The following is a 115,343-nucleotide window of genomic DNA, read 5'->3' as shown; positions in this document are numbered from 1 at the left end:
TCGGGAGCATTGATAAAACTTTGGATTCCTATAATTGGGATAAAAATACTAACCCCCCTAAATTCGGTATTTTTAGAAAAAAGTAAACTGTAAGGCTTTGGATTGCTATTAGAGGTAGCAATAATCCAATCACCTTTTTTATGGATTGAATATCTTTCATTATCAATTTCCTTAAAATCACTGTTGGAGGATAGGTAAAAGAGAATGAGGTATTGTTGAGTAGGGTCAGGAAGATAACGGAGCAACGTTTCAAGTTGGAAAAAATAATGAGACTTGAAGACATATATTTCTTTTTCTTCTTGAGATAAAGCGAGCATAGGTAATTGAAACTTCATAACCGACAAGCTACCTATTTTATTTTCGTTTTCAAATTGATAAATAATTTGGTTTTCCCTGATTTCCATTTGGGTGGTATCGTGGAGTGAAATAAAATCTCCAAAAGATTTTGCGGTTGGATTGAGCAAGATGTCGTAAGTGTTAACTTTCATGGTAGAGTAAAATGTTGAGCCAATGTTATAGAAGATAAATGTCGTTTAAGTATATTAAATTGGTATGTGTTGAAAGTATTCCAAATAAGATTCTTGTACTGGTAAATGGTATACAGATTAGACTTACTTTCCTTGAAATAGTAACGAAAATTTTTCTTACAAAAGAGAAGGTATACTTTTTGTAGAAACTGTATAAACTCGCTTTTTCATTTATGTAAACCCAAAGAGACTGCTTCTTGTTTCATTCGGACATATATCACCTTTAATCTCTGCTTTGGCACCTATTTTGAACCAAGACTGTAATAAATCTTCAACAGTCTACCTATGCTCTGCGCGTTTAATTCTTTTGTTTTTAGGCTTAATTCTTCCTGAAAAACCACCCATTCAGGGCAGGTTATCCGTTGCCTTATAGTTGGTATATTTTTGAAAATTCTCCGCTTAATCGCTATAAAAAATGAAACATTACATTTTACTCTACTATCTCAAGCCTACTTATTGTATGCTGTTATTTTGGCTGCTGGCAATTGGGGCACAAAGCCAAGTTGTTCTGACACTAGATTATCAGGCTGCCGCGGGTACGCCAACCAGTGTTCCTTCGGGTCAGTATTGGACTATGAAACTGAACTACTCAGTGTCCAGTACTACAGGCTCGGCTTCGGGGGTGAAGATTACAATTCCTATGCCTGACTACGTCGACGATGAGTTATCGGGAATTAGCGGGACTACCCATGCTCCAGCGGGCAATTTTGTATTTACAACTACTCCTGGAGCCAAAAAACTGACCATTAACTTCATTGATCCCGTACCGTCGGGTTCAACAGGGGTACTGGAATTTCAGATGCGTTCTCGAAATGGGTACACGCCCGATGGCACGGTCATACACACCTGTGCTACCCTGACGGATGGAGCTGGAAATACCTCTGGGGATAAGTGTCATGATATGGGTATTACGGCTACCCTTGGTGTTTGTGGACTTAAAAAAATGAAATATGCCTCTACACCTGCTGTAGGAACACCCATTACCTACCAAATTCTGTTGAGTGGACCTGATATAAATTATCCACAGAATGTTAATACAGGAGGACTCAACCTAACCAACATAAGTATTACCGATACTTACCCCGCAGGAGCCACCTTTGTTAGTGCTAAAGTGGTAGATGGAACTGGAAATACGGTCTCAAGCACCATTAACCAAAGTGGCAATACGGTCACTGCTACATTTCCAGATATGGTATATGCTACTGCATACACCTTATATTTCCAAATTCCTTTGTATATCTTGGAGGTCACGGTGAAGTACGATTCTCCCGGCTTTAGTTCTGGGCAATCGGTTACCAATGCAGCTACCGTTACCCTGACTCCATTAGGTAAGAGTCCTGTGACATTCGTTGACGGCAGCACTGCGTCAGGATGCACCAGCGATTTGATAGAAACGCATACTCTGACGACACCTACGGCAAATGCCACCATAAGAAAGTGGATAGATGGGAACAATGACCCTATTCCTGCCACTTCAGGATCGGACATTGGTTATTATATTAGTTTCCAGAATACAGGGTCGGTACCCTTGGAAAATACAGAGATTATTGAAACCGTTCCTGCAGACTTCACCCTTCATCGTATATCTTTTGGCAATGCTTCGTCTGATATCATTGGCTTGCAATATCAAACCAACCTCAATGCTTCGTGGACAAACTTTACCATATCAGACCCTTATAATATAGGTTCTCCCAGCTTAGGCTCTGGCGAAAAAATTACCAAAGTCAAGTTTTTATTAGCCACGCCTTTTGAAGCGGGAAGAGTTCTGGCTAATGGTTGTTTCATCGTTTTTACCGGGAATAGCGTATCTGCCTCTACACCCGTTACAAACTGTATAGAATGGAACAGTACAACCTCCAACCTCCCAAGCAATCGAGAAAGCTGTAACAGTCAAATAGTACTTAATCCAACTCCTACTACTTCCAGCGTAGCTTATTCTGCAAACCATTCTCCAGGGTGTACTACCTGGACACTCGGCCAAACACTCACCCTAAGCGGAAATGTGGAGATAAAGTCGGGCTATGCGAATATACAAGACCCTACGGTAGCTTTTTTAGTGCCGCCGGGATTTCAGTATATACCGGGTAGTGAAACATTCGATCCAAGTTCATCCCAAATAACTACCACGCCAACGTTGACCATTACCCCCAATTTTGTTGTAATAAGTGGCGTTACGTATGCTTTGTATCGTTGGACGTTTCCCTCTGGTACAATAGGAACTGCTCCTGGCTTTTTTAAAGTCACTGTAAATGTTAAAATCACAAGTGGTGTGCCAGCGGGTGTTTTGCAAAATATCCTGTTTTTGGCAGATGGATCCAACACCTCTGTGAAGGCAGGCGATACGTATGGCTACACCTATACAGATACCAACGACTGGGACGGTGATGGCAATACCACCGAGCAGGCTAAGGCTGCTCATACCTCTAACTATGGTTGTGATTTAAAGATACAGGCTTCTACTTCCATGGAGTCCATCAAATGGGTTAAGGGCTTACTTGATAGTGAATATTCACGATACCCCAATTCTGGTCTGACCGTACCCGGCGGTAATGCTGATTACAAACTGATTGTAAAGAACACAGGAAACGTAACGATGAAAGATATCAAAATTATTGATATTCTTCCCTTCATCGGTGACCGGGGGGTCATTGATCCTCAGGCTCGTAATACTGAATGGCGTCCTAACTTAGCAGACCCTATTTCGGCCCCGGCAGGTATTACCGTTTATTATTCAACGGTAGGAAATCCATGCCGTGATGAAGTAAAACAACCCGCCGACCCTTCGCCTTTCCCAGCGGGCTGTGCGGCTCCTAACTGGAGTACGACCCCGCCTTCTGACATTACCAAAGTGCAATCCGTTAAAATTGACTTTGGGGCAACCCAACTGGCCGGAGGTGATTCATTGGTATTCAACTGGCCGATGCGTGCTCCCGTAAACGCTCCTACAAATGGTGAAATTGCCTGGAACTCTTTTGCCTTTGTAGCTACTCGCAGCGACAATGACGAAGCCCTTATCGCTGCCGAACCAATCAAAGTGGGAATCAAAGTACAGGCCGGAGCTCCCGCTTACTATGGAGATCGCGTATGGTTTGATACCAATAAAAACGGGGTTCAGGATGCCGGAGAAGGTGGTGTGGATGGAATCAAGGTCAAATTATTTACTCCACGGGTAGTGGGTACTCAAAACCCTGCAACCGACTCCCTCGTCAACTTCACCATTACAGGCAACGGAGGTTTGTATAAATTCTCTAACCTGAAGCCGGGTGATTACTATGCGGTATTCTGTTTACCCACAGGATATAGCATTTCACCCAAAGATGCCACGAACGATGCGGAAGATTCTGACGGAACCCAAACTACTTACAATGGAGAACTGGCCACGATTGTTCCGATCACCAATCTAACTGCCAATGAAGAAGATCTCACCTGGGATCAAGGCATATTCTGTGAATTTACGCCTGCCGTAACCCCTATCCAAACAGTGGCTGCTAATAGCTTTGTAACCCTTACAGCTAGCGGTGGAACTACCTACCTATGGTCGGGACCGAATGGATTTACCGCCTCTACGGCTTCTATCACCATTAATCCGGTCACTCCTGCTGATACAGGTAGTTATGTTGTCAATATTGAGGTAGGAGCTTGCCGTGCAAGTTTGACAACAGGCATTAAAATCGGTTCAGCCTGTACGAAACCCTTAGCAGCCGTAACGCCCAAAACACAAACCATTTGTGTGGGAGGAGCCGTCACAGCTTATACAGCGACTCCAAGTTCGGAAGTGGCCTACAAATGGTATGGCCCCTTGGCAGATACGACGAGCAGCTTGGGTACGGCGATTAGCGGAGCAACCAATGCAAGCTATACGCCAACAGGAACAGCTTTGACGACGGCAGGGACAAAATATTATGCAGTGGTGGTAAACACAACAGGAGATGCGGCCTGTGCCGATACAGCCTTTGTGAGATTGGTGGTGAATGCCAAACCGAGTATCGCCGATGGCAGTGCCAGCATCTGTGTGGGGGAAAGTGTCGATCTGACCTCTAAAATCACGGGCTATGCCAACTACCAAAGTCCGGTGTGGACAGTAAGCACCGTAGGGGGAACAGCCGTAGCGACACCCACCTCGGTAAAACCGACCTCGACAACGACCTATGTGTTGGTAGCTCAAAATGCCGCAGGATGTAAAGATACCGCTCAGGTGGTGGTGACGGTCAATCAAAAACCAAGTGCAGGCACCGACCAGACGTTAACCTGTGCCAACCCCTCGACCAACGAGTTGACGACGAGTACCACCCTGACAGGCACTCCTACAAGCGGAAACTGGGCGGCACAAGCCGGCAACCCCGCTTCGGCGACGGTAACCAATGCGGGAGCCGTAACAGGCATGAGTGTAGCGGGAACCTACAAATTCATCTACACGAGTGCAGCAGGTTGCAGTGATACAGTAGCCGTAACGGTACAAGCCTGCCAGGGCTGTACCAAACCCGATGCAGGTTCTGACGCAGCCTCGGTATGTCAGCCGACAAGTACAGCAAAATTGACAGCCTTGACAGCGGGAGGCACCTGGGCAGCTCAAGTGGGCAATCCTTCAGCCGCCAGCATCGATGCCAATGGTAACATCACAGGCTTATCGGCCGCAGGCACCTATAAATTCATTTACTCCGTAACCAGTGGCGGTCAAACCTGTACCGATACGGCACAAGTAGTAGTCAATGCCAAACCGAGTATCGCCGATGGCAGTGCCAGCATCTGTGTGGGGGAAAGTGTCGATTTGACTTCTAAAATCACGGGCTATGCCAGCTACCAAAGTCCAGTCTGGACCCTAAGCACCGCAGGGGGAACAGCCGTAGCAACACCGGCATCGGTACACCTAACGACAATGACTACTTACGTTTTAGTAGCTCAAAATGCCGCAGGATGTAAAGATACCGCTCAGGTGGTGGTGACGGTCAATCAAAAACCAAGTGCAGGCACCGACCAGACGCTAACCTGTGCCAACCCCTCGACCAACGAGTTGACGACGAGTACCACCCTGACAGGCACTCCTACAAGCGGAAACTGGGCGGCACAAGCCGGCAACCCCGCTTCGGCGACGGTAACCAATGCGGGAGCCGTAACAGGCATGAGCATAGCGGGAACCTACAAATTCATCTACACGAGTGCAGCAGGTTGCAGCGATACCGTAGCTGTAACAGTACAAGCCTGCACAGGGTGCGTGAAACCGAATGCAGGTGCAGATGCGGCCTCGGTATGCCAGCCGACTAAAACAGCGAAGTTGACCGCAGTGACATCCGGTGGAACATGGTCACCGATAGGTAGTCCTTCGAATCCGTCGTCGGCGACGATAGAGGCGAGTGGTAACATCAATGGGCTGAATACGGCAGGAACCTACAGATTTGTGTATTCGGTGACTTCTGGCGGTCAGACCTGTACAGATACGGCACAAGTGGTAGTGAAGGCTAAGCCAAATGCAGGTAAAGACACGACCTTTGTTTGTGTGAATGGGAATGTGCCCTCAAGCGTTCAGTTATCGGCAACCCCAAATGGCGGAAGCTGGTCAGCCTTGACAGATAATCCAACGGGAGCAACGGTAAATAGTTCAGGTTTGGTAAATATTACCAATTCGACTGCACAAGGCAAATCGTTTAATTTTGTTTACTCGGTAAATGGTTGCCAAGATACGGTGAAGGTGATAGTGCCTGTATGTTCATCCCCATGCATCGAGTCGACGATAACAGTCAACGACCCTGTTTGCTCCCCTGATGTCCAGACGTATAGTTTTACCTTTACGGTGTCTAACAAGTTGGGTGTTGTAAAAGTCAACAAGGGTACGTTAAGTGGTAACAATCCTTACACAGTGTCAGGGATTCCCTCAGGCCAGAGTGTGCTAATTGTAGATAGTTTAAGTGCAGTGTGTAAAGTAGATACTACGGTAGCAGGAGTAAACTGTAACTGTAATCCCGCCTTACCCCAGTTGTTAACCCCGAGTACGACGGTATGTATTGGGGATACTTTCCCTACTTTGAAAGCGACAGTTGTAGGATTAGCGACCGTAGAGTGGTTTAGCCAATCATCGGGAGGTAGTGTTATCTTTACAGGATTGAACTTCAAGCCAAGCGGTTTGGTGAGCAAAGACACTGTATTTTACGCACAAGCACGGAGTACTGACCCGAGTTGTCCAGCAGCGATAAGTACGACTCGAGTAGGAGCTTTTATTGAGGCACAAAATTGCGAAGTAAATGTGGATTTAGCCCTAAAGAAGTCTATCAATAAAAAGATAGCCAAACTAGGAGATACCTTGACATACACGATCCAGGTCTTCAATCAGTCATCAACAGGAGCTACGGGGGTAGAAGTTGTGGATTCCATAGCGACGACGGTAGGGTTTATTCCTGGAAGTTTTGTGGCTAGTCGTGGTAGTGCTACAATTACCAATAACGTTATCAAGTGGACCATTGGCAACATTGGAGCCCCTGGTGATACGGTTCGATTGATCTATAAAGTGAAAGCTATCTCTGAAGGAATTCACTTCAATACAGCCGAAATAAGTAAGGTCAACGAAAAAGATGTGGATAGCACCCCTGGCAATGGCAAAGAAAGTGAAGATGATATTGATGGAGCGTGTTTTTCAGTCCCGCTTCAGCTTTGTGTAGGTCAAAAATTAGAGGTAACTGTCCCGTCACGTTATACCAATGTAGTATGGTATAAAGAGGGGAGTGCCACAGCAATAGCAATGGGCAATGTAGTATTGTTGGGTGAAGTAGGAACTTACACCTTCAGTGCATCGAATCAAACCTGTCCAGCGGGCGGTTGTTGTCCAGTGATAATCGAGGAAGGCACCAACTGCTGTCCTGTGGATATTTGTATACCCTTTACGATTCAAAAGCAGAAAAAGAAATAAGTGAAATTTTGAGATAGAGTATTAGAGATGAGTCATCCCGAATTTTGAGTCCATAAGTGGGTGAAAGCAATTCGGATACGATAAAGCGGTGCTGAGGCTTCCCGGCACCGCTTTCCCGTTCGGTGGCAGCCCAATCGCAAGAGTAATTGCTGCCAATGACTAAACTCAGCACGGAGTAAGGAGAGTAAAAAGGCGTATAATAAAGCGACAATCATCATCAACTTAAGTCGGTTTTCCCGCACGGATTTCCATGGTTTAAACAAGCATCGACGTATAATTTTTATCATATTTCTGCTGGCGGTGAACAACCGAGCAAACTCGATGAATGACTGGGTCGCCGGTGCGATTTGTTACGAACCGCGTTCAACACCAGCATCTTATTTTTACCTTGCTCAACTTTTCGTTTATAATAGTCTTGTAGTTCGCCTGGCCGACATGGCTCCCAAGTGGAAAAGAGATTTCAAGCGTAAACGTGCATGTTGATTAACCCGTGTTTTGCCTCGGACACTACTGCCCGAACTATAAGCAAAGGGCGCAACACCCGCATGGCACGCTAATTTTTTGGGATCAGTAATGTCCTTGAACTCATTGGTAGCCACGATGAGTTCCGTAGCGGTGGCACTACCAACGCCCGGTACAGAGGTAATCCACTCAAAGAGCTCTTTGAGTCGTGCATCCTGCTGAATGAGGTCATTAATTTTTTTGTCAGTCGTTTCTAAATCCGCATTGATTGCTTTTAGGGAGGCCTGACAACTTTTAGTAAGTTGCTTTTGCAAGGTTGAATCCAGGAATCCCTGTTGTTCGCTAATGGGCTATTGAACCGGGTCGCCGGTGCGATTGCTGCCGAACCCGTAAAAGGCGTTGACGAAGCGCACTGAGAGCCGCCAACTTTTGTAAAACAGGGCGGGGTGGTTGCCACAGCCGCATTCGGTCACGGAAGCGAAAGGCGTACTCAGCGATGCGTTGGGCATCAATAGCATCGTTTTTGCCGCGTTGCAGACCACCCGATTTTTTAATCTGCAATCGGACGGCCGACGCCGCTGTTTTCTAACCAAATGGGAAGAGAGAATTTGCGTAAATAGCTTAACAGGTGTATGTTGTAAATACCGCGGGGCGCCCCGTGGCGTATGTTCCATGCAACACACCGACTCGTTTATCCTAAAGTCAGGCAAGGCCTGTATGAGTTTGAGGGTGGTTTTAATACCCGCCTCTGAGTTAGCCGACTGACTTTGCAAGACGATGTGCTTGCCATCGAAAACGGCCCAATCTAACGTAGCTTTAGAAAGTGCACGGGCACCCCCGGTCAACACCGATAAAATAGCGAATGTCCATAAGAAATAATAATTTAGGGGTTCAACAAGTTGCTTGCTTCACTGCTCAAACCCTTACTAATGGGCCACCATACCCGAATTTCCATTTGAGCCTAAAGCAAGTAAGACAGGGCGGGGCCTGAATCCGTGCATAGAGCAACCACTCTGCGTCGCAGTGGCGCACCACCCCCATAGGTAAACCCACCCTGTTTACTTGTTGGCAAGCTACTAAATCTTAGAATCCTACCATGTCTCAAATCTAAAGGGCCACCCCGCAAAACCATAAGCGAGGTGATTCCAAAGCCAATTCCGATTTAGTATAACGGAAGGCCATCTCAATCTGCCAACGACGGGCATAAGCAAACACCATTCTCCAGGCGTCCTCCGCCGAACCAATAGCTTCATTAGTAAGCAGATACCAAGGTGTTCGCCCTTGACCGGGCCGTGATACAATCAGATACAGGGGTACATCAGGGTAAGCCGGATGCCATACCGGTTGGTAGATAAGCCCTGTTTTTCGATTACACTTGTGGACGGTATCATACACGAGTCGATAATCAATTGAGCGTTTACCACGTGTTAGTTCCCAAGTCTTTACCGCTTGACTGGCCTGATTGAGAAGTTGATAGTGGGTTTGCCACCGAATCAGGCCTTTCAAGTTAGCGTTCACTAACTTCCCTAACCAAGCCTGGGAGGCATAGCCCCGATCAAAGACATGTAAAACCGTTGAACCAAAACGATGGCTAAGCTCAACTAAGGCATCATTGACTACGTCTGCGCGCCGACGAGCGTGTTCACCGCGGCGAGTCCACCACTCAAACTGATACAGACAAGGAGCTCCACTTGGTCCTGCTAGTAACAGAGCCAGCCATTCCAATCCGGGCACGCAGACCGGTTTGCCACCGGGGGGATTGAAATAGCCCGGTCGAATACGCTTGAGTCGGCGGGCTTTACTACTGCGAACGGCTCCCAAGTCATTATTAGCTAAGGTTTCGGGTTTTTCCATCACACTCTCATCGGCACCGGCCGCCCGGCCAGAGAACCAACACGGGTTGCCCTTGTTGATGGAGCTGCTCATAAAACGTACGGGCTTTGGCCTGAATACCTTTCTGAATTAGGGTATGGTTCCAATGGGGGCATCGAAGTAGGTTAGAGATTCGTTTAGTGTCCGCAGGAGCTTGACGGGCTGAAAGCAGATGTTCCCCTAATTCACTTAAAAGCAGCCCGTTATTTCGATGCCGGAAGCGTAACAAGGTGATCAGCAACTGGCTAAAGGTGCGCACCAGGCGAACATCGATCAAGGCTGTTAATTCTTGGAGAATCTCGAGGGTAAATTCGGTTAGGCGTTGTTGATAAAAAAGACCCACAGAATGAGGCCATTCTTGCTCAGAATTTGTTTGTTTTGTAGTAGTATTCATAAGAAAACCTCCTGTCTTGTAGTTTAGCGACCACAAAGTTCAGGAGGTTTTTGATTTTTTAATCAAATCCGAAAAATTAGGGATGACTCATGTTTTTTTGTACAAATGTCACGTCCTGAAATAGCGATGCACAAAATGTAAAGCTATGCACGAGGAAACTGAAAGTAAAGTATGTATAAGTGTCCTCAAAAGGGCTACTCAATGTCTTTTAAATTGGCGGTTAAGAAGTTGAATGAGGAGAATTATCGTTCAGAGCTGCGGCTAGAAAGTATGGTATACAAAAACCTTCTATAGTCACGACGTGGTTGCGTAAATGTGGTATCTTTGATTGGCAAAACCAAATGCCTTCGAACATGCTTAAAACTCCTAAGCAAACGATTTTATAGTTGGAGCAAAAAGCCTTGCTGCAAAAGTAGGTGGAGACCTTTGAAGCGATTCTTTATTGATATGATGATTGATCTTGCCAAAAGGACGGGGTGGCCTTTAGATTTGTGTGATTGAACAAAATCAAGAAACTGGTAAGTTTACTTTTCAGTTGTTGAGCAGGATATAGGTATTTTAAGGGGGCCGCAAACTCACCATGGGATTGAAGTGCATCGGCACTCCGACCTATATCCTGTCTTTATCCAAACCTCAACGGGGGGCAGCGATAGAAATTTTATTAGCCAAGTGGGGTGCCCCGTGGCCTGGTGATAGCGGATAAAACCTCAACAACAGACTGTATTAAAAGCAATCGTGATGGAAACGCTGTTTGCAGCGCCAATAAGATTATATTGTATCTGATCTCGGGCAGCAGAATAGAAATTGACGCCCTATGAGCCCTGCCACCTTAACTGGCGGTAGCTTTTTCGTGGCTCTGAAAGAGTCAGTCTTGTACCGATATGCTATTTGTCATACGCTTATGCAGTCAGCTGTAAATTTCTATAAAGTGGTTCATCGTCACATTTGGTGAAAGTCGGGAATCCCCATCAGGATGACTCTTTTGCGGAGTAGTTCAAAACTCGCTCTCCCATACATTTGACGCTTGATGTTTTTGAGCCGGTTCACCTGCCCTTCGACCTGTCCATTGCTCCATTCGCAGGTGAAGGCTTGGAAAATGGCTTTAAAATCCTGTTTAATTCCCCTGACAAATCCTTTCAGCGCATCCACTCCCAAATCAAGCGCGTTATTACACCAAGTCTGAAGTTGATCCCCTTGCTTCATCTTCATGAGTTGTCTGAATTCTAAAGCCATTTCTCTGACAGCTTTGATGAGCGGGTTTTCTTCCAATAATTTCCTTAAAAATTCAATTGGCATATACTCTTCCCAATCATTTTGATACATCCCTAACCAAATACTCAATTGTTTGGAAGAATAGTAGGCTGCTTTTACCGACGCCGGCAGTGGTTCCAAAACCGATTTGGGATAATTTCTTACCGTGTTATAGACGGTAGCTTGAGAATAGGTGAATCCTTGATCGCTAATTTCTTCATACAATGCTTTGGCCGACTGCTGTCCTTGCTGCCAACGCTGTTGCAGATAGGTCTCAAAATCAAGAATAGTACTTCGTTTACGAGAAGTTTTAGGGACAAACTCTATCCGATTCCAATATTTTGCCACCGTCCTGCGAGACATTTTTAAAGTAACTGCTATCTTTCTAATACTGTACCCTTTGGATTGTAACTCTTTAACTTTTAGAAAATTGTCTTGATACTTTCCGACAAAAACAGGTTTTTGCAGCTGAGATTCTATAGGAAGAGTTTTCGACTTGTCAGCAGTAATATCCTCATTAACAGACTTTTGTTGTTGGCTTAGTTTGAGGGCTGTTTCTTTAATTTCTCCCCGTTGAGTATCTAAAAATCGCTCAAAAGTTTCCGAGAGATTTTTCAGAATATGCCATCGGTCGGCAATCTGTTCTGCCTGTGGACAGGCTTCTGTAATGGCAGCGGCGTACGTATTTGAACGATCCCGACTGACAATTTCAATACCGGGGTGCTCTAAAAGCGAGGCAGATAAGGTCTCGGCTTCTCAGTCAGGCAATAAATCAATCACTTGGTGCTTTTCCAAATCGACGATAATGGTTCCATACTTACGCCCTTTTTTAAACGCCCAATCATCAACGCCAATTATTTTAGGACTGGAAATGGCAGGGATATTACATTTTTTGATAAACCTCAGAACAGTAGAAGCACTTATCTTAACGGAGAAAGAGTGAGCGGGTAGAAGAATTACCCCGGATTCCAGACCTATCCCCATAAGTGCCTGATTCAAACGCTCAAATCGACGAGCATAACTGGCTAAACCGGTGACAAATCTTTCGGTGAATATTTTGCGCGGGCAGTCGGTATTTTTACAAAAGTATTTCCTGACCTGAAGCTGTAATTGAACTCTTCGGCCACCGGCGGGCAAATCATGAATAATTCGATGGTAGCAGCTATGGATTTTGTGGCTAAGCTCTCCACAAACGGGACAGCAGATATTAGCAGCAGTGCTTATCACATGTAAATCAATCCGGTCGGGGTAAAGTTCGTAATCAAGTAATTCTAAGTCGAGCTCGGAAGGCAAAAGAAAGGGAGAGTCCCTTCTTCAAAATTACAACTCAAACCCCGACTTTCACCAAATGTGACGATGAACCTCTTTAGCTTCATTATACAAATCCGTAACCCCAGCACAAATCAATTAATTTGCCTACAATATTAACACTATAACTTCATTTATGATTCAATGGAGAGTTTTACGAGAAATCCCTACCTATTAATAAGAAAACGATATTGAATGTTGCCTTGCAATTTGCGTGCCACTTGTGATAAAAAAACAAGATGCTTGTTTTGAAGAAAAATATAGAATAGGTTGATAAATATATTTAAAATATTGGTATATTTTATTGGTATATTTTGTGTTATTTTAAAGAATATATTTTTATTTTAATTGGTATAAAAATAAAATAAAAATACATATTAATAAAAATGGTATAGAGTTAAATGTTCACTTAATTATGGGATTTTTTTTGATAAATGATTGAAATTATTTTGTTTGTTGTTTTGGCTAGATTTTTGTTTATATGGTTTATAATGAACATTTTATAAACGAAAACTCTTATGTATTGTAGAAAAAAATACCTAATTGAGAGCTCTTTTTCTGTGTTGAATAAGCAACTCTGTGTTTTATTGTTTTTGTTTAATTCTTTTTCCAGCTTTAGCCAAATATCTGGATCAGTTTTCAGAGATTTTAACGGAAGTGGAATTAAGGATAACACATCTAGCTTTAATGAGATAGGATTAGGAGGAGTTGTTATTAAAGCATATAATTCTTCCGGCACACAAGTAGGTGGAACACAAACTACATCATCTACTGGTGCATACTCCTTTACGGGGCTGACACTTCCCGTCAGGCTTGAATTTACGCTTCCCTCCGGATACTATGCATCAAGGGGTGGTATAGGTAATTCTACAGTACAGTTTTATTCTTCATCGACGACTACAGCAAACTTAGGAGTAAACCATCCCGAGGATTATGTAAGTTCGGAGAATCCTAAAATAGCAGTACCTTGCTATATTAATGGAAATCCACTGGGAGGAGGAACCGCAGGAGGAGGCGATGCATTTGTATTATTTAATAATACAGCAGGAGGAACCACCCTAGCTTCCGCAGTTCCTCAGGGTATGAATGTAGGTGATGTTCAAGGAACAGCGACCGTCCCAGTTCATGCAGCAAGTGCAAATGAAATAGGCGCGGTATGGGGGGTAGCCTATAAGAAAGATGCCAAAGTGTTATTTACCTCTGCTTTTATAAAAAGACATATCGGTTTAGGTTCTTTAGGCATAGGTGGAATTTATAAGATAGATCTTTCAGGAGGAACTCCTGTTGCTTCAAATTTTGTAAATGTGAGCTCAATAGGAATTGATGTTGGAACTATTGGGACAAACGCAAGCAGAGGGCTGCCCAATAGTAAGGACTTACCAAGCTATGATTTGCCAGGCTTTAACAATACCGGCAAATTGGGAATTGGAGATTTAGATATTTCTGCTAATGGAGATACACTATTCTTTGTAAACCTTAAAGATAAAAAAGTATATAGTCTTGATGTAAGTAATCCAAATTCGCCTCCTACTGCGGCCTTAGGCTCATATACTATTCCATCACCAAATTGTGTAAGTGGTAAATTTAGGCCATGGGCATTAAAGTACTACAGAGGAGAGGTATATGTAGGAGGTGTTTGCTCAGGAGAAGATGAAAGTTGGCCTCAAGGTTATAATAATTTAGTAGTTTATATCTACAAGATGAAACCAAGCAGTGGGTTCAATACAACTCCAGTATTAACATTCAATCTACCTCAAAGAAAGACTTGGAAAGGATGGAATGATAAGTTTGATTTTTGGAACCAAGGTTCGGCTTCTTTTTGGGAGAATAGTCAACCTTTAATAAGTGATATAGAGTTTGATGTAGATGGTTCAATGATTATTGGTATTACAGACTTATTCGGAAATAAAAGCGGATATCAAAATTTTGGCATAGACGTTAATAGTAGTTCACTTAATAATGGAGTTGCTTTTGGAGATATTTTACGAGCTTACAATAATAATGGTACTTTCGTTATAGAGTCGAATGGTACTGCTGGACCTATTACTACCGCCGGAGCCAATAATAATTATGGCCAAAATGGCCCAAGTAGTGGTAGAGGAGAATTTTATTATGGTGATTTTGCCGTTGACAACAACTTCAATCTTATTGGCTTTGATGCCACAATGGGAGCCTTGGCATTGTTACCTGGTCGTAGTGAAGTAGTAAGTACCATTTCAGATCCGGTAGCAGCCTTATCGGGAGGGATTATCTGGCTTAGTAACACGACAGGAAACTGGAACTCAAGATATTTATTGTATAATTCTGCACCTAATTCGGGTGGAGAATTAGGAACGAGCGGAAAGGCCAATGGTTTGGGTGACATAGAGCTTTTATCTGACCCTGCACCGATAGAGATAGGAAACCGGGTATGGGTGGATGAAAATCAAAATGGAATTCAGGATGCAGGAGAAGCACCAATTAGTGGTATTACTGTGACCTTATGTCTAGCTTCTAATCCCTCTACTCCAATCGCAACAGCCGTAACTGATGCAAATGGAAACTATTATTTTTCATCTGGTAGTGGCACTAATACTGCGTCTGTTAAATATAATCTGAATCTATTGTCCAATACAAGCTATATATTAAAATTCCCAACTACCTCCGGCACAAAATCGTTAACCACAGCTAATAGTGGCAGTAATGATTTAATTGATTCAGATGCTAATGCTTCGGGTCAAATTACCTTTACAACAGGTGAGGCTGGGGAAAATAACCATAGCTTTGACGTAGGGTATAAAGCCTGCACACCACCTATTGCTAATGCAACCTCCAAAACACAAACCATTTGTGTGGGAGGTACGGTTACAGCCTACACAGCGACTCCAAGTACAGGTGTTGCCTACAAATGGTATGGCCCCTTGGCAGATACGACGAGCAGCTTGGGTACAGCCATTAGCGGAGCAACTAATGCAAGCTATACGCCAACCGGAACAGCCTTGACGACGGCAGGTACAAAATATTATGCTGTTGTAGTGAATACCACAGGGGAGGCTGCTTGTGCCGATACAGCCTTTGTGAGATTGGTAGTGAATGCCAAGCCAAACATTGCCAATGGTAGTGCGACAATCTGTGCTGGAGAGTCAGTGAATTTGACGACACAAATCACGAATTATGGGACCTATTTAAGTCCAGTGTGGACGCTAACGACGGCAGGCGGTACAGCTGTAGCGACCCCAACCTCGGTAAAACCGAGCTCTACAACGACCTATGTATTAGTAGCGCAAAATGCATCAGGCTGTAAAGATACCGCTCAGGTGGTGGTAACGGTCAATGCCAAGCCAAATGCTGGAAGTAATCAGACGTTGGCGTGTGCGAACCCCTCGACCAATACGCTGACGACAAGTGCAACCTTAGTACCAAGCCCCTCCGGCGGAACGTGGTCACAACTCGGCACCACCCCTGTGACGGCGACGATAAGTGGCAATAATGTGACAGGGATGAATGTAGTGGGAACCTATCAATTTGTATACAGCTTGAATGGCTGCAAAGACACGGTATCGGTGACAGTACAAGCGTGTGTTGGTTGTGTAAAGCCTAATGCAGGAGCAGATGCGGCGTCGGTCTGTCAGCCGACCAAAACAGCGAAGTTGACCGCCGTAACATCAGGCGGGACGTGGTCGGTGATAGGTAGTCCTTCGAATCCCTCGGTCGCGACGATAGATGCGAGTGGAAACATCAGTGGGCTGAATGCGGCAGGCACTTACAGATTTGTGTATTCGGTGACTTCTGGCGGTCAGACCTGTACAGATACGGCACAAGTAGTAGTGAATGCCAAGCCAAACATTGCCAATGGTAGTGCGACAATCTGTGCTGGAGAGTCAGTGAATTTGACGACACAAATCACGAATTATGGGACCTATTTAAGTCCAGTGTGGACGCTAACGACGGCAGGCGGTACAGCTGTAGCGACCCCAACCTCGGTAAAACCGAGTTCTACAACGACCTATGTATTAGTAGCCCAAAATGCGTCAGGCTGTAAAGATACCGCCCAGGTGGTGGTGACGGTCAATGCCAAACCAAGTGCAGGCACCGACCAGACGTTGGCGTGTGCGAATCCCTCGACCAATACGCTGACGACAAGTGCAACCTTAGTACCAAGCCCCTCTGGCGGAACGTGGTCACAACTCGGCACCACCCCTGCGACGGCGACGATAAGTGGTAATAATGTGACGAATATGACAGTAGCAGGCACGTACCAATTTGTATACAGCTTGAATGGCTGTAAAGACACGGTCTCGGTGACAGTACAATCGTGTGCTGGTTGTGTAAAGCCTAATGCAGGAGCAGATGCGGCGTCGGTATGTCAGCCGACGAGTACAGCGAAGTTGACCGCCGTGACATCCGGTGGAACGTGGTCGGTGATAGGTAGTCCTTCGAATCCGTCGTCGGCGACGATAGATGCGAGTGGTAACATCAGTGGGCTGAATGCGGCAGGCACCTACCGATTTGTGTATTCGGTGACTTCTGGCGGTCAGACTTGTACAGATACAGCACAAGTAGTAGTGAAGGCTAAGCCAAATGCCGGTGCTGATATATTGAGCACCAATGCCATTTGTACAACTGTAGGAACAGCCCAATTGAGTGGAAGCCCTGCTGGAGGAGCATGGTCTCAATTAGGGACAAGCCCTAGTGTTGCCACTATTGCACCGTCAGGTTCGGTTTCAGGAATGACAACTGTTGGAATATATCAGTTTATTTATAGCCTCAATGGCTGTATTGATACAGTTGCAGTAGAAACCAAAAGTTGTGTGTCCCCAGAGGTGGATTTAGCCCTAAAGAAGTCCATCAATAAAAAGATAGCCAAACTAGGAGATACCTTGACATACACGATTCAAGTCTTCAATCAGTCATCAACAGGAGCTACGGGGGTAGAAGTTGTGGATTCCATAGCGACGACGGTAGGATTCATTTCTGGAAGCTTTGTGGCTAGTCGGGGTAGTGCGAGTATCACAGGCAATGTGATTAAATGGACCATTGGCAACATTGGAGCCCCTGGTGATACGGTTCGATTGATCTATAAAGTGAAAGCTATCTCTGAAGGAATTCACTTCAATACAGCCGAAATAAGTAAGGTCAACGAAAAAGATGTGGATAGCACCCCTGGCAATGGCAAAGAAAGTGAAGATGATATTGATGGAGCGTGTTTTTCAGTCCCGCTTCAGCTTTGTGTAGGTCAAAAATTAGAGGTAACTGTCCCGTCACGTTATACCAATGTAGTATGGTATAAAGAGGGGAGTGCCACAGCAATAGCAATGGGCAATGTAGTATTGTTGGGTGAAGTAGGGACTTACACCTTCAGTGCATCGAATCAAACCTGTCCAGCGGGCGGTTGTTGTCCAGTGATAATCGAGGAAGGTACCAGCTGCTGTCCTACAGATATTTGTATACCCTTCATGATTCAAAAGCAGAAAAAGAAATAAGTTAAATTTTGAGATAGAGTATTAGAGAGGTTCATTGATTCAATGAGCCTCTTTTTTTTTAGGTATGTTCAGAGCGTGCTTTAGGAGAACTCTTGAATCCCATAAACGCATATGAGCCATTCTGAATCGATAGTGGTTTAATCAGCCCCGAATGTAAGGGGATAGCTAGTATAATTAGGGTATTTTACCAATTGAAGTATTTTGCCTGATTGCTCTGAACTCTGACTTCATAAATATGAATTAAGTCCTTTAAGTTTTTTAAAAATCAATACATGATTAAATAAATGTCTTTGTTTTTTTGTATGAAATTTTTTAAAAATGAGTCAATTGTAATGAAAAAATAATGTATGGTATATTTTTTATTGCAATAGTATATTATTGATTTTGTGTTTTGTTTGTTTATTTTAGGTAGGTAATGTAATTTATTTTCTAGTACGATTTTTGTTGAATTTGTAATTGTGATATATCTATTTGTAGATGTTCTGTTTTGCTTTGAATTGTATGTTTTGGAGGTGATTTTTATTGTTTTAAATTAAAAAGAAAGAGTTTGGTATAGTATTTGGATTTAATTATGTTATCAAGAATCAGTTTTGATAAGATAATTAAATCCAAATGAAAAATAAAATTTTAGGTATATGTCAAAAATGTATTTTGGTATATATATTTTATTGTTGGATAACATGGGTTCGTAAATACGCTGACATTCGGAAGCTAATTTGGTTTTTGTTGAAGCCACTTAACATTATCATCAATGCATTTTTCTTTTTATTATCGACTTCGATTTTTATCGGTGAAGATGTTGTCATCGAAATAAACGAACGCTATAAAACTATTCTCATTCTTGAAGGAAATAGTAGCTTGCCGCCGTAGATTTATTTCTTTTAGAGTTTGCTTATACCTGTTGATTTATTGCTGATAAATCTTGTTTTTTCATTGATTGTCAATTGTTTGTGTCTTGTAAATAATATAAAAAACATACATAATCGACAATGATTCAGCTTGATGTTAATATGCGATATTCAAAAAAATAAAAGTTGAATATGTGTTTAACTATCACCTATGAATAAGTCTAATCTAATAATTGAAATGGGTATATATAGCTCTATTTTGGGTAGTAAGCTCAGCGTTGTGTTTATGCCCATTTTGTAATCAATTCCACCACAAATAGTATGTGGGCTTGTTTTGCAGTTAAACCCTACATATGTAATCATAAATAAAAAAATGAAAAGAATAATACCTATCATTTGTCGCTGTGCGTTCTTGATAATTCTAATATTGTTAAGGACTTATAATGTTTCAAACGCACAAAACTGTGGTTGCGAGGCTGAAAAAGTAAATAGCAACGGAAGTTTTGAAAATTGGTCGGGCGGGACTCATGGAGCACCCGATTTTCCTGATGTTTTCTTTGGCGATGAACAGCCCTTGCCTCTCAATATACCTAACTGGGTTGTTACAAGAAACAACACCAACGAGGGTTACTTTAACGGTAGTATTTTTCGGAACAACGGTAGTAGATATGTTCCACAAGATGGGAATACATTTTTTGGAGGATATGTGCCGTCCATTAATAGCGGAGCAGGATTTCATGCATCAAGTATTATAAAAACTTCTTTTAACGTAGTAGCGGGAAAAGAATATACTCTTTGTTTTCATATGGCTCCTGGAGGTAAAATCGTTTGTAATGCATCTGGTACTCCTCTCGCTTGGGTAGATATTCCGACAGAAGGAGGTTGGACTGTCAGTATGACTGGTGCTCATTCTTATAATAATTACTTTGCCTCTAATCCCAATGATGCCACAACTGATCACACTCTCCCCAATCCCAGAAATTGGACTAAGCAAGTTGTTTCATTTGTGGCAAACTCTACCGGTAGTGTTGAATTAAGTTTTTTGGCCACAGCAGACAGAAGTGTTATATTTCAAGGCGCGATTTGGGCATTTTTCTTGGATAACGTCTCTGTAGCACCCAATACTTGTACTCCTACTTGTACCCCCCCAACCCCCACGGGAGTTGGGGCGGCACGATGCAATCCTGGAAGTCTCACATTAACGGCTTCGGGTTGTGATGCTACTCATCCGGCTGTTTGGTATAGCGATGCTGCTTTAGCTACCCAAGTAGGGACGGGAAATAGTTTTACAACTCCAAATATAAGTACAACGACAAATTATTATGTGGCATGCGTAAAAGATGCAAGTTGTAAGAGTGAGGGAGTGTTGGTGTCGGCGACAATAAATACGAAACCTAACGCTGGGACAGACCAAACCCTAGCTTGTGCTAACCCCACCACCAATACCCTGACGACCTCAACTACCTTAACAGGCGCTCCATCGGGAGGGAGCTGGGTTGCCCAAGCAGGTAATCCTGCCACTGCTACTGTTACTGGTAACGGAGCTGTAAGTGGAATGACTGTAGCAGGAACGTATCATTTTATTTACAGTGTAGGCGAATGTGCTGACACGGTAGCAGTGACGGTACAAGCTTGTACCCCCTGTACCAAGCCAAATGCTGGAACAGATACCCGTATATGTGCTCCACTCAGTTCTACAAACCTGACTGGATTCAGCCCTTCAGGTGGTACGTGGACTGCCGCTGCTGGCAATCCTGCTGCTGCTACCATTACCAATACGGGAGCAATTTCTGGAGCTACTGCTAATGGAGTATATCACTTTATTTATTCAGTAACTTCTGGTGGTCAAACTTGTAGTGATACGGTAGCCGTAACGCGTGGAAATGTGGCAGTAGATATTAGTGGACCTTCTACAGTGTGTGGAAATGATCTCCCTGTCCAGTTTACCGCTACCCCCGCAGGTGGAACTTTTACTTTGCCAAACGGACTTCCCACTGGCACGATTACTACCAACGGAAATGTACTAACTTTAAATCCTGTCAGTAATATTTCTAGTATAACTTTTAGCTACAAAGTAACGGTAAATGGTTGTGAAGGTACGGGCAGCCATGAGGTGACTATAAATAATGGTGGGCCAAAAGTTAATATCACGGCAGATACCCTTTGTGTTAATCAGACTTCTACCTATAATGATCCTTCGGGTACAAATGGTACTTGGAGCGGACCTGGCGTAACGGATACCGGAACAGCAGGTAGCTTAAATGCAGCTAACGCTTTAACTGCCTTGGGAAAAACGGCACCTGTTGGTTTTTACATTTATTACACCCAAACTAGTGGTTCTTGCTCACGGAAAGATAGCGCCTTTGTGTATGTTAATCCACGCCCTACGGTAACAATCGCTGGACCTAGTGCCCTATGCTCAAGCGAACTTCCTGTAACCTATACAGCTACACCAGCAAATGGCAGTTTTTCATTACCTGCTGGACTCCCTACAGGTGCCGTGACTCAAAACGCTAATACCTTGACTATCCATTCAGGATTTGGCATTTCAAGTATTACCTTTAGCTACGCATACACAGATCCAGCTACTACTTGTTCGGCTACTACTAGTAAAAGCGTGACTATTACCTCTAAATCGAATGCTGGAGCAGATAAAACCCTTGCTTGTAATGCTGGTAACCTGGTCACAACAACTTCGCTGACAGGTTCTCCTTCAGGAGGTACTTGGACTGCACAGTCGGGCAATCCAGCCGCAGCTACTGTTACTAACGCGGGAGTCGTAAGTGGAATGACTGTTGCAGGAACCTATAAGTTTATTTATACTGTAAATCAGGGTTGCGGTGATACAGTTTCAGTAACCGTTCAGGCTTGTACTGGCTGTACTAAACCTAACGCAGGTTCAGATAAAACCCTTGCCTGTAATGCTGGAAATTTAGTTACTACTACTACTTTGAGCGCTACACCTTCGGAAGGTACATGGACTGCACAGTCGGGCAATCCAGCTGCAGCTACTGTTACTAACGCGGGAGTCGTAAGTGGAATGACTGTTGCAGGAACCTATAAGTTTATTTACTCTGTAACAGCAGGTGGACAAACTTGCTCTGATACAGTCGCTATAACAGTAGAAGCTTGTGCTGGCTGTACCAAACCTAACGCAGGCTCAGATGTATCTATCTGTGCTCCGGCTACCACAGCGAAGTTGACAGCAGTGACAGCAGGTGGAACTTGGTCACCGATAGGTAGCCCTGCTAATCCAGCCACTGCCACGATAAATTCTAGTGGAAATGTAAGCGGATTGACAGCCAACGGAATCTATCGCTTTGTCTATACAGTAAGTGCGGGAGGCCAAACTTGTACAGATACCGCTCAAGTCATTCGCAATGCTAAGCCAAATGCCGGTGCTGATATATTGAGCACCAATGCCATTTGTACAACTGTAGGAACAGCCCAATTGAGTGGAAGCCCTGCTGGAGGAGCATGGTCTCAATTAGGGACAAGCCCTAGTGTTGCCACTATTGCACCGTCAGGTTCGGTTTCAGGAATGACAACTGTTGGAATATATCAGTTTATTTATAGCCTCAATGGCTGTATTGATACAGTTGCAGTAGAAACCAAAAGTTGTGTGTCCCCAGAGGTGGATTTAGCCCTAAAGAAGTCCATCAATAAAAAGATAGCCAAACTAGGAGATACCTTGACATACACGATTCAGGTCTTCAATCAGTCATCAACAGGAGCTACGGGGGTAGAAGTTGTGGATTCCATAGCGACGACGGTAGGGTTCATTCCTGGAAGTTTTGTGGCTAGTCGGGGTAGTGCTACAATTACCAATAACGTTATCAAGTGGATTATTGGAAATATAGCTGCTAATTCAGGTAACAATGGAGATACTGTCACATTGACTTACCGTATAAAAGTCACACAACAAGGGGTTCACTTCAATACGGCTGAAATAAGCAAGGTCAACGAAAAAGATGTGGATAGCACTCCAAACAACGACAAGGAGGGCGAAGATGACATAGATCGTCAATGTTTCACAGTGCCTATTGGTTTGTGTGAAGGAGAGCAATTGGAAATAAAAATTCCTGCACATTACACAAATGTAGTATGGTATAAAGAGGGTAGTACCACAGCAGTAGCAACGGGCAATATAGTATTGTTGGGTGAAGCGGGAATTTACACCTTCACTGCAACGAATCAGGCCTGTCCAGCGGGAGGTTGTTGTCCAGTAATAATTGAGGAAGGTACCAACTGCTGTCCTACTGATATTTGTATACCGGTTACGATTAAGAAGAAAAAGATGAAATAAAGTAGAGTGAAATGGGTGTAATCATCGACAAAAATAAATACACTTTACCCTCATAATGATTAAACCTCCCAATCGAGTATTTCGGTTGGGAGGTTTTGTTTTTATACAATCCTGTCTTGCAATCAATACACGACTTTCCCCTGATGAATTAAAGATTTAATAGGTGAAACGCGTGCCACTGCTTCAGCTGAACAACTCGCCTCTACCAGCACTACATCTGCAGTATCGTTGGTTTTGGGCCATTGACGACTTCCTCGTTCATCTAAGGGCAATACATTGCGGGTGGCAAGTTTAAGACAACGCGACAATTCCAACTCCGACGAATAGCCATAAAGCTGAGCCATGAGATTGGCTTTGTGTAAAACACTGCCTGTACCAAAGGTATTCCAATGGTCAATAATGCTATCATTACCAGTCATAACCTCTACTCCATACTGATACAAGGTAGGAATTGGCATTATAGTGTTACCAAACGGAATCGTTGATACAACGCCGATTTTGGCATGGGCGAGTTTGTCCGCCATTTCTTCAAGCTTGGGCTTTTCGAGCCGAGCCAGTACAAAACAATGACTCAAGTAGGTTTTACCTTTGAGTACAGGATGTTCGTTGACTCTATCAATCAAAAATTCCACGGCTTGGAGCCCGGTTTCTCCTCCTTCATGCAAGTGAATATCGATTCCTTTTTGGTGTTCGAGGGCCAATTGTACCACAAAATCGAGGCTTTTCGGTATACTGCCATCGATAGAGGTAGGATCAAGGCCTCCGATGAAATCAATGTTTGTTTTGGCTGCTTCTTTCATCCACTGCGCTGATTCGGTATAAAAAAGCCCATGTTGCGGAAACGCCACGAGCTCTGCTCCAAAAGAGTCTTTTTTGTTTTGAAGAGCTTGCTGAAGATGATAAAGAGAGTCGAGCTTAGAGGTGGAATCAATATTGACATGACTACGTGCAAAATTGCTGCCGCGCGACTGCAACAATTCAATGAGTTTCTCGGCTCGGTAGGTAGACGTTTTGAGTAATTCGGGGATTACTTTTTGCTCAAACGCAATCATATCTTTCACCGTTCGGTTTTTTTTGAACGAGCTTTCCAAGCACCTCCATAGTAGGTTTTGTCTAGGTGAATGTGCATATCCCTAAAAGCGGGCAACATCAAAAGCCCTTTCGCATCTATTGCCTTGGTAGTGGGTTGGTTAGGTAAAACCGCACTTATTTTACCATCGTTTATTTCAATCGTAAACAGTTCTGTTTTGGTAGCTACGACTTCCCCTTCCTCGTATTCAAAACCCGTTTCCAATCTGACATTTTTTAGCGTCAATTTTGAGGCTTGAGCCTCCTCTAAATCTTGCCATAGATTATCATTGTCGACGGCGAGCATTCCACTGCTAAGCATCATTGAGGCATTTTTAATAAAATCTTTACGAGAGAGGGATTGCGTAGCCATGAGTTATTGAGGTTTTGAAAACTACAAAAGTAATTTTTTTGTAAACATTAAAAATATTTACATTCTCCCCAATACCTACAAGCCCAAGCAATCCAAGTACTCCAATTGGGGCCAGTGCTATGCCCTCCCGCATGTTGGCGATAGGCGATGTCGCCTTCTACTAAGGGCGTACCAAGGCTAGGGAATTGGGTAGTCCCTAAGCCTTTTTTGCCAAACAACCGATAAACAGGGTCGGCATAAACTCCCCCCAAAAACATTCCTTTGGCGTCTACCCATTGGCCTTCGACTTGGGGAGAACCTGAACTAATAAATACTGGCCGAGGTGCACAAAGTGCCACCAATTCGTGGGCATCGACGGGCATATCGGAGGGGGTGAGGGGGCCTGCGTATTTGATGAAATTTCCACAAAACCAGTGATATTCACCCGAAGAGGCTAAGTTTTCGACTTGTTCCCCAAACACTCGTCGTAAAATTTTGGTGCCTCCTGCACCCGACGAACCAATAAATGCTAACGAAAATCTTGGTTCAAAAGCCATCGCTACTACGGTGGCTTTGCCATATCTTGAAAGACCCTCAATCGCCACCCGTTTGGTGTCGATGTCTTTGTCTGTTTCAAAATAATCCAACGCTTTGCTTGCTCCCCAGCTCCAAGCACGCAAAGCCCCCCAGTCTTCTGGTTTTCGTGGTTTTCCTTGGTTTACCAAACCGATGATACCTTCTGTCAAACCGGCGCCATTGTCGGCCTGGATACTTGATGGTACAATGATAGCGTAGCCCCATCCTCTCGAAATCAATTGCTCTTTCCAAGTAGGTTCGCCAGCTGAACCCAAGCCAATAGGCATGACAGGAGGAGTATTGCCAAAGGGTGATTGGATAAAACCAAACTCCAAAACAATCGGTACAGGCTTCGTCGCAAGACGAGGAGTAGCTACTAAAAGTTCGATTTCTACTTTGATAGAAGGAAAAGAAGAGTTGTCGACTACGCCACGTAAAATTTTTTCTTTGATAGGTAGGTTTGCAATCACTGTATCCTTGCTAGATACTATCTTCCACTGTACGGTTGGTATATGGGTGGGTAGTCGTCCATATATTTCTTTTTCAAAGTCCTCCACAATTTCGGGTCTTCTTTTCTGCCACCATTCTTGAGGGGTTTTAATTTTTTTGCCGTTTTTCAATACTAACGGATCTGGAAGTGTGTAAGAATTGACTTTACTTTCGTCTCTATTGGCAGCGTTGGCGTCTTGTGGATTTCCTGACACGCCTGGTCTAAGCGACTGAATGTTTAATTGAGTCATCATATTTTGATGGTCGGCACGGGTTTGGCGTTGTAAGCGAGCAAAAATGCTATCTTGCTCTGGAGTGCGTCGTCCAAACTGTGCTAAGCTGTCATTTAAAGTCATGAAGACTACAGCAATAGCTAACCCATATTTTTTCATTTTGTAATGTTTGTATATTATTACAAAAATGACATTTTTAACGGTATGTTTTTATTAATTCTTGCAAAAAGTAAATATGGGTTTTGATAAAGTAAATCCCCTAAAAATAAAAGCCACAGCTTTCCGCAAAGCTATGGCTTAAAATTGCTCCAACAACTGCTTATCTTAAATGAAAAAAGAGTGACTTTTGAGATAAGCATACAAGTCTACCTTATCTCAAAAAAAGCCACCAATTTCCTATCGAAATAACGGTTTCTTCTCTCAGCTCTGCAATCATTCTAAGATTTTTTATAAACTTGTCACGATGCTCAATGAGCGAATTACGGCTTTCTGTGTTTTGAAGCACATTTTCCGTAATTGAGACCACAAGATTGTCACTAACGCTCGGAATTTTGTAACGAAGTCCGTGAAAGTGTTCATCAGTAGCCTTGTACATAACAGCTTCTAGCCCTGTAATAGGGCAAAGTGGGGGATGGTTAGGCATTTTCATTATTTATCTAAGTAGGGTATGGCCAAAGTTACGACGAAATCTAAAATTATATTCAATAAAAGTAGGTTTTTTTATACCAAAACAATGATAAAAGACATATTTTGTATATTGTTTTGGTGAGAGGTGTTCTTGAATAAATACAATTTTGTGTTTTGTAGTGGCACAAGCGTTTTGGCATTGTTTGAGGGCAGCTACAAAGCAAGCGGGTCAAACTAGCGACGGAGTTACACAGAGATGCGTGTGCTTAACCTCAACTAACCCGCCGTCTTACCTATCATTAGAGTAGCGTTGTTTGCCCCGATAGCAGTGTTACCTTGACCGCCAGCGGTTGTGCTACTACCCTAAACTGGCACTATACCCGCGCCAATGGTAGTACGGGCACGCTCGCTGCTACGGAGGCTAGTGTAACTGTTGCCTACAATATCATCACCGGGACGCCGACTGACTCGCTTACTTTCCGCGCTACTTGTGCGGGGACTTGTGCCGCCACTCTCTACTCCAATGCGCTTTTGGTAGTCAAAAAAGCCTTGTGTGACACGGCAACGGTAGTGAGTGACAGTGCCTGCTATGTGTATATCAAAGCCTCCAATGCGCAAGGACAAGAAACGACAAGTTTACCTCGTTTGGGTGGGACTCTGCAACCCCTCAAACTCCAAGCCGATGATTTGGATAGCTCAGGCTTTTGGAATACGGGGGTGACTTACCTATGGACTCGCCCCGACAGCACCACCACTACTACCGATACCTTGGTGGCCTCCAGCATAGGAGCATACAAGCTCTTGGTAAGCAAGCAAGGCCGAACTTGTGAAGCCTACGTAACGCTCAACGCCAAGCCCTGCGTGGTACGCGACTACACCAGTGCCTCTTGCCAGACGGTGACCAACCCCACCGCTACCAACCAACTCAGCAGCCTCGCCCCAGGAGATGTATTTTACGCTGCCGATTATAGCATCCATGTAACGGAAGCCAGCGGTGGCGTGGGAGGTTGGAGTGGCAAAGGCTACGTAGAGGTGTTGTTGCCTTTAGGGGTTACCTCTACCGTGGCGGTTACTTTCTCAGGTATTGCCATCAATGATTGTTATGAGTTGACCAATGGAACGGTGGAAACGGAGTATGATGCTAATAAAGAATTGTTAGATGTAGATTTAATAATGCAAGAACTAAAGATTATTTTGGGTAATATAGCATCACTTATTGAAAGTTATACTGGAACTGTAGAAGAAAAAGCTAAACTAGCAGAAGAAATGAATAAGTTGAAAGCTCATAGTAATATAAGCTCTTTAGCCCCTCTAAAAGTAATTTAACCGAACTACAAGGCCAAACCTGTAGCATACCCGCCAATCTAATTGATATAAAACAAGCCAGAGTTGCCGTAATGAACTCTTGTGAGGCCACGATTGAAAAAATTAAAGACAATTTAAATGAAACAAATAACTATTTAGATTCAAATTATAAAATACCTGCCCCGCAGTGGTTTATTTCAAAAAGGTTGCAACAATATCAAGCTTGGCAAAAGGCTTACGAAGCACTTACTAAAATGGGACTTTGGAAAGAAATGAAAATAGACTATATGAGAGGGAATACTTACATAGACTTATATTTCTTAACGGGTAATTGCAATACTGGGCTTAATGCAGATGGTACGGTAGATTCGGGTGATCATGCAATAACTCATGTAATGAAAAATACTTCGGACTTTGGGCCTCCTACAGATACAAAAGAGCAGCTTTCAGACCTTTATTTCAACAAAAACGACACTTTTGAATTTCGTGACATTGTTAATAGACCAATGGCTGATGCTTCAGATGATTATAACATTGTTTATGATAATTTCATAAAACAGAGACTTAAAGAAAAAAAGTTCCCTATTTTTATTACAATCTGTTCACGAGTACTTGAAGGAGCACTTGTTTCGGAAGAAGCAATGAAAGATCTATGTCATACTATTTGTCATGAGATAGATGCTCATGCAAAATATTATGTAAAAGATGATTTAATGAAAACTACCACAGGTGGTGAGGATCATAAAAATTTCTATAATCTGTCACAACCACAAACCGATTCTCCAGACTATAAAGTCATAAAAAAACTTAGTCGGGCTTTTTATTTTAAAAATATAATTTAAAATTACTTTAAAACAAAATAAACAATGAAAAGAAAACTAGTAATTGTAGTTATACTTATAGCAACAGTAATGTGCTATAAAGTTATTACTTGTTTTTTGCCATCACAAGTGCTCAATTCCTATTTTGAAACTCGCAAAACGGGTTATACATGGTTAGGGTACGAAATCTATGAACATAAAAGATTTTTTTCAGATATTGATTCTTTTAAGTATTATTTCTTAGAAAACAATAGTTTTTTTATATTAAAATTTTTTCCTCATGAAAATTTTAATATAAAAAAAAGAATATAAAGGTTAAGTCTTTCTGGATTTCTATGTATGACGAAGAATATAAGAATAGTTATGATGATTTTGATTTAGAAATTTATGTGATGAAACTTTTTGATTTTAATATAACATTAGGTGATACGCTTAAGTATCATAAAAAACAGTTTAATAAAATTTTAACGCAAAAATTTTACGATACGTCAATTGGAGATACGTTATATTATTTTGTTTCAGAACAACCTTTGGAATCAGAAAATTACCCTTTTAAAGAATCTTATTTGGTGTCTGAGTCAAAAGGGTTAGTAGCTACTATGTTAGTTAATGAAAGTACAACTCCTATACAGGTACGTTTTTTAAGAGGAAATTGGAATTATAATTTATATAAAGGTAAGAAAATAAGAATAAAACACACTGTCAAAAAAGAAGAAAATTATGAAATGGAGAGTATTGACATCAAACAAATACCTGCTTTTAAAAAAGAATGCTTTTGGCAAAAATAGCTTATAAATCCCCCCAGTTGTGCGTAGCCTCAACAAAACGGGGTTTTACACATTAAAGGAACAACCATTCTCGTTGGCTACTACTTTAACAAGGAGCAAAAGCCGAGAAACACAATGGCACTTAAAAGCCTGATGCGTAGCGTGGCACGAGGTAGATATCAAATCATTAATTGGTGGCAAATGTGGTAAAACACATCAGACCCCGTTGGAAAGAGTATAAGATAAAGAACTACTTGGCCTTGTTTTTATGAATGACCAAAACAAAAACGAGGAATTATGAAAGCGCAAAAAAGAAAAACCCCAGTTGTGAGTAGCCTCAACAAGTGAAGGCAATCTAAAAACTTGGAAAGTCCATTAATCGCAGTCACCAAGACTTTCCAAGTTTGGGAAAGTCAGTAGAAAAGAAAGCATAACGCCGGATATATGAAACGCTATTTTACGCAGCTACTTGAACGTAGTGTTCTGCTGACTAGGTATAACTACGAAGCAGCTTAGCAATACGACTCATCGTTTGGTGAAAGTAGTCGCGGGCATAGATACCATTTTCACTACCCCCGAGCACCCATTTTATGTGGAGAGTAAGGGAATGACCCAAGCGCAATTTCTCCACAAAGGCGACTTGCTCAGTACAGTAGCTACTACTGAAGCATCCTTAGCATTACTGCCGCACTTAGCCCGTAGCGGTATAGCGGTAGAAAGCATTCAATTGCTCGACAGTACTGTTAGTGTTTACAATTTTGAAGTATCAGATTTCCATACCTATTTTGTAGAGAGTCAGAGTATTTGGGTGCATAATGCTTGTTCCACAGCACTTTTGTCTGATATAAAAAAATGGGTACATACAGAATTTAACGCTCAAAGTGTGGATATTATTAAAGTGATTGAACAACAATTATTAGCGAATGACCCTTGGGTTTGGCAAGAACATGTTTACACAACAGTTATCAATGGTAAAACATATCTTTTAGATGGACATCATCGAATACAAGCAGCAATAAACATTAATTTTACAGGAGACATTCCATTTACAGAAATACCAATAGCTGAAATATCCAAATTCAGAGGCGGTCAATACAAAAACGCACAAGACGTAATAATTGCATCAAAGAAAATACATTAACTGATGAAAAAACGAACATTCAATATTATTGAAGAATACAATAAGGCCTTGATAGGGTTAATTATTAAAATATTGAAAAAATATGATATAACTTATGATGGAAAAGAGGAGAAACCTTTTTTTTTAGAAAGATTCTGGAAGTTGTATGTAGAAAAAAAAATAGAAAAAAAAGGCCTATTTTTTTTAGATGATGGTATTATTGAGTATAATTTTCATGGGAGTGGGTGCTTTTTCAAGAATAATAATATTGAAATTGATTCAAATTTTTATAATAAATACAATGAGTTTTCAATTAATTTTGGTGTAAATATTTTGTGGAATTACATCGAAAGGAATAATTTATTAAAGAACTCAGATAGCAAAGAGACTATATCTAAGGAATTGGAGGAACTTTATAAAGAGAATCAAATTTTAAGAAGTTCTTCCCCTCCATTTCAAATGTATTATTCTGACTTAGACAGATTTGACTTCGGTAACTTAGACACTTAAAAATACCAATAATCAAACTGAGCAGTCATCAACCACACCGGCGATCCTGATTATATTTATGAAATACTGACAAAACAAAACATTTGAGTATTTGGAATACCCAAATCTGTGAGTTGTTCCTATTATTTACATAATTGCTATGACGATTTTATAAAAATAGATTTAATAGTATGGAAATAAAATTTAAACAATTAGATTTTGACTTTTCAACTATCAAAGAGTTGGATGATATGCATTTATATTTAAAGGAAAAATTTGGATTCCCTGAATTTTATGGTAAAAATATTCATGCTTTAATTGACTGTTGGTCAAGCCTAAGGTATCCAGAAGATGAAATGTGTGGTATTTCAATTTCGCCTAATGAATGTTTAATATTGAAAATTACAGGTATAGCTTCTGTTCAAAATGTTGTTTTACAAAATTTACTGATAGCTATTGAAGATGTTAATAATAGATGTATTTATGTAGGAGAGAATCCGTCAATTTATTTTTTGATTTTGTGATTTACTTTGGTGTAACACAATTTTTTGTAAAACAAAATAACTACCAATGTTGCATTTGTCGATGAACCGGTAAAAAACCAAAAATGAAATAATTGCTTTGTTAATTAAAAAAGTAAGAAGTGTTGGAGCAGAGAAGTTGTATGGCCTCTAAATTGTACAGAAAGTAAAAATACTATGACACAAGAAGAGTATTGCAAAGATTATAAAATTGTTATCACAAATACCTTGAGGGGTATTTGCTTATGGATTAAAGAAAATGGTGTTTTTGAAGAAACTTCTGGTTGGCTTATAAAATATGGCAAATATAATCTTGAAGCTGTTGATTGTCTAAAAAAGAATAAAATATACACAGAGGAAGAATTTGAAATTTTAGATAAAATCACCGAAATGATGGAGTATTATGAGGATTTTCTTGGAAATATTGACGATATTCAAGAGGCCACTCGCCTAAATTATCTTACAGAACAAGATCAAGTTATCTTAGAGCAATTAGTTAATCGTTTTTTGTCGCTACAAATTAATGAGACTGGACAAAAAGAACATCCATCAACCGGTGATGTGGTTTTGAAATAAGTTTTTAATCAAATAAGTAAAAACGATGAAAATCATTAAAAAATCATTTCATTTGTTTGAACCAAGAGGTATCAATGAAAATCTTGATGTTGAACTTTTTGAAAAAGAGAGCAAGATTAAACTCCCTATTTTATTCAAAGAGTTTTTGAAATCTTTTCATATTGATAAAGTTTTGCCAGAAGTATATTTTTTATCTGAGTTTAAAGATACATTTGGTAGTGGACGTTTATACTACCTACCCAAAATTGAGGATTTATTTTTAGGAGAGATATTTAGTTTGGAAAAGGGGTTAGACGTAAGAAATCGTTTATACGATGTAGCAGATGAAGTCTTTTCTCATGGTTATTTTCCTTTCGCAGAAGATGGGACAGGGCATTTTATTTTAATGGTGGGCATTGGTGCAACTAATCTTGAAAAAATATATGTAGAATCACCAGATAAATCCTTTCAGGAAGGAGAAAGGTTTACGCTGCTTGCTAATAATATATTTGAATTTATCAGAGGATTTGAATATGTCGAAAGAGAAAAGTTAAGTGATGACATAAAATACAATCAACTCTACCGCAACTGGGGAGAGGATTTTTGGCGAGTACGAGAAGAAGGGCAGGATAGTTCATCATCAGAGCACTCCGTAAAGTAATGATACATTTTTTGTAAGTGTTTATCTCACAGTAGGGTTATGATACTTTACGAGTGTTGGAGTATATCCTTCTCTACACTTCAATCCGTAGCCTAAGCCATCATAGACCTAATCTAAGGAGAATAGAAAAAGAAGAAACAATATATTCACTTCAGTTACCAAGTAGAATGAATCATCAACATCAAGAAAGCAGGTGCCTTAATTCAAGAATAGATTTCAAACCTGTGGTCGTTTGTGAAATTTTGTCAAAATGAAAAGTAGTATTGGGATTTTTGATATATTGTGTAACTTGGTTTTAAAATTAGCGAATTTGAATAGGTTTTTGGGAGACAGAGCGCGGGATGCTGGAATAGAAACAATAAATTAAAAAGAAATAACATGGAAATTTTAAAGAGATCTTTCGCTAATTTTCGCCCTAGAGATTTAGAAGAATCTATTGAACTGGAAGCTTTTATTAAAAAAATAGACATTGTTTTACCACCTCTTTATAGCGCATTTGTTAAATCTTTCGCTTTTTCACGAGAGGAAAACCTTATTTCAGAACAAGTTTTTATCAAAGTTCATAATTATAAAAGCTATCTAGGGCATGTTTATTACCTTCCTGACAAGGAAAAGCTTTTAATAGGGGATTTTTTCTCTATAGAAGAATCTTTGTCTATTCGTAATAGACTGTATAATATAAATGATGATGTATTTTCTAAGAAACTACTCCCGATTGGGGAAGATAGTACAGGACATTTTATTATAATGGTAGGATGCGGAAATGATAATCAAGACAAAATTTTTATAGAATCTGGTGATGAAAGTTTTGTGGCTGGAGAAAGATTCACATTGATTGCGAATGATATATTTGAATTTGTGAGGGGCTTTGCATTTATTACTCGAGATGACATGGATGATATAAAATACAATCGACTCTACCGTAACTGGGGAGAAGATTTCTGGCGGGTACGGGAAGATGTGTAGAAATATTCTCTGTGTCTAATGGAACTCTTGATGGAATTTTAGGAACTCTTGATGTACAACTTGACGTCATAAGACCTTTACAAAAACAGGGCTATACCCGTTTTAAAGCAATAGTAGAGAAATTCATCATAAAAAAAGTGGCTGAAATAGAAATTAAAGCAATGATAGATGCTAAGATACCGGAGGATATAGCTATTCGGTAGGTGATAAAGGCATTAGAGGATATAAAAAGTCAAGGTGTAATCACAATTACGGATATCCCTTGGAACAAATTGAATGAATAAAAAAATAAAAAAAATGAAAACTAATGAAGAAATTTTGATTGAATTTGGAAAGTTATTGGTCGGAAAAAGTTTCGATTGGAGCTTATCAGATGTTGAAAATCTAAGAACATTTTCAAAACCTCTCCTAATAAAGGATCCACCAACACAATACTTAAAAAGTTTGTCAAGTGAAGAGTATGATAAGCTTTTAAATTTTTTACCTCACATACTTATAACACAACTAATAGGTGTTTTACATATTTTTGAAAGTGATACTCCGTTTAGACTTATATATAAAGAAGATGGTAATGACGTAGATTTGGCATCTATAAGTGAAGGTTTAAGTACTGAAGTTGCCACAGAATATGGCTGGGTTTCACAATTCAGTAAGTTATTAACTGATCAACAAAGACTGCCCCCACTACTTGCTTTACCACAAATATAGTTACAAGGTGTGTATTGAATAATTTCTCCTTTGTTTAAGATAGCAAAGCCCCCCAGTTGTGAGTAGCCTCAACAAATCGTTTTTTTATACATTAAAAGAACAATCTTTCTCGTTGGCTACTGAAACAAGGAGCAAAAGCCGAGAACACAATAACGCCATAGAGCCTGCTGCGGAGCATAGAACCGATTAGGTATCAAATTATTAATTGAAAAGTAAAGCTCTTAAAATAATACTCCCTGATTCAATAGAAACGAGAAATAAGTTTATAACTAGATGTAATAAGTAAATGTTGGGAAATTTAGAAAAACTTCGATTCGACAGTTTAATTCCGTGCAAAAATAATATTGAATTTACTAATATTCCAAGCCAATATGCTCATTTTTTGGGATATGCCGATGGTGGACGAGTTGAAAATGCAACTATTTTAATTGATTTGCATACTGAAGTCATCATTGAGTATTTAGATGTTTTTATGTCTTTTGAGCAATTGATAAGTAATGAATATTTGCTTGGCTATCTTAACTACTTAGAGTCAGAGGAATATTTAATGTGTAGAAATATAATAGATACTTATAAAGTATTTTGTTCAACTATGGGTCCTAACACCTTTTTTGCTTTTCGTATTAAAGAAGAAATTGAAAATGATATCTACTTTCTAGATTTTAATAAGTATCCTTTTGAAGTTTATCACGTATTCCAAGATTTTCAAACATTTATGGATAAAATAAGTGTTGAATAATATTCCCATTCACCTGCGAATGGAAACTAGAAGGGCTAAAATTTTAAAATAAGAAACCCTTTGTTCTTTGCCTCAAAAAGGTAAATGTTAAGATTTTAATAAATATGGTGTAGGTATAAGATTCATAATCCATAAGGTTTGAGGTTGCTTATAAAGTTGGCGTAATCAAAAGAATGAGAATAGAGTTATTTGCTAACAAAAAGTGTGAAATTTTATGAACTATTTTAAAAAAATCAATGCAGCATTCTTAAATATGCTAATGTGCGAGACGGATAGTTACTAATTAGTAACTGATATTGAGTTTTATTCAGAAGAGCATGGCTCTGGATTGCAATCAAAATGTGTTATGTATGATAAAAACTATTCGAATTCCGATAGGCGACAATGGGGAGCTGCCTGAAAAAATCATCGCTAATTATAATGACACTCATAAGACAAATTTTAAAATCATAGATATTGATGATTGTCAGGAAGTAACTTTTGCAACGATTGATATTGGCACTGCCTCATCAGATGATGTATTTGGACTAGGTTTTGATTTTGGGGCAATTATTCAAGCTAAAAGATTGCGTGGAGAAATAGGTTATTAAATCCTTTTTTAAATACTACTTACTAAAAATAGATACCCTCGGAGGCGTACTGTCCTTGTAACAGCCCAGTTAAAGTAGCATACTAACGAATAACTTCATATGTTTAAATCAGCTCAAAATCAAGTATTTGTTTTTCTTCTCCGTTTACTATCAACGAAAGTTGGTGCTGACCTTTGTAAAATCTCCGGGTTGTGATAGGAGCAAAAGATTGTTTTCGGACAAGCTCGGCAGTTTCGGCAGGTAAAAAATCCCTTTCACTTATCTTAAAAACCTTTTTTGAAAGTTTCCCATTTTGTAGTCGATAATACACCGCATATTCTATCCGAACTTTCAGTTTTTGATCATGTAGATTGACCAATTGAAAGCCAAATAGGAGGTTTTCGCCCACGCGTACTTGGGGGGTAAGAATCTTGAAATTGTCATAACCTACTTTGGTGCCTTCTAGCCCATATAGCTCTAACACGTCGGACTGCCCTTTTTTGAGCAAAGTACGGCAAGCGTGCTTGACGATAGCATCGGTTTCTTTGGTGTGGCCTTTCCAACGACGCGCTATTTGCAGCACGATTTCGGGATGGTCTTTCGATATATCGTTGAGATTGTTGGCTACGCTTCTGCGAACCCACTCAGAAGGGTCATTTTTGAGGTTTTCTAGCAGTTCTAGTATAGGTTGGGGGGTTTGTTTGAGGGCTGGAACTGCCATCGCCCAAGGGAGACGCGGGCGGCAACCTTCACTTGCCAAACGTCTCACTTTATCATTGGGGTGATGCGACCATTTTAGCATTTGCTGCATCATTTGATCGCCATATTTTAGCAAAAAAGGCCTGACCGCAAACTCACAACTGATAAATTGTGTCACGGTTTCAATGGCTTTCATGCTTTTTTCAAACTCATCTAAGCCGTATACTTCGATATAATCTGGTAAAAAAATGTAGGCAAGGCTATTAGCAAATGCGCTTTTTTGTCGAATCAAAACGATACACTTTTCAATGGCGTCCATTGCCAATCCAAAATCTGTGGGCAAAAATTGGTGCAAGACCACCGTAGTATGGCGCATACGTTCTTTGAGTTCTTTTTGGTCAAACTTTTCATCGAAAATAAGAGATATGAATTGTGGCTGATCAAAGTCAGGGACTACTTCGGCCATGAGTTTGGCAAAGTTTTGATAAAAAGCGGGAGAATAGGCATCTTTCAGGGCACTCATAGAGACGATGATTTTTGATTTGTTCACAAATAAAATCCCCTCTACTGACAACCTTATGACAGTAGAGGGGGCAGCGTAAGAGATATTTCTGAAAATGCTATTGGCAGACTGTTTTATAATAAGCAAATTCGGCATAGAGAAATTCTCCCAAATACAATTTGGAATAATCATAGTGGGCCACCACTTTTCGAATAAAATCGCAGTCGGCTTTGTTTCCAAACAGTGCCATGATGCTCGCGGCTGCCAAAGGAGTGGTCATCAGTTCACGTTCATATCCTTTGCGCTTGCCGATTTTTGCGTCGTTTTTCAGCTTTGAAACGGCAATCGCTTCCTCAATCGTAAATTGTGGATACCAATCCGTATAGCAAGCGCGCCAATCGGCATTGCCAAATACCTTTTCATCGTGATTATTGAATTCGGTATATCGCTGTGCAAACTTCATTACAAAATCTCGGTTTCGTTTTAGCCCAGTTTGAAAATGTGCTTTGAGCGCTGCATCGGTTTCGGAAGAGGCGAGTTCTACCAAGGCCGCCTGTTTCATGACATAGATCCAAAGGTAGGACTTGCTTTCGCCCCACATTTTTACATCGTATTCGATACCTTCTGCGCAAACTTCTCCTCTTGTCTTGAGAGAACCTTCGGGTTTTTCGTGGGCGGCGCTATGATAAAGCGACGCCCATTTGCCATCGTTGGTAAGCTGGTGCATTATTTTCAACAGAAGCAAATAACAAGGCGCTTCTAAAAACCGATTGTCGCGTAAATCGTCACGAAATTTGCCTGTGAACATGCCATCACTTGGAAACCGCCAATCTGCAATCTGCAATGCTTGGATGACTTCGACGATTTTGTCCCTCATGATTTTACTTTCCGTGGGAGTAGGAATGTCGGTTTTGAGGTAATAATACAGCCCATACACCCACGGAATCGTTTGGTCATTAGAGCCGTTGGGATAGTGAGTTTTGCCATCAGTACTGACTCCCCGTGCGATAAATCCGGGTACATCCGAGACCAAAGAAAGTTTGAGTAGCCCTTGGGCGAGTATCCGCGCTTTGTCTCGGTCTGTTTCGTTTTTGGTTGTTTTGGCGCGGTCACAGGCTGCTATCAGGTAGAGTCCTGTAAAAAATGCGCCGTCTTCAATGGGTGTCCACCAGCCAAAGGCGTTTGGGCGAGACAGCCGACAATCGTTGGCCGTGGGGCGCTCGCCTACAAAGTCATTGACGATTCCGTATTTATCAATAAACTTTGTCCAAAGGGCATGGTTGGCTTGTTGTATGGCCGTCTCTGGCGTAGGTTGGGCGTGTGCCAACTGTACCAGTAGAAAGGCCGCCAAGCAGATGAGAGCTTTGCTTTTATAAAGAAAATTCATCAGAAAATATCATTTTTAAGGGTTGCAAAAAAGCCGCGACTACCATCCAGCACTTTGTTTTAAGGAGGAGTTTATGACCACATCTTCGGTAGGGAGCGGATAATAGTACTGTTTGGGCTCCTCAAACCTTCGTCCCGAAGGAAGGGCGTTTTTGTAGGGAGCTAAATAACCTCGACTATCTAAGAACACATCTTTGCCTACGACTACACTCGGATATTGAAATTGGTTGAATTTCATCCCTAAAATAGCTTCAGGAACAGTCAGTAATTTTCCGGCTTTCCACCGTACCAAATCGTCCCAACGGAAATTTTCCCAAGCTAATTCAACTCGGCGCTCGCGTCTGATTTCCCTTATCAAAGCAGCGGGTACATAGCCGCAGTACTGAGCGTATCGAGCATCTAGTTTAGGGTCTTGTGGTAATTTGGTAAGATTCAAATCAGGCATTCCTGCACGTTTGCGTAGTTTGTTGATGGTTTGGTCGAGGATTCCTTGCGTACAAGTGCCAAGTTCGGCATGGGCTTCGGCCTGAATCAACAAGGCTTCTGCGTATCTAAAAATAGGGCAGGGCATGGTGCCTGTTTGTAAGGCATTGGCTTCTACTTGGTCATTTTTCCAGAATTTGACCGGCCAATAACCCGTAGGGGAGGGGTATTCTTCTCCGCTGCCTCTGATGCCGGGCATGAGTTTGTTGTAGCCTTTGCCTCGTGCCATAAAACTCCCGATCATTTTAGGGTCAAGGGCGTATTGGCCTGGATAGCAGACGGTTTGTCGTAAACGTGGGTCTCGGTTTTTCATTTCGCTCTGAAGACTATCGTCGCCCATATAAAGCGGGCTGGCCGAAATAGGTAATCCATCAGAGCAGAGATATTCTTCTACCAATGATTTTGAAAAACCTGCTACGTTTTCGCCTTGATTCCACAAAAAATACCTTAAGAAACCATGCATCAAAAGGCCGTTACTATATTCTTTCCAAAGAATAACCTCAGGATTGGTTTTATAATCATTCTGAATGAAAAGATTATGATAGTCGTTGTTGGTATCGCCCGTAGTCCAGATATTAAACTTTCCCGAATTCATGAGGGCTTGGGAGGCACTTACTGCTTCTTCCAAAAACTTTTGACCCGACAGCCCTACTTCTGTGTGGTATTTGCGAAAGGTGCCTTCGTATAAGCAAACGCGAGCCTTGAGCAACAAAGCCATTTCTTTGGTGATGCGCCCGTTTGCTTCTTTTCCTTTTTCGGGTAGCCAACTTATGGCTTTGTTGATGCTTGTCAAAACGGAGTCCATCAAAACGGCTCTTGGTGTACGTGAATCATACAATTCGGGAGAGGTAGTTTCTAGTGGCTTGCTGTACCAAGGAACTTCCCCAAAAAGTTTGATTTTGTCGAAGTACTCCATTGTTTTGAAAAACAATATTTCGCCAGCGTAGCTATTTTTGATATTTTGGGCTATGTTGGCGCGGTTATAATTGACCAAAAAATAGTTGAGTGCCCTCACATTTCCCCAGTTCCAACCGCCACTTCCAGCGGCATTAGGAATGACATACACGCCATTGATCATCGGCGCTCGGTTGACATTTTCGGGCAGCGCATTGTCAGAATGTAAATCTCCGTAGGGAATAGGTGAGCCTTCGTAGCCATAAGGTGTTCTGATGGTCAAAGCATTGTCGAAGCCTTCGATGTAAGTAGGATAAAAGCGATTGGCATACAATTTCAAATCCGACTCACTTGCCCAAAAATTTTGGTCAACGATGCTATCAAGCGGGTAGCGTTCCATAAAGGAGTCGTCACAGCCTGAGAAAAGAAAAAATGCAAGCAGAGCTGCTATATATCGATAGTTTAAAATAAAGCGCATATTGTAAACTTGTTTTAAAAGTTGATTTGGAGACCAAGAGTAGTAGAACGCATCAAAGGGTAGGCGTCTTCCATATTTTCGGGGTCAAGGAAACGCGGCACTTTCGAAATCGACAGTAGATTGAAACCCGACGCATAGACCCGTACTTTGTCTATTTTGATTTTTCTAAGCAAAGAAGTAGAGAGCGAATAGCCTAGCGTGATGTTTCTTAATCTCACGAAAGCCGCATTGAGCAAATACCGCGACTGTACTTGTTTGTTTTTGAGGGCGGGTTTAAAAGCAGGGTAAAAGGCGTCAGTTCGTTCGGGAGTCCAAGAGTTGTAATACACATCGGGTGTGCCGCTGCCGCCGTTGATATTGGTGCCGTTGATTAATCCCCAATACAGGTAACTTTCCGTCCAATAGTCTCGTTTGCCCGTGCCTTGCCAAAACATATTAAAATCAAATCCTTTCCAAGCTACATTGGCTCCGATGCCAAATTGGTAGCGAGGCATCGCATTGCCAATGATTTTGCGGTCGCCAGGGTTTGCTACGGTCGAATTGCCATTGTCTATTTTACCGTCGCCATTGAGGTCGGCGTATCTTACATCTCCAGGGCGCCATACTCCTCCGTTGATTTGGGTTTGTTTGGGCGCGTTAGTGATTTCGTCGTAAGATTGGAAGAGGCCTTGGGTTTCAAAACCCCAAATTTCTCCCATTTGTTTGCCTTCATAAAGCGACGAAATGATTTGCTGCGGATTGCCCGAAAACTTGGTTACTTTCGACTGATTATCAGAGACTACCAACGTAACATCATAACTGAGTCCATTTTTGAGACGATCTATCCATTTGGTAGAAAGTTCCCAGCCTTTTGTTTCCAAAGCTCCCGCGTTTTTGTTGGGTACACTCGTTCCCAACACCGAGGGAAGTTGTTCGGCAGAAGTCAAAATGTCGCTAGTTGTTCTTTTGTACCAATCGTAAGTAATATTGAATCGATTCCAGAGGGTGAGGTCGGCTCCGAAATTGATAGTAGTGGCCGTTTCCCAAGTCAAGTCGGCACTTACCAACCCCGGCGGGTTGATGCCGATAGGTCTTGCGCCATTCATGAGATAAGCTACTTGTGGGATAAGTCCATAAGAAGCAATATAAGCGTAGTTGTTTACGTCTTGATTGCCCAGACTTCCGTATGAAGCGCGTAATTTGAGACTCGAAAGCACGGATTGTGTAGCTTTCATGAAGTTTTCTTCCGAAATGCGCCAACCTGCCGAAAAAGACGGGAAAAATTTGAAGCGACGCCCCATCGGAAACTTGGAAGTACCGTCGTAGCGTCCGTTCATTTCAAACAAATACTTACTGTTGTAGATATAATTAAACCTAACAAACGCTCCCCGAATCGCCCAATGAGATTCGTTGTCGGCGTAGGTTTTGCCACCGGTAGTTAGTTTCAAAGCGGGAACAGCGTCGGTGACTAAATCGTTTCCTTGGGTGGTAAGGTCTTTGTAGGTCGATAGTTCTTGGTTGAAACCTGCGACTGCCCCCACTTCGTGTTTGCTACCAAAAGTACGTGAAAAATCAAAGTAGGAATTAAAGACCGTGTAGTCGCTTTTAGAAAAGGTCTTGCTCACGGTACTGAAGCCTTCCACAAACGGAACCCACGTTTTTTCCACGCGCCATACCAAGGGTAAAAACATTTTGGTGTTTTCGTCGATGGTTCTGTAAGCAAAGTTGGTTTTAAAATTAAGTCCCTCCATGAGCTTTACAGTGGCTTCTATGCGGGCAAATAAGTTGGAATTTTGGGTGGTGATATTACCATTATTCAAGAAAGCATTGAGAGGTGTATGGGTTGGCATTACTCCTACGGGAGAATCAGCAGGTGTAAAGCGCGGAGTCATGAGGCTTCGCCAGCCTATCCGTGCCAAAAAGGCAAAATAGCCGTCGGAATAAGCCGAGTAGCCGCCTTGTCCGTGTGGGGTTTTGGTGTCGGAGCGGGTGTATAATATCTTGGAATCAATATTGAGCCATTTGTTGACATCGGTCGAAAATCCCAGGGTAGCGTTATAAATCTTGCGCCAATCTTCACCCAATGCTACCATTCCTTCTTGGTTGCGGTAGCCCACAGAGGCATAATAGTTGCTTTTCTCAGATCCACCCGAAACGGAGAGATTGTGGGATTTCAAAGGGGCTGAATTTTTCAAAAACTCATCGAAGGGGTCAATGTTTGCTACCCAAATATTGGTACCTCCTGCTACATAGTAGCTGGGGGCGGTAGTGGGGTTGTTGAAGTATTTTTTGACTTGTTCGAGTTTGAAAAGGTCGTCATTTGACGCAACTCCCCCTTCCAATACTTGGGCATTAATGACCGCTTCTTGGTATTCTACCGAATTCAACTGTTTTGGTTGTCTGACCGCCTGTTGGATTTGATAATTGGTAGAATAAGAAATTTTGGGAGTCGAATTTCTCCGTCCTTTTTTGGTCGTAATCAAAATGACCCCATAGGCAGCTCTTGCACCATAAATGGCAGAAGATGCTGCATCTTTGAGCACCGACAAGCTTTCGATGTCGGAGGGGTTTAGATTGTTGATTTCCATCGGGATTCCGTCAACCAAAATGAGCGGTGCGCCGCTTCTGAAACTTCCCCCTGAGAACGAAGTCCCACCGCGTACATTGAAAGAAGGGTTTTTGACGGGATTTCCGTCGGGAAAGGTAATATTAAGGTTAGGAACCAACCCCTGTAAAGCCTGCCCAATGGTTGCCACCGATTTGTTTTCTAACTGCTTGGCAGTCACTTGGTCAACTGCCCCTGTCAGATTGACCTTTTTTTGTTCGCCATACCCTACTACCACTACTTCGTCCAAGTTTTTTTCATCTACTTTTAGAACGATATCCAACGACAGCCGACTACCGATCGCTACTTCTTGTGGTACATAGCCTACAAAAGAAAATACCAATACTGCTTTGTTGTCAGGTACTTCAAGGGCATAGGCACCTTGCACATCGGTGATTGTACCTTGTTGGGTGCCTTTAATCAAAATGCTAACTCCTGGCAGCCCTTCTCCTTTTTCGTCAGTCACTTTCCCCACTATACGTTGTGAGAGAGGAAGGGGGAGTTGCAAAACCTCCTTTTGGGGAGAAACATCCGTAGTATGCCAATCTGCTTTGGGCGAAGGGGTAGGAGTGAGCAGCCCTGTTTCTTTGGGTTTTTCGGTAGAAGTTCGCTCCTTTTTCTTAACCGCTATGGTATTTCCAATGACCTTATAAGTAAGTGGTAAGTTGCTGAAACATTGGTCAAGCGCTTCCGTCAAAGAGCTGCTTTTTAGATGGATACTTACACGGGTATTGGGAATATCTTCACTATTGTAAAAAAATACGTAGCCGGTCTGTTTTTCGATTGACCTAAAGAGGGTTTGTACGGAAACATTTTTTTCGCGCAAGGTGACTTTTTGGCTATAGCCGGCGGCACTTGCTTGAACAAAAACTATGGTCAAAAGGATAGCAATCAATTTCATTTGTTTTATCAGTTTCCGGGTGAGGGAAGGGGGCCATGTGAAACATTCATTGGCCTTTTGCCCAAGTAGGGGCATGCGTTTTACTATCGCACAAATTTTCATTAACTTTGTACAGGTTTGGGTTGAACAATAAGTACTAGATACACAATGGTCACATCCGCAATAGCGGAGGAGACGATGCCCAGACTTCGCCGTAAAAGTGGCTCCAACACTTCTACGGCTTTTTTATTTTTAGGCTTCGCTCTTCTTTAAGAGATTTGTAGTTTTTTTACATAAGATAAAGCTTAAAAAATGGATGATTGATTTGGGTAAAGGGGAGCTTGTCATTAAGGGGTAGTGACCACGATACGGCCCCTTTTAGCACCGTTGCCGACTTGCTCAACTCGAAAATTGACCCCCGTAAATTGTAATATTTCTAAGGCTTCTGAGGCATTGACATTACGCGCAATTTTCCCAGAAAAAGTGCGGTCGGAAGGGGCTCCTTCGTAGGCAACTTCCACATTGTACCAGCGGGAGAGTTGTCGCATTACTGTTTTTATGTTGGCTTTTTCAAATTGAAAAAAACCATTTTTCCACGCAATCACCTTCTCGGTATTTACATCTTTTTCTACCTGAATGGCACCTTTGCTAGAGAGCGACGCTTGGTCGCCGGGTTTCAACCGAATCGCTTTTGCATCTGTGTGGGCTGATGATATGATGACGCTCCCTTCGAGAAGTGTAGTGGTTACCGCCGCTTCGTCGCCATAGGCATTGACGTTGAAGTGAGTGCCCAGTACTTTTATGGTTTGAACCCCTTGAACATCCACCAAAAAAGGTTTTTGTTTATCAGGCGCAATTTCAAAATAAACCTCCCCCGTAATGGCGACTTTGCGTTCGTTTTGGGCAAAGGCGGTAGGAAATTTGAGCGAAGACTCGGCGTTGAGCCAAGCGCGGCTACCGTCAGGCAATACCACACTGTATTTGCCACCTGTAGGGGCGGTAATGGTATTGAACTGGTTTTCAGCAAACAAGCCCTTTCCAGAATAAGCCACCAATCCCTGCTCCACTTTGTGGATGGTCATTTCACCCTGTTTGGCTAACATCCCGTTGGAGACATTATCAAGCATGATTTTTGAGCCATCGCTAAGGGTAAGGATAGCATGGTCGCCACCAGGAGTGAGGTCTTGGGAGGTAATTTGGGTTTGGAGAGTGGGTTGTTTGTGAGTATTGAGATAAAAATAGCCACCTCCTAAGCAAGCGACCAAAACCGAAGCAGCGGCGATATGGCGCCATGAAAGCCGCTGCCGCCAACGTGCCCACCCTGTCAAAGGGAGCGTAGGCGTTGGGTGTTGAATGTGGTTTTTGAGATAACTCTCCATGCGGTATTCCAACGATTGCTTTTCTTGCTCGGAGTAGCTGTTGAGAATATCGGGTTGTTCTTCAAAACGGTCATACAATGCCTCCACCAAACGTTTTTCTTCGGGCGTAGCGGTGCCGTTCAGGTATTTTCTGAACATACTTTGCAAGTCTGGCTGGCTATTGTAAGGTTTCATAGTTTTGCTTTATAATACTATGTACCCTAACCAAGTAAAACTCCCAAAAGCAAGATGAAAAAAATAAAAAAAAATCTTTAACTCCTACAAAAAAGGCTCAGAGAGCGTTGTTTGCCTATTCCATTATTCGGATTGGGAGCTGTAATGCCAAGCACAACATTAATACTTTAGACAATTGTTCACGAAGCGTATTGGTGGCGGTTGCTAGTTGATTTTGAACTGTTTTTTGAGAAATTCCTATTCTTTCGGCGATTTGGTCAGAAGATAGGTCTTCAAGGTAATAAAGTACAAATATCTCACGGCGTTTTGCGGGAAGAGCCGCTATCCACAATTTTACCAAATCCAGAAGTTCATTTTCGATGAGAGGGTCATCGGTTCCTATAGCCGACGCTAAAGACGATTCCAGAATGTCGGCAAAAGGAGCTACATCCGACATTCGTGTGCTGTATTTTATGACTTGAAACCTGACTGCTGTTTGAAGATAAGCCTGAAGGTTTCCGATGAGGAGATTGGTGCGTCTTTCCCAGATATCTGTGAAGATATTTTGAACAAGGTCTTCGCACTGAAAAGGGTCTTTGAGCCTTTTATAGGCGGTATTGTACATTCGTTGCCAGTTGCGTCGGTATATTTCCACAAAAGCCGCTTCGTCGCCTTCGCGGAGTAGGGCGGTGAGGGCTTCTTCTGGATGACGGCTATACTCTAACATAGCGATGTTTAAAGTAGCAAAGGTAATCAACTTACCAATGACGCCTATGAAGGTAAGGATATTTTATGGTTTTTGTTAGATATTTTTTTGTTTTTAAGGGATTGAAGGTTAATAGTGGCAAAGCAAGGGCTAGAATTGAAAAGGGAATTTATTGGAACAATAGTATCTTAAAATGTGCTGGTATCACTCCCAAACAATACCAAGCTTCGCATCTGCACAAATCAATTCTTTAAGTTAGCTGGCTTTACGTTTTCATTCCTATCTTCTTTTAGTTTTCGCATTTTATACCTTTTGATTTAAGGATTTTCAGGCCTTATGGGATATAATATTGCCCTTTTGAAAAATAGTATTATAAAATCAAATGAAAGTAGAGGAAGTGTCCTTGGGTGTAAAATAATTTTGTGAAAGATAAATTTCTCAAAATTATATACCGAGTCATTTCGGTATTGTGAAATATTGATTCCCTCAGGCCGCCCTTTGTTTAGAGTACATTTGAATCCAGTTTTAATAATCTATTATCATGTCTTTATGAAAAACAAAGCTTTACCATTGTGCCGACGGCTCGTGCGAGTCGTGTTGATTTTTGCTGTTGTTTTCGTCCGATTCTGTCTTGCTGTAACAGCACAGACCACTGGAACGATTTCTGGTAAAATTCTTGACGAAAAGGGAGGAGAAATGCCCGGCGTGAATGTGCTCCTAAAAGGAACGAGCGTTGGTACAACCAGCGACGCGCAAGGACGATTTTCGCTCAAGATTAGCAATGCGGATGTGTTGGTTGTCTCGTTTATTGGGTACAAAACCCAAGAAGTAAAAATCGGGGGTCGAACGCAACTGGACGTTGAAATGCAACCAGACATATCTACACTAAGTGAAGTGCTGGTCGTAGGATACGGAACGCAGTCACGCGAGACGGTCACAACGTCTATTTCTAAAGTAGATACCAAGGTATTGCAGAATGCTCCCTACACCAATGTGGGTGCGGCTTTGCAGGGAGCTGTACCTGGCTTGCGCGTACAGACTACCTCTGGAGAGCCAGGCGCCGCTTCTCGGATTATATTACGTGGCGGCACTTCTATCAACAACCCCAACGGTGCCTCCCCTCTCTACATCGTTGACGGGGTGATAAGAGATGCGGGTTTTACGGATTTGAATCCCAATGACATCGAAACAATGCAGGTTTTGAAGGATGCCGCTGCTACGGCGATTTATGGAGCTAGAGGTTCTAATGGGGTTATTTTGATTACCACTAAATCGGGTAAGTCAGGCAAAACGGTTGTGAATTATTCCTATGCTTTTACCAATTCACAACCCGGAAGACGTACCGAATATGCTTCGGCACATGATTACATCTACTACAACCGGTTGGGGACGGTGGCGGCAGCCAATAAAAACGCGGCTTTGGCAGCACGAAACCAGCAAGCCAATGGCTCAGGTACTGGCAATGACCTTAGCAATAATACAGCCTATACGGTGATGTATTTGTCGCCCGACAATCAACACAAACTCAATGAAGGCTGGACCAGTATGCCTGACCCTGTAGACCCTTCCAAAACCATTATTTACAAAGAGACCAACTATTCGGATTTGATTTATCAGAATAGTATGACTCACCAACACAACATCAGTGCCTCCGGTAGTACCGAAAAAGCATCATTTAATGCGGCTATGGGCTACATAACAGGTGCTGGTACGGTAGTGGCTACTGATTACAAAAGATTAAATCTTAACTTGAATGGAAATCTAAACATTAAGAAAAATCTGAGCATTGGGGCAAGGATGCTGTTTAGCAACCGGAAAAACAACCCTGTCTCCAATTATTCGTATATGTTTTACCGTTACCCGTCTTTGCCAGGTACAGCCAAGTATCAGTTTGAAGACGGGACTATGGCACCGGGTCAAAGCCGTACGATTGGAAACCCCGATTATTTTTTGAGAGGACCCTATGCTCCCAAAGGTGATAACAACCTTTCGAACCTGACGGTTTCGCTCAATGGACGCTGGGAAATCCTCCCTAACTTTACTTTTGAGCCTCAACTTTCGTTGCTCAAAGTAGACGCTGACGCTTATACTTTCCAGCCTGCCGCTTTGCTCAATGGCGTAGGTGCAGTAGTCACTACGCGTTCGGCTTCGGCTTCTTATAGCAAAACCATGCAGTACCAAGCAGAAGGTGTATTTACGTATGCGAAATCTTTTGGTGAGCATAACATCGAAGCCAAAGCGGGCTACTCTTATTATTCAAGAAATTTATTAACCCAATCGGCGGCGGGAGAAGGCGCGGCAACGGATAATATCCCTACCCTCAACGCAGCGGCTACGCCTACTTCAGTGGCTGGGTCGGTATCAGATTTGCGCATTGAAGGGGTATTTGCCCGCCTGAATTATGATTACAAACAACGCTACTTACTCTCGCTCAACATTCGTCATGACGGAGCTTCAAATTTGGGTTCTCAAAATCGTTTTGGAACCTTCCCTGGGATTTCGGCGGGTTGGAATCTGCACAAAGAAGCGTTTTGGAGTCAACTCATTCCCGAAAATCTATTGGAGTTAAAATTAAGAGCCAGTTATGGAGTAAATGGAAATATCAGCGGTTTGGGCGACTTCCAGGCCATGGGCAACTACGCCGTGGGTAGTCGCTATTCCAATGGCGCGGCGGTCATTCCTTCAGTGTTGCCCAATGCCGATTTGAAATGGGAAAAATCCAAAACCGTAGATGTTGGATTCGACGCAGCCTTGTTCAAACAGCGGGTGAGCATTATGTTTGATTATTATAATCGAACCACGAGCGATTTGCTCACTACGGTAAGTTTGCCTGTTTCGTCGGGTTATAGCTCAGTATTTACCAATTTAGGAACGTTACAAAACAAAGGAATAGAAGCCGCAATCAATGTTAGGGTATTGCCTCCTACTTCGCAATTACAATGGGACTTGTCGGTAAATGCGGCCAAAGTAAATACCAAAATTCTCAAACTTCCTGACAATGGCGTTGACAAAAATCGCATCGGTGGCGTATATGTGTGGGATCCAGCTATCGGAGCTTACAATTGGCTCGGTGGCTTGCAGGAAGGCGGTCGTGTGGGAGATATGTACGCATATGAGTTGATTGGAGTTTATAAAACCGACGAAGAGGCAGCAAAAGCACCAGCAGACCAATTGGTAAATACCGCCAACAAAACCAAATACGGGGGAGATGCCATTTGGCGGGATGTTGACGGAAATAATATTATCGACACTCGCGACCAAGTCTATGTCGGTAATCCTTATCCCAAATGGACGGGCGGTTTGAGTAGTTCGTTGAGTTATAAGCAATTGAGCTTTTATGTACGAATGGACTATAGTTTAGGCGCTACTATTTACAATTATCCGGCAGTTTTTGCGGATGGTCAGCTACAAGGGGATGCTTTACCTACCCAAAGGTACATCGACAATATGTGGAAAAAACCGGGAGATGTGACCAACACCCCTCGTTATGTGTGGCAAAACCAGTTTAACAATATCCGTCCTAACAATACATACTACGAAAAAGGTGATTTTCTGGCCATTAGAGAAGTGACATTGGCGTATGTATTGCCGTCGCGGATTGTCAATAAACTCAAAATGTCGAATATCCGATTGAATTTTACGGGTAGCAACTTGCATTACTTTACACGCTATTCGGGACAAAATCCTGATGATGGAGGACAAGACAACGGACACTTCCCGATGCCGGTCAACTTTACCGTTGGAGCCAATGTGACTTTTTAAATCCGTACCTAAAATTATAGCAAACATGAAAAAGATAACAGCATATATTGTGGGCGTTCTATGTCTGATTAATGCCGCTTGCAAATCAAACATAGAAGTCGATCCCACCAGCGTGTTGACGAGTCAGACTTTCTGGAAAACAGAAAGCGACGCCATAGGCGCACTCAATGGAATGTATGTAAACCTACGCAATGAAGCCGTATTGAATTTGTTTATATTGGGCGAAGGGCGCTCTCAAACCATGTCACAAGCCTTAGCAGGGACGGTGGGTTTGGATATTTTTTATCTCAATTCCCTCAATGTCGGTACTACTTCGGTCAACTGGGCGGGATTGTACAAAGTCATAGACGCCGCCAATCTTATCATCAAGTACGTGCCTACTATCAATATTGCCAATGCCAACTCCCAAAAACGGATTTTGGCGCAAGCTTATACCATGCGTGCTTACGTGTATTTTACCTTGGCCAAAGCTTGGGGAGATGTGCCCATGCGCTTAGAACCCACCGAAGGGTACGACCCCAAAGGAATCCAAGTACCGCGTGCGCCTGTGGCGGATGTTATCAAGCAAGTGAAGGAGGATTTGAATCAAGCTATTTCTTTGTTTCCTGACAATAGTTTTGAAGCAGGCCGAAACAAGTGGAACAAAGCGGGAGCCAACACATTGAAAGCAGAGGTGTATCTCTGGACAGCACGGCTCATGTCGGGGGGAGCGGCTGATTATCAGACTGCTCTGACTGCCTTGAATGAGGTGCAAACCGCCGACTTGGGGTTACTCGACAATTTTAGCAATGTGTTTTCGTACGAAAACAAAGGAAACCGAGAGGTAATCATGTCGGTAAGATTTCAAGTTTTGGAAAGCGACAATAATTATTACCAATACATGTATCTCAATTCGTCCAATAGCCCTTCAAATATTACGCAGGATACCAAAAACGTAATTGGTGTAATAGGAACTGGCAACGCAGGCAATAGCATCATGCAAGTGGCCGCATCGGTGAGAAGCCAATTTTCGGATGATGATACCCGCAAGGCAGGAACTTTTTATGAAATAAAATCGACTGCCAATGCTTTTATTACCTCCATAATCGGAGCAAAAGGCAATGGCACGGTCGTGTCGGGAGTGCGACATTTCAAAAACGATGTAATGCTTTATCGCTATTCGGATGTGTTGCTTATGAAGGCTGAAGCCAAAAACGGACTAGGTCAAGACCCTTCTGTGGAGATAAACGCCGTGAGAGCAAGGGCGTATGGGGCTGTCAAACAAGCCTATGTTTTTGTGAATGGTACCAAAGAAGCCAACGACGCGGCTATTCTTAAAGAGCGCTTACTCGAGTTTTGTACCGAAGGAAAATATTGGTGGGATTTGCGTCGCTTCGGGAAAGTGTTTGAATTGGTGCCTTCGTTGAAAGGCAAAGACAGCGATACTTACCTTTTATTGTTTCCGATAGGCAATTCTATCATTAGCCTAGAACCTTTGGTGGTAGAAAATACAGGCTGGAAATAATGCCTGTTTAGTATCCTGTTTTCTAAGATTAGTTAAAATTTTACCCGCCGATTTGCGCCGACTTAAAGCCGCTCATCAACGCAGATAATTAGCCATACAGGGTTGTTTGTCAGTTGAAATCAGTGTTTTTATCAATCAGCGAATTTCGGCGGGTAAAAAATTGGAATTATTTTAATTACCTAACCTTGTCTTTCAATTCTTATGATTTTTATAAAACCTTCATTGACAATCATTTTAGTGTGGTTTGTGGGGTTTGGTACGAAAAGCTGGTCGCAAACCGCCGTCAAAGTAGCGGCCTACAAATTCTCTATTGAACCTAAGGTAGGCACTACTGCCCCTAGCCGTAAAGAGCATGTTATCGAAAACGTGTACGGCGATTTGAAAAACACCTTGTTGCTTGTAGAACAAGACGGACAAAAAGTGGCTTTTATTACCTCTCCTTTAGATGTAATTGGGCACATGCACCAAGAGACGGTGGCTATTTTGTCGAAAGCTTTGGGTTTGCCTACCGACCAAATCGTCACCTGTACCTCCCACAGTCATACGGTGCCTGTGTTACACATGAGCGATGCCGTAAAGTATGACAAAGGAAGCCCTGACGCCTTGTCGAGAGAGTTGGGGCGTGAGTTTGAAAAAAAACTCATTCAAGCTGCGGCTCATGTTTCTAAATCTCTGGTACCCGTAACGATAGAATGGGGCAATGCCGAAGAAAACCGCATTACCTATAATCGTAGAGGTAAATACGTGAATGGTAAAAGTTATTTTATTCGCGAAGAAGACCGCTTGCCTTTGGGCGAGGGCTATCGTGGTTTGATAGATCCTGACGCGACCGTTGTATTGTTTAAGAACACATCTGGTAAATACATTGCAGGATTAACGTTTTTTACGGGACATCCTGTGACGGCCTACAGCCCCGAAAAAATGTTTAGTCATGGTCAATTTCCTCAAATCGCTACTGAAAGACTGGCCAAGCAACTGGGCGATATACCTATCGGTTTTGTTCAAGGGTGTGCTGGCGATATCAACTCAAAATATATGCTAACTGGCACGATCAAAGATGCCGATTTGATGGGTGAATATTTGGCCGAGGCATTTTTGGTGGCGGCCAAAAACCTTCATAAATCTCAACGGATTGATTTTCGTTGGAGTCGCGAAGAAGTACACGTACCGTTTGCTAAACTTCCACCCGTAGACAGCCTCAAGAAAGACTTAGCAGCAATCGATGATTTTATGAGGCGTGGCAACAATGGCGATGAAAATACTTTGTATTGTGTAGGCATGAACTTCCCGAAAGCACTCACTCCTCCTTACAGAGCGCGGTTGGTAGAGATGGTGAGGCCATGGTATTTGTGGGCCTTGGAGCAGTATGCCCAAAAGAAAGAAAATAGTCAGGCACCGTATTTGACCATGAAGATATTTGTGGCAAGAATAGGAGACGTAGGGTTTGTAGGACTACCTTATGAGCCTTTTGTGAAGACAGGACTTAAGATAAAAAATGAAACCAAGCTACCTTGCATCATTACGGGTGGGTATATAGACGGCGTGTATGGCTATATTCCAGATGCGAGTGCTTGCGATGACCGAGAGTATCAAGCAGGCTTTTTTAGATACATGGGCAATATCCCTCCTTACGCAGCCCCTGGTGGAGATGTGTGTGCCGACGTGGCTGTAAAGAAGCTCACTGCTTTTGCCACCCAATAGTACTATTCAAATGTTAATTGTGCTTAGAACTACCCCATAAAGCACCTTTGAAAAATAGTATTATAAATTCAAATGAAAGTAGAGGAAGTCTTCTGTGGTAAAATATAATTTTGTTTTCGTTCTTATAAATCAAATTTTTTTGTACTAAAAATCAGTTATACAGAATAATTGTTGTATCTGAACGATAGGATGTCTTACTCTGAAAATAATGCAAACAAATAGATGAATCATTTTTACAACATGGAAAAACCAAAAAAATCGTCATGGAGACGATGTAAGTATGTGCTACTATTGGCACTTTTTGCGCTCTTCGAAGGGAGTATATATGCCCAATCGACGGTAAAAATATCAGGTAAAGTATCGGACGACAAAGGGGCTGAAATGCCAGGAGTCAATGTGTATTTAAAAGGCTCAAGCTCTGGAACCACTACCAATGCCGAAGGGAACTATACCATATCGGCAGCTAGTGACGGGGTACTGGTGTTTTCGTTTATTGGCTACAAAACGCAGGAGATTGCTGTCGGAAATCGTATATCTATCAACGTTAGTCTAGAAACCGATGTAGCAAGCCTGAGTGAAGTAGTCGTAGTGGGATACGGGTCACAATCCAAAGAAACCGTCACTACCTCTATCTCAAAATTGGATACGAAAGTGTTACAAAATGTCACCTATGCCAATGCTACTTCTGCCCTCCAAGGAAATATCGCAGGTCTACGGGTACAGAGTACGTCGGGACAGCCGGGTGATAGACCACGGGTGGTGTTGAGAGGAGGAACCTCTATCAACAATCCCAATGGTTCGAATCCTTTGTACGTGATTGACGGGGTGATTCGGACTGATATGGATCATATCAACCCCAGAGATATTGAATCTATCCAAGTCCTCAAAGACGCCGCTTCTACTTCTATCTATGGTTCGCGGGCTTCCAATGGAGTGATTATTGTCGAAACCAAATCGGGGAAAGCGGGCACTACGCAAGTCAATTATCAATACAACATGAATGTATCGGATGTAGGTAAAATGTACGAATTGGCCGACGCCAAGGATTTTGTGCGTTTTATGCGACTTGGTATCGCGGCTAGTGGAGTCAAAACCCCATCTGTATTGGATTTTTTGACGCAGGCCAATGCTGGAGGAACTGGCAATGACCTTACCAACAATACGGCCTTTACGACGATGTATCTGTCTGACCAAAACAGGTCTCTTCTCAATTTGCCCGCCGATCAGTGGGGCGCTAAGTGGGAAACTATCCCCGACCCTTTAGACCCGTCTAAAACCTTGATATTTAAAGGGACTGATTTTCAGAAAACAATATTCCGAACTGCCTACAGCCACGACCACACGCTTTCGGTGTCGGGAGGTTCTGAAAAAGCTAAATTCAGCATGGGACTGGGCTATCTCGACAACAAGGGAATTGCGATCAATACTGATTACAAGCGGATTTCGCTCAACCTCAACGGGGATGTGCAGGTAGCCAAAAACTTAAACTTTTTTGGACGCCTCAATTATGCCAATGTGGATGACAATCAGGTGCCTAATGTAGGGGTTGTATTCAAAAACAATATCAATACGGCACAGACTTCTAAATATCAATTTGAAGATGGTTCGTTGGCACCGGGTCGTCTTTTTACCAATGGAAACCCCGCTTATTATATTAGTAGATATGATTCCAAAAGACGCCGCGACAACTATATGTTTGTGGTAGGTGCAAATTGGGAGATTTTGCCGGGGCTTACCTTCCGTCCGCAGGTTTCGTTGATTAACAACAATTTTGCCACGCGTGTATTCCTTAAATCTTATCTCAACGGACCGCTTACTTTAGTTCAAGACCGCGAAGCTACCTATACCCAAAATGCAGTAGTAGACCAACAAGCCGATGCAGTTTTGAAGTACGCCAAAAGCATCGACAATAAACACAATTTCGAAGGTACCCTAGGCTTTTCTTACTATAAAGAAATGCTAAGAGATGTAACCGCAGTAGGACGAAACGCAGCTACGGATTTGATTCCGACGCTCAATGCCTCAGCTACGCCTTGGAGTGTAAATAGTAGCGAATCGGAGTTGTTGTTGTATGGTTATTTTGGGCGTCTCAATTATGACTACGAGCAAAAATACCTGCTCACCGTCAATGGTCGCTATGATGGTGCTTCCAATTTGGGAAGCAATTACAAATGGGGCTTTTTCCCTGGGGTTTCGGTAGGTTGGAACCTACATCATGAAGCATTTTGGGAGTCGGTACCCTCGTCGGTGGCTAGTTCGCTTAAGTTGCGGGGAAGTTATGGAGTCAATGGAAATATCAGTGGATTAGGCAATTATCAAGCGCAAGGGGCTTATAGTGTAGGTTCGAGGTATTTTGGGGACGCGGCGATTTTTAACTCATCCTTGGCCAATGCCGAACTACAATGGGAGCGCTCCAAAACCCTCAATTTTGGATTTGATTTAGGACTCGTCAACAATCGGGCTAATGTGGTAGTAGATGCGTATCGCCGCGTTACCGACAATCTTCTTACAGAATTGGCCTTGCCTCGTACCACAGGTTTTACGAGTATCTTAACCAACCTAGGCAGCCTCGAAAATAAAGGTATTGACCTTGAAATCAGTGCACAAGTACTTCCCTCCAAATCAAAATTACAGTGGACTACTGCTTTTAACGCCGCTTATGTGAAAGTTAAAATCTTGAAATTGCCCAACAATGGCATCGAGAACAATCGCATCGGCGGGGTTTATATCTGGGATGCTCAGACAGGCTCCTATCAATGGAAAGGCGGCTTGCAAGAAGGCGGGCGCATCGGCGATATGTTTGCTTATAAGCAATTAGGCATCTATGCCACCGATGAGCAAGCACAAGCGGGCCCTAAAGACCAATTGGTAGTAGGCACCGACAAAACCAAGCACGGCGGTGATGTCAACTGGCAAGATGTAGATGGTAACGGCATCATTGACGATAAAGACCGCATTTATATGGGAAATCCCTTCCCTACTTGGACGGGAGGCTTTACCAACCGCTTCAATTACGGCAATTTTAGCCTTACAGTGCGGTTAGATTATACCGCTGGTCACATGATTTACAACGAAACCAAAGCACGGGTTTTGGGTAACTTCTCAGGTCAAAATGCTATCTCTGAGGCCGTGACACGCTCATGGCAAAAGCAAGGAGATATTACGGACATTCCAAGATACTATTGGGCTGACCAAAACCAGAAGCAAAATCTGTGGCGCGGCAATTCCAACTACTACGAAAAAGGGGACTTTTTGTGTCTGAGAGAAATTGCCCTTTCTTATAATTTCTCAAAACCAGTGTTGGATAAATTGAAAATGAGCAGCTTACGACTATATACCACCGCCAACAATCTAAAATACTTTACGAAGTTTACGGGCTTAAACCCCGAAGAAGGAGGAACCGACAATGGAAGGTACCCTATGCCAAGAAATTTTGTTTTTGGCGTTCAGATTACCCCTGCTTTTTAAGTTTTAAAAACCTCAAAGCGCTTTAAAAATGAAAATTATTTGGAAAAAACTGATATTTACTTGTCTTGTGGGCTTTGGATTGGGAAGTTGTACGGAAGATCTCACCCTGACCCCCATTAGCCAAATCACCAATGCTTCTTTCTGGAAATCGCCGCAAGAAGCGAGAGGTGCCCTCAACGGAATGTACGTTAGAATGCGCTCTCAGGCAACGACCAACCTCTTTGTGTGGGGAGAAGGAAGAAGTGAAATCTGGGTTCAAAATTTTGGATTCGACCCTTCTATCAATTTCTTCGTATATACCAACAACCTAAGCAGAGTCAACCCTGGCCCTGACTGGACTACGATGTATTCGGTCATTCACGATGCCAATTTGCTGTTGAAATACGTGCCCACAATTACGTTTGCGACCGAAGCCGAAAAAAACGCGATATTGGCTCAAGCCTATGCTATGCGGGCTTTTACGTACTTCACCATGACCAAAATCTGGGGTGACTTGATTTTGATTGAGCAGCCAACCGAAGGTTTTGACCCCACTACTATCTACAAAGAGCGTGCCCCTCAAGCCGATGTGTTTAAGTTAATCAAAAGTGACATCGAAAAAGCGCTTACTTTGTTTCCTGACAATACGCTACCCAATGGCCGCAACAGATGGTCAAAACCTGCACTCAACGCTTTGAAAGCGGATGTGTTTCTTTGGACTGCCAAGCGACTCAACGGTGGCAATACCGATTTTAATACCGTTCTCAGTGCCATTAGTGAAATTGAGACCGCCGATGTAGCCTTATTGAGTAGTTTCAGCGATGTATTTAGATTTGCCAATAAAGGCAACAAAGAAATCCTGCTTTCTATGAGGTTCCAAGAAGGCGAGTCGTCGGCACGGACGGTGTTGGGGGGAGTACCTACCCTTACAGCTCCTACGGCTCCGTTTACTTCTCAGGAGGTTATCAACAAAATTCTCCCTTACTATGCTGGTAAAGATTCTTATTGGCAGATGTCTACGCTGGTGACGAAGCAGTTTAGCGATGATGACAGTCGCAAGAATGCGAGTTTTATTGAGGTAAATCAAACCCGTAATGGTACTACTAGCTTTATGTATAACATCGACTTGAAATGGCCAGGCACCACTAGCGGTGGCGTAACAGTGATGTTTGATGATTTTATTTTGTATCGCTATGCCGACGTAATATTGATGAAAGCCGAGGCCAAAAACGGTTTGGGTCAAAGCCCTGCCGAAGAAATGAATAAAATCAGACAACGCGCTTACGGGGCCAAATTTGCTAACTATACCTTTGTCAATGGTACCAAAGAGGCCAACGATGAGGCTATTTTACAGGAAAGATTGTTTGAATTTTTAAATGAAGGAAAACGGTGGTGGGATTTGGTTCGTTTTAACAAGGCATTGGAGAAAGTCCCCTTGTTGAAGGGCAAAACCCAAAACGACCTTTTGTACCCTATTAGTGAAACGATTCTGAGTTTAGAGCCTCTCGTTAAACAAAATCCGGGATATTAATACGTCTAAGAAGTATAAAGATTGGGTTAAGTTGGTTAAGTTCCAGAACAGGTTGGCAATGTCATGTTGCCACCTGTTCCAATTTTGAAGTAGTGATGGAGGTTTGTATAGGTTAAACCCATTAAAAATAGCCTCAGAGAGGCGAAATAGTAATAGTAGAGAACATCTCAATAAGAAGCTCCATAGGAGCGAAATTGATTCTCTCTGTTTTTGTAGTAAGGTTTTGAAAATCAGTAATAAATGGTGCTTTGGCACCTAAGAAAGTGTTATTATTTTGAAATGATGAGTTTTATAAACCCCTTGAAATCCTTGTCTGTGTTGGCCCTGACCGTCATGTGCGGTTATACAGGAGCCGAACCATCGAAGGATGAGAAAGTAATCAATATCGGCAATCGTCGCGAGATTTTTGTTGATCCCTATCTACTTGATACCCTTAAAGGTGTACAACTAACAGCCCACGTTCCACGAGACGAAGGGGCTGTATTACAATTTGATAAAAATTGGGAATCTTCGACCCCCGCTTACATCACCATACTCCACGACGGGGCAGGTGATATCTATCGGCTTTATTATCGTGGAGGCCACGAACGCGACAACGGCAAGCGTCAAGAAAATACCTGCTATGCCGAGTCCAAAGACGGCATTCATTGGGAGCGCCCGTCTTTGGGAATAGTGAATGTGAAAGGGAGTAAAGACAATAACGTCATTTTGGAGGAAGTGCCATTTACGCACAATTTCAGCCCTTTTATTGATAAAAAACCAGGTGTTCCGGCCGAACAACGCTTCAAGGCTTTTGCTGGCACCGACCGCACGGGCTTATTCCCTTATGTCTCGGCAGACGGTATTCATTGGAAAAAAATCACTGATAAGCCCGTCATTACCGACGGATTACTGGACTCTCAAAATGTAGCTTTTTGGTCGGAGCCAGAGCAAGTATATGTTTGTTATTTTCGGTCTTGGACGGGTGGGGGCGAAGGTGGCTACCGCTCTATCAGTAGAGCTACTTCAAAGGATTTTATCAATTGGTCGAAAGGTGTAGAAATGACCTACGGAAACGTGCCTTTTGAACATCTTTATACCCAGCAGACAAGCCCTTATTTTCGAGCTCCGCATGTGTATATCGCTATCGGTTCTCGCTTTGTTCCCCATCGTCAAATATTAAGCACCGAGCAGCTCGAAAGACTCAAAGTAGACCCTTCGCAGCACAAAGGGCTTTCCGAACCTTTTTTGATGAGTTCGAGAGGAGGCAATACCTACGACCGTACGTTTATGGAGGCTTTTATTCCTCCTGCTATGGGTCAAAATCATTGGTCGGCTCGTACCAATTACCCTTCCCTCAATGTTGTTCCGACCGAAGAAGGTCGCATGTCATTGTATGTCAATCAAGACTACGCGCAGCCAACGGGTCATTTACGGAGATATTCGTTGAGAGTCGATGGATTCAGTTCCTTAAAAGGGACTTATCAAGGCGGATATGTAGTCACAAAACCTATGGTGTTTAAAGGTAAAGAACTGGAAATCAATTTCTCGACTTCGGCAGTTGGCGAAATCAGAATTGGGTTAGAAGATGAAAATGGAAAAGTAATACCTGGCTACTCGATGGCTGATTGTCAGCAGATTATCGGCAATGAACTATCCCGTATTGTCAACTGGGGCGACAATAGTGACCTGTCGAAGCTGGCAGGAAAGCCTATTCGCCTTAGGGTATATCTTGCGGATGCACATCTGTACTCAATTCGTTTTAAATAGCTTGATTATTAATTGTTTAGAGTTGTAAAGGAATGGAAAGTAAAATAAAGAATAGACTATCGACTTCTGCTTTAGGTGTTATCGTACTGGCTTTGATGATTTGTGGAATGGCAATGATTACTCCCCCAAAATCATTCCCTCAAGCAGATATTCCGTCGGTGATGATTGGAGAGCAGACATGGAGTACCGAGAACCTCGGCGTCACTCACTTCCGAAATGGAGAAGCACTTTTCGAAGCCAACAGCGCCGAAACTTGGGAAAAAGCAAATATAGAAGGACTACCCGCATGGTGCTATTATGAAAATGATCCCTCCAACGGCAAAAAGTATGGTAAGCTGTATAATTTTTGGGCAGTATCCGACAAACGCGGCCTCGCCCCTGCTGGGTGGCATATACCTACTGACGCTGAATGGGACAAACTCGCAACAGCATTGGGTGGGGTTGAAAAAGCGGGCGATGCCCTGAAATCCTCAGCATTTGGCAAAAAGGTAACAAAAACAAGTGGATTTGCAGCCGTACCTGGCGGCTATCGCACCAACGAAGGGCCGAAGTATTATGGAGGTCCTTTTTTTGAAGGGGGCAAGGCAGCGTACTGGTGGAGCAGTAGCCGTTATTTAGTCGATAACTCCTTTTGTCGGAGTGTTTCGGTAAAAAATGGGAAATTGCAAAAAGATAGCTTTGTGCAAATGGCAGGTCTATCGGTCAGATTAGTGAAAGATTAATGTTTTGAAAATTTCCCAATATGCGAACATAAAAATGCAGATTTTGCCCCGTAGGGGCTATATATTGGTAGCCAATGTGAAAAATCGCAAATGCAGATTCTGCCCCGTAAGGGCTATATATCGCTAGTCAATGTGAAAATATGAAAATGCAAATTTTGCCCCGTAGGGGCTATATATCGGTAGCAAATGTGAAAAATCGCAAATGCAAATTCTGCCCCGTAGGGGCTATATATCGGTAGCCAATGTGAAAATATGAAAATGCAGATTCTGCCCGTAGGGGCTATATATCGGTAGCAAATGTGAAAAATCGCAAATGCAAATTCTGCCCCGTAGGGGCTATATATCGGTAGCCAATGTGAAAATATGAAAATGCAGATTCTGCCCCGTAGGGGCTATATATCGGTAGCAAATGTGAAAAATCGCAAATGCAAATTCTGCCCCGTAGGGGCTATATATCGGTAGCCAATGTGAAAATATGAAAATGCAGATTCTGCCCCGTAGGGGCTATATATCGGTAGCAAATGTGAAAAATCGCAAATGCAAATTCTGCCCCGTAGGGGCTATATATTGGTAGCAAATGAGAAAATATGAAAATGCAGATTTTGCCCCGTAGGGGCTACATATCGGTAGCAAATATGCGAACATGAAAATGCAGATTTTGCCCCGTAGGGGCTGTACATCGGTAGCAAATATGCGAACATGAAAATGCAGATTCTGCCCCGTAGGGGCTATATATTGGTAGCCAATGTGAAAAATCGCAAATGCAGATTCTGCCCCGTAGGGGCTATATATTGGTAGCCAATGTGAAAAATCGCAAATGCAGATTTTGCCCCGTAGGGGCTATATATTGGTAGCCAATGTGAAAATATGAAAATGCAGATTCTGCCCCGTAGGGGCTATATATCGGTAAAAAATCATTCCAAATAAATCAAATATCCTAAACCAATGATCAGAAGCCTCCTAATTAGCGGACTATTAATTGCGGCACTCAACAACATCTCTGTTTTTGCCCAAACTCCAATAGAAATAGCCGACCGTAGAGAAATTTTTGTCGATAAACAGTTAATAGCTCAACTGTCGGGAGTAGAAGTGCTTATGCATCACCCGCACAATGAAGGCAAAGTGCTGGCTTTTGATCGTCCTTGGGAAGGAAATTTTAGTGCTTATTGTACCATTATTCAAGACAAAGATTTGTTTAGATTGTATTATCGGGGCGTGCGGGAATCGGGCAAAGACGGCAACGACAGCGAAGTAACCTGCTATGCCGAATCAAAGGACGGAATCAACTGGGTAAAACCTGCCTTGGGAATTTATGAGTTGGACGGTAGTAAACAAAACAATGTGGTATTGGCGCATCATGTCCCAGCTTCTCATAATTTTTCTCCCTTTTTGGACGCCAACCCCAACGCTAATCCCCAAGAACGTTACAAAGCGCTGGCCGGTACTCAAAAATCAGGCTTGATGGCTTTTGTATCGGCAGATGGTATTCATTGGAAAAAAAAGCAGGAAACCCCCGTCTTTACCAAAGGGGTTTTTGACTCTCAAAACACCGTGTTTTGGTCGGAAAGTGAGAAACTTTACGTTTGTTATTTCAGAATTTGGTCAGAGGGCGGTTTTTCAAAGTACCAAGGATTCCGTTCGGTAGGGCGTACTGTTTCAAAAGATTTTATCAATTGGTCTGAACCAGTAGCCATGACTTTTGGAGATGCTCCCCTCGATCATCTTTATACACAGCAAACGGCACCATATAGCAGAGCGCCACATATGTACTTAGCTATTGGGGCGCGTTTTATGCCCAAACGCCAAGTATTGACGCCCGAAGAAGCGGCAGTATTGAAAGTAGATCCAAAGTATTTCAATGATTGTTCGGACGCGGTGTTGATGAGTTCGCGCGGCGGTAATGCCTATGACCGTACTTTTATCGAATCGTATATCAGGCCAGGTATAGGCTTAGAAAACTGGGTTTCGAGGTCTAATTATCCCGTGTTGAATGTTGTCCAAACCAGCCCCAACGAACTATCGGTGTATGTCAACGAAAGCTATGCCCAGCCTTCGGCGCATATTAAGCGTTATTCGTTGCGGCTAGACGGATTTGCTTCCATACACGCCCCGGCCGTGGGTGGATATATGATAACCAAACCCCTTGTTTTTAGAGGGAAAGAGTTGGAAATCAATTATTCAACTTCAGCAGCAGGCGACGTAAAAGTAGAAATACTTGATGCCGACGGGAATCCTATTCCGGGTTTTAAGGTGTCTGATTCGAAAGTCATTATTGGCAATGAAATCAAACGCATCGTTTCTTGGAACCAAAATACGAACCTTAGCTCGCTCGCAGGAAAAGCTATTCAGTTAAAGTTTTATTTGAAAGACGCGGATTTATACTCCTATAAATTCAATCCTTGATTGGACGAAGTACGTACTTAAAACCAACAGATATGAAATTGATTTTTTGGGGGGGCGGTTACCGCCCTTCTGCATTTGTATTGAGTAGCGGGCTGCTTATAGGGGGCTTGTCTTCAGTTTTTGCCCAACCGATTCATTTCAAAAACCGCCGCGAATTGTTTGTGGATGATTATGTAACCCAAAAAGTAGAAAACGCTGAAATCAGACTACAAACTCCTCAATCGGCGGGTACGGCTATTCGTTTTACGGAGCCTTGGGAAGGACGTTTTTGTGCCTATGTAGGCATTGTGGCCGACGGGGTTCGGTACCGAATGTATTACCGAGGGGCGGGTGCTAACGCCGACGGAAAACACGCCGAATACACTTGTTATGCTGAAAGTGCCGATGGCATACATTGGGCTAAGCCAACTTTGGGGATTTGTAGTGTCAATGGTAGTAAGGCCAACAACGTAGTCATGCTCGAAGAGCAGCAGCTTCGCAATACCCACAATTTTACGGTCATGTATGACGAAAGAGAAGGTGTACCGTCTGACGAACGCTTCAAGGCCGTGGGTGGGTCTTCGTATGAGTCTCAGCCCGAACGAGGCGGATTTAGAAGCTATTCGGCTTATCTTACTTATGATATGGATCCAAAACTAAGAGCCAATACGGGGCTATTTAGGTATGTATCGGCAGATGGTCTTCATTGGAAACGATACGCTAAAGATACCACAGCTTTGTTTCATGAGTATGCGTTGGATTCGCAAAACTCGTTGGTATGGCTCGAAAATGAGCAATGCTATGCTGTGTATTTTCGTGGATGGTTGGGAGGTGTTCCGGGCGAATTGTTTCCTGCCAATGGTACCCGAACGATTATGCGCTCTACTTCCAAAGACTTTATCAACTGGACAAAACCTGAGTTTATGTCATTTGGAGATACCGAAAAAGAGCATTTGTATACCAATGCTACCCGCCCTTATTTTCGAGCACCTCACTTGCTGATTGCGATGCCTTTTCGTTTTTCTCCCCAAACCAAAGTCTTGTCTGACGAGCAACTGGCCCAAAACGGTACTCATCCTAGTCAATGGAAAGGCGTATCGGATGGGGTTTTGATGACGTCCAGAGGTGGAACCCGCTATGACCGAAAATTTATGGAATCGTTTGTGCGTCCCGGTAATGATTCTAAGAATTGGGGCGCACGGAGCAATATGCCCGCGATGGGGGTGATTCAAACGGCCAAACGCGAAATGTCGTTTTTTATCACCCGAGCATACGGCACGCCGGAGGTATCGCTTGAACGAATGACACTCAGGTTAGATGGATTTGCGGCTTTGCACGCGGGCTTTAAAGAAGGCGTATTGCTCACAAAACCAATGGTATGGGAAGGGCAACGCTTACTTCTTAATTATTCAACTGGCTCAAAAGGGTACATCAAAATTGTACTGACCGATGAGAGAGGCAATGAGTTGTCTGGTTTTGGCACAGCAGACGCGCTTCCTATCACTGGCGACGAAGTAGACGGCTTAGTACAATGGAAGAGTGGCAGAAATATTGGAGAATTAAAGGGGAAAAGTATTCGTGCAAAAATAATTGTGAAAGATGCAGATGTATTTTCCTTTGGAATTTTTGATTGATGCGAATGATACTTTTCTTCGACAAGCTATTACGCAGCAGTTACTTGTGTATCGTCAGCCTTGCGGATTTTTTTCGTCTAAAAACGCCTATGAAAAATAGTATCATTTAATAGTACAAAAGTAGTGGTAAGGGGGTATTGAAAAATATAATTTTGTACATATTGAAATTGTTAGGATTAATTATTGAATTTTTAATAATGACAAAATTTAGAACTAACTTACCTTTTTGGCGGGTCAAGGTAAAAAACACCATTTTAGCAGTCGCAGTGTTATCATCTGCCGCCGCTATCCAATATGCTCCCACCACCTTACCTTCGAAAAATAATACGCAAATCGCAACCACTGCCGACTCGGTGATTTACAAAATTGTGTCCGACGGCGGAGAAGCAGGTGAGTATCAGGCTTTTCCTGATTCATATCGTTTAAAAAACGGCGATATTGTGGCGGTATTTTATTCGGGAGGGGCGCACGTCACTTACCCCAGTGACAAATACCCGAAAGCGGGACGGATTTGTATGATTCGTTCTTCGGACGAAGGCAAAACTTGGACAGCCCCAGTCACTATTTATGATGACGAAAACGACAATCGTGACCCTCATATTTCGCAGATGAGCGACGGGACGCTGGTTTGTACTTTTTTCTCCATTAAATTCGGAAAACCAGTCAAAAGAGAATCTACTGGCTCAGCGGCCTACTATGGAGATGTGGTACATCGTGAGTGGCTGAGCGGAGGGGGACCTTTGTATATCAAGTCGCTAGATGGAGGTAAAACGTGGGAAACCAAGCCTCATTATCCCGCCGACAATGGTGATATCAAGTGGAATTGCTCCGCTGAAATGCGCCAAGGTCCTGATGGTACGTGGATTTTTCCGGTGTATCACCAAGATGCAAAAGAGGCTTTTGGAGGGGTGGTGTTGTCGAGCGACAAAGGAAATACATGGTCGAAGCCTATCCCGATTGGTAAGGGAGAAGGCAGGTATTTACCCGCCGAAACAGACGTGATTACCTTAAAAGACGGAAGCCTTTTTGCCGCACTACGTGGCTCTATCAAAGATACCGTACATATGCACTATGCCATCAGTAAAGACATTGGCAAGACATGGTCAAAGGTAAACGATATTGGTTTTCAGGGACATTCCCCTTCTTTTACACGGTTAAAATCGGGCGCTATTCTCCTGACTTACCGCGCTTTTTATGACGATTTTCAACACAAGAAAGGATATACGGGTTTGAGAATCAGCTACGATGAAGGGAAAACTTGGCAGGGGCCTTACAGGATTGACGTGATGTGGGGGGCGTATCCTTCGACGATTGAGCTTAAAGATGGTACGATTTTGACGGTTTATTATGAAGAAGGGCAAAAAAGCTGTATTCGGGCGTCTCGTTTCAAACTTCCTAAAAAAACAAAAACAGGTTTTCCCTTGGACCAACCCAAACAAGTCTCGACCTTGCCTTTGTAATACCTAAAAACCTAACCAAATAGAATGATAACTAACAACGACATCACTCATCAAAAACCAAAGTTGTTTTCCTATCCGTGGTTGCTTGTGGGGCTTTTGTGTGTAGTAGGCGCTCTCAACTACCTCGACAGGATGATTATTACCACGATGCGCACCTCTATCGTCGATGCCATACCCATGACAGATGCGCAATTTGGCCTCCTAACATCCGTATTTTTATGGATTTATGGGTTGCTGAGTCCGGTGGCGGGGTTTCTGGCCGACCGATTCAATCGAAGTAAGGTCATCATTGGTAGTTTGTTTGTGTGGTCGTTGGTTACTTGGCTTACTTCTCAAGCCACTACTTTTGAGCAATTGCTCGCTACGCGGGCGTTGATGGGTATCAGTGAAGCTTGCTATATTCCTGCCGCTTTGGCTCTGATTGTGGATTATCACAAAAACGTCACCAAATCGCTGGCTACGGGTATTCATATTGCGGGGGTGTATGTAGGACAAAGCCTTGGTTTCTTAGGAGGATGGCTCGCCGAAAGTCATTCGTGGAATTATGCTTTCAGTGTATTTGGTATTGTAGGGATTTCATACGCAGTTGTGTTGACCTTTTTGTTAAAAGATGCTCCCAAACCGCAAACCCTCCAAGTACAAGCCCCCAAAATCAACTTTTGGGATGCGTTGCGTCAACTTTTTCGTCAACCTGCTTACTTACTTGCGCTTTCGGCCTGGGGGCTGCTTGGAGTGGCTAGTTGGATGATTAGCGCGTGGCTCCCCACTTACTACAAAGAAGCCTTTAGCCTCAGCCAAACCGACGCGGGAGTATATGCTACAGCGTATTTTTATGTGGCGATGTTTTTTGGCGTACTCACAGGCGGCGCCCTCGCCGACTATTGGAGCAAATCCAACCCAAGAGCGAGGGTTTTGTTACCTGCTATTAGTTTAGTTTTGGCTTGTCCGGGTATAGTGCTTGGCGGAACCACAAGCATACTTTGGGTAGCGGTGGCGGGTTTTATGCTATATGCTTTTATGAGACCCTTTCTGGATGCCAACATGATGCCTGTGTTGTCGATGATATCGGATAGCCGTTATTTGGCTACAGGCTATGGTATTCTAAACTTATTTAGCTGCGTAGTAGGCGGTATAGGTATTTATGCAGGCGGAGCCTTACGCGATGCCAACATCAATCTTTCGTTGATGTTTCAGGTGGCGGCTATTACCTTGCTTATTTGTGCGTTTCTTTTTTATAAAATTCCCATAAAAAATTTGCAACAGACTGAGGATGTACCCGAGGTGGCGGCTAAGTGATAGCCAATTTTCAAATTGACACATTTTCTAATTAAGTTATTTTTTGAATATGAAACGTTTTCTTCTTCTAGTAATGATTCTTGTGGGCTACAAACATACAGCTCATGCCTTGGGTGATGAATTGAAAGTATCGGCCCAAACATTTTCGATTGTTCCTAAAGTAGGTACTCCCAGTGGGCATAGTCAGACCGGGAATAAAATTGAAGCCGTACACGGGGATTTAAAAACCACGGTGGTGCTGCTGGAGCAGGGTAATAATCGACTTTGTTTTATTACTTCTGCAATGGGCGTAGAAGGCAATGCCTTGCGAACCGCTTGCGTAAAAATCTTGGCCAAAACGCTCAAGATTGATCCCAAAGCAATTATTGCCAATTCGGCGCATACGCATACGATTCCGTGGATTCAGGTAGATAGTAGTAATATTCCCGAAAAAAACACGCCTTTGTATTTGAGTTGGGAATTGGGAGTGGATTTTTTGGAAAAACTACAAAAAGCTGCCAACAAACTTGAAAAAAACTTGGAACCCGTAACGGTAGAATGGGGCGTAGCCGAAGAAAATCGCATCACCTACAATCGCCGAGGGCGACGCCTCGACGGCAAATCGTATTTTATGCGCGAAGAAGACCGTATGCTTGTAGGAGAGGGATACATTGGGGAGATTGACGATGATGCTACAGTGGTGATTTTCAAAAACAAAAACGATAAACCTGTTACAGCCTTTACCTTTTTTTCGGGACATCCCGTAGCGGCTTATAATCCCGAAAAGCTAATCAGTTATGGACAGTTTCCACAGACGGCTTCCGATAAATTATCTTCTTATTTGGGAGGAATTCCAGTTGCCTTTTTTCAGGGATGTTCTGGTGATATTAATTCAAAACACATGCTTACTGGTACTTTTCAACAAGCCGAGTTGCTCGGGCAGCAATTGGGAGATACCTATATCATTGCGGCCAAAAACCTTCATAAATCCAAAAGAACGGGTATAGAATGGAGCCGTGAAATAGTAAATATTCCTTTGGCGCAACTTCCAAGCCGCGAAGCCTTAGAAAAAGACCTCGCTTCGATTGATGATTTTGTAAAAAGAGGAAAAGCAGGGGACGAAAACACCTACGAGTGTGTGGGAATGAATTTTCCGAAAGCACTTTCGCCGCCTTATCGCGCTCGTTTGGTAGAAATCGTCAGACCGTGGTATATCTGGGCGTTGGAGCAGCACAAAACCAACAATCTCAAAAATGTACCTACCGAGCTGCCAATTGGTATTTCGGTGGCCCGAATCGGCGATGTCGGATTTGTAGGCCTTCCTTTTGAGCCTTTTGTAAAAACAGGACTCAAGATTAAACGTGAAGCCGCGTTGCCGGTGGTTCTTACGGCTGGTTTTACCGACGGAACACTTGGGTACATTCCAGATGCTACCTCCTGCGACGACCGCGAGTACCAAGCGGGTTATTTTAGATACCGTGGAAATGTTCCTCCTTACAAGGCGCCTGGTGGTGATCAATGCGCCACGATTGCTGTCAATAAGTTAGCCGTTTTTGCTCGATAGCTTAAAGCCTTAAATGTATGAATACCAACGAAATGCGCAACTGTGAACTTGGCGAAGAAGCTGAAATTCAGCCTAATGTCATGCTAGGCTATCGCTACCACGGTTGGAAAGAACCTTTGAAAATCGGTAAAAAAGCCCGAATCCACAGCGGGACGGTTATTTATGCGGATACCATTATTGGCGAGCGTTTTACCTGTGGCCACAATGTAACTATACGAGCCGAGTGCCAAATCGGAGATAGGGTGGTAATATTACACGGAACGACGTTGGAAGGCAGGTTGAAAATAGGGAAGGGCGTCAAAATCATGTCGCATGTATATATTCCAAGTGCCACTGTAATAGGAGATATGGTATTTGTGGGGCCGGGTGTTAATTTTCTCAACGCTATGTTTCCTATGCGCGCAGCAGGTGTAAAAGGCCCGACAATCGGTAATCACGTGGTGATAGGAGGGGGCGTAACGTTGGCACCGGGCATTACCATAGGCGACAATAGTTTTATCGGAGCAGGAGCGACTGTGTTACAAGATGTTCCTCCCAATTCAATGGCGTATGGTGTTCCTGCAAAAGTACAGCCGTTGCCCGAAAAATTCGGCAAAGGCAATGACCCCCGACAAATCTTTACGGGGCTTGATTTGTGGGACAATCGCCCCGACGACGGCACATGGGTTGAGGAAGATTATCCTGGAAAACAATGATACACAGTCCTAAACCCATGAGTTTTTAGCGTAAGACTATTTCTAAACCCTTTATAAAAATGAAACGTAGCTTGTTTGTTGCCCAATTAGTCTTGCTTTGTGGTGTGGTATCGGCGTGGATGTCTCCAATCTTTGCCAATCCCGACTCTTTGAGCAAATCCTCAGGCATCACCAAAGTACAGGACTTGGTGATTTATACTTCTCCTCAATTTTATTGTGCGTTTCCGTCGGTGATACGAAAAAACGACGGTACTTTTTTGGTGGCTTTTCGACGTGCTCCCGACCGCCGAATCTTCGGCGAAAAAGGCAATAATCACGTGGATCCAAACAGCTATTTGGTAGGAGTTTCGTCCAAAGACGGCCTGCATTGGTCGTCCGAACCTGAGCTTATTTATGCTTATCCTTTTGGTGGTTCCCAAGACCCTTGTCTCCTAAAACTCAAAGACGGAACTATCATTTGTACCAGTTATACGTGGGGTTTTATCAAACCCGAAGCTAGGGAACAAATGAAAAAGCCAATCAGTGAAAACAGCGGTGCCACCTTTATGGGAGGCTACGTTATTCGTTCGACCGACGGCGCCAAAACTTGGAAAGGGCCTTATTATCCACCCCATATCAGCCCCGAATTAAACTTCACACCAATGGGCGAGCCGATGCCTGCTTACAACCGTGGGGCATTATACGAAGGGAAAAGCGGAAGAGTGTATTGGGTAGTAGCAGCCAATGATTCGAAAAGTCCTGCTAAAACATCCAATCATCTCTTGGTATCTGACGACAAGGGAGTAACTTGGAAATACACCGCAGTGGTGGCTGAAGACCCCAAAGTGACTTTCAACGAAACGTCTATCTACGAAACGCCCAAAGGTGACTTGGTAGCATTTATGCGCACTGCCAATTATGAAGACCAAGCGTGTATTGCCCGCTCAACCGATGGCGGCAAAACCTTCAAACCTTGGCAAAGCATGGGCTTTCAAGGCCACCCACTTCAGGCCCACCGCCTGCCCGACAATCGCGTGTTGCTGGTGTATGGGTATCGTCACAAGCCTTACGGAATCAAAGCCAGAATTTTGAATGCTGAGTGTACGGATTTTGCCACTGCTCCTGAGTTTACATTGAGAGCCGACGGTGGCAGTACAGATTTGGGGTATCCTTGGACAGTGCAGTTGGACAAAAATCGAGTACTGGTAGTTTATTATTTCAACCACGACATGGGTACGCGTTATATCGCCGGAACAGTGCTGGAAATTAAGTAGTCTCACTAACTCTATTCAGAAAATGCAATCATTAGATTTTCAAAAAATAAAAAGCGATTTTGACAACGACGGCTTTGTATTGTGTGAGGGTTTTATTTCTCCACAAGAGCTTGAGGACCTCAAAGCCAACCTCAAACGGTTTATCGAAGAGATTGTTCCGACACTCAGTTCGTCGGATGCTTTTTATGAAGATAGTAAGGATTTGTCATCACTTAAGCAGGTTTTTCGAATGGCTCACCACGATCCTTTCTTTCAGGCAATGGTCAATGGGAGCCGTTTTGAAAAATTAGCGGAAATATTGCTCGGCGAAAAAATAGCAAAAGCAGAGGTAGAGTATTTTAATAAACCTGCGGGTATCGGAAAACCTACGCCGCCTCATCAGGATGCGTACTATTTCATGATTACGCCGCCGCAAGCCCTTACGTTTTGGATTCCTTTAGAAGACGTGGATGCAGAAAATGGATGCCTTCATTACTTAAAAGGCTCACACACCAAAGGGATGCGCTCTCACGGACGAACCCAAACGTTGGGTTTTTCGCAGGGTATCGTTGATTATGGAACCGAAGAAGATTTGGCCGTAGAAACAGCTGTACCAATGAAGGCAGGCGGTGTATTGGTACATCATGCCATGACAGTACATTCGGCACCTGGCAATCACAGCCCCAACCGCGCCCGCAAAGTTATTGGTTTGGTGTTTTTTGGAGAGTCAGCCCAAGAAGATGACGAAGCCAAAGCTGCCTACCGCGAAAAGCTCAAAGCTGAACGAGTCGTTGTCGCACAAAACTGATTGCTATGACTGTGACATCACCTTTTGATTTGACCGACAAAACCATTTGGGTAGTAGGTGGTGCAGGTTATCTTGGACAGGCTACCGTCAAGCTACTCTACCATCTGGGAGCCACGGTGTATTGTATAGATTTGGAAAACCGCGCCTCTGATTTCATCAGTACGCTATCGTCTTCAAGCAGACTTGTTTCTCATTCGCTTGATGTAACTGATATTGCCGCTACGGAAGATTTTGTAAAACAACAAATCAGCACCTCAGGCGTGCCTGACGGTTTGGTAAACATGACAGCTTCTACCACGGCGTTGAAAATGGAGGCATTGGCGGCAGATGATTTTGACCGCGTCAACCACGGCGGTATCACGGCTACTTTTATGTTGGCGAAATGGGTAGGAGAGCAAATGGCCGTACGAGGTAGTGGAAATGTGGTACTTTTTTCGAGCATGTATGGTATGGTTTCGCCTTACCCGGAGGTGTACGAAGCCCCGATGAACAAAAATCCCATTGAATACGGCGTCGGCAAAGCGGGTATTATCCAGATGACGAAGTACTTGGCGGTTCATTGGGGTCCACAAAATGTAAGGTTCAATTGTATTTCACCGGGGCCTTTTCCCAATCCAACGGTACAGCAACTTCATCCTGATTTTGTGGATAGATTGTCCCAAAAATCGCCGATGAAGCGAATTGGTCGCGCCGAGGAAATTGCGAGTTCGGTGGCGTTTCTTTTGTCAGACGCGGCCTCTTACATCAATGGCCACAATTTAGTGGTAGACGGCGGCTGGACGGTCTGGTGATTTTGGCTGTCAACAAAAAAGTAGGGATTTTCTAACACGGAGTTATTCAGCCTCCTATACAGAGTCTCTCGGAGGATTTATAAAATATGCGTTTAATTATTTCGGTTTTCATTTGTATGTTGTTTAGTTATGAAAGTACTGCTCAATCCCTAAAGGCAACGCCTTCGGATGAGCAGTACGTGATTGTATTGCGTAAAGTATTGAATGAACAAAAAGAGTGGGTAAAAGTACACGCCGCAGAGTTTTTGGTGTGGGCAGGTCATCCAGAAGGGGTCAAAGAGGTATATCAGGCCGAAGAGCGTTTGTATGGGGCTCAGTCGCCTTATAGAATTGGGATTTGGCGTGTTTTGGCGCAGGCTTCCGTAGGTGAAGAACGCGATAGGTGGATTAAAAAGATAAAAGCGGCTTTTCTCAATCGTGACGGAGTAGATAGACTTCACGCTTCCGAAACCCTTGCTAAGCTAAAAATATGCCCCTACGACGAGAACCCTTCTTTGTTTGAAACCACGCTGGTCTCTACCTCTAAGCCTTTGGCAATGTATACGTTATGGGACGCTTTTTATCAAAATCCTGCCAAAGAAAACGAAATTCGGACAGAGCTGTTAGCGACTCTCCAAAATTCCGCTCCCGAGGATATGGTAGCGCGAAGCATTCCCGCCTACGCGTTGCGGCAATTGGGCGGACTTTCAGTATCAGAATGGCAGGCGTTGGCAAATCGAGCTTTAGCAGAACCTCTGGATTCCCCTGCTCGAACCAATTTATTGAGTTCGGCATGGGCCAACAGTTTTCGAAAAGGTTATGATGATTTAGAGAAAAAACTTAAAGCGGAGTTGCTCAAATACAGTAAATCTCCACTTAAAGGTGAGCGGTTTGAATTGGCCATGGTACTGGCCGACAAAGGAAATACGGATGATTTAGGGCTTTTAATGGCAATGTTAAAAGAAGAAGATCCGTTGCCAAGCGAAGCCGAAAATGAGGATATCAAAGCCGCCGCTGCTTATGCTATCTTGAAAATAAAGCAAAGGCATCGCTAAAGTGTCTTACTGAAAGATAGTATCACTTTTTGGTAAAAAAGAGAAAGAAAGGATAATTGTCCGAAATTACCTTTGAAATCAAGAAACGAGTCAAGTGACTAAGCAAAATTATTTTAGACTTTCCAAGTTTATAACTTTATTGATTATCAAAGGTATGAGCCTAAAACTTGGAAAGTCTATTTTCGCACAAATACTTAAGATATGTCATTGAAAATGCGAGAAAGCCGCGTGTTGGCCAAACTAAGAGCCGGCGAAACGGTGTGTTGTTTTAAAATAAATTTAGCTGACCCACGGTCGGTCGAAATCGCTGCTTTGGCGGGTTTCGACTGCGTATGGGCTGACCAAGAGCATATTGGGCAAGATTGGTCGATTATGGCGGCCAACGTCTGGGCTACCAAATCTCACAATGTGGATTTGCTGGTGAGAGTACCACGAGGTAGCTACAGTGATTACCTACGCCCACTCGAATTGGATGCTTCGGGTATCATGGTGCCGCACGTCAAAGGGGTGGAAGATGCCCGAAAAGTGATAGATATGGTCAGGTTTTATCCCGTAGGTCGTCGGCCTATCGACGGGGGCAATGCGGATGCGGCTTACACGGGGGTGGATTTCAACGAATATTTGGTTCAGGCCAATCAACAGCGGTTTGTAGTGCTCCAAATCGAAGGGCCAGAACCTTTGGAAGAGTTAGAAGAGATTGCGGCTCTGGATGGTTTTGATATGTTATTTTTTGGGCCGGGGGATTTTAGTCAGGGCATTGGTGCGCCAGGCCAATGGAACCACTCCAAACTACTCGAAACTCGCGTCAAAGTGGCAGAAGTAGCAGCCAAATATGGCAAGTTTGCGGGGACGGTTGGGGGGCTGGGCAATTTGAAAGACCTGTTAGACATGGGTTATCATTTTGTGAGCATTGGCGCCGATGTCGTAGGTCTGAAAAACTATTGTCAGGAGTTGGTGTCGGCTTTTAAAAACACAACTTCTGATGCCGCTTCAACCTCTTATTTAGAAAATTAGCAATTGGTAGAAAGAATGAAAATGCGAAAGCTCGGCACCACGGGATTGACGGTTTCGGAAGTTGCCTTTGGGGGTGTGGAAATAGGAATTCCTTACGGTATTGGTGTCGAAAATGAGACAGATATGCCTACTGAAACTCAAGCGATTGAGTTGTTACACGCTGCCGTCGACAAAGGAATCAATTTTTTTGATACCGCTCGGATGTACGGTACCAGCGAAAATATCATGGGAAAAGCCTTTGTTGGGCTGCGTCCTCAACTCGTACTTGCCAGCAAATGCCGACATTTTCGGGGGAAAGACGGCGCTTTACCACCCGATGCTCAACTGAAAAGTTTTGTTGAACAGTCGATAGCGGAAAGTTTGGCCGCTTTGAAAACCGATTATTTGGATGTGTTTATGCTGCATCAAGCCGACTTGGAGATACTTAAACATCCACTGATTGCCGAAATTTTTGCAAACCTCAAAAAGCAAGGTATTGTCCGAGCTACGGGAGCGTCGGTTTATACCTTAGAAGAAACGAACCTTGCGATTGAATCAGGCGCGTGGGATGTGATCCAACTTCCTTTCAACCTGATGAACCAAAGTCAGGGAGTTTATTTTGAAAAGGCTTCCCAAAAAGGAGTCGGTATCGTAGTTCGTTCTGTTTTGATGAAGGGATTACTAAGTGACCGGGGCAAAAATATGCACCCCGCTTTGGCGGCTGTTGAGCAACATATTGCAGGTTATCAAGACTTTATTAATGAGCACTATCCCGATTTACCAACGCTGGCTACCAAGTTTGCTTTATCGTTTGAAGGGGTTTCTTCGGTGTTGGTCGGTATCGACAAAATGGAATACTTAGACACCGCCGTGGCTATTGCCCAAAGACCTGATATAGACCCAAAAACACGACGGCAGTTGGCGGAAATGGCGTACCCTGATCCTGATTTTCTCAACTTGCATCATTGGGATAAAATGGGCTGGTTGAAATAGTGCAGAGTTAACCATTATCTGTTAATCGTTAAAAATCAGGACGTTATACTCATTGAAAACAACGAAGAATTTTGACGATATAATTAACTGTGCTTTAGCACTTAATAACCTCAAGAACGAAACTTAGATGATTAAGATAGGGATAATTGGAATGAGCCTTGGCAATGCCCACCCTTATTCGTGGTCGGCTATTATCAATGGGCAGTTTGACGGTGAGGAGATTAGCCGCGTAGGTTATCCTGCGGTGGCGGCTTATTTGAATGCTAACAAGGACACCCTTGGTATTCCCGGGGCTTATGTCACGCATGTGTGGACGCAGGATACGGCGATTTCGGAGAGTATTGCTCAAACGACGAACATACCCCATATCGTAACGGAGTTAGTGGACATGATTGGGGAGGTGGATGCGGTATTGCTCGCCCGCGACGACCCCGAGCGCCACCGCGAAATGGCCGCGCCTTTTATTGAGGCAGGTATCCCGATTTTTGTGGATAAGCCTTTGGCTTATTCGACAGAAGATTTGGAATGGTTTGCAAGTCAATGGCACCAAGGTAAGTTTATCATGTCTTGTTCGTCGATGCGCTATGCCAACGAAGGACGTATCTTGAAGCAAGAATTGGCGACTTTGGGCAAACTGGAATTGATTACGGCAGTTGGCAAAAAAGACTGGAAAAAATACGGCATTCACCTTTTAGAAGGTATTTTTTCGATTATTGATTTTCCGCCTGTGGCTAGTGTACGGCACATCGGGGAGCTAGAAAAAGAGATTGTTCATATTGAATTAGAAAGCGGTCTACAGATTACACTGCACTTATTTCAGGACATAGCGGGTACTTTTCAGTTTTCGTTTTTTGGACAATCAGGCTGGCGTTTGGTCGATATCAAAAACTCCTACTCGATGTTTCGGGACAATCTTATCGAATTTATAAGAGCAGTAGCAGAAGGTAAACCTCGTATTGAATTTTCCGAAACCGAGCTGCTGATGCGTATCATTATCGCTGCCAATCAAAGTCGATTGGAAGGAGGCAGGACTTTGAAGATTTGATAAAATGCAGCTTGATGCAGCTTGCTCCAAACTATCATTTGGGTCAAAAAATGGTGCAGCGTCTCCGACGCAAAACATATAAGCTTTAAAAGAATATGAATGTAAAAGAATTATTGAGCCTGAAAGGGAAAGTCATCTTAGTCACGGGCGGTTCCGGGCAATACGGGCAGTGCATTGTGGAAGGATTGGCTGAGGCCGATGCTACCGTTATTACTTCTTCCCGAGACTTCGCTTCGGCCACCCAAACGGCTACATTGATGAAAGAAGCTGGATTGGACGTGCATCCAGCAGTGGTGGATCAAGGAGACCCCGAATCGGTGAAAGAAATAGTGCATTTTATCAAAGAGCGATTTGGGCGTCTTGACGGATTTATCAACAATGCCGTATCACGCCCCATGAAAGGCTATAATGCTCCGATTGAGCAGTTTGCGGAGTCAATGGACGTCAATGCTACGGGGATGATGAACTTACTTCGTGAAATGACAAAGCTAATTGTCGAAAGCGGCGGTGGAAGTGTGGTAAATATCGCCTCGATGATGGGCATGTTTGGCCCTGACCTCAGCAATTATGAGGGTACTACCAATATGGGCGATCTTCCGCCTGATTATTTCTTTCACAATGCCGGTCTGATTAACCTAACCCGTTTTATGGCTCAGATGAATGCTGGCAAAAATATCAGGTTCAATTGCATCAGTCCTGGCGGCTTGTTTAATCATCAGCCGGAGGCATTTCTCGCCAATTACTGCAAAAAAGTGCCGCTCAAGCGCATGGCCAACAAAGACGACATCAAAGGGCTTGTGGTTTTATTATGCTCAGAAGCAGGAGCGTACATCAACGGCGAAAATATTCTTATGGACGGAGGACTTAACGCTTAACAAGAAATAAGTAGGCTTTTTTTTAGTAAAAAACGATAAAAAAGGAGTCATTTTTTTGGATAGAAAAGGTTCAAAAAATAGTATTAGTAATTCAAATAAAAGTAGGAGATATGACAAAGGGATGATATTTATTTTTGTAAAGTTAGAATTATGTAAAATAATATTTTGTAAAGAATGGAAAAAGTAATTCATCCCGAACGTAATCCTGATTTTGTAACTGGAGCCTATTCAGACGGTATTATTGTTGGAGGTTTTTTGTTTGTGAGTGGTCAAGCTGCTGTTGACTTCAAAACCTCACAATTTGTGTTGGGAACCATTGAAGAAGAAACCAAGCGAACCCTAGACAATATCAAGAGTATTGTAGAAGCGGCGGGAGCTACTATGGCAAATGTGGTAAAATGTACGGTGCATCTGGCCGATATCGCTGAGTTTGACCGATACAATGTCGTATATGCTACTTATTTCCCCGGCATCAAGCCTGCTCGCACTACCGTTCAATCTGTGCTTGCCGAAAATATCAAAGTTGAAATAGATTGTATTGTCAAACTACCGTAAGCATTAGCCGATTTCGCTTATGATCGAACAGTTAAATACTAGCCATATTCCGATAGGAGTAGTAGGACTAGGACTCATGGGAAGCAGTATTGTAGCTGCACTCTTGATTTCAGGCCATGCCGTCAAAGCCATTGCTCCGATTGAGGCAGATGCTTTCAATGCTGAAGAGAGAATACAATCCCAATTGATTTTGTGCTTAAAAGCTGGATTGATTGGGGAGGATTTAGCCCCTTATTTAAAAGCCCTAACGGTATCGCAAGATTATGGCGAATTGGCCGACTGCAAAATCGTTCTCGAATGTGTAATTGAAGACCTTGCCATCAAAGCAGATGTATATCACAAGATTACGTCGGTTGTAGGAGATGATATTGTGGTGGGTAGTAATACCTCTGCCATTCCCATAAGTGAACTTCAAAAGCACATCAAAAAACCAGAGCGGTTTTTGGGCGTACATTGGGCCGAACCGGCTTTCATGACTCGTTTTCTTGAAATCACCTGTGGCGCACTTACCGAAGCGGTGTATGCCGACCGCATTTTCAACCTTGCCGGGTACTGGGGCAAAGAACCTACATTGCTCAAAAAAGATATCCGAGGGTTTATCACAAACCGCTTGATGTATGCCGTGTATCGAGAGATTTTCCATCAGATTGAAAAAGGAACGGCGACCAAAGAAGACCTCGACAAAGCCTTCCGCTATGACGCAGGCTCATGGATGACGCTCATGGGGGTTTTTCGACGGATGGATTACCACGGACTGGAGGATTATCAGCGCATTCTAACCCAGATTTTTGCGCGTTTGAGCAATTCGACGGAAGTGCCTGCCTTGATGCAGAAAATGGTAGAACGACACGCCCGAGGTATTCACAATGGCGACGGGCTGTATGAGTACGAAGAAGGCGAAGCTGCTGCTTGGGATGAGGCTTTTGCGAGTTTCAATCACGATATCCATAGTTTGGCGGCTCAATATTCCGCCGAAAGCGTTACCAAAGTTGTCAAAAATAATCTTGCTTAAAATTGAATACTCAGCACCATTAACGAATGGCGATAAAATTGTGCTTTTGCACTCAACAATAAAATGAAAAGTTATCAACAATCGGCCGCTCTTTTAGAACGTGCCAAAAAAGTTTTGGCAAGTGGCGTATCATCCGAATTTCGGAAGTATAATCACCCTCATGCGTTGTTTTATACGCATGGAGCGGGAAGCAGGATTTTTGACGTAGACGGCAACGAATACTTGGATTTTACCCTAAGTCAAGGACCCCTTATTTTGGGACATTCACATCCCGAAGTTTTGTCAGAAATAGCGGCTTATTCAGATCAAGGACAGCTTTTTGCGGGACAGCATATAAAAGAAATAGAATTGGCCGAAAAAATCAACGAGCTTATTCCGTCGGCAGAGTTGATGCGTTTTTGTCTGGATGGCTCAGAAGCGGTGCAGACTGCTTTTAGAGTAGCGCGTGCCAAAACAGGACGGAAAAAATTTCTTCGTTTTGAAGGTCATTATCATGGTTGGATGGACAATGTATGCTGGGGAATATCAGCACCTTCGGTTGATGCCCTTGGCAGTCGTGAGCATCCCAACGTTTTTCCTTGGACAAAAGGCCTGCCCGAAGGCGTAGAAGATGAATTTATCATCTTGCCTTGGAATGATTTGGCATTGGTTCGCAGTACTGTAGCCGAGCGCTATGAAGAAATTGCGGCCATTATCACCGAGCCTGTCATGTGCAACAACGGTTGTATTTTGCCTAACGAAGGTTTTTTGGAAGGTTTAAGAGAGATTTGTAGTGAGTACGGTATCGCCTTGATTTTTGATGAAGTCATCACTGGTTTTAGGTTGTCTATCGGCGGTGCACAAAAGTATTTCGACATTACACCCGACTTATCAATTTTTGCGAAAGCAATTGCGAGCGGCTATGCCATTAGTGCAATTGTTGGCAAAAAAGAATGGATGGCGCTGATTGAACAAGCACAAGTAATTCATGCTGGTACTATGAATGCTGCTAACCCTACGGTAGCAGCGGCGTTGGCTACCATTACCGTACTTGAGCGCGAGCTACCTTATCAACGGATGTTTGAGCTGGGAAATAAACTAATGCAAGGAATCCGAAAAGCCGCCACCGAACATGGTCATGCCATGTTGGTAGAAGGGCCTGGACCGATGTTTGCTATTTCGTTTACAGAAATCGCCCAAACAAAAGATTACAGAGATACCTTACGAGCCGATAAAGCGAAGCTATCGCGGTTTATAGCAGCTATGCACGATGAAGGAGTAAGGGTGATTGGTCGCGGCTTGTGGTACATCAGCGCTGTTCATACCGAAGAAGATATTGATTTGGCCATCAGTATTGTTGACAAAGTTTTGAAAAGTCTTTCTTAATCAAAAAACTTATTTTCTTGTACGTAATGAGGGTTAGCAAGTTAAGTAAAGGACAAATACTGTTGGTCGGCAACAATCCGTCTATCTATGGGTTGGCGGTTTGCCTACAGATGTCGGGGCATATTGTGTTATTGAAAACATCGTATCCAGAGTTGGCACAGAAACGCATCAAGGCGGTTTGGGATGATGTACGTCAGCGTGGCATGAGTGATGCATCTTCGGGCAATATTCAGATGCTCGAAGATGAAATAGAAGATATACATGCCGAATTGGCGTTTGTTGTAACGGGCGAAACCCTCCACGAAAAGCGAGAAGCCATCAAAATGCTGGAAATCATTTTACCCGACGATGCCATCATTGGAATCAATTCCGAAAGCATTGCTTTGTCGGAGTTACAAAAAGAGGCTCGTCATCCCCAACGAATCATGGTAGCCAACTGGGTAGACCCTGTTTATTCTACGCTATTTCTGGAGATTGTTGGCAATGCCACTACCGATACTTTATTGCTTTCTACCGTAGAACAGTTGGCTATTGAATACTGGGGCAAAGACCCTTACATCATCCAAGGGGATTTTGGGGTTAGAATGCCCCTGCTAAGTGCTTTGATTCGGGAGGCTTTTTTTCTGGTTAGAAACGGATACGCTACCATAGAAGATATCGATAGGGCGTGTCGAAATGACGCGGGCTATTATTTGCCTTTTGCGGGCAATCTAAGATACATGGACTTAATGGGCACCTACGCTTATGGTATGGTAATGAAGGACTTAAATCCTGAACTTTCGACCGATACGGATTTGCCTTCGTCTTTTACCGAATTGTTGGAAAAAGGTGCTACAGGCATGAAAGCAGGAGAAGGGTTTTATAAATACAACGAGGGCGAATCTGAGCGCTGGGAAGAGTTGATGCAGAAGTTTAGTTTTGAAATAAGAGACTTAATGGATAAATATCCCTTTAGTACCGTAGCAGAGGAAGTCTCGGCAATGAATAAAAAATAAAAGTATGAGTCGATTGATATTTGATGCTCATTTGGATTTGTCGATGAATGCCATCGAATGGAATCGCGACCTATCTCGGCCTTTGACAGAAATACGTCAGCGCGAAATGCACATGCGCGACAAAAACGACCGAGGGAAAGGAACGGTCTGCTTGCCAGAATTGCGAAAAGGTAAAATCGGTATAGTGGTAGCTACGCAGTTGGCGAGATATACGCCTCCTGGGAGTGCCTTGCCCGGATGGAATAGCCCCCAACAAGCATGGGCCATGACCCAAGCCCAATTGGTATGGTACCGCGAAATGGAAGCCTTGGGAGAAATGGTGCAAATCGCCGATTTGCCCGCTTTGGAAGCGCACCTCAGCTTGTGGCAAGATACTACTATCGACGATGCTACCAAGCCCATTGGGTATATTTTGAGTTTAGAAGGGGCTGATTCATTGGTAGATATTTCTTATCTGTACAGAGCTTATGACTACGGGCTGCGAGCCATTGGGCTTTCTCATTTTGGTCCTGGCAGGTATGCCCCTGGGACCAAAATGGAAGGGTCGATTACGCCGTTGGGTTTTGAATTGATGAAAGAAATGGGAAAGCTGAATATGATTTTGGACACTACTCATTTGACTGATCTTGGATTTGAACAGGCCTTAGAACACTACGAAGGGCCTATCTGGTCGAGTCATCACAATGTCAGGAAGATTGTACCCAATCAGCGTCAGCTTACCGATGGCCAAATCAAGAAATTAGTAGAACGTGGGGCGGTCATTGGCGGAATGCTTGATTGCTGGGCGATGGACGTACGATTTATTGACCAAGTATCAGACCCGTGGCAGCTCGACATCCGCCTCGAACACTTAGTAGACCATTGGGATCATATCTGTCAGATTGCAGGAAATAGCCAACATGTAGCTATCGGCAGCGACTTGGATGGTATTTTTGGTACGGAGCAGTCACCTTGGGATTTAAACTCAATCGCGGACCTTCAGAAATACGAGGAAATTTTGCGCAGAAGAGGCTATCAAGAAACAGATATCGACAATATCTTTAGCAAAAATTGGCTACGTTTTTTGAGAAAAGCATGGGCTAAATAGGTTTTGTTGCCCTGAAAATGTCAGGACTGAAGCCCTTTTTAGAGGCAATGTTGGTTTACTCCCCAGCCTAAAGGCGTGGGGTTTTAAGTGATTAGCCTTGGGATTATTGTTAGAGAAAATGTACTGTGTGTAAACACTTAGGATGATAAAAACTTAAAAATGAATACGTCGACAAGTCAGAAAGAGTTGAGAGCAGGTGCGGCGAAAATAGACATTACGCCCGTGGCGGGCACAATTATCAACGGCGATTTTGTGCCACATTATGCTGTTTATTTCCACGACCCGCTTTATTCAAAAGCACTGGTATTACAAAATGATGATGTTACTCTGGTGTTTGTGGTGGTGGATATTTGTGTCATGCCCAAAGATTTTGTGGATGAAGTAAAAGATACCTTGACCCGAGTTACTCGTCTCTCCAAAGAGCATATTCTGATTTCTAGTACGCACACTCATGCGGCAGGTTCGGTAGCAGATGTACATCTTACGGGCCCCGATGTTTTGTACAGAGCCAAACTCCCGGGCTTGATAGTGCAGTCGGTAATAGAAGCACTTAATAATCTCAAACCGGCCAAAATTGCGTTTGGAAAAGCGGCGGCACCAGAGCACGTACTTAGTCGACGCTATCAAATGAAGCCTGATTATAAGCCATTTAATCCTCTGCATTGGGAGGGTGATGCTATCAAAACCAATCCTTTTGGCGTTGAGCCTTACATCATTCAGAGCGATACACCCGTTGACCCTGAATTGAGTTTTGTGGCAGTGAAGAGTCTAAATGAAGAATGGATTAGCATATTGGGCAATTATTCGCTGCATTATGTAGGAGACTGGCCCAATGGTACTATTTCAGCCGATTATTTTGGATATTTTGCTGCTACATTGCAGGAGTTGCTTCATGCGGAAGAGGGATTTGTGGGTATCATGAGCAACGGCACGAGTGGTGATATTAATATTTGGGAGTTTCTTCACCCCGAACGTTATCCTACGGAGCCTTTTGCCAAAAGCGAATTGATTGGAAGTGAGCTTGCTGCCAAGGTGGTGAAGGCATTGGAAGGGGTGCAGTGGGAGAGTACACCTGTATTGAAAGTGGTTTATGAAGAACTATCGCTCAAAGTCAATAAACCCACCGAAGCGGAGATTGAAGCCGCCACGGAAAAAGTACTGACGAGCAATTATGAGCATATCGTACCCGACGAAGAAGGATTGCGATGTCTTTATGCGCGCGAGCAATTGTTGCTGAGTCAATACCCCGCGCAGCTTTCCGCTCCTTTGCAGGCTTTCAAGATTGGGAAGGGCATTGTAGGGGCGCTTCCGGGTGAATTTTTTGCCCAAACAGGGTTGACATTAAAGGAAAAAGTGCAAACGGATAATTATTTTACGATTTCTCTGGCCAATGCCAACGTGGGGTATGTACCACCTTTTTTAGAAAAACAAAAAGGAGGCTACGAAACTTGGCGATGCCGCTATAGTTGTCTGGAAGATGAGGCCGAAGACATTTGTCGCGATACTCTCTTAAGGCTAGTACAACGATTATAAACCTATGAGTTTGCAGAGCTTTTAGTTGTATACTATTTATGGACAATTGGTTTGAAATAGAGAACTCGGATAGTGTGGATTCCCCTGTATTGTTGGTATATCCTGAGCGGATATTGGCCAATATTCGGATGCTGAAAAGCATGATAGATGACCCAAGTAGGTTGAGGCCGCACGTAAAAACCCATAAAATGTCAGAAGTGACGGCGATGTTGCTTACTGAGGGTATTGAGAAGTTTAAATGCGCAACTATCGCCGAAGCCGAAATGCTCGGGCAGTGCGCTGCCAAAGACGTTTTGCTCGCCTATCAGCCTACACAGGTAAAGTTGCAGCGCTTGCTTGAATTGATAAAAAAATACCCCCAAACTACTTTTTCTTGTTTGGTAGACAATTCCACGTCGGCCTTGATGATGGCTCAGGTTTCGACCGAACAAGGTATTGAAATTGAGGTGTTTATTGACCTCGACATAGGTATGAATCGAACGGGTATCAGCCCCGACGAAAGTGCCGTTGAGTTGACCAAACTGATTGTGTCTTTGCCCAGCTTGAAACTAAGGGGCTTACACGCCTACGATGGGCAGATACATACCCAAGATTTGGCTTTGCGGGAAATAGAATGTGAAGCTGGGTTTGACTTAGTAGCGCATTTGGAGAATAGATTAAAGGCCGAATCAATCCATACATTTGATATCGTAGTAGGCGGAACTCCTACCTTTCCTTTTCATGCCAAAAGACCCAAAGTAGAGTGCAGTCCGGGAACATTTATTTTTTGGGATTTTGGGTATTTAAACGACTGTCCTGAACAGAAGTTTCTGCCCGCAGCGGTGTTGCTGACGCGGGTGATTTCACTGCCCAAAGGTAGAATATGTCTCGACCTTGGGCATAAAGCCGTTGCCTCCGAAAATCCACTTTCGGCGAGGGTTCATTTTTTGAATGCAACTCATCTCAAACTCGAAAGTCAGAGCGAAGAGCACTTGGTGGTGAAAGATACTTTGGAAGAAAATAATCTGAAGATTGGAGATACACTGTATGCCTTGCCTATTCATATCTGCCCTACCGTGGCACTTTATGAAAAGGTGGCATGGGTACAAAATAAAAAAGTAGAGGGCTATTGGCAGGTTACTGCCCGCAACCGCACTATTGGTAGTTAATACAATACTTGGTTTATACCCCTAATGACTTATATCCAGTGTGCGGCGATAGTCGCTAGGAGTCATATTTTTTACTCGTTTAAATTGGCGGTTGAAATTTGCTAGGCTATTGTAACCGCATTCATATGCAACTTCAATGATATTATAATCATTTTCTGAAAGAAGCTTACAGGCATAGCCTATTCTGACGGTGGTCAGATACTCCACAAATGTCATGCGGTATTGTTCTTTAAAAAAGCCACAAAAAGCCGTCACACCCATACTGGCTACTGATGCAATTTGGGGGAGGGAGATATCTTTGTTGAAATTCTGTAAAATAAAATCATTGATTTTCTGAAATCTGTGCGATGATTCGTAGTGAAAGTTTTGCATGAACGTCGGACTTGCCAATAGGTCATATTCGGCATTGCCCGACATAATATCAAAAATAGAAAACAATGCTGACAAGCGTTGAAGCCCATTCATCTCGTGCATTTTGTTCATTAGTTGATTGATCTTCTTACGGGTAGAACCCTTGATGACCATACCTCTCTCCGAAATTTTCAATACTTTCTTGAATCGTTCTATTTCGGGTATATTCATAAAGCCCTCACCTAAAAAATTATTCGTAAAGTGAATGACGGTGGCATCGGCTTTTTGCTTTGATTGACGGCTCAAATAGATTGGATCATTGACCCAAACATGCGGCAAAAGCGAGCCCATAAACACAAGGTCTTGCTCGCCAAAGTGCCCGATATGGTCGCCAACCATTCGTCGTCCAGTACTTTTGTTTACCAGAACAAACTCATAATGAGCGTGATAGTGCCAGGGGGCAGGAAAGAAATCGCCTGCTTCTCTGAAAACGATAAAGGATTTGTCAGCATCCTGAGGAAGGTGAAATTCAACTGCTTTCATTAGTTTGGTGATTTGTTGATGAAAGATACAAAACTAATTATCACAAGTCTATTTTGCGAAAGATAGTATCATAAATCCAAATAAAATAGGAAATAATAGTTGGTTTAGGCTGTTGCCAGACGCTGCTTGAAATCTAACACTAGGATTTTTCTCTGCCTAGTAGGGGTTTGAAAATAGGGGAGAGGATCTGTGGTTGGCGAGCAAAAAAGAGATTTATTCAATAAGTAAATTTGCAAATTTCGGAGTACTCATACTCAGCATATTTCAACTAAATTTATGATGATTTTTGAAAGTGATACAACTATCGAAAACACCGTTTCGTCTATGAAAGCAGAACCTCAAGATAGGGAATGTGTGTTTCATAAATTGCTGTCATGAATAAAATCTCTTACAGAAATCCAAAGTTTGCTAACGTTTGGAAGTTGATTATTATCACTGTCTTAATGGTAGCTTCTGCCTTGTCGTCAATGGCTCAGCTAAGTTATCGAACGCTTTCGGATACCGTTATTTTCAGACGAAACTATATCTCTTATAATGAACTTGGTTTTGTAGGGTTTCAATCACAACGAGGTCAAAACAATAGCCTGCTTATCAACTATATCTCTCTTTGGCAATATGAGGGGGCTTATCCTTCCAAAAATTTCTTAGTACGAGAAGCGGGTCAAAAACATTTTTCAGCAGTGGAAGGGTATTCTTATTTGGAGAGCCCTCTTAAGCGAAAAGTAGAAGAGTGGCAAAACAACTACTTTATGCTACCCAATGCGGGTATTTTCGCCAACAATTTTAGGAATGTCAATCTCTACTTTTATGATAAAAACTTTAGATTACAACGGCGAGTCAATGACGCACCTCTACACTCTGTCAAAAGTCTGCCTACCTCAGATGGAGGTATTTTGACTGCAAGCCGTGATTCGCTCATTAAACTAGACGCATCACTACGCCCTCTTTGGCGTTTTAAATTTGCCATATCTGACTCTTTGGGGGGTGGATATTCTTTTAGCGGAGGGTATTATATCGGCATGAAAGAATATGACGATTTTTATCTCATTTCGCTTGTTGGTCCACGTACCCATGTATTTCGGTTTACTAAAAGTGGTCAGTTACTCCATAGCTTTCAAGCGCCTACACTTCTACGAGAAGGCAGTTTCTCGGCCCGAAACAATAAAGTCGACTATTACGCTCCTGAACCGTATGATTTTTACCATGCCCAAGACGGGGTTGTTATTGTCAACGATACCTTAGTAGCTAAATATAATTTTAATGGACAACCTATGTGGGAAATCCCTTATGAGCAGCATATTACATATTGGTGGACCCCTTTTGACGCTTTTCAAAAAACTTCCAACAATACATTCATTATTAGACGTTTCCAAGGGCATTTTGAAGATCAGTACACTTTTATCGAAGAAAAAGCCCAATACAGCCAATATGACTTAAATGGGCAATTACTTTGGGAAACGCCCTATTTAGAAGAGTTTGCATTTACTTACGGTCAGCCTACACCCGATGGCGGATTCATGACCGAAACCAACCCACGCTTTAATTCTTACGTCCCTATTACCTCCAAAACTTTACGATGGTACAATAATCAAGGTCAGAAGATAAAAGAGAGAACTTTTCAGGTTCAAAATGCTCAGTTTATTTCTAAAAATCTTACTTATCAGCCCGACGAAACGCTTGAGCTTATAAATGGAGGATATCTGGAAATCATGACAAAAGATTTTAACACTCAATGGAAGTTTCCTAAGTCCGACTCGGCTACCACCCTCCACATCATGCGAACTTTTTCAAACGGGAATCGTTTGGTGAGTTATACAGTTCAGAATGAGGCCAATAGACGCGTAGCACTGTTGGATTATAACGGCAATATCCTTTTGGATGCCTCCAAAACCGACGCCTACCTAGATAATATTAGCCGATGGATGCCTTACCAGTCTTCTAGTTATCGTTATTTTGACAACAATTTGTTTGAAACCAATGAGGGACATTTGCTCCTAGCGGTTAAAGATTACCTGTATCGTCTTGATAAACAGGGGAATATTGTTCGTAAAACAGCCCTCAATTGTCTTGGAGATTCTTTCATGTATGATGAAGACGGTCGATTGGTAGGTTTGGAATATAGGGCTTTGGATGGAGTACAAAAGGCCGCTTATTCGTTGGTTAAACTTGCGGAGGAAGATAAAGTTCTGTGGCGTATAGCTCTCCCCGTTTATGAAGATGATGGCCTTATTTACTGTGCCTACAAACATTTGTTTTCGGATAAAAAAGATACTTATAGCCTCATTGTACACAAATCATTTAAGGAAATTCCAGTAAACGATCCACGGTATTCTTTTTATCTCCATGACCAATTGAACCTTCTTACCATCACTCGTCCGTGTCACGAAAACCCTGAGGGTATATTGAATGTTTCTACAAACATTTCGTGTGAAACTGACCCTGTGCGCTTAAGCTCACAAAGCGATTCATTGGGAAGATTGAGTTTTGAATGGAAACGTAATGGAGCAACTATTTCTACAACCTATACATCGGATTTTGAAACCTCTGGTCCGGGTACTTATCAAGTCGTGGTTCAAGATGCAATTTGTAATAAGTCTTCTCTTTCGAAAGAAGTGATAGTTCAACCTCGAATGGAAGTGATTATTGTTCCCCAAAAAAGTACAGATCCGCAATTGCACGAAAAAATTAAACTTTTGGTCCCTGCAAAACAAGGAGCGACTTATCAATGGTACAAAGATGACAAACCTATCGACGGCGCTACTGCTTCTATTTATGAAGCTTCCGAAAACGGGAATTATACGGTACGGGTTTATCAAAATGGGTGTAGTCAACTATCTTACCCAATTCAACTGACTATTTTGCTGAATTCTGCTGAGGAGCCTTTGACGGCAGATGAGATAGTGATTTATCCCAATCCTTCCCAAGGGTTTTTTGAAGTGAGAACACCCCACAGCAGGACAATCGCCGAAATCAACCTCTACGATATGGCAGGGCGTGAACTGCCTCTACAGCGACTAGACAAGCAAATTCAAGCACAAGTTCCCGCCGGAAGTTATTGGGTAAAGGTCAGAGTGCAAGATAAAACGCTAGTAAAGCGTATGGTAGTCATTCCTTAAGGGGCGAGGGCCTTACTTTAGTTTCTCTTTTAAAAAACGCAAGATTTGGGCACGTATGTCGGGGGCGTCAAACATAACACCAAAATGAGGTGCATCTTTGACGATGATTAGTTCACTTTGAACGCCCGATATACGCAACCAAGAATGTAATAGTTTCGACTGGCGATTGGGTACACTTTGGTCTTTTTCGCCGTGAATAATCAAAAAAGGTGGGTCATTTTTGTCAACATAAGTGACTGGGCTTGCTATTTTGGCTAAATCAGGGCGTTCTATGGGAGCCGCTCCAATCAAAATACCTTCTGGCGATTTGGCATCTTCACTAGAATTGAGAGAAACTAGATCAGAAGGGCCGTAGAAATCCACAACTGCCTTGAAGGTGAAGGCTTTGGAAGTATTTGGCATGAAGAAAGCATCCATTTTATTATTTTTCGATAAGGCCATTAAGGTAGCCAAATGTCCTCCCGCCGAAAAGCCCATCAATGCGATGCGGTTTTTATCGAACCCATACTTTTCGGCGTTATCATACAGAAAAGAAAGAGCGCGATTGCAGTCTTGAATAAGTGCAGGAAACACCGCTTGAGAAGCAAAACGATAATCAATAGACGCCAATGCAAAGCCACTGTTTAACATTTCTGAGATTGTGCTTTTCATGTAGCTCATATCGGCGTATTTGTCATTGACCAACCATCCTCCACCGTGTACCCATACTACCAAGGGCATTTTTTCTTTGGCATTGGGGGGCAAATAAATGTCGAGTAAGTGTTTGGACAAAGTATCGTTGTTGTAAGGAATATTTCCGTGGAGCGTGGTGCCTTCGGGAAAAAACTTTATCATAGGATTGGGCTTTTGACAAAAAGCAACGTATGACTGTAAGGCTAAAAACAATAGAAATAATAATCGCACGGTTTTCATAAAGAGGTTGGTTTGATTAAGGATTTATACAATAAAAGGCGGGTTTCCCCACCTCTTACTATGCTAGCAGTGTATTGCTTATTTGCTTTCTATCACCTTTACTTCTCCTATTAGTCCCGAAGGAACTAAGGGCGAGTCTTTACGGTAAAAAGGCATGGTAGTGAATGTTGTTTTTTGCTGTACATTAGGTTGCGCATCTCCTACCAAGCGGTTGACCCACGTATTGGTCACGTTTACTTGTATAGCGTTTTCTCCGGCTTTCAACGCCGAAGTAATGTCCACTTTAAACGGTTTTTTCCATAGGGTTCCCACGTTTTTACCATTGACAATCACCTCTGCAATATTCTTCACATCGCCCAAATCAAGAATAATGGAAGCACTGGCGGAGGGTTTGGCAATCGAGAATGTATTTTCGTAGGTCGCTGTTCCTGAGAAATACTTTACATCCGTATTTGCATTTTCCGACCAAGAACTAAGCTTATCAAAAACCACATTTTTATCATTAAATTTTACTTTCCAAGGATTTGAAAGCGTCACAATGGTGGTTTCGGTGGTGGTTGGTTTGGTAAATGAGCGCTGCGAGGTAGCATTTCCAAATACAATAAACATTGCTCCCCAGGATTCAAGTCGAAGCGATACAATGGTTCTGCCGTCTTTGATGTGGTAGCTAATCTTTTCGATTTTACCCGTTTCAGGATTCCACAACTCAGGTACTTTGCCCGCCACTCGAAAACTTATTTCAGCATCGGTCGCCTCGGCACTTCGGTTGTTTAACCAATAAATATCTTGGGTTGCTGTTTGACGGTGGCGATATAAAATTCTGTTGGTTGTTTTATTGATAATGACGTCGGGTTTGGGTGTTGGTAGAGACGTTGCATGCAACGTCTCCACGTCATGCAACGTCTCTACAGCGGCGTTGGGATGTGCCCAAATTTCGTTGGCAATTGACTGAAATTCAGTCGCATTGTCTGTCAGACTAGGTGATTTTACAGGTTTTGCTCCTATTACTTTTGCCCCTGCTTTGACTAGGTCACGTAGTTTTTTCAAAACAGGCAATGTCATAAACTTCGTTGATTCATCTAACACGAGTACACTATACGAGTTGCCGCTTTGCGCTACCAACTTCCCGTTTTTTACTTGAATGGCGTTTAAAAGGGCGGAAGAGTTCACAAAATCAAATTCATAGCCTGCGGGAATCGCTGGAAGTTTTTCGCGGCAAATCCACGTAATGTTGTTGTTTTCCCCGTATAAGTACAATATATCAGCGACGTTTCGGCCTTGTTGCAACAAATAACAACTACGTCCCAAGTAAGTCATCCATGCTTTTCCGCCTGCTTCTGCCCAAGTTTCTTGACGGGTAAAATACTGCCCAAAGGGTCCCAATGAAAAACCCGGTTTTTTATCATCTAGTGGCTGGTGTACAGAAGTGTGAATCACAAAACGATTCAAACCTGATGCCATTTCTAAGTCAGCGGTACGTTTGAGCCGTTCGGGATATTCTTGAAAAGGTCTTCCTACGGAGGTCATAGACTCGGCGGCTACAATGGGTTTGCCATAAATATTGGCTACCGATGCCGATTCTCGAATGTCAGCTTCGCTCCGTACTTCTTCATCAGTCCCGCCCGCCAAACTGCCCGGTGTCCACATCGCCGACATAGGAATGTCCGAATACCGTTTTACGTCCATCCCATCCGCTAAATAAATACGGCCTCCTTCATGCGACTCGGTATAACGCTTCATGCCGCGTTTTTTAAGCTCTTCTCCAATCACATCATAATGATTTTCGGCAATCAACTCTCCAATGGTTTTACGAAAATCCCACAAAAAATGCTCACTCGCTTCCAGCGATTTCACAATTCTTCCAGTCAGTACTGGAATCCAACGCTTGAGGTCATAGCCACGTCTTTTCTGGAATTCTTCAGGAAAACTTTTCGTCCAATTCATATGACCTGCTTCGTAGCTATCCAATACCATATAATTCAGGCCTTTGGCACCCATGAGTCCACCAGTGGCATCTTTATACATATCCAAATAAGTATTGATGTAGCGTCTTACGGCGCCTTTATCCAATTTGTCTACTTCTAAGCCCGTCGCTTCGGGCGAAGCAGGGTGATTTTGTCGCCCCGTAAGTGAGTAACCTAGTCGTATCGCTACCCAATTTCCCGCCGGAACTGTCCAGTTTAGAGTGCCGTCGGCGCTCATGTTGGAGGTCAAATCCACTACTTCTTCGGCTTGAATGGCATCCGTTTTTTCTGTATTATTTTCTATTCCTAATTTTCCGTCTTCTTTCCAAGGCGTGAACCCCGCCTTGTCTTCTAACTGATCAATACGGCTACCACTATACAATACAAACTCTGCTACATTGACGCCCTCGGGTTTTGCTTCTCCGGCGGGACGTCCTGCCATCGCAGCAAACATATTTGGAGTAGGAGCCAAAGTAGTCCAGCAGAGGCGCCAATATTTGGAGGTGGTGGGAACTATAGCAACAGTATTGTACGGTACTGTGCTACCTGATAGCTTGGCAAGCTCGCGAAAATGCACGCCATCATCGCTTACTTTGAGAGTTCTGTTTTCGGGATTACCGCGAAATTCACTTAAGGGGCTTTCGTTGGCACCAGCCACCGAAAATGCTTTGAAGGTTTGGGAAGTTTCGAACGTATACTGAATCCACATTTCGTGGCCCACTTCTGTAGGCGGTAGCATGGATGATTTTTCTAAGTTATTGTCTGTGAGGTCTTTTAAAGTAAAAGTGCCTCCGCTTGAACTAACACTAGGATTTAGTTCGACCAATGTCTTTTCGACAGAAGGCAAACGATACGCTATGACCAACGCATCTTGGTAAAAATGAGGTCTTTCGCCCACAAACCCGCCCGTCAAGCCGCCTGCTCCAAGACCTACATTTTGGAATTTTCCGGTTACATCAGAAGGGCGGGGCAGTTTTCCGGCAAATATTTTTCCTCCTTCGAGAGGCGTTTCGGTCCAGACGTACTTTTTCATGGCGTCTTCGGGCTTTACCCAAGGACCACCCGTCACGCTCCATCCGGGCGAACCTGCAATGGCCATTTCGAGTCCTTTTTGGTCGGCAAGTTGTGTTGTGAACTTAAATGCCTCTTTCCAATCGGGGGTCATAAAAACCAGCTTTTTGGGCACTACGACAGGCGTAAACAAATTGGCATCAAAGTTTTGGAAGCCGCCAATTCCTACCCGTTGCATCCATTCTAAGTCTTTTTGGATACCTTCTTTGGTGATATTGCCATTCATCCAATGCCACCATACTCGGGGTTTGGCAGTGCTTGGGGGCGTTTGAAAATCCTTTGATTGGACGTTTTGGGCAAAGCTATTTCCTGTTAAAAGGAGTAATCCCGCTCCTATTGAGAGCCACTTTTTTGTATTTGTTTTGTCCATTTTTTTATCTGTTTATCACAAAAATTGTCAATAAAAAGATAAAAGGAATCATGCACTTACATGCGATAGGGATAAAAAAATGGTTGTTTTAGATTTTTGTTAAAAAAATAATGTAGGCCAGAAGTGAGGTTAATTCATTTATCTTTCGTAATTTTTACCTCCCGAAACATAAAAGGGTTATCGCTGATTCTAAGGGGTTTACCGCTGGCAGTGGTTGCATTTTTGAGCACTACTTCTTTGGTTTTGACGTAGGGGAATTTTTCTTGGTAGGAGCTATCCTTCATTTGAGGATTGAAGTTGGCAAAAATCGCAGGCCCGTGATAGTTTTCTGGATGCTGAGAGTCGTCGATACGTAGGTTTTCTATGGTGATTTTTTCGGGCATGTAGCAGATGTAGCCAAAATCATGTTGCCCTGAATAAGACCCGCTTATCAAATCGGCGCTGATGGGTTTGCCGCCTGCTGGCACAAATACACAATTCCGAATCACAAGTTCGCCCTGCCACGTGCTTCCGTAATCCGAACGAAGATTGACGATGCTGCGGCCACGAATAGTCGAATTTTCGACGAGGAAGGTTCCGCTACCGATGGCGTTGATTCCCATGTGGCCGAGGGTCGAATTGCGAATCGTGGCATTGGCTACGCCTTGGTGGGCATCAAATCGAGAAAGAATACACTGATCGTAAAGGAGATTTTTGCAAAAATTAGAACCCAAAATACCCCAATAAGTATTGTCGTTGATGTCGTTGGTTTGGGTACAATTCACAAAAGAGACATTCACTGCCCGATTGACCGACAAATCATAAGTACCCATAGAGACGGGTTTGCCAGCAGCGCCAATGGTGCTGTAAGTTTTGTGGCCCGTGAGAAGGGTATTCTTTACAGTGACATAGGCACAGTCGCCGATGTTGATAAAGCCTCCATAAGGTGCACCGTGGTCTTCTTCTCCTTTGATACGGTGCTCAAGACCTTCCAAAAGTACATTAGAGCGTCTGATGGCGATGTTTCGACTATAGTAGGTATATTTTGATTCGGCCTTGTTGGCGATGGTAGTAAAACGCCCACCTGTGATTTTTAGCGGCGTTTCGTCGATAGGTAAGGCGGTGATTTCGGTGATTTGGTCAAAGTTCCAGATAATTGGGGCTTTCATGTCTACGTTTCCGTTTTTGTCGACCGCAAAAATATCCGTTTGCGAAGAGCCATTGTTTTGGTTAAGCCCAAATCGGATGTATTGTTTTACGTTGGCATTGGTGACCGTAATCAAGCAAGTACTAGGCAAGGACACCTCTAACTTAGGCTGATTTCTTTTGAGGGAAGTGATGGATTCTAATTTGAAAGGTTTGAGTGCCGAACTTACCATAAAAACAGAGGCATTGCGATTCTGTACTTCGGTGTCGTCAATGATAAACGCCGCTGTGCCAAAATCCGTCTCAGTACGAATGACGGCGGTACGTTCTTTGCCACTGATGTAATAAGTGGCTCCCTCATTGGCTTTTACCGAAAGACCGTGCACATTGGCAAAGGCATGAGTGGCGGCTATGGCGTCTATATCATCGGTTTTGCCATCGCCTTTAGCCCCAAAATCTTTATAACTTACTTTGCCCGCAGCTTTGTATTTAGCAACATTTTTGGGAGATACATTGAGATGTAACTCCCCATTTCCCTGAATAGAAACCTGCGTTTTTTTGTTTTCGGAAGTGATGACTATGTCTTCAAGCGAACTTTGATTTTGACCTTTTGTCAGAAATGTAACGCATAAAAAAAGAAAGGTGAGGAGTAAATTTTTCATAAGAATTAGCCGATGGCTTAAGATTACTTAGCCCATAAAATAATACTTACTCAGAAGGAAATTTCAAGAACTATCTACCCTAAAGACAGATGTTTTGATAAAGAGGGTGCATGTGTCAATTTTATAATGCTGCCTAAGCGCTTTGTTACTGCACTCTTCTACGTTCTTCTTCGGCGGCGTCTTCGGTTTGGCGGCGACGGGTGTATTTTTCGTTGCCAAAACGATAGCTAAAATTGAGCCCAATGCGGCGAGTATCGCTTTGTGTTTTTCGGTATTGGGTCGTATTTTGATAATTAGTCATGGTTTCGGTGCGGTAATTGGCAAAAGTCGGGTCGTCAATCATCAAGCGGATACTGCCTTTGTCCTTCAATATTTTCTTGCCAACGCCCACGTAAATCGAGTAAAAACTGCCCATGGTCATGGTAAATACTTGGTCGCGGGCCGAAATATTGGCGTATAAGTCCGCCGACCAGCCTTTCCCAAAACTAAACTGCTGCCCTGCATTGATGCGAAAGGACACGTAGCGAGTGACGGCCACGTCGCCGTTTACTGTGCCCTGAATATTGAAGCGAAACCCTTGAAAACTCACGTTGGTCGTCCAATACTTGTTGATTTTTTTGTTGTAATTGCTCACAATCCCAAACCGATAGCCCTTGCCCAAATTGAACGGTTTTCGGACAAACACATCGCCCTCACGAATGTTCAAATCACTATTCAATCCATCGGCAAAATCCATGGCCAATCCTACACTAATGCCGTTGTTGTGTTGGTAACGAAGTTGAAGATTGTGCAGATAAAAGGGCTTCAACGAGGGGTTTCCGCTGGTAAAGGTGTAGTCGTCCACGTAGTTGAGAAACGGGTTAAACTGCTGATAACTTGGGCGGTTGATGCGGCGGCCGTAGTTGAAACTCAAACTGTGCTTGCCCACGCTATCCAACGCCCGTCGAAAGAAGAAAGTGGGGAAGAGGTTGGTAAAATGCTGCGAAAATTGCTCGCCCGTGGTAGCGATGTTGGGCAGTAGATTGCCTTCAATATTGGTGTTTTCGGCGCGTAGCCCCATTTGCAAACTGGTGCGTTTATTCAGCGTATGGCGTAGGTTGAGGTAAGCGGCATTGATGTTTTCGTTGTAAAAAAAATGGTTGCTTTTGGTGGGGTCAAGTACGAAGTTCTGGTCTTTTTTATTCTCCACATCGGCTTCGTTGGCGTTTTTTACAAAACCTATTTTTGCCCCCATTTCAATAATTGTGGTTTTGGAAACAGGACGGCGATAATCGGTTTTGAAGGTCAGAATTGTAGCGGGTGTGAAGAAAACATTGTTGAAAATCTGGGTGTTATTGGCGTGGCTACTCTGAAAATTTCTAACGCCATTGGAGCCATATTGTTGATAGTTTACGTCGCCGCTCCACTCGCTGCCCTGTTTTTGGGGTTTGTGGGTAAAATTGAGGTTGGCACTCAGATTGTTCCAGTCAAATTGCCCACGGTTGGTGCCGTAGTACGGTTCGTTGTTAATCAAATTTGAAAACACCGCGCCGTCGTTTCGTTGGCTTTTTTGTAAAAATAGCTGCCCACCGATGACCGTATTTTTGCTTTTGTCGTAATCAAAACCCAACCGAATTGTGCCGCCCAAACTTTCAGAAGTGGCGGTGTTGTTGCTGGTATATTCTTGATTAGTAGTGTTTTCGGTGATAGTTCGGGTGGAAATAGTAACCGTACGATTGGCATCGCGAGGTAAACCTACGCCCCCAAAAAGATTGAGTTTTCCTTGTCGGTAATTGAGGTTAAGGTTGTTATAACTTCGCCATGTATGCCCTACACTTTGGCTGGTGCTAATGTTCCCCGTCAGGCCGTACAGTCTATTTTTTTTCAGCACAATATTGACAATAGCAGAACCAGCGGCATCGTATTTGGCGGGAGGGGAGTCCATCAGTTCCAACTTGTCCAACATCTGGGCGGGCAGCGATTTGAGGTAAGCTACCAAGTCGGTGCCGCTCATGTAGGTAGGCCGCCCGTCGATGAGCACCAACACGTTGCTGCGGCCATTGAGCTGTACATTGCCGTTTTGATCTACCACTAGGCTCGGGGTTCGTTCCAACACTTCTTGGGCGGAGAGGGTGGCGGCACCGTTCATGGCTTCTACGTTGATGACGGTTTTGTCCTCTTCCTGAACCACCAACGGACGCGTCGTTTTGACGACAACTTCGGCAAGTTGTTTGGCTTTTTCGGAAAGTAAAAAAATGGTTGGTAGCACCAAAGACGTTGCGCTTAGCCGAATAGTGGGGCTTTGGTATTTCTTTGATCCCAAATAGCTGATTTTTACGAAATAATTTCCCCGTTTTAAGCTTGTAAACTCAAATTTGCCCTGGGCGTTGGTCGCGACGCCCGCTACTTGCTGGCTATCGGGCAAGGCAATCAATAGCACATTGGCACCTACGGCGGCTTCGTTGTGGTGGTCTTTGATTTCTCCCTTCAAGTTGCTTTGTGCCCATGCTGTGGTGGTAATGAAGAGAAAGAGTAGAATACAATTTTTCATGCTGCGTTGTGGTTTTTTGGCAAAACTCGGAAAGGGGCGGTTTATTGGAGAAGGGGACGGACAGAAAGGGCAGCTGCTGTGATAAAAAGAGAAAATCGACTGACGAAGGAATAGGAGCAAGGCGTAAATTTGTATTTTATGGTTTTCGTCAGTCCAAAAAGCCTTTCTGTCAGCCGAGGAGAAAAATAATGAAACAGATTCTCCATTTTTGACACCAAAACTAAAATAACATGGCTGGAAATATTGTCGTCCTTACCCTTTCGTTGATTGTACTTTGGCTCATTTTTGGCAAACCAAAGCCGATTGTTATTACCCTTTTTCAGTGGGCCGTAGGAGCGGTGGGGCTGTTTTTTGCGGTGCTTTTTACTTTTCACATCATTGATTTAGACCATGAAAAAGACCAAGCCTTGTTAAGTAGTTTACTGACGATAGGCTGTGCGGCGGCAGGACGTTTTATTGCAGCGTATTATTTGAGCAAAAACCCGCGCAATCTAGACCGCGCCGTGACGATTTTGGGAGTGCTTTTTATTGGATTTTTATTGGGTTTTGGCTTAGCAACCAATTATTTAAGGTTTAATGGGAGCTTTTCTGTGCTGTTGTACCTGAATCTGGCCTTGATGGGATTGGGGTTCGTTACCACGATGGGGGTGACTATTATCAAACACCAGATTGAGCAAAAAATTACTACCGCCGAGACCAAAGCCGACGTAAGCGATGCCGAATTGAAACTTTTGCAGAGCCAATTGAGCCCGCATTTTTTGTTCAATACCCTCAATAACCTGTACGCACTTTCGATACACGATGCTTCTAAGTTACCGCCGCTGTTGCTCAAATTGTCCGACCTGTTACGCTATACGGTGTATGATACCAAGGCCACGTTGGTAGCCCTCGAAGACGAAATCAATTATCTGAAAAACTACATAGATTTTGAAAAAATACGGTTGGGTGAACGGCTGGAACTGGTCACCAACTGGCCCGAATCGTTGGCTGAAGCCCCACCAATTGCTCCTATGCTTTTGATTGTGTTTGTGGAAAATGCGTTTAAACATTCCAAAAACACCCAAAATCCGCAGATTAAGATTGCCATAGATGTCCAAATTTGGGGTAAAACGGTGCTTTTTTCCGTTCAAAATAGTTTTGACCCTAATGTGACCCGAAATACGCTGGAGCAACACAGTGGCTTGGGGTTGGACAATGTGAAAAAACGGTTGGAACTCGCTTACCCTCACCGCCATGACCTAAGTATCGAGCAGAAAAACAATACTTTTACGGTTAAATTAAGACTGACATGATACTGAAGGCACTCATAGTGGATGATGAACCACTGGCGCGTCAACTAATCGAAGGGTATTGTAGGTATTTGCCTGAAATAGAGGTGGTTGGTTCGGTGGTTGATGTGTTTATGGCAAGACCTGTTTTGGAGACGGGTAGGGTGGATGTGTTGTTTTTGGACATCAATATGCCCGTGATGAACGGTATTAATTTTCTGAGAAGCCTTCCGCACAAACCCATTACCATTTTTACGACGGCCTACAAAGAACACGCCCACGAAGCCTTTGATCTTGCGGCCACGGACTACCTGTTGAAACCATTTTCGATGGAGCGTTTTTTACAAGCCATCGACAAGGCCAAGGCTGTCCTAAAGCAGCAACCCAACACGCCCGAAAACCATATTTTCCTGAAGTCAGATGGCAGATTGATAAAGTTGTTTTTTGACGAACTGTATTACGTAGAGGCGCAAGGCAACCAAGTCAAATTCGTAACAGAACACAGCACCTTCAACATTACCCAGACGTTTGGGTCGGTACTGGAGCTTTTGCCTGCATCTCAGTTTGTGCGACTTCATCGCTCGTTTGCGGTCAATATTCAGAAAATCAGTATCATAGAATCATACCGAGTGCTGTTGCTCCAAAAAGGCGAAGTGCCGCTCGGAAGTAATTTTCGGGAAGATTTTTTGAAAATGGTGGTGAGTAAGGGCGGGGAGTGATGGGAGATTAGGTGTTTGTTTTTGCTCTATGTGAATAGTTCCTGCAATGTCTTGATAGCAATAAACATTTTTTTGCTGTCAGGAAGTTTTATGAAGTCATATTTCGTGTAAAACTTTTCAGCGTCTTCGTCGATTGGGTCAACAACAACCGCAAAAGAGCCTATTTCTTGGGAAATGTGGTAACTCCTTTTTAAAGCATCAATCAACAATATTTTCCCGATTCCTTTGCCTTGGTATTTACTGTCAATGGCTAACCTTCCCAGTAAAGTAGTTGGGATGGAAGTGTACGATTTTGGAAGCTTCTTTTGAATGGATTCGGGAAAACTACTCAAGGGGATGCTATTATTCGAGAGGGTATAGTAGCCTTGAATATCGTTGGTTGCTCCATCTGATAACACAAAACAGGCAGATAGTTTTCTTTTGATGTCTTGTCCTGCTTGGGTTTTTAAGTAATTGTTTAAAAGCTCTTTCCCACAGTCAAAACCCTCCCGATTATGTTTTTTGTCTAAAAGCTCAGTCATTTTTTTGAGTCGATACAAACGCATTATAGTCTTCATACGCGCTTTTTAGCGTTTTTGAAGGTTTTCGGGGATTGGTAATTGCGTCAAAAAAGATTTGGCTGTCCCTCTCAGATGCTAGTATTTGTTCTTTCTCCTTCACAATTTCTTTTGCTTTTTCTTGCACTGTCAAAATCACGAAGTCAGTCAAGCTTCTGAAACCGCCTAGATAAGCGGCTTTTTCAAAGAATTCTTTTTGTTCCTTTGAAAGTCTTGCGTCAAATCGCGCTTGTTCTTTGATTGTTGTATTCATATACGAAAAATTTTTACAAATGTACGTAAAATATCTGTACACTTCAAAAAGAAGAAGTACCACTCGGAAGCAATTTTTGGGAAGATTTTTTGAAAGTAGTGATGAGTAAGGGAGGAGAGTGATGGCTAAAACCTCTTGTATTTTTGAAGGAGAAATTAGTGGTGGACTGAAAAACAATATTCATCACTTAATGTTTTTTCAAGATAAAATAGCTGCAAAAATGAATTAAAAATTTTGCAGCTATTCATAATTTTCACCTAGCTTTTTCTGCCCTATTTCATTTGGTGGTAGTTGCTATATTTTGAGGAACGCAGTTAGGGCAGAAAAAACTCATCGCTATACTGTTTGGCTTTAATATTGAGGCTGTTAATAAGTATTTTATATTCACTATAACTTGTGATGTCGCTTAGTTTTGTTTGATAGGAGTCTCTGGGACCTCCATTTTCTTGCCCACAAAACATAACTGGATGAAGCCATTTTTGAAGGTTGGGTCGCCCAAATCCTGCCAGCTTGACAGCCGTTTGCAAGAAGTAGTCTAGGGTTTGGGCCGCCCAACCTACCGAGAAATGAGGTTGTTTTTGAACCAATTCCAAAACAGTTTGCTCGTGCCAATCCTCAAACTCTTGCTGAGTAATGGGCTCTTCGCCGTCAAAGATTTTACTGTAGTTGGGCATGGCAAGAAGATTATCAAAAACTTTATGGAATTGTCACCCCCTTCGTCTCTACTGTATGGGCTGAAAATATCCCCAATGCTCCATTGGAAATATTATTTGGCGGATTTGTTGGTGTAGTACCACCCCCAGGGCCACTATCGCCTATTAACATCAGGGTCTTATAAAACAAGGCCACATTTTTGTCGATACATTGCATGGTTACATTGACGACGTCCCCTTGTTTTAGCTTTAAGTCGTCATCGTTGATTTCCAGTCGAAGGGTATTGACCACCCCATTTTTCACTTCGTCATTTTGGATAAGATGCTGGTTGATGAGTTTGTCGTTTACCGACACTACAAACCGATAATTGTTACCGCTTACAGTAGGGTCATTATATACAGGGATTAAATTGTATTCTGTTTCACCAGTAAAAACAACTGCCTCCACTTTGATAGACTCAAACGGTACCGGCGTCGGCATAGTACTTTGGGCTGTGTATGTTTGGTCTTCGGCTTGCACTGTTAGTGTATACGTCCTACCTGCTGTCCCCTTTAGTTGAGCAGTTTGATATAGCCCACCCCCACGTGGAATAAGAGTTTCGCGGTTTCCGGCATCATCGCTAATCGTAACTGTGGCATTGTCAATGGTGGGGTACGTTCCAGTTTCAGTCAGCTTGAGGGATTTTGTGATTTTTACGAAATATGGCCCTGTTTCGTTGGTGATACTGCCATCTATGATGATTCTGGATTGGTTTTCTTTGTAGTCGAGTGTTACTATTTTTTCACAACTGCTAAACAATAAAACCACTAATAATAGGCTGATGCTATTTTTCATTTTTGTTGATTGCTTAAAATTTGAAATTATACGTTACACTGGGTACCCATTGGAAGAGGGAAGTTTGTACAGCGTCGATTTTTTCTGGGTTACTTTTATTTTCTTTAAACGTTAGGGCAAACGGGTTTTTGCGGCCATACGCATTGTACAATCCAAAACTCCATGAACTCTGATATTTTCCTCTGGAAGGTTTTTCGTAAGTTGCACCGATGTCTAATCGATGAGTAGCAGGCATTCGGTCTGCATTACGACTGCCATATTGGTATATCAGCATATCGTTTAGCATGTATTTGCCCGTAGGGAATGTCACAGCATTGCCAGTGCTATAGATAAATGTACCAGACAGTGTCCATCGTGGTGAAAGCGTGTAAATGCCCACTATCGACAAATCATGCGTGCGATCCTGCTTGGCATTGTACCATTGGCCATTGTTGATGCCTTCGATTTGGCGTTCCGTCTTCGAAAGGGTGTATCCTATCCATCCTGTTAATGTTCCCGTTTTCTTTTTCAATAAAATCTCTATACCATACGCCCTGCCTTTCCCAAACAACAATTCGCTTTCTATATCAGGTACGGTGTTGATGTCGACACCGTCTCGATAGTCAATTTGATGCTGCATGGATTTATAATAGACCTCTGTATTGAGTTCAATGGCATTGTTGTTGAAGTTTTTGCTCAATCCTAAACTCACTTGGTCGGCTACTTCTGGCTTTATGTTATAACTGTTCCCAATCCATTGGTCGGTAGGACTGCCGCCCGTAGCATTGCTCATCAAATGTAAATTTTGGGTGTTGCGGGCGTAGCCAACTTTTACACTGGCACTAGGAGTCAATCTATAATTGGCTGCCAATCTTGGCTCCAAATTGAAATACGTTTTGCCCACTTTCCCTTGTTCTAACTCTATGGATTGGGTAAGTTGATTCTTTTCGTAAATATGATAGGTATCCCCACCCATAACATTGTAAAAAGAAAGCCGAAGACCATAGTCAACATTAATCTTATCAGATACTTTCCAGGAGTTGCTCGCATACACTGCATTTTCTAATCCTATGCGGCCTTTTTTATTGCTCACAATATCAGAGCCTTCGGCTTTTGTAGGAGTAATGGTGTGGTGTATTACATTGAAGCCAAAGCGTATGGTGTTGTCAGCATTTGGATAAAAAGTAAAATCCTGTTTTAGGTTCAAATCCTTGATGTGAGAATTGAAATTTATCTCACTATTTTCACTTTTAAATCCAACATTGAAATCATAATTGCTGTAAATCAACGACGTATTGGAAAACAATTTGCTACTCAGTACGCTATTCCACCGTAGGGTAGCAGTAGAATTCCCCCAATCGCTGCCAAATGTTTTGGATACGCCCAATACATCTTTGCCAAAATAGCCAGAGAAATATAGCTTATTCTTATCGTTAATTGCCAAATTGGCTTTGGCGTTTAAGTCATAGAAGTATAGCTTAACATCTTTTAAATCGGACGAAAGCCGTGCAAAAAGGTCTGCATACGTTCGTCGGCCAGAAATAATAAACGACGATTTCTCTTTTTGAATCGGACCCTCCACCGTCAATCGGCTACTGATGAGGCCAATCCCACCGCTTACTTGGTAGTTTTTATTGTTACCCTCTTTCATTTTTACATCCAACACCGACGAAAGACGCCCACCAAACTGGGCTGGACTGTTGCCTTTGATAATAGTAGCATCTTTGATAGCATCGCTATTGAATGTGCTAAACATCCCTAATAGATGTGACGCGTTATAGACAGGTGCTTCATCGAGCAAGATTAGGTTTTGGTCTGTACCTCCCCCTCTTACCGAAAAACCATTGCTTCCTTCGCCGTTCGATTTTACGCCTGGCATCAATTGAATGGTTTTTACCAAGTCTTTTTCTCCAAATACGACAGGAATTTTGGTGGCAGTTTTCATATTGAGTACTTCGGTTCCCATGGTAGCGTTGGTAAGATTTTCATCTTCCTTTTTAGAAGATACGACCACCTCCTCTAAACTGACTCCGTCGGCCAAATTGACGTTTACCGTAACATTCGAATTCAATTCTACTGGGATAGATTGCTGCTCGTATCCTATGTAAGAAAACCGCAACGTGTAGTTGCCTTTAGGAAGCGAAAGGGAATAAAAGCCGTACTCATTGGTCGTTACCCCTATAGTGGGTTTTTCCACTACTCCTACCGCTACTCCTATCAATGTCTCGCCTGACGACTTTTGTTTTACCGTTCCGCTTACTGTATACTTTGATTGTGCCAGCAATAGCGTTGAGCTAAATAAAATAAGAATGAAAATGCCAATGGCTATCTTATGCTTATAAGATAACAGGTGTGTGTTTGTTTTGGGCTGCATTTAACGATCGTTTTTTGTGATTTCGATGCAAATCTGGAGCTTGGACAATCCACCTGCTAATTTTTGAGAAGAAGGGAAAGATTTATGCGAAGAATGTATCTGTTTTTAGGAGAAGCATTTAGGGAGAATACCGATTGAAAAACTCATCTACATAGGTTCTTCCAATAGGGAATTCGTTGTCTCCAATGAAAATAGTGTTGCTTCTTACAGCCTCAATTTTGCTGAAAGGCACGATAAAACTACGATGAACCCGCATGAAATCGGTGCCTTGTAATTTCTCAACCATGTCTTTCATGGGTATTCGTGCTACAATAGTTTTGCGATCTTTGATATAAACTTTGAGATAATCGGCTAAGCCTTCGATGTAGAGAATATCAGATATTGGAATTTTTACCAAACTGAAATCGGCACGAATAAAAATATTTTTTTCAGCATCATAAGCCCTTTTATTTACATAGTCAAAATATTCCTGCGCTTTGTTAACCGCTTGCGTAAAGCGTTTTTGATTGACAGGTTTAAGTAAATAATCAATGGCATTTAATTCGTAACTAACGACGGCGTATTCACTAAAGGCCGTGGTGAAAATCACCATTGTATCTTGCTGCAATGACTTTATTAAATTTATTCCGGTCATGGCGGGCATGTGTATATCGCAAAAAATCAAGTCAATTGGGAATTTTCGTAAATACTTAAGAGCCTCACTCGGTTGAGTAAATGTTTTTATCAACTTGATGTTTTCACTTTTATCACATAGTGATTTTATGACGGTAAGTGCTAACGGCTCATCGTCAATGGCAATAGCATGTATCATTGTAAATTGATAGATAAAGAGACAAAAAAAACCTTTTCAGTATCATTAATCACCAGTAAGTGTTTTGAGGGGTAAATCAAGTTCAACCGATGTTTTGTATTATCGATTCCCAATCCGCTTCTTTCAGAAATATCCCGCTGAACAGCCACTTTCTTATTCATTACACTTAGCTGAAATTCCGTTTGATCTAAGCTTATTTCAATTTTAATGTGGCTTTTCTGTTCAGAGTTTACTCCATGTTTAAACGCATTTTCAATAAAAGGAATAAGTAACATTGGAGCAATTCGTAAGGCAGGAACCCTACTCAGGGTATGGTATTCCAGTTTTACGCTTCTGTCTAAGCGCAATTTTTGCAATTCAACGAAGTTGTTGATGTAATTTAGCTCATCTTCCAGTAACACAAAATCCTGTTGTGTATCTTTCATCGAATAACGCATCATTTCCGAAAGCCTGTCAACCATATCAGCCGTTTTTGGTGAGGTGTCGATAGCGGTAGCATAAATATTGTTCAACGTGTTAAACAAAAAATGCGGGTTAATTTGTGATTTGAGTGAAGCAATTTGTGCCGAAAGTTTTTCGCTCTCTGTTTGCTTTAATCGATTGTAAACGGTCCATAGAATAGAGGATACAATTGATAAGAGCCACAGTAAAAGAGCATTAACGATAATAACGGGAAATATTTTTTCGAGTGGGGGATTGGTTATAGGTAATAAAACATGAATGAGGTTGGAAAAGTAAAGTACTCCTCCGACCACAGAAAATACGACTGCTATTGCAAGCAGTAGAAACGCAAAATAGCCCCAGTATTTATTGACAAGTAGGTACTTAGGGATAAGAAAAACGTAGTTGAAGTAAAAAATAATCAGCAACACGGCACTTAAGATCAGGCAGAGTAAAAGATATTTATTGTCGGACGAAGGGTCTAACGCATTAAAAAGCTGGTCGCTGGAAATGTAAGGAATAACCAGTAACAGTACCCAAATTAAGGCATGTGTGGCCAAGGTAAATCTTTTGATTTGCATAATTACTTCGGAAATACTCCTCAAAGCAAAGAAATGTTGTTTGTCTTTCAAAAAATATGAGAAGAAGAGGGCGTGTTTGTAGAAGTATGATAAAATTGTCTAGATGGTATTAGAATTTGTGGCTATATACAGCGAGACTGTAAACAGAACTATTGAAAGTCTTGCGTCAAATCGCGCTTGTTCTTTGATTGCTATATTCATAAATAAATTTTTTTTTGAAATGTACGTAAAATGTCCGTCCATTTATGAAAGACGAAGTCCCCGTCGGAGGTGATTTTCGGGAAGATTTTTTGAAAATGGTGATGAGTAAGGGAGGGGAGTGATGGAAAGCAAAGAACGGCGTTATGATGTTGTATTCACTATAATTTTTCCCGTCAAAAACCTAGTGTGCCAAGTGGCAAAAGTGAGCTCAAAGTAAAATCCTTTGTCCGAAAATAGTAGCTCTGTTTTGTAATGAGAGTTGTCTAGGTGTATTTCTTCTCTCCAACGGTTACAGATTTCATCTACCAGTGCCTGTGCTTGACAGCCCTTGTATTTTAATTTACACTCGACGGTCAGCATTTGGTAGGGATTCGACAAGGATTTTTTGAAAATTAGATTGTTAATTTGTTGAATGGATGCTAATCCGTGATGGATTTTTGTGGAGAATTTTTTAATGTATTGAAAATCAAATGGTTTTTGCTCAGGTTGTAGGTTTCTGAACAAAGTGTCGAAATCCCAATAATTAAAATCATTCCTCAAAATTTGAGTGATTTTACCACGGCCGACGGTTTTAGTTCCTTCTCTTATTTCAATGCTTTGGCCAACGTAAAATTGCCCAACGTGAAAGTTGGGGCTTAACATTTGAAGACTAACTTTTACAGTTTCACCTGGGTAACAGAGCTCTTTATCAATCAATGTTTGAGGCGCGTCCCAATCTCTGCCATTGTAGTAAAACTGACCCCGATACCCCGATGTGATAGGGTTCCTTCGGCCACCTTCTTGTTCTGTCAAGTAGTAAATTTCTCCTTCAAGTTCGGGATTGGAAAGTTGAAAGGCAGCTTTTGTCATTTTCTGAATGTGTGAGCTATGAAGTTATTTTGATGGAGTGTGCAACTGCCAAAGCGAGTTACAACCTAGCATTCAGCTATCATTTAAGTCGATAAACTTTTCTCTTATCCAGTATAAATAGTTCAGCCTTTTGACCAGTAGAATGGATGTTTAGAATTACTTCATCCCCAATTTTCTTTGCTTTATCAAAACTAATTTCTTCATTGAATGTCATTTGTATGCCTGGCTCCTCAAAAGAATAACTGAACTCATCTTGCCCAACTTGGTAATAATCCCAACCGTTTTTATGAGTTTTTGTCCACTCAAGCGAATTTGGTGTCATTAGTTGGTCGAAATCAGAAAATACATTGATTTCACCTACAATCAGAAATTCAAAATCTTGTCCAGTCCAACCAACTCTCTCAACAATCGGAGCTGCGATTTCAACTGCTTGAAGTGACAATCCCCATTTTCTTTTAATGAAGTCGATTAATTTCATGAATTATTGAGGGTTCGAAGTTAAGTAACTGGGCAAAGTTATAGAATATTACAGAGGCTTTAGCGCTAATTTTACCACCACGCTAGCTTCTGGCTAATAGATACTCCCTATTTTCTACCCATTCTTTGACGGTAAAAATGGTTGGTTTCCGCTAAATCGCTAAATGTTTTTTGAGAGGCTGTGTTGATTGTCAGTTGTGGTTGATGTGTAATGATAATTAACGTAAAATCAAGAATAGTATACTTCTCCCCCTGAGGATTAGAGCTATTTTAGCAGTCTTCTTAAAAGTTACTCCTAATAAATTAGTTGCATAACTAATTTATTAGGAGTAACTTTGTCTCCATCTGAAACAAATCTATTTACGAAAGCCTAATATCATGGAAATTCGGTCATTAACTCGTGCAGAAGCAGAGATTATGAAAATCTTATGGAAACTGCAAAAAGCATTTGTCAAGGAAATATTAGCTCAAATGCCTGACCCAAAACCGGCCTACAATACCGTGGCGACTTTCATCAAAATATTGGAGAAGAAAAATATCGTGAGTCATATTACCTATGGTAGTACGCATCAATATTTTCCTCTAATCACTGAAGAGGAGTATAAACGGCACGAAGTAGAGCAGCTAATGGGCAACTACTTTGAAAATTCAGCGGCAAATTTGGTATCTTTTTTCTTTAATGATAAAAAGTTGAATGCCAGTGAATTAGATGAAATCATGGAGTTTGTTAAGAAAAACAACCTTGGCCAATAATGGATACTCTTCTGTACTTTACTAAGGTAAACCTCTATTGGGTTTTATTGTATGGCATCTATTGGCTCATGCTACGACGGCATACCTTTTTTAAGCTCAATCGTCTGTATTTACTAGGAACTTTAGTAATTTCCTTGGCATTACCAGCGATTCAGGTCAATACTACCGTTACCGAAATTCCTGAAGTTGTGAGTGCCACGACCCAAAATGTAGCTACCCTACTCGTGGATTCCACTCCGCAAACCGACTCTGTAGATTGGGGTTTTATGCTCAAAGTGATTTATATAGGGAGTGTCGTTTATATGCTATTAAGGTTATTGAAAGGTATTTATCATATCGCCTTTCTGATAAAAAAAGGAGAGTTTATCCCCTGCGAAAATTACACTTTAATCTTGCTGCCAAATAATTGAAATCAAAAAGCTAGTGTTGGTTCTTTTTCATTTTTTAAATGGTTAGTGATTTCGCATCAGGATTATGAGCATTGCTTTGAGACAATTCTGCATCATGAATCGGTCCATATCAAGCAGTGGCATAGTATTGATGTTTTGTTTATCGAAATACTGAAGGCATTCTTTTGGTTCAATCCTGTGCTTTGGCTCTACAAGTTTTCGATTCAGGAAGTGCATGAGTATTTGGCTGACAAGCAGGCTCCTAATAGAGAATCGTATGCCGCTTTTTTGGTATCTTATGCTCAACGAGCTTTCGTCGAGTCCATTGCGAATCAATTCTATCATTCTTCATTTCTCAAAAACAGAATCCACATGCTTTACAAAAAGAGAACCTCAATTTGGCAATTGCCAAAATATTTGGTCATAATCCCTCTGGTGGCCCTGGTAGTGTTAACGACTTCAGGAAAAGAGCAATTGTCCAAACTAAAAGACCTTTCTGCATCTATAGACCCTGAGAAAGAGCCACAAAAAGAGCTTCCAAAACAAAAGGACATAACTCCTTTAGCGGTAAAAAAGCCTGCTCAAAAGAAAAGAAAGAGACTAAAACGTGAGTTAGTTTTACAAAATACAGAAACGCCTCAAGACACCCTCAAAGAGACGTATGCACCGAGCGTTGCTTCTATGTCAAATTTTAGAAAAACGTATTTGCATCTAAGACCTACTTTGGATACTATTCTAGACAAACCGAAGCAAGATTCTAAAACCTACAGCAATTATAGATACCCAGCTACTTTGCCTACTTCGCCGGTGCGCTTCGTGACACCTGCCAATAGCACCTCAAAAAACTAAATCATAATAATGAAGAATCTTATCGTTTTGTTGATAGCTTTAATGAGTTGTTCTCAAACTCAGGTGATGGGACAAATTCTAAAGCTAGGTTATATTGATCAGCAATTTGTTTATGACAATTTTCCTGAATATCAGCTTTTAAGAAAAGAGATTGAGGGAAGTTCTGCGAAGTATCAAGAAGTGTTGAAAGAAAAGTATGCTCAATACCAACAAAAATTGGATGCCTATCAGAAGTTGCCCAAAGGACAAGTGGCACCTCTTATCCTCAAAGATAAGGAAACAGAATTGGTTAACTTACAGCAATCGATTCAAGAATTTCAATCAAATTCTGAAAAAGATTTGCAATTAACTTACCAAAAGAAGTTTGCGGTGATTGAAGAAAAAGTAAAGGGAGTGATTGCAGACTATGGTCAAGAAAATAAGTATGCTTATATCTTCAGGTCTGATTTACGGGCGGAGGATAGTTGGCCTATTGTCCTTTTTGCGGGAGCGCAGGCGGTTGATATTTCCAAAGAAATTCTACTCAAGCTAGGTGTGACAGCGGCCACTGCTCCGCCCATCAAAGCAGGATTATTGAAAATGATTAAAAAATAAGCGCGTTTAAAATCCAGCGCGGGTCACAGGTTTTGTTTGATTCACTAAAATTAAGACAAAAAATTATTCTCAGGCGGTTGTTTGTAAACGTTTTTACAACATTATATCAACTTGCTATCCTAGCAGACGGCGCGTAGCAAAGTCTGGAAACTGTTTAATGATGTCAGTGGCGGCAATAACATTGCGGTATTGAATGTTTTTTTAGAAAGAAACTATATAAAGCAATCCAGCATAAAGAAGTGGAATTTTAGGCCTAATTTTAATAAAATATGTGCTACTTTTGCTCCATAAATTCGTGAAAATGTTTCTTCCTAGATTTTTGCTAATCATTTACCTCTTTTCAGCCACTGAATTCAATCAGTTGCTGAAGCTGCCGGTACTTGTGATGCATTTTCAGGAACATCAGCAAAAAAATCCTTCTATCTCATTTTTTCAATTTATCCATCATCACTATCTCGTCAATCATGCTGATGACGGTGATGCTGAGCGGGACAATCAGCTCCCTTTTCAGTCGCACGATAATTGCGGTTCGTTTCAGGCACCCATTTATTTGTTTCTGACTTTTAGCCCCCTGCCTCCGCAGGTGGTGATTCTATCAAAAGAAAAACCGTCTTTTTATTCGGATTCTCATCTTCTTTCGGCGCATTTGAACTCTATTTGGCAGCCGCCCCAATTTGTTTAATGAATTGCTTCTGAACGAGCTATTTAGCTCATTTTCAAGTCTTCATCATGTTTGATGAGGATATAGTGTCATTTCATTAAATATTATTTCCATGCTAAATTCAATCATTGAGTTTTCCGTCAGGAATAAACTCATCATTGGGCTGTTGGTCATTGCTCTGCTTGGCTACGGCACTTATGAAGTTACTAAATTACCCATCGATGCCGTTCCTGATATTACCAATAATCAAGTTCAGGTGATTACCATTGCTCCCTCTTTTGGAGCTACTGATATAGAGCGCTTGGTTACGTTTCCTATTGAGCAGGCCAACAGTAACATACCAGGAATGCATGAAATTCGTAGCTTTTCTCGGTTTGGGTTATCGCTTGTAACCATTGTTTTTGACGACGAAACCGATATTTATTGGGTGCGTCAGCAAGTGGCAGAACGTTTGCAAAAGGTACAATCCGCTATTCCTCAAGGGGTAGGGGTGCCTGAATTAGGGCCTGTTACGACGGGTTTGGGCGAAATTTATCAATACGTAGTCCGTCCTAAAAAAGGTTACGAAGGCAAATACAATGAAACCGACTTGCGCACCATTCAGGATTGGATAGTACGCAGGCAACTATTGGGCGTAAAAGGGGTAGCCGAGGTCAGCAGTTTTGGGGGCAAACTCAAACAATATTCCATTGAAGTGGACCCGGCTAAATTACAGGCCAACAATATCACGATTAATGATGTATTCAAAGCCCTCGAAAACAACAATCAAAATACGGGTGGCTCTTACATCGAAAAAGGAGCGACTGTTTTATACATCCGAAGTGAAGGCTTGGTAGGGGGGACAGACGACATCAAAAACATCTCTATTAAAAGCCTCAGCGGGGGTACGCCTCTCTTCATTGGGGACGTGGCCGACGTAAAAATCGGTTTTGCCACTCGTTTTGGAGCCATGACCTACAATGACCAAGGCGAAGTGGCTGGTGCAGTAGTGATGATGCTGAAAGGCTCCAACAGCAGCGAGGTCATTAAAGCGGTGAAAGAACGCATTGCCCAAATTCAGAAAACCCTGCCCGAAGGCGTCGTAATTGAGGCATTTTTGGATCGCACCAAAATGGTGAACAACGCTATCGGCACCGTAGAGAAAAACCTCTTGGAAGGGGCATTGATTGTCATTTTTGTGTTGGTACTATTTTTGGGCAATGTTCGTGCGGGGCTGTTGGTAGCTTCGGTGATTCCGTTGGCGATGTTGTTTGCCATTATTATGATGAATCTCTTCGGTGTCAGCGGCAATTTGATGAGTTTGGGGGCGCTGGATTTTGGGTTGATTGTGGATGGTGCGGTGATTATTGTGGAGGCAGTGATGCACCAACTTTCTCATAATAAAAAGTTTAGCGACATATCCCACCTTAGCCAATCCCAAATGGATGCTGAGGTGAACCAATCAGCAGGCAAGATGATGAATAGCGCTGTATTTGGTCAAATTATCATTTTGGTAGTCTATCTTCCCATTTTTACGCTACAGGGTATCGAAGGAAAAATGTTTAAACCTATGGCACAGACGGTGGCGTTTGCGTTGCTGGGAGCCTTTATTTTGTCTTTGATTTACATCCCTATGATGAGTTCGGTGTTTCTGAGTAAGAAAATCAAACATGATCTCAACTTTTCAGATAGGCTCATGGCTAAAGTAGAAGGCGCCTATCAGAATGCACTCTCCAAAGTCATTGATTTTCCTAAAATGGTGTTGATCGCTACGCTTTCGCTTTTCGCAATTGCCCTTTTTATATTTTCGACCTTGGGCGGTGAATTTATTCCTGCACTAGAGGAAGGTGATTTTGCCGTTGATACGCGGGTGCTGACGGGAAGTAACTTAACGACGACCATTGCCAACACCCAAAAAGCCGCCCATATTCTCAAAAGCCGTTTTCCTGAAGTGGAAAAAGTGGTGACCAAAATAGGCAGTGGCGAGGTTCCTACTGACCCTATGCCCATGGAAGCTGGCGATATGATGGTGATTTTGAAAGATAAAAGCGAGTGGACATCGGCAAAAACTTTTAATGAATTGGCCGAGAAAATGGGCACCGCTTTGGCCGAAGTACCAGGCATAACAACAGGGTTTCAGTATCCCGTTCAGATGCGGTTCAATGAATTGATGACGGGCGCAAGACAAGATGTGGTTTGTAAAATCTTTGGAGAAGATTTGGATACATTGGCCGCTTATGCACATCAGCTAGGCGGACTTATCAATGCCGTAGAAGGAGCCAAAAATCTGTACGTAGAGTCGGTGTCGGGAATGCCCCAAATTATTATTCAGTACAATCGTAATGCCATTGCCCAATATAACCTCAATATCGCCGACATCAACCGGGTAGTCAATACGGCCTTTGCTGGACAAAGCAGTGGAATGGTGTTTGAAGGCGAAAAACGCTTTGATTTGGTGGTACGCCTCGGCGGTGAGCAAAAAAAGGACCTGACAGCCGTTCAAAACCTCTTGATTCCCACGCCGCAGGGTACACAAATTCCACTCTACCAATTGGCTGATGTTCAAATCAAAGAAGGCCCCAATCAAATCCAACGCGAAGATGCCAAACGCCGTATTGTCGTTGGTTTTAACGTCCGAGGTCGCGATGTGCAAAGTATTGTGACCGAATTGCAAGGCAAAGTCGAAAAGCAACTTCGCTTTCCGGCGGGCTATTATGTGACCTATGGCGGGGCGTTTGAGAACCTAAATGCGGCCAAAGCACGTCTGATGATTGCCGTACCTGTATCGCTGATATTGATATTTTTACTGCTCTTTTTTGCTTTCCATTCGGTCAAGCAGGGCTTACTGATTTACTCTGCCATTCCGCTGTCGGCCATTGGTGGTATTTTGTTTCTGGCCCTCCGAGGTATGCCCTTCAGTATCAGTGCCGGAGTGGGTTTTATTGCTTTGTTTGGTGTAGCGGTCTTAAACGGGATTGTATTGATTGCGGAGTTTAATCGCCTCAAAGCAAGCGGTTTGTCGGATGTGAAAGACATTGTTTTGAACGGCACAAAAGTACGTCTGCGTCCTGTATTGATGACGGCTTTTGTAGCTTCGTTGGGCTTTTTGCCGATGGCTGTCAGTAACGGTGCGGGCGCGGAAGTACAACGTCCCCTGGCGACGGTTGTCATTGGCGGACTGCTGATTGCTACGTTTTTGACCTTGTTTGTGCTGCCCGTTTTGTACATGGTGTTTGAAAAAGTGGGCAGTAAACCTTCCACAACAGCAACGGCGGCGATGCTTCTGTTTTTAGGATTTTTGGGAAATAGTACCCAAGCTCAAACCCCCATTAGCTTGCAGGCGGCCATTGATACAGCCCTGAAAAACAACCTGTCGGTAAAAAATGAAAAGCTCCTTGCTGTTTATCAACAGACTTTGCTGAAAACGGCCAAGAATTTGCCACAGGCCAGTGCTTCGCTCGAAATTGGGCAAATCAATAGCGCCTATGTGGATTCAAAAATTGGAATTGGGCAGGGGTTCAGTTTTCCAAAAGTCTATACCGCCCAAAAAAATCTGTTGAATGAAGAATGGAAACGTAGCCTTTTGGCGGTCAATGTTCGAGAAATGTTGCTCAAAAAACAAGTGACTCAAGTCTTTTATGGTCTGGTGTATCTACAACAAAAGCGAGAATTACTGCAATTTGCCGATACCCTTTATACCGATTTTTTCAAAAGAGCCGAGTTGCGCTTATCGAAAGGGGAAAGCAACGTACTAGAAAAAGCCACTGCCGAAACCCAACTGGGACAAATTAAGACGCAACTCAATCAGCTTTTGCAGGATATGGATGTGATGCAGTTGCAATTTCAGTTATTGCTCAATACCTCCGCCATTTTTTCTCCTTCGACCAACAACTTCAAACTCGCTAAAACTGTGGCTGAGCTGTCATTAAACGAGCATCCATTGATGCAATTATTGAAACAGCAACAAGCCATAGCGGCCGCCTCAGTAGAGGTAGAAAAGACCCGACTGTTGCCTAATCTTTCGGTGATGTACAATAACGGCAGCATCCGAGGAGTGGGAGCCGACAATAAAACCTATTCGGGCCTGCACCGATTTCAGTCGATGCAGGTGGGCGTTGGGATTCCGATTTTTACGTCCGCGCAAAAAGCCCAAATCAACAGCGCTAAAGTACTGCAACTCGTGGCCGAAAGTAATTATTTGGTGGGTATGCAATCGTTGGATACGGAGTATAAAGCTGTTCAAAATCAGTACGATAAATTTGCTCAAACGGTCGCTTATTTTGAAAGTACGGCCTTGGCCAATGCCCGTTTGATTACGACTACGGCCAATCAACAATTGTTTGCCGGAAACATCAATTACCTTGAGTGGGTGCAATTGGTGAACCAAGCCACTACCGTCAGAAACGATTATGTAGAGGCTATTAGGAACCTAAATGAGGCCGTTATTCAACTCAATTATTTCAACACCAAATAGAAAAACCCCATGAAAAATACATTCATCATCATTGTAATACTTAGTTTATTGACCGCTTGCGGCAGCAAAACG

At 42.7% G+C, this 115,343-nt stretch carries 87 protein-coding genes and 1 pseudogene (2 of these 88 cut by a window edge); 54 read left to right on the top strand and 34 right to left on the bottom strand.

The genetic code is table 11. From position 1 onward, the window contains the following. On the bottom strand, positions 1-488 hold the start of the coding sequence (locus tag P1X15_RS17325; RefSeq protein WP_277339397.1) for an AraC family transcriptional regulator. The gene continues 544 nt to the left of window position 1, outside the view; 488 of the gene's 1,032 nt are visible here — the first part of the coding sequence; its start codon is at positions 486-488; its stop codon lies off the left edge, out of view. A gap of 454 nt (positions 489-942) precedes the next feature. Between P1X15_RS17325 and P1X15_RS17320 the strand changes: the two genes are divergently transcribed. Further along, positions 943-7,425, top strand: a complete 6,483-nt coding sequence (locus tag P1X15_RS17320) for an SdrD B-like domain-containing protein (protein WP_277339396.1) — start codon at positions 943-945, stop codon at positions 7,423-7,425. 32 nt (positions 7,426-7,457) lie between these two features. Here the strand turns inward: P1X15_RS17320 and P1X15_RS17315 are convergent, their stop codons facing one another. From P1X15_RS17315 to P1X15_RS17285, 8 genes and pseudogenes are all read right to left on the bottom strand, one after another. Continuing rightward, positions 7,458-7,712: a hypothetical protein gene (locus P1X15_RS17315; protein ID WP_277339395.1), complete on the bottom strand. Its 255-nt coding sequence runs from the start codon at positions 7,710-7,712 to the stop codon at positions 7,458-7,460. 117 nt (positions 7,713-7,829) lie between these two features. Beyond that, the gene (locus P1X15_RS17310) at positions 7,830-8,201 is read right to left on the bottom strand and encodes an IS110 family transposase (protein WP_277339394.1); all 372 of its coding nucleotides are present in this window, start codon (positions 8,199-8,201) and stop codon (positions 7,830-7,832) included. A gap of 28 nt (positions 8,202-8,229) precedes the next feature. Further along, the gene (locus P1X15_RS17305) at positions 8,230-8,448 is read right to left on the bottom strand and encodes a transposase (RefSeq protein WP_277339393.1); all 219 of its coding nucleotides are present in this window, start codon (positions 8,446-8,448) and stop codon (positions 8,230-8,232) included. A gap of 546 nt (positions 8,449-8,994) precedes the next feature. Continuing rightward, complete coding sequence (locus tag P1X15_RS32605) at positions 8,995-9,741, bottom strand: transposase (protein ID WP_409049692.1); 747 nt, start codon at positions 9,739-9,741, stop codon at positions 8,995-8,997. 7 nt (positions 9,742-9,748) lie between these two features. Then, complete coding sequence (locus P1X15_RS17295; RefSeq protein WP_277339391.1) at positions 9,749-10,153, bottom strand: hypothetical protein; 405 nt, start codon at positions 10,151-10,153, stop codon at positions 9,749-9,751. A gap of 939 nt (positions 10,154-11,092) precedes the next feature. Beyond that, positions 11,093-11,794: a transposase gene (locus tag P1X15_RS17290; RefSeq protein ID WP_409049691.1), complete on the bottom strand. Its 702-nt coding sequence runs from the start codon at positions 11,792-11,794 to the stop codon at positions 11,093-11,095. Between the two features lie 138 nt (positions 11,795-11,932). Then, positions 11,933-12,112, bottom strand: a pseudogene (locus P1X15_RS32600) (transposase); the annotation flags it as partial. A gap of 48 nt (positions 12,113-12,160) precedes the next feature. Beyond that, positions 12,161-12,697, bottom strand: coding sequence for a transposase family protein (locus P1X15_RS17285; RefSeq protein ID WP_277339389.1), 537 nt, complete (start codon positions 12,695-12,697; stop codon positions 12,161-12,163). Between the two features lie 533 nt (positions 12,698-13,230). Here P1X15_RS17285 and P1X15_RS17280 point away from each other — a divergent pair. Beyond that, positions 13,231-18,174, top strand: coding sequence for an SdrD B-like domain-containing protein (locus tag P1X15_RS17280; RefSeq protein ID WP_277339388.1), 4,944 nt, complete (start codon positions 13,231-13,233; stop codon positions 18,172-18,174). A gap of 1,221 nt (positions 18,175-19,395) precedes the next feature. Next, complete coding sequence (locus tag P1X15_RS17275) at positions 19,396-23,328, top strand: hypothetical protein (RefSeq protein ID WP_277339387.1); 3,933 nt, start codon at positions 19,396-19,398, stop codon at positions 23,326-23,328. A 122-nt stretch (positions 23,329-23,450) separates the two neighbouring features. Here P1X15_RS17275 and P1X15_RS17270 read toward each other — a convergent pair whose 3' ends face one another. The 4 genes from P1X15_RS17270 to P1X15_RS17255 form a co-directional block, all read right to left on the bottom strand. Then, the gene (locus tag P1X15_RS17270; RefSeq protein ID WP_277339386.1) at positions 23,451-24,419 is read right to left on the bottom strand and encodes an amidohydrolase family protein; all 969 of its coding nucleotides are present in this window, start codon (positions 24,417-24,419) and stop codon (positions 23,451-23,453) included. Continuing rightward, positions 24,386-24,769 carry a hypothetical protein gene (locus P1X15_RS17265; protein ID WP_277339385.1) on the bottom strand — a complete coding sequence of 128 codons (384 nt, stop codon included), beginning with the start codon at positions 24,767-24,769 and terminating at the stop codon, positions 24,386-24,388. Before P1X15_RS17265 ends, P1X15_RS17270 begins: the two co-directional genes overlap by 34 nt. Positions 24,770-24,816: 47 nt before the next feature. Further along, positions 24,817-26,205, bottom strand: a complete 1,389-nt coding sequence (locus tag P1X15_RS17260; RefSeq protein ID WP_277339384.1) for an acetylxylan esterase — start codon at positions 26,203-26,205, stop codon at positions 24,817-24,819. A 211-nt stretch (positions 26,206-26,416) separates the two neighbouring features. Further along, on the bottom strand, positions 26,417-26,689 hold the full coding sequence (locus P1X15_RS17255) for a hypothetical protein (RefSeq protein WP_277339383.1): 273 nt from the start codon (positions 26,687-26,689) through the stop codon (positions 26,417-26,419). Between the two features lie 320 nt (positions 26,690-27,009). Here P1X15_RS17255 and P1X15_RS17250 point away from each other — a divergent pair, with 320 nt between their 5' ends. From P1X15_RS17250 to P1X15_RS17190, 13 genes are all read left to right on the top strand, one after another. Next, positions 27,010-27,999, top strand: coding sequence for a hypothetical protein (locus tag P1X15_RS17250; protein WP_277339382.1), 990 nt, complete (start codon positions 27,010-27,012; stop codon positions 27,997-27,999). Between the two features lie 71 nt (positions 28,000-28,070). Continuing rightward, entirely contained in the window at positions 28,071-28,820 is a 750-nt protein-coding gene (locus P1X15_RS17245) for a hypothetical protein (RefSeq protein WP_277339381.1), read from the top strand. Between the two features lie 314 nt (positions 28,821-29,134). Beyond that, a complete protein-coding gene (locus tag P1X15_RS17240; protein ID WP_277339380.1) occupies positions 29,135-29,587 on the top strand; it encodes a hypothetical protein in 453 nt (150 codons plus the stop codon). A gap of 514 nt (positions 29,588-30,101) precedes the next feature. After that, complete coding sequence (locus P1X15_RS17235; RefSeq protein ID WP_277339379.1) at positions 30,102-30,707, top strand: polymorphic toxin-type HINT domain-containing protein; 606 nt, start codon at positions 30,102-30,104, stop codon at positions 30,705-30,707. A gap of 3 nt (positions 30,708-30,710) precedes the next feature. Beyond that, positions 30,711-31,196 (top strand): DUF6896 domain-containing protein, encoded by a 486-nt coding sequence (locus P1X15_RS17230; RefSeq protein ID WP_277339378.1) that lies wholly within the window; start codon positions 30,711-30,713, stop codon positions 31,194-31,196. A gap of 170 nt (positions 31,197-31,366) precedes the next feature. Continuing rightward, entirely contained in the window at positions 31,367-31,699 is a 333-nt protein-coding gene (locus P1X15_RS17225) for a barstar family protein (RefSeq protein WP_277339377.1), read from the top strand. A gap of 174 nt (positions 31,700-31,873) precedes the next feature. Then, positions 31,874-32,272 carry a hypothetical protein gene (locus P1X15_RS17220; RefSeq protein WP_277339376.1) on the top strand — a complete coding sequence of 133 codons (399 nt, stop codon included), beginning with the start codon at positions 31,874-31,876 and terminating at the stop codon, positions 32,270-32,272. Between the two features lie 25 nt (positions 32,273-32,297). After that, on the top strand, positions 32,298-32,912 hold the full coding sequence (locus tag P1X15_RS17215; RefSeq protein WP_277339375.1) for an SMI1/KNR4 family protein: 615 nt from the start codon (positions 32,298-32,300) through the stop codon (positions 32,910-32,912). A 378-nt stretch (positions 32,913-33,290) separates the two neighbouring features. Continuing rightward, positions 33,291-33,878: an SMI1/KNR4 family protein gene (locus P1X15_RS17210; protein WP_277339374.1), complete on the top strand. Its 588-nt coding sequence runs from the start codon at positions 33,291-33,293 to the stop codon at positions 33,876-33,878. An 11-nt stretch (positions 33,879-33,889) separates the two neighbouring features. Beyond that, positions 33,890-34,081 (top strand): hypothetical protein, encoded by a 192-nt coding sequence (locus P1X15_RS17205; protein ID WP_277339373.1) that lies wholly within the window; start codon positions 33,890-33,892, stop codon positions 34,079-34,081. Positions 34,082-34,154: 73 nt separating this feature from the next. Then, a complete protein-coding gene (locus P1X15_RS17200; protein WP_277339372.1) occupies positions 34,155-34,586 on the top strand; it encodes a hypothetical protein in 432 nt (143 codons plus the stop codon). 286 nt (positions 34,587-34,872) lie between these two features. Further along, positions 34,873-35,325, top strand: coding sequence for a hypothetical protein (locus tag P1X15_RS17195; protein WP_277339371.1), 453 nt, complete (start codon positions 34,873-34,875; stop codon positions 35,323-35,325). Positions 35,326-35,675: 350 nt separating this feature from the next. Continuing rightward, positions 35,676-35,915: a hypothetical protein gene (locus P1X15_RS17190; RefSeq protein ID WP_277339370.1), complete on the top strand. Its 240-nt coding sequence runs from the start codon at positions 35,676-35,678 to the stop codon at positions 35,913-35,915. Positions 35,916-36,018: 103 nt separating this feature from the next. Here the strand turns inward: P1X15_RS17190 and P1X15_RS17185 are convergent, their stop codons facing one another. The 6 genes from P1X15_RS17185 to P1X15_RS17160 all read right to left on the bottom strand — a co-directional run bounded on the left by P1X15_RS17185 (position 36,019) and on the right by P1X15_RS17160 (position 46,059). After that, positions 36,019-37,116, bottom strand: a complete 1,098-nt coding sequence (locus P1X15_RS17185) for a DNA alkylation repair protein (RefSeq protein ID WP_277339369.1) — start codon at positions 37,114-37,116, stop codon at positions 36,019-36,021. 97 nt (positions 37,117-37,213) lie between these two features. Further along, positions 37,214-38,482, bottom strand: a complete 1,269-nt coding sequence (locus tag P1X15_RS17180; RefSeq protein WP_277339368.1) for a hypothetical protein — start codon at positions 38,480-38,482, stop codon at positions 37,214-37,216. Positions 38,483-38,521: 39 nt separating this feature from the next. Continuing rightward, positions 38,522-40,336 (bottom strand): RagB/SusD family nutrient uptake outer membrane protein, encoded by a 1,815-nt coding sequence (locus tag P1X15_RS17175; protein ID WP_277339367.1) that lies wholly within the window; start codon positions 40,334-40,336, stop codon positions 38,522-38,524. A gap of 14 nt (positions 40,337-40,350) precedes the next feature. Further along, complete coding sequence (locus P1X15_RS17170; RefSeq protein WP_277339366.1) at positions 40,351-43,821, bottom strand: TonB-dependent receptor; 3,471 nt, start codon at positions 43,819-43,821, stop codon at positions 40,351-40,353. Between the two features lie 326 nt (positions 43,822-44,147). Next, positions 44,148-45,353, bottom strand: coding sequence for a FecR domain-containing protein (locus P1X15_RS17165; protein WP_277339365.1), 1,206 nt, complete (start codon positions 45,351-45,353; stop codon positions 44,148-44,150). Positions 45,354-45,468: 115 nt separating this feature from the next. Further along, complete coding sequence (locus tag P1X15_RS17160; protein WP_277339364.1) at positions 45,469-46,059, bottom strand: RNA polymerase sigma factor; 591 nt, start codon at positions 46,057-46,059, stop codon at positions 45,469-45,471. A gap of 528 nt (positions 46,060-46,587) precedes the next feature. On the opposite strand from P1X15_RS17160, the gene P1X15_RS17155 reads away from it, so the two are divergent. The 28 genes from P1X15_RS17155 to P1X15_RS17020 all read left to right on the top strand — a co-directional run bounded on the left by P1X15_RS17155 (position 46,588) and on the right by P1X15_RS17020 (position 84,930). After that, positions 46,588-49,800 (top strand): TonB-dependent receptor, encoded by a 3,213-nt coding sequence (locus P1X15_RS17155; protein ID WP_277339363.1) that lies wholly within the window; start codon positions 46,588-46,590, stop codon positions 49,798-49,800. Positions 49,801-49,825: 25 nt separating this feature from the next. Beyond that, positions 49,826-51,304, top strand: a complete 1,479-nt coding sequence (locus P1X15_RS17150; protein WP_277339362.1) for a RagB/SusD family nutrient uptake outer membrane protein — start codon at positions 49,826-49,828, stop codon at positions 51,302-51,304. A 201-nt stretch (positions 51,305-51,505) separates the two neighbouring features. Then, the gene (locus tag P1X15_RS17145; protein WP_277339361.1) at positions 51,506-53,005 is read left to right on the top strand and encodes a hypothetical protein; all 1,500 of its coding nucleotides are present in this window, start codon (positions 51,506-51,508) and stop codon (positions 53,003-53,005) included. A 240-nt stretch (positions 53,006-53,245) separates the two neighbouring features. Continuing rightward, the gene (locus P1X15_RS17140) at positions 53,246-56,473 is read left to right on the top strand and encodes a TonB-dependent receptor (protein WP_277339360.1); all 3,228 of its coding nucleotides are present in this window, start codon (positions 53,246-53,248) and stop codon (positions 56,471-56,473) included. Between the two features lie 28 nt (positions 56,474-56,501). After that, positions 56,502-57,983, top strand: a complete 1,482-nt coding sequence (locus P1X15_RS17135) for a RagB/SusD family nutrient uptake outer membrane protein (protein ID WP_277339359.1) — start codon at positions 56,502-56,504, stop codon at positions 57,981-57,983. A 300-nt stretch (positions 57,984-58,283) separates the two neighbouring features. Next, a complete protein-coding gene (locus P1X15_RS17130; protein ID WP_277339358.1) occupies positions 58,284-59,732 on the top strand; it encodes a hypothetical protein in 1,449 nt (482 codons plus the stop codon). A 32-nt stretch (positions 59,733-59,764) separates the two neighbouring features. Next, complete coding sequence (locus P1X15_RS17125; protein ID WP_277339357.1) at positions 59,765-60,454, top strand: fibrobacter succinogenes major paralogous domain-containing protein; 690 nt, start codon at positions 59,765-59,767, stop codon at positions 60,452-60,454. 945 nt (positions 60,455-61,399) lie between these two features. Continuing rightward, positions 61,400-62,857: a hypothetical protein gene (locus tag P1X15_RS17120; protein WP_277339356.1), complete on the top strand. Its 1,458-nt coding sequence runs from the start codon at positions 61,400-61,402 to the stop codon at positions 62,855-62,857. Between the two features lie 32 nt (positions 62,858-62,889). Continuing rightward, positions 62,890-64,470 (top strand): hypothetical protein, encoded by a 1,581-nt coding sequence (locus P1X15_RS17115; protein WP_277339355.1) that lies wholly within the window; start codon positions 62,890-62,892, stop codon positions 64,468-64,470. Between the two features lie 197 nt (positions 64,471-64,667). Next, complete coding sequence (locus tag P1X15_RS17110; protein WP_277339354.1) at positions 64,668-65,930, top strand: sialidase family protein; 1,263 nt, start codon at positions 64,668-64,670, stop codon at positions 65,928-65,930. A 24-nt stretch (positions 65,931-65,954) separates the two neighbouring features. Beyond that, positions 65,955-67,226: an MFS transporter gene (locus tag P1X15_RS17105; RefSeq protein ID WP_277339353.1), complete on the top strand. Its 1,272-nt coding sequence runs from the start codon at positions 65,955-65,957 to the stop codon at positions 67,224-67,226. A gap of 49 nt (positions 67,227-67,275) precedes the next feature. Further along, positions 67,276-68,769 carry a hypothetical protein gene (locus tag P1X15_RS17100; RefSeq protein WP_277339352.1) on the top strand — a complete coding sequence of 498 codons (1,494 nt, stop codon included), beginning with the start codon at positions 67,276-67,278 and terminating at the stop codon, positions 68,767-68,769. Positions 68,770-68,786: 17 nt separating this feature from the next. After that, complete coding sequence (locus P1X15_RS17095) at positions 68,787-69,464, top strand: acyltransferase (protein WP_277339351.1); 678 nt, start codon at positions 68,787-68,789, stop codon at positions 69,462-69,464. Positions 69,465-69,523: 59 nt separating this feature from the next. Beyond that, positions 69,524-70,717, top strand: coding sequence for a sialidase family protein (locus tag P1X15_RS17090; RefSeq protein ID WP_277339350.1), 1,194 nt, complete (start codon positions 69,524-69,526; stop codon positions 70,715-70,717). A 22-nt stretch (positions 70,718-70,739) separates the two neighbouring features. Continuing rightward, positions 70,740-71,504 (top strand): phytanoyl-CoA dioxygenase family protein, encoded by a 765-nt coding sequence (locus tag P1X15_RS17085; RefSeq protein ID WP_277339349.1) that lies wholly within the window; start codon positions 70,740-70,742, stop codon positions 71,502-71,504. Positions 71,505-71,509: 5 nt separating this feature from the next. Then, positions 71,510-72,295, top strand: a complete 786-nt coding sequence (locus P1X15_RS17080; RefSeq protein ID WP_277339348.1) for an SDR family oxidoreductase — start codon at positions 71,510-71,512, stop codon at positions 72,293-72,295. Between the two features lie 86 nt (positions 72,296-72,381). Continuing rightward, on the top strand, positions 72,382-73,329 hold the full coding sequence (locus P1X15_RS17075; protein ID WP_277339347.1) for a hypothetical protein: 948 nt from the start codon (positions 72,382-72,384) through the stop codon (positions 73,327-73,329). 201 nt (positions 73,330-73,530) lie between these two features. Then, on the top strand, positions 73,531-74,343 hold the full coding sequence (locus tag P1X15_RS17070; protein WP_277339346.1) for an HpcH/HpaI aldolase/citrate lyase family protein: 813 nt from the start codon (positions 73,531-73,533) through the stop codon (positions 74,341-74,343). A gap of 15 nt (positions 74,344-74,358) precedes the next feature. Further along, positions 74,359-75,315 (top strand): aldo/keto reductase, encoded by a 957-nt coding sequence (locus P1X15_RS17065; protein WP_277339345.1) that lies wholly within the window; start codon positions 74,359-74,361, stop codon positions 75,313-75,315. A 127-nt stretch (positions 75,316-75,442) separates the two neighbouring features. Continuing rightward, entirely contained in the window at positions 75,443-76,360 is a 918-nt protein-coding gene (locus tag P1X15_RS17060; protein ID WP_277339344.1) for a Gfo/Idh/MocA family oxidoreductase, read from the top strand. Positions 76,361-76,455: 95 nt separating this feature from the next. Beyond that, positions 76,456-77,235 carry an SDR family oxidoreductase gene (locus P1X15_RS17055; RefSeq protein ID WP_277339343.1) on the top strand — a complete coding sequence of 260 codons (780 nt, stop codon included), beginning with the start codon at positions 76,456-76,458 and terminating at the stop codon, positions 77,233-77,235. Between the two features lie 174 nt (positions 77,236-77,409). Then, positions 77,410-77,790: a RidA family protein gene (locus P1X15_RS17050; protein WP_277339342.1), complete on the top strand. Its 381-nt coding sequence runs from the start codon at positions 77,410-77,412 to the stop codon at positions 77,788-77,790. Between the two features lie 19 nt (positions 77,791-77,809). Continuing rightward, positions 77,810-78,802, top strand: coding sequence for a 3-hydroxyacyl-CoA dehydrogenase family protein (locus tag P1X15_RS17045; RefSeq protein ID WP_277339341.1), 993 nt, complete (start codon positions 77,810-77,812; stop codon positions 78,800-78,802). Between the two features lie 63 nt (positions 78,803-78,865). Continuing rightward, a complete protein-coding gene (locus tag P1X15_RS17040) occupies positions 78,866-80,167 on the top strand; it encodes an aspartate aminotransferase family protein (protein ID WP_277339340.1) in 1,302 nt (433 codons plus the stop codon). A gap of 26 nt (positions 80,168-80,193) precedes the next feature. Then, the gene (locus tag P1X15_RS17035; RefSeq protein ID WP_277339339.1) at positions 80,194-81,162 is read left to right on the top strand and encodes a 3-hydroxyacyl-CoA dehydrogenase family protein; all 969 of its coding nucleotides are present in this window, start codon (positions 80,194-80,196) and stop codon (positions 81,160-81,162) included. 4 nt (positions 81,163-81,166) lie between these two features. Beyond that, on the top strand, positions 81,167-82,249 hold the full coding sequence (locus tag P1X15_RS17030) for a dipeptidase (RefSeq protein WP_277339338.1): 1,083 nt from the start codon (positions 81,167-81,169) through the stop codon (positions 82,247-82,249). 159 nt (positions 82,250-82,408) lie between these two features. Beyond that, positions 82,409-83,782, top strand: a complete 1,374-nt coding sequence (locus tag P1X15_RS17025; RefSeq protein ID WP_277339337.1) for a neutral/alkaline non-lysosomal ceramidase N-terminal domain-containing protein — start codon at positions 82,409-82,411, stop codon at positions 83,780-83,782. A gap of 38 nt (positions 83,783-83,820) precedes the next feature. Continuing rightward, positions 83,821-84,930 carry a D-TA family PLP-dependent enzyme gene (locus P1X15_RS17020; RefSeq protein WP_277339336.1) on the top strand — a complete coding sequence of 370 codons (1,110 nt, stop codon included), beginning with the start codon at positions 83,821-83,823 and terminating at the stop codon, positions 84,928-84,930. Positions 84,931-84,951: 21 nt separating this feature from the next. Here P1X15_RS17020 and P1X15_RS17015 read toward each other — a convergent pair whose 3' ends face one another. Beyond that, entirely contained in the window at positions 84,952-85,824 is an 873-nt protein-coding gene (locus P1X15_RS17015; RefSeq protein ID WP_277339335.1) for an AraC family transcriptional regulator, read from the bottom strand. A gap of 374 nt (positions 85,825-86,198) precedes the next feature. Here P1X15_RS17015 and P1X15_RS17010 point away from each other — a divergent pair, with 374 nt between their 5' ends. Then, the gene (locus P1X15_RS17010) at positions 86,199-88,940 is read left to right on the top strand and encodes a T9SS type A sorting domain-containing protein (RefSeq protein WP_277339334.1); all 2,742 of its coding nucleotides are present in this window, start codon (positions 86,199-86,201) and stop codon (positions 88,938-88,940) included. A gap of 12 nt (positions 88,941-88,952) precedes the next feature. Here P1X15_RS17010 and P1X15_RS17005 read toward each other — a convergent pair whose 3' ends face one another. From P1X15_RS17005 to P1X15_RS16990, 4 genes are all read right to left on the bottom strand, one after another. Continuing rightward, the gene (locus tag P1X15_RS17005; RefSeq protein WP_277339333.1) at positions 88,953-89,774 is read right to left on the bottom strand and encodes an alpha/beta hydrolase; all 822 of its coding nucleotides are present in this window, start codon (positions 89,772-89,774) and stop codon (positions 88,953-88,955) included. 156 nt (positions 89,775-89,930) lie between these two features. Beyond that, a complete protein-coding gene (locus tag P1X15_RS17000; protein ID WP_277339332.1) occupies positions 89,931-93,257 on the bottom strand; it encodes a glycosyl hydrolase in 3,327 nt (1,108 codons plus the stop codon). A gap of 134 nt (positions 93,258-93,391) precedes the next feature. Beyond that, positions 93,392-95,044 (bottom strand): hypothetical protein, encoded by a 1,653-nt coding sequence (locus P1X15_RS16995; RefSeq protein ID WP_277339331.1) that lies wholly within the window; start codon positions 95,042-95,044, stop codon positions 93,392-93,394. Positions 95,045-95,189: 145 nt separating this feature from the next. Further along, positions 95,190-97,574, bottom strand: coding sequence for a TonB-dependent receptor domain-containing protein (locus tag P1X15_RS16990; RefSeq protein ID WP_277339330.1), 2,385 nt, complete (start codon positions 97,572-97,574; stop codon positions 95,190-95,192). Between the two features lie 230 nt (positions 97,575-97,804). On the opposite strand from P1X15_RS16990, the gene P1X15_RS16985 reads away from it, so the two are divergent. Both P1X15_RS16985 and P1X15_RS16980 read left to right on the top strand, forming a co-directional pair. Then, positions 97,805-98,866 (top strand): sensor histidine kinase, encoded by a 1,062-nt coding sequence (locus P1X15_RS16985; RefSeq protein ID WP_277339329.1) that lies wholly within the window; start codon positions 97,805-97,807, stop codon positions 98,864-98,866. Then, positions 98,863-99,561 carry a LytTR family DNA-binding domain-containing protein gene (locus P1X15_RS16980; protein WP_277339328.1) on the top strand — a complete coding sequence of 233 codons (699 nt, stop codon included), beginning with the start codon at positions 98,863-98,865 and terminating at the stop codon, positions 99,559-99,561. Before P1X15_RS16985 ends, P1X15_RS16980 begins: the two co-directional genes overlap by 4 nt. 26 nt (positions 99,562-99,587) lie before the next feature. Here P1X15_RS16980 and P1X15_RS16975 read toward each other — a convergent pair whose 3' ends face one another. The 10 genes from P1X15_RS16975 to P1X15_RS16930 all read right to left on the bottom strand — a co-directional run bounded on the left by P1X15_RS16975 (position 99,588) and on the right by P1X15_RS16930 (position 107,573). Beyond that, positions 99,588-100,118: a GNAT family N-acetyltransferase gene (locus P1X15_RS16975; protein WP_277339327.1), complete on the bottom strand. Its 531-nt coding sequence runs from the start codon at positions 100,116-100,118 to the stop codon at positions 99,588-99,590. Then, entirely contained in the window at positions 100,075-100,371 is a 297-nt protein-coding gene (locus tag P1X15_RS16970; RefSeq protein ID WP_277339326.1) for a DUF1778 domain-containing protein, read from the bottom strand. The genes P1X15_RS16975 and P1X15_RS16970 overlap by 44 nt, the downstream gene beginning before the upstream one ends. Before the next feature lie 43 nt (positions 100,372-100,414). Beyond that, the gene (locus tag P1X15_RS16965; protein WP_277339325.1) at positions 100,415-100,555 is read right to left on the bottom strand and encodes a hypothetical protein; all 141 of its coding nucleotides are present in this window, start codon (positions 100,553-100,555) and stop codon (positions 100,415-100,417) included. Positions 100,556-100,685: 130 nt separating this feature from the next. Then, positions 100,686-101,045, bottom strand: a complete 360-nt coding sequence (locus P1X15_RS16960; RefSeq protein WP_277339324.1) for a hypothetical protein — start codon at positions 101,043-101,045, stop codon at positions 100,686-100,688. A gap of 22 nt (positions 101,046-101,067) precedes the next feature. Beyond that, a complete protein-coding gene (locus P1X15_RS16955) occupies positions 101,068-101,859 on the bottom strand; it encodes a DUF4249 family protein (protein ID WP_277339323.1) in 792 nt (263 codons plus the stop codon). Positions 101,860-101,872: 13 nt separating this feature from the next. Beyond that, entirely contained in the window at positions 101,873-104,212 is a 2,340-nt protein-coding gene (locus P1X15_RS16950) for a TonB-dependent receptor (protein WP_277339322.1), read from the bottom strand. A gap of 118 nt (positions 104,213-104,330) precedes the next feature. Then, positions 104,331-105,023, bottom strand: a complete 693-nt coding sequence (locus tag P1X15_RS16945) for a LytTR family DNA-binding domain-containing protein (RefSeq protein WP_277339321.1) — start codon at positions 105,021-105,023, stop codon at positions 104,331-104,333. Then, positions 105,020-106,045, bottom strand: a complete 1,026-nt coding sequence (locus P1X15_RS16940; protein WP_277339320.1) for a sensor histidine kinase — start codon at positions 106,043-106,045, stop codon at positions 105,020-105,022. The genes P1X15_RS16945 and P1X15_RS16940 overlap by 4 nt, the downstream gene beginning before the upstream one ends. 342 nt (positions 106,046-106,387) lie before the next feature. Then, positions 106,388-107,095 (bottom strand): hypothetical protein, encoded by a 708-nt coding sequence (locus P1X15_RS16935; RefSeq protein ID WP_277339319.1) that lies wholly within the window; start codon positions 107,093-107,095, stop codon positions 106,388-106,390. Positions 107,096-107,174: 79 nt separating this feature from the next. Next, complete coding sequence (locus P1X15_RS16930) at positions 107,175-107,573, bottom strand: hypothetical protein (protein WP_277339318.1); 399 nt, start codon at positions 107,571-107,573, stop codon at positions 107,175-107,177. A 377-nt stretch (positions 107,574-107,950) separates the two neighbouring features. On the opposite strand from P1X15_RS16930, the gene P1X15_RS16925 reads away from it, so the two are divergent. The 7 genes from P1X15_RS16925 to P1X15_RS16895 form a co-directional block, all read left to right on the top strand. Then, positions 107,951-108,325 carry a BlaI/MecI/CopY family transcriptional regulator gene (locus P1X15_RS16925; RefSeq protein ID WP_277339317.1) on the top strand — a complete coding sequence of 125 codons (375 nt, stop codon included), beginning with the start codon at positions 107,951-107,953 and terminating at the stop codon, positions 108,323-108,325. Continuing rightward, positions 108,325-108,735 carry a hypothetical protein gene (locus P1X15_RS16920; protein ID WP_277339316.1) on the top strand — a complete coding sequence of 137 codons (411 nt, stop codon included), beginning with the start codon at positions 108,325-108,327 and terminating at the stop codon, positions 108,733-108,735. The genes P1X15_RS16925 and P1X15_RS16920 overlap by 1 nt, the downstream gene beginning before the upstream one ends. A gap of 45 nt (positions 108,736-108,780) precedes the next feature. Then, positions 108,781-109,563 (top strand): M56 family metallopeptidase, encoded by a 783-nt coding sequence (locus P1X15_RS16915; protein WP_277339315.1) that lies wholly within the window; start codon positions 108,781-108,783, stop codon positions 109,561-109,563. A 9-nt stretch (positions 109,564-109,572) separates the two neighbouring features. Continuing rightward, a complete protein-coding gene (locus tag P1X15_RS16910; RefSeq protein ID WP_277339314.1) occupies positions 109,573-110,157 on the top strand; it encodes an OmpH family outer membrane protein in 585 nt (194 codons plus the stop codon). A gap of 301 nt (positions 110,158-110,458) precedes the next feature. Next, positions 110,459-110,839, top strand: coding sequence for a hypothetical protein (locus P1X15_RS16905; RefSeq protein WP_277339313.1), 381 nt, complete (start codon positions 110,459-110,461; stop codon positions 110,837-110,839). 91 nt (positions 110,840-110,930) lie between these two features. Beyond that, positions 110,931-115,271, top strand: a complete 4,341-nt coding sequence (locus tag P1X15_RS16900; protein ID WP_277339312.1) for a CusA/CzcA family heavy metal efflux RND transporter — start codon at positions 110,931-110,933, stop codon at positions 115,269-115,271. Positions 115,272-115,280: 9 nt separating this feature from the next. Continuing rightward, on the top strand, positions 115,281-115,343 hold the start of the coding sequence (locus P1X15_RS16895) for an efflux RND transporter periplasmic adaptor subunit (RefSeq protein ID WP_277339311.1). The gene runs 1,065 nt beyond the window's last position; the window shows 63 of its 1,128 coding nt (coding positions 1-63); the start codon lies at positions 115,281-115,283; its stop codon lies off the right edge, out of view.

This window comes from Runella sp. MFBS21 (assembly GCF_029433105.1).
Taxonomy (GTDB): domain Bacteria; phylum Bacteroidota; class Bacteroidia; order Cytophagales; family Spirosomataceae; genus Runella.
The sequence above is the reverse complement of the archived record's forward strand: the minus strand, read 5'-3'. Positions and strand labels throughout refer to the sequence as shown.

Bases quoted from the DNA above. Each gene is read 5' to 3' on its own strand.
- P1X15_RS17320 (WP_277339396.1), top strand. From the start codon at position 943: ATGAAACATTACATTTTACTCTACTATCTCAAGCCTACTTATTGTATG.
- P1X15_RS17315 (WP_277339395.1), bottom strand. From the start codon at position 7,712: ATGATAAAAATTATACGTCGATGCTTGTTTAAACCATGGAAATCCGTG.
- P1X15_RS32605 (WP_409049692.1), bottom strand. From the start codon at position 9,741: ATGGAAAAACCCGAAACCTTAGCTAATAATGACTTGGGAGCCGTTCGC.
- P1X15_RS17295 (WP_277339391.1), bottom strand. From the start codon at position 10,153: ATGAATACTACTACAAAACAAACAAATTCTGAGCAAGAATGGCCTCAT.
- P1X15_RS17280 (WP_277339388.1), top strand. From the start codon at position 13,231: ATGTATTGTAGAAAAAAATACCTAATTGAGAGCTCTTTTTCTGTGTTG.
- P1X15_RS17275 (WP_277339387.1), top strand. From the start codon at position 19,396: ATGAAAAGAATAATACCTATCATTTGTCGCTGTGCGTTCTTGATAATT.
- P1X15_RS17265 (WP_277339385.1), bottom strand. From the start codon at position 24,769: ATGGCTACGCAATCCCTCTCTCGTAAAGATTTTATTAAAAATGCCTCA.
- P1X15_RS17260 (WP_277339384.1), bottom strand. From the start codon at position 26,205: ATGAAAAAATATGGGTTAGCTATTGCTGTAGTCTTCATGACTTTAAAT.
- P1X15_RS17255 (WP_277339383.1), bottom strand. From the start codon at position 26,689: ATGCCTAACCATCCCCCACTTTGCCCTATTACAGGGCTAGAAGCTGTT.
- P1X15_RS17245 (WP_277339381.1), top strand. From the start codon at position 28,071: ATGAACTCTTGTGAGGCCACGATTGAAAAAATTAAAGACAATTTAAAT.
- P1X15_RS17240 (WP_277339380.1), top strand. From the start codon at position 29,135: ATGTATGACGAAGAATATAAGAATAGTTATGATGATTTTGATTTAGAA.
- P1X15_RS17230 (WP_277339378.1), top strand. From the start codon at position 30,711: ATGAAAAAACGAACATTCAATATTATTGAAGAATACAATAAGGCCTTG.
- P1X15_RS17225 (WP_277339377.1), top strand. From the start codon at position 31,367: ATGGAAATAAAATTTAAACAATTAGATTTTGACTTTTCAACTATCAAA.
- P1X15_RS17220 (WP_277339376.1), top strand. From the start codon at position 31,874: ATGACACAAGAAGAGTATTGCAAAGATTATAAAATTGTTATCACAAAT.
- P1X15_RS17215 (WP_277339375.1), top strand. From the start codon at position 32,298: ATGAAAATCATTAAAAAATCATTTCATTTGTTTGAACCAAGAGGTATC.
- P1X15_RS17210 (WP_277339374.1), top strand. From the start codon at position 33,291: ATGGAAATTTTAAAGAGATCTTTCGCTAATTTTCGCCCTAGAGATTTA.
- P1X15_RS17200 (WP_277339372.1), top strand. From the start codon at position 34,155: ATGAATAAAAAAATAAAAAAAATGAAAACTAATGAAGAAATTTTGATT.
- P1X15_RS17195 (WP_277339371.1), top strand. From the start codon at position 34,873: ATGTTGGGAAATTTAGAAAAACTTCGATTCGACAGTTTAATTCCGTGC.
- P1X15_RS17190 (WP_277339370.1), top strand. From the start codon at position 35,676: ATGATAAAAACTATTCGAATTCCGATAGGCGACAATGGGGAGCTGCCT.
- P1X15_RS17185 (WP_277339369.1), bottom strand. From the start codon at position 37,116: ATGAGTGCCCTGAAAGATGCCTATTCTCCCGCTTTTTATCAAAACTTT.
- P1X15_RS17180 (WP_277339368.1), bottom strand. From the start codon at position 38,482: ATGAATTTTCTTTATAAAAGCAAAGCTCTCATCTGCTTGGCGGCCTTT.
- P1X15_RS17175 (WP_277339367.1), bottom strand. From the start codon at position 40,336: ATGCGCTTTATTTTAAACTATCGATATATAGCAGCTCTGCTTGCATTT.
- P1X15_RS17170 (WP_277339366.1), bottom strand. From the start codon at position 43,821: ATGAAATTGATTGCTATCCTTTTGACCATAGTTTTTGTTCAAGCAAGT.
- P1X15_RS17165 (WP_277339365.1), bottom strand. From the start codon at position 45,353: ATGAAACCTTACAATAGCCAGCCAGACTTGCAAAGTATGTTCAGAAAA.
- P1X15_RS17160 (WP_277339364.1), bottom strand. From the start codon at position 46,059: ATGTTAGAGTATAGCCGTCATCCAGAAGAAGCCCTCACCGCCCTACTC.
- P1X15_RS17155 (WP_277339363.1), top strand. From the start codon at position 46,588: ATGAAAAACAAAGCTTTACCATTGTGCCGACGGCTCGTGCGAGTCGTG.
- P1X15_RS17150 (WP_277339362.1), top strand. From the start codon at position 49,826: ATGAAAAAGATAACAGCATATATTGTGGGCGTTCTATGTCTGATTAAT.
- P1X15_RS17145 (WP_277339361.1), top strand. From the start codon at position 51,506: ATGATTTTTATAAAACCTTCATTGACAATCATTTTAGTGTGGTTTGTG.
- P1X15_RS17140 (WP_277339360.1), top strand. From the start codon at position 53,246: ATGGAAAAACCAAAAAAATCGTCATGGAGACGATGTAAGTATGTGCTA.
- P1X15_RS17135 (WP_277339359.1), top strand. From the start codon at position 56,502: ATGAAAATTATTTGGAAAAAACTGATATTTACTTGTCTTGTGGGCTTT.
- P1X15_RS17125 (WP_277339357.1), top strand. From the start codon at position 59,765: ATGGAAAGTAAAATAAAGAATAGACTATCGACTTCTGCTTTAGGTGTT.
- P1X15_RS17120 (WP_277339356.1), top strand. From the start codon at position 61,400: ATGATCAGAAGCCTCCTAATTAGCGGACTATTAATTGCGGCACTCAAC.
- P1X15_RS17115 (WP_277339355.1), top strand. From the start codon at position 62,890: ATGAAATTGATTTTTTGGGGGGGCGGTTACCGCCCTTCTGCATTTGTA.
- P1X15_RS17110 (WP_277339354.1), top strand. From the start codon at position 64,668: ATGACAAAATTTAGAACTAACTTACCTTTTTGGCGGGTCAAGGTAAAA.
- P1X15_RS17105 (WP_277339353.1), top strand. From the start codon at position 65,955: ATGATAACTAACAACGACATCACTCATCAAAAACCAAAGTTGTTTTCC.
- P1X15_RS17100 (WP_277339352.1), top strand. From the start codon at position 67,276: ATGAAACGTTTTCTTCTTCTAGTAATGATTCTTGTGGGCTACAAACAT.
- P1X15_RS17095 (WP_277339351.1), top strand. From the start codon at position 68,787: ATGAATACCAACGAAATGCGCAACTGTGAACTTGGCGAAGAAGCTGAA.
- P1X15_RS17090 (WP_277339350.1), top strand. From the start codon at position 69,524: ATGAAACGTAGCTTGTTTGTTGCCCAATTAGTCTTGCTTTGTGGTGTG.
- P1X15_RS17085 (WP_277339349.1), top strand. From the start codon at position 70,740: ATGCAATCATTAGATTTTCAAAAAATAAAAAGCGATTTTGACAACGAC.
- P1X15_RS17080 (WP_277339348.1), top strand. From the start codon at position 71,510: ATGACTGTGACATCACCTTTTGATTTGACCGACAAAACCATTTGGGTA.
- P1X15_RS17075 (WP_277339347.1), top strand. From the start codon at position 72,382: ATGCGTTTAATTATTTCGGTTTTCATTTGTATGTTGTTTAGTTATGAA.
- P1X15_RS17070 (WP_277339346.1), top strand. From the start codon at position 73,531: ATGTCATTGAAAATGCGAGAAAGCCGCGTGTTGGCCAAACTAAGAGCC.
- P1X15_RS17065 (WP_277339345.1), top strand. From the start codon at position 74,359: ATGAAAATGCGAAAGCTCGGCACCACGGGATTGACGGTTTCGGAAGTT.
- P1X15_RS17060 (WP_277339344.1), top strand. From the start codon at position 75,443: ATGATTAAGATAGGGATAATTGGAATGAGCCTTGGCAATGCCCACCCT.
- P1X15_RS17055 (WP_277339343.1), top strand. From the start codon at position 76,456: ATGAATGTAAAAGAATTATTGAGCCTGAAAGGGAAAGTCATCTTAGTC.
- P1X15_RS17050 (WP_277339342.1), top strand. From the start codon at position 77,410: ATGGAAAAAGTAATTCATCCCGAACGTAATCCTGATTTTGTAACTGGA.
- P1X15_RS17045 (WP_277339341.1), top strand. From the start codon at position 77,810: ATGATCGAACAGTTAAATACTAGCCATATTCCGATAGGAGTAGTAGGA.
- P1X15_RS17040 (WP_277339340.1), top strand. From the start codon at position 78,866: ATGAAAAGTTATCAACAATCGGCCGCTCTTTTAGAACGTGCCAAAAAA.
- P1X15_RS17035 (WP_277339339.1), top strand. From the start codon at position 80,194: ATGAGGGTTAGCAAGTTAAGTAAAGGACAAATACTGTTGGTCGGCAAC.
- P1X15_RS17030 (WP_277339338.1), top strand. From the start codon at position 81,167: ATGAGTCGATTGATATTTGATGCTCATTTGGATTTGTCGATGAATGCC.
- P1X15_RS17025 (WP_277339337.1), top strand. From the start codon at position 82,409: ATGAATACGTCGACAAGTCAGAAAGAGTTGAGAGCAGGTGCGGCGAAA.
- P1X15_RS17020 (WP_277339336.1), top strand. From the start codon at position 83,821: ATGGACAATTGGTTTGAAATAGAGAACTCGGATAGTGTGGATTCCCCT.
- P1X15_RS17015 (WP_277339335.1), bottom strand. From the start codon at position 85,824: ATGAAAGCAGTTGAATTTCACCTTCCTCAGGATGCTGACAAATCCTTT.
- P1X15_RS17010 (WP_277339334.1), top strand. From the start codon at position 86,199: ATGAATAAAATCTCTTACAGAAATCCAAAGTTTGCTAACGTTTGGAAG.
- P1X15_RS17005 (WP_277339333.1), bottom strand. From the start codon at position 89,774: ATGATAAAGTTTTTTCCCGAAGGCACCACGCTCCACGGAAATATTCCT.
- P1X15_RS17000 (WP_277339332.1), bottom strand. From the start codon at position 93,257: ATGGACAAAACAAATACAAAAAAGTGGCTCTCAATAGGAGCGGGATTA.
- P1X15_RS16995 (WP_277339331.1), bottom strand. From the start codon at position 95,044: ATGAAAAATTTACTCCTCACCTTTCTTTTTTTATGCGTTACATTTCTG.
- P1X15_RS16990 (WP_277339330.1), bottom strand. From the start codon at position 97,574: ATGAAAAATTGTATTCTACTCTTTCTCTTCATTACCACCACAGCATGG.
- P1X15_RS16985 (WP_277339329.1), top strand. From the start codon at position 97,805: ATGGCTGGAAATATTGTCGTCCTTACCCTTTCGTTGATTGTACTTTGG.
- P1X15_RS16980 (WP_277339328.1), top strand. From the start codon at position 98,863: ATGATACTGAAGGCACTCATAGTGGATGATGAACCACTGGCGCGTCAA.
- P1X15_RS16975 (WP_277339327.1), bottom strand. From the start codon at position 100,118: ATGAAGACTATAATGCGTTTGTATCGACTCAAAAAAATGACTGAGCTT.
- P1X15_RS16970 (WP_277339326.1), bottom strand. From the start codon at position 100,371: ATGAATACAACAATCAAAGAACAAGCGCGATTTGACGCAAGACTTTCA.
- P1X15_RS16965 (WP_277339325.1), bottom strand. From the start codon at position 100,555: ATGAATATTGTTTTTCAGTCCACCACTAATTTCTCCTTCAAAAATACA.
- P1X15_RS16960 (WP_277339324.1), bottom strand. From the start codon at position 101,045: ATGCCCAACTACAGTAAAATCTTTGACGGCGAAGAGCCCATTACTCAG.
- P1X15_RS16955 (WP_277339323.1), bottom strand. From the start codon at position 101,859: ATGAAAAATAGCATCAGCCTATTATTAGTGGTTTTATTGTTTAGCAGT.
- P1X15_RS16950 (WP_277339322.1), bottom strand. From the start codon at position 104,212: ATGCAGCCCAAAACAAACACACACCTGTTATCTTATAAGCATAAGATA.
- P1X15_RS16945 (WP_277339321.1), bottom strand. From the start codon at position 105,023: ATGATACATGCTATTGCCATTGACGATGAGCCGTTAGCACTTACCGTC.
- P1X15_RS16940 (WP_277339320.1), bottom strand. From the start codon at position 106,045: ATGCAAATCAAAAGATTTACCTTGGCCACACATGCCTTAATTTGGGTA.
- P1X15_RS16935 (WP_277339319.1), bottom strand. From the start codon at position 107,095: ATGACAAAAGCTGCCTTTCAACTTTCCAATCCCGAACTTGAAGGAGAA.
- P1X15_RS16930 (WP_277339318.1), bottom strand. From the start codon at position 107,573: ATGAAATTAATCGACTTCATTAAAAGAAAATGGGGATTGTCACTTCAA.
- P1X15_RS16925 (WP_277339317.1), top strand. From the start codon at position 107,951: ATGGAAATTCGGTCATTAACTCGTGCAGAAGCAGAGATTATGAAAATC.
- P1X15_RS16920 (WP_277339316.1), top strand. From the start codon at position 108,325: ATGGATACTCTTCTGTACTTTACTAAGGTAAACCTCTATTGGGTTTTA.
- P1X15_RS16910 (WP_277339314.1), top strand. From the start codon at position 109,573: ATGAAGAATCTTATCGTTTTGTTGATAGCTTTAATGAGTTGTTCTCAA.
- P1X15_RS16905 (WP_277339313.1), top strand. From the start codon at position 110,459: ATGTTTCTTCCTAGATTTTTGCTAATCATTTACCTCTTTTCAGCCACT.
- P1X15_RS16900 (WP_277339312.1), top strand. From the start codon at position 110,931: ATGCTAAATTCAATCATTGAGTTTTCCGTCAGGAATAAACTCATCATT.